At 65.9% G+C, this 115,084-nt stretch carries 101 protein-coding genes and 1 tRNA gene (2 of these 102 running past the window's edge); 73 read left to right on the top strand and 29 right to left on the bottom strand.

The features are described from left to right. On the top strand, positions 1-132 hold the 3' portion of the coding sequence (locus RD110_RS17540) for an XdhC family protein (protein WP_076200677.1). The gene continues 951 nt to the left of window position 1, outside the view; the window shows 132 of its 1,083 coding nt (coding positions 952-1,083); the start codon falls outside the window, past its left edge; it ends in the stop codon at positions 130-132. Here RD110_RS17540 and RD110_RS17535 read toward each other — a convergent pair. Beyond that, entirely contained in the window at positions 122-661 is a 540-nt protein-coding gene (locus RD110_RS17535; protein WP_076200676.1) for a hypothetical protein, read from the bottom strand. The genes RD110_RS17540 and RD110_RS17535 overlap by 11 nt on opposite strands. A 100-nt stretch (positions 662-761) precedes the next feature. Between RD110_RS17535 and queC the strand changes: the two genes are divergently transcribed. From queC to xdp1, 3 genes are all read left to right on the top strand, one after another. Then, entirely contained in the window at positions 762-1,496 is a 735-nt protein-coding gene (queC, locus tag RD110_RS17530; RefSeq protein WP_076200674.1) for a 7-cyano-7-deazaguanine synthase QueC, read from the top strand. Positions 1,497-1,650: 154 nt separating this feature from the next. Next, positions 1,651-4,431, top strand: coding sequence for an XrtA/PEP-CTERM system TPR-repeat protein PrsT (gene prsT / locus RD110_RS17525; RefSeq protein WP_076200673.1), 2,781 nt, complete (start codon positions 1,651-1,653; stop codon positions 4,429-4,431). 161 nt (positions 4,432-4,592) lie between these two features. Next, positions 4,593-5,432, top strand: coding sequence for an exosortase-dependent surface protein XDP1 (gene xdp1, locus RD110_RS17520; RefSeq protein ID WP_076200671.1), 840 nt, complete (start codon positions 4,593-4,595; stop codon positions 5,430-5,432). A 94-nt stretch (positions 5,433-5,526) separates the two neighbouring features. Here xdp1 and RD110_RS17515 read toward each other — a convergent pair whose 3' ends face one another. Both RD110_RS17515 and RD110_RS17510 read right to left on the bottom strand, forming a co-directional pair. Then, a complete protein-coding gene (locus tag RD110_RS17515) occupies positions 5,527-6,771 on the bottom strand; it encodes a CaiB/BaiF CoA transferase family protein (protein WP_076200670.1) in 1,245 nt (414 codons plus the stop codon). A gap of 195 nt (positions 6,772-6,966) precedes the next feature. Further along, positions 6,967-8,157 (bottom strand): acyl-CoA dehydrogenase, encoded by a 1,191-nt coding sequence (locus tag RD110_RS17510; protein WP_076200668.1) that lies wholly within the window; start codon positions 8,155-8,157, stop codon positions 6,967-6,969. A gap of 163 nt (positions 8,158-8,320) precedes the next feature. Here RD110_RS17510 and RD110_RS17505 point away from each other — a divergent pair, with 163 nt between their 5' ends. Then, positions 8,321-9,226: a LysR substrate-binding domain-containing protein gene (locus RD110_RS17505; RefSeq protein WP_076200667.1), complete on the top strand. Its 906-nt coding sequence runs from the start codon at positions 8,321-8,323 to the stop codon at positions 9,224-9,226. Positions 9,227-9,249: 23 nt separating this feature from the next. On the opposite strand, the gene RD110_RS17500 is transcribed toward RD110_RS17505, so the two are convergent. Continuing rightward, a complete protein-coding gene (locus tag RD110_RS17500) occupies positions 9,250-10,086 on the bottom strand; it encodes an IclR family transcriptional regulator (RefSeq protein ID WP_162277365.1) in 837 nt (278 codons plus the stop codon). 178 nt (positions 10,087-10,264) lie between these two features. Between RD110_RS17500 and RD110_RS17495 the strand changes: the two genes are divergently transcribed. From RD110_RS17495 to RD110_RS17485, 3 genes are read left to right on the top strand one after another with little or no spacing between them, the layout of a single operon-like run. Then, positions 10,265-11,248 (top strand): Bug family tripartite tricarboxylate transporter substrate binding protein, encoded by a 984-nt coding sequence (locus RD110_RS17495; protein WP_076200665.1) that lies wholly within the window; start codon positions 10,265-10,267, stop codon positions 11,246-11,248. A 23-nt stretch (positions 11,249-11,271) separates the two neighbouring features. Continuing rightward, positions 11,272-12,102 carry a citryl-CoA lyase gene (locus RD110_RS17490; protein WP_076200664.1) on the top strand — a complete coding sequence of 277 codons (831 nt, stop codon included), beginning with the start codon at positions 11,272-11,274 and terminating at the stop codon, positions 12,100-12,102. 2 nt (positions 12,103-12,104) lie between these two features. Then, on the top strand, positions 12,105-13,709 hold the full coding sequence (locus RD110_RS17485) for an AMP-binding protein (RefSeq protein ID WP_076200662.1): 1,605 nt from the start codon (positions 12,105-12,107) through the stop codon (positions 13,707-13,709). Positions 13,710-13,730: 21 nt separating this feature from the next. Here the strand turns inward: RD110_RS17485 and RD110_RS17480 are convergent, their stop codons facing one another. The 7 genes from RD110_RS17480 to mdlC form a co-directional block, all read right to left on the bottom strand. After that, positions 13,731-14,363 carry a DUF924 family protein gene (locus RD110_RS17480; protein WP_076200661.1) on the bottom strand — a complete coding sequence of 211 codons (633 nt, stop codon included), beginning with the start codon at positions 14,361-14,363 and terminating at the stop codon, positions 13,731-13,733. Between the two features lie 58 nt (positions 14,364-14,421). Then, entirely contained in the window at positions 14,422-15,606 is a 1,185-nt protein-coding gene (locus RD110_RS17475) for an alpha-hydroxy acid oxidase (RefSeq protein ID WP_076200659.1), read from the bottom strand. A gap of 14 nt (positions 15,607-15,620) precedes the next feature. Then, positions 15,621-16,553, bottom strand: coding sequence for a ketopantoate reductase family protein (locus RD110_RS17470; RefSeq protein ID WP_076200658.1), 933 nt, complete (start codon positions 16,551-16,553; stop codon positions 15,621-15,623). Positions 16,554-16,573: 20 nt separating this feature from the next. Then, positions 16,574-17,911, bottom strand: coding sequence for an MFS transporter (locus tag RD110_RS17465; protein WP_076200656.1), 1,338 nt, complete (start codon positions 17,909-17,911; stop codon positions 16,574-16,576). A gap of 75 nt (positions 17,912-17,986) precedes the next feature. Then, complete coding sequence (locus tag RD110_RS17460) at positions 17,987-18,961, bottom strand: Bug family tripartite tricarboxylate transporter substrate binding protein (RefSeq protein ID WP_076200655.1); 975 nt, start codon at positions 18,959-18,961, stop codon at positions 17,987-17,989. 100 nt (positions 18,962-19,061) lie between these two features. Next, positions 19,062-20,510, bottom strand: coding sequence for an aldehyde dehydrogenase (locus RD110_RS17455; RefSeq protein WP_076200653.1), 1,449 nt, complete (start codon positions 20,508-20,510; stop codon positions 19,062-19,064). A 52-nt stretch (positions 20,511-20,562) separates the two neighbouring features. Beyond that, on the bottom strand, positions 20,563-22,188 hold the full coding sequence (gene mdlC / locus RD110_RS17450) for a benzoylformate decarboxylase (protein ID WP_076200652.1): 1,626 nt from the start codon (positions 22,186-22,188) through the stop codon (positions 20,563-20,565). 105 nt (positions 22,189-22,293) lie between these two features. Between mdlC and RD110_RS17445 the strand changes: the two genes are divergently transcribed. From RD110_RS17445 to guaD, 7 genes are all read left to right on the top strand, one after another. Beyond that, a complete protein-coding gene (locus RD110_RS17445) occupies positions 22,294-23,205 on the top strand; it encodes a LysR family transcriptional regulator (protein ID WP_076200650.1) in 912 nt (303 codons plus the stop codon). Between the two features lie 54 nt (positions 23,206-23,259). Continuing rightward, entirely contained in the window at positions 23,260-24,612 is a 1,353-nt protein-coding gene (locus tag RD110_RS17440; RefSeq protein ID WP_076200649.1) for an efflux RND transporter periplasmic adaptor subunit, read from the top strand. Between the two features lie 7 nt (positions 24,613-24,619). Next, a complete protein-coding gene (locus RD110_RS17435; RefSeq protein WP_076200647.1) occupies positions 24,620-25,345 on the top strand; it encodes an ABC transporter ATP-binding protein in 726 nt (241 codons plus the stop codon). After that, entirely contained in the window at positions 25,342-26,574 is a 1,233-nt protein-coding gene (locus RD110_RS17430) for an ABC transporter permease (protein ID WP_076200646.1), read from the top strand. Before RD110_RS17435 ends, RD110_RS17430 begins: the two co-directional genes overlap by 4 nt. A 73-nt stretch (positions 26,575-26,647) precedes the next feature. Next, positions 26,648-28,198: a trypsin-like serine peptidase gene (locus tag RD110_RS17425; protein ID WP_076205186.1), complete on the top strand. Its 1,551-nt coding sequence runs from the start codon at positions 26,648-26,650 to the stop codon at positions 28,196-28,198. A gap of 105 nt (positions 28,199-28,303) precedes the next feature. Further along, on the top strand, positions 28,304-29,407 hold the full coding sequence (locus RD110_RS17420) for a BMP family ABC transporter substrate-binding protein (RefSeq protein ID WP_076200644.1): 1,104 nt from the start codon (positions 28,304-28,306) through the stop codon (positions 29,405-29,407). A gap of 115 nt (positions 29,408-29,522) precedes the next feature. Next, complete coding sequence (gene guaD, locus RD110_RS17415; protein ID WP_076200643.1) at positions 29,523-30,806, top strand: guanine deaminase; 1,284 nt, start codon at positions 29,523-29,525, stop codon at positions 30,804-30,806. A 49-nt stretch (positions 30,807-30,855) separates the two neighbouring features. On the opposite strand, the gene RD110_RS17410 is transcribed toward guaD, so the two are convergent. From RD110_RS17410 to RD110_RS17395, 4 genes are all read right to left on the bottom strand, one after another. Continuing rightward, on the bottom strand, positions 30,856-31,107 hold the full coding sequence (locus tag RD110_RS17410; protein WP_076200641.1) for a PAAR domain-containing protein: 252 nt from the start codon (positions 31,105-31,107) through the stop codon (positions 30,856-30,858). Between the two features lie 21 nt (positions 31,108-31,128). Further along, positions 31,129-32,334 carry a T6SS immunity protein Tli4 family protein gene (locus tag RD110_RS28070; RefSeq protein ID WP_239467297.1) on the bottom strand — a complete coding sequence of 402 codons (1,206 nt, stop codon included), beginning with the start codon at positions 32,332-32,334 and terminating at the stop codon, positions 31,129-31,131. Between the two features lie 167 nt (positions 32,335-32,501). Then, positions 32,502-34,460: a lipase family alpha/beta hydrolase gene (locus tag RD110_RS17400; RefSeq protein WP_239467058.1), complete on the bottom strand. Its 1,959-nt coding sequence runs from the start codon at positions 34,458-34,460 to the stop codon at positions 32,502-32,504. Beyond that, a complete protein-coding gene (locus RD110_RS17395) occupies positions 34,457-37,153 on the bottom strand; it encodes a type VI secretion system Vgr family protein (RefSeq protein ID WP_076200639.1) in 2,697 nt (898 codons plus the stop codon). Before RD110_RS17395 ends, RD110_RS17400 begins: the two co-directional genes overlap by 4 nt. 324 nt (positions 37,154-37,477) lie before the next feature. On the opposite strand from RD110_RS17395, the gene RD110_RS17390 reads away from it, so the two are divergent. The 9 genes from RD110_RS17390 to RD110_RS17350 all read left to right on the top strand — a co-directional run bounded on the left by RD110_RS17390 (position 37,478) and on the right by RD110_RS17350 (position 47,437). Further along, positions 37,478-38,014 (top strand): deoxycytidylate deaminase, encoded by a 537-nt coding sequence (locus RD110_RS17390; RefSeq protein WP_076200638.1) that lies wholly within the window; start codon positions 37,478-37,480, stop codon positions 38,012-38,014. A gap of 199 nt (positions 38,015-38,213) precedes the next feature. Then, positions 38,214-39,101, top strand: a complete 888-nt coding sequence (locus RD110_RS17385) for a MurR/RpiR family transcriptional regulator (RefSeq protein ID WP_239467057.1) — start codon at positions 38,214-38,216, stop codon at positions 39,099-39,101. 7 nt (positions 39,102-39,108) lie between these two features. Continuing rightward, a complete protein-coding gene (locus tag RD110_RS17380; protein ID WP_076200636.1) occupies positions 39,109-40,092 on the top strand; it encodes an isoaspartyl peptidase/L-asparaginase family protein in 984 nt (327 codons plus the stop codon). After that, positions 40,089-41,960 (top strand): dipeptide ABC transporter ATP-binding protein, encoded by a 1,872-nt coding sequence (locus RD110_RS17375; RefSeq protein ID WP_076200635.1) that lies wholly within the window; start codon positions 40,089-40,091, stop codon positions 41,958-41,960. Before RD110_RS17380 ends, RD110_RS17375 begins: the two co-directional genes overlap by 4 nt. 40 nt (positions 41,961-42,000) lie before the next feature. Then, positions 42,001-43,536, top strand: coding sequence for a glutathione ABC transporter substrate-binding protein GsiB (gsiB, locus tag RD110_RS17370; RefSeq protein ID WP_076200634.1), 1,536 nt, complete (start codon positions 42,001-42,003; stop codon positions 43,534-43,536). Between the two features lie 172 nt (positions 43,537-43,708). Beyond that, positions 43,709-44,629 (top strand): glutathione ABC transporter permease GsiC, encoded by a 921-nt coding sequence (gsiC, locus tag RD110_RS17365; RefSeq protein WP_076200633.1) that lies wholly within the window; start codon positions 43,709-43,711, stop codon positions 44,627-44,629. Between the two features lie 11 nt (positions 44,630-44,640). Continuing rightward, positions 44,641-45,546 carry a glutathione ABC transporter permease GsiD gene (gene gsiD / locus RD110_RS17360; protein WP_076200632.1) on the top strand — a complete coding sequence of 302 codons (906 nt, stop codon included), beginning with the start codon at positions 44,641-44,643 and terminating at the stop codon, positions 45,544-45,546. Beyond that, entirely contained in the window at positions 45,515-46,609 is a 1,095-nt protein-coding gene (locus RD110_RS17355) for a DmpA family aminopeptidase (protein WP_076200631.1), read from the top strand. Before gsiD ends, RD110_RS17355 begins: the two co-directional genes overlap by 32 nt. Positions 46,610-46,621: 12 nt before the next feature. Further along, positions 46,622-47,437 (top strand): M55 family metallopeptidase, encoded by an 816-nt coding sequence (locus RD110_RS17350; RefSeq protein WP_076200630.1) that lies wholly within the window; start codon positions 46,622-46,624, stop codon positions 47,435-47,437. A 32-nt stretch (positions 47,438-47,469) separates the two neighbouring features. Here RD110_RS17350 and RD110_RS17345 read toward each other — a convergent pair whose 3' ends face one another. Further along, positions 47,470-48,684: an adenylate/guanylate cyclase domain-containing protein gene (locus RD110_RS17345; protein WP_076200629.1), complete on the bottom strand. Its 1,215-nt coding sequence runs from the start codon at positions 48,682-48,684 to the stop codon at positions 47,470-47,472. Positions 48,685-48,929: 245 nt separating this feature from the next. Between RD110_RS17345 and ypfJ the strand changes: the two genes are divergently transcribed. From ypfJ to RD110_RS17225, 24 genes are all read left to right on the top strand, one after another. Next, the gene (gene ypfJ / locus RD110_RS17340; protein ID WP_076200628.1) at positions 48,930-49,799 is read left to right on the top strand and encodes a KPN_02809 family neutral zinc metallopeptidase; all 870 of its coding nucleotides are present in this window, start codon (positions 48,930-48,932) and stop codon (positions 49,797-49,799) included. Positions 49,800-50,080: 281 nt separating this feature from the next. Next, positions 50,081-50,347: a 30S ribosomal protein S15 gene (gene rpsO / locus RD110_RS17335; protein ID WP_076200627.1), complete on the top strand. Its 267-nt coding sequence runs from the start codon at positions 50,081-50,083 to the stop codon at positions 50,345-50,347. Between the two features lie 228 nt (positions 50,348-50,575). Beyond that, complete coding sequence (gene pnp / locus RD110_RS17330) at positions 50,576-52,711, top strand: polyribonucleotide nucleotidyltransferase (protein WP_076200626.1); 2,136 nt, start codon at positions 50,576-50,578, stop codon at positions 52,709-52,711. Positions 52,712-52,813: 102 nt separating this feature from the next. Continuing rightward, entirely contained in the window at positions 52,814-53,827 is a 1,014-nt protein-coding gene (locus RD110_RS17325; RefSeq protein WP_076200625.1) for an NAD(P)H-quinone oxidoreductase, read from the top strand. Next, positions 53,824-54,567, top strand: a complete 744-nt coding sequence (tpiA, locus tag RD110_RS17320; protein WP_076200624.1) for a triose-phosphate isomerase — start codon at positions 53,824-53,826, stop codon at positions 54,565-54,567. Before RD110_RS17325 ends, tpiA begins: the two co-directional genes overlap by 4 nt. A gap of 46 nt (positions 54,568-54,613) precedes the next feature. Further along, complete coding sequence (secG, locus tag RD110_RS17315; RefSeq protein WP_076200623.1) at positions 54,614-55,012, top strand: preprotein translocase subunit SecG; 399 nt, start codon at positions 54,614-54,616, stop codon at positions 55,010-55,012. A gap of 115 nt (positions 55,013-55,127) precedes the next feature. Continuing rightward, a tRNA-Leu gene (locus tag RD110_RS17310) sits at positions 55,128-55,212 on the top strand. A 57-nt stretch (positions 55,213-55,269) separates the two neighbouring features. Then, the gene (locus tag RD110_RS17305) at positions 55,270-55,629 is read left to right on the top strand and encodes an NADH-quinone oxidoreductase subunit A (protein ID WP_076200622.1); all 360 of its coding nucleotides are present in this window, start codon (positions 55,270-55,272) and stop codon (positions 55,627-55,629) included. 4 nt (positions 55,630-55,633) lie between these two features. Then, on the top strand, positions 55,634-56,113 hold the full coding sequence (locus RD110_RS17300; RefSeq protein ID WP_076200621.1) for a NuoB/complex I 20 kDa subunit family protein: 480 nt from the start codon (positions 55,634-55,636) through the stop codon (positions 56,111-56,113). 8 nt (positions 56,114-56,121) lie between these two features. Further along, complete coding sequence (locus RD110_RS17295) at positions 56,122-56,730, top strand: NADH-quinone oxidoreductase subunit C (RefSeq protein WP_076205184.1); 609 nt, start codon at positions 56,122-56,124, stop codon at positions 56,728-56,730. A gap of 25 nt (positions 56,731-56,755) precedes the next feature. Next, the gene (locus RD110_RS17290; RefSeq protein WP_076200620.1) at positions 56,756-58,009 is read left to right on the top strand and encodes an NADH-quinone oxidoreductase subunit D; all 1,254 of its coding nucleotides are present in this window, start codon (positions 56,756-56,758) and stop codon (positions 58,007-58,009) included. After that, positions 58,006-58,551 carry an NADH-quinone oxidoreductase subunit NuoE gene (gene nuoE, locus RD110_RS17285; RefSeq protein WP_076200619.1) on the top strand — a complete coding sequence of 182 codons (546 nt, stop codon included), beginning with the start codon at positions 58,006-58,008 and terminating at the stop codon, positions 58,549-58,551. The genes RD110_RS17290 and nuoE overlap by 4 nt, the downstream gene beginning before the upstream one ends. After that, entirely contained in the window at positions 58,548-59,912 is a 1,365-nt protein-coding gene (nuoF, locus tag RD110_RS17280; RefSeq protein ID WP_076200618.1) for an NADH-quinone oxidoreductase subunit NuoF, read from the top strand. Before nuoE ends, nuoF begins: the two co-directional genes overlap by 4 nt. Positions 59,913-59,953: 41 nt before the next feature. Further along, positions 59,954-62,095: an NADH-quinone oxidoreductase subunit NuoG gene (gene nuoG, locus RD110_RS17275; protein WP_076200617.1), complete on the top strand. Its 2,142-nt coding sequence runs from the start codon at positions 59,954-59,956 to the stop codon at positions 62,093-62,095. Beyond that, positions 62,092-63,168: an NADH-quinone oxidoreductase subunit NuoH gene (gene nuoH, locus RD110_RS17270; RefSeq protein WP_076200616.1), complete on the top strand. Its 1,077-nt coding sequence runs from the start codon at positions 62,092-62,094 to the stop codon at positions 63,166-63,168. Before nuoG ends, nuoH begins: the two co-directional genes overlap by 4 nt. A 12-nt stretch (positions 63,169-63,180) precedes the next feature. After that, complete coding sequence (gene nuoI, locus RD110_RS17265; protein WP_076200615.1) at positions 63,181-63,678, top strand: NADH-quinone oxidoreductase subunit NuoI; 498 nt, start codon at positions 63,181-63,183, stop codon at positions 63,676-63,678. A 50-nt stretch (positions 63,679-63,728) separates the two neighbouring features. Further along, complete coding sequence (locus RD110_RS17260; RefSeq protein ID WP_076200614.1) at positions 63,729-64,403, top strand: NADH-quinone oxidoreductase subunit J; 675 nt, start codon at positions 63,729-63,731, stop codon at positions 64,401-64,403. Then, positions 64,400-64,708, top strand: coding sequence for an NADH-quinone oxidoreductase subunit NuoK (nuoK, locus tag RD110_RS17255; protein WP_076200613.1), 309 nt, complete (start codon positions 64,400-64,402; stop codon positions 64,706-64,708). Before RD110_RS17260 ends, nuoK begins: the two co-directional genes overlap by 4 nt. Positions 64,709-64,732: 24 nt before the next feature. Then, positions 64,733-66,817 (top strand): NADH-quinone oxidoreductase subunit L, encoded by a 2,085-nt coding sequence (gene nuoL, locus RD110_RS17250; RefSeq protein WP_076200612.1) that lies wholly within the window; start codon positions 64,733-64,735, stop codon positions 66,815-66,817. Between the two features lie 13 nt (positions 66,818-66,830). Next, complete coding sequence (locus RD110_RS17245) at positions 66,831-68,306, top strand: NADH-quinone oxidoreductase subunit M (protein ID WP_076200611.1); 1,476 nt, start codon at positions 66,831-66,833, stop codon at positions 68,304-68,306. Between the two features lie 23 nt (positions 68,307-68,329). Further along, a complete protein-coding gene (gene nuoN / locus RD110_RS17240; RefSeq protein WP_076200610.1) occupies positions 68,330-69,817 on the top strand; it encodes an NADH-quinone oxidoreductase subunit NuoN in 1,488 nt (495 codons plus the stop codon). Between the two features lie 25 nt (positions 69,818-69,842). After that, positions 69,843-70,148 (top strand): DUF2818 family protein, encoded by a 306-nt coding sequence (locus tag RD110_RS17235; protein ID WP_076200609.1) that lies wholly within the window; start codon positions 69,843-69,845, stop codon positions 70,146-70,148. A 71-nt stretch (positions 70,149-70,219) separates the two neighbouring features. After that, positions 70,220-70,822, top strand: a complete 603-nt coding sequence (locus tag RD110_RS17230) for an NUDIX domain-containing protein (protein WP_076200608.1) — start codon at positions 70,220-70,222, stop codon at positions 70,820-70,822. 7 nt (positions 70,823-70,829) lie between these two features. Further along, positions 70,830-71,288 (top strand): DUF1178 family protein, encoded by a 459-nt coding sequence (locus tag RD110_RS17225; RefSeq protein ID WP_076200607.1) that lies wholly within the window; start codon positions 70,830-70,832, stop codon positions 71,286-71,288. 15 nt (positions 71,289-71,303) lie between these two features. Here the strand turns inward: RD110_RS17225 and RD110_RS17220 are convergent, their stop codons facing one another. The 3 genes from RD110_RS17220 to RD110_RS17210 all read right to left on the bottom strand — a co-directional run bounded on the left by RD110_RS17220 (position 71,304) and on the right by RD110_RS17210 (position 76,982). Then, positions 71,304-72,623: a Glu/Leu/Phe/Val family dehydrogenase gene (locus RD110_RS17220; protein ID WP_083686324.1), complete on the bottom strand. Its 1,320-nt coding sequence runs from the start codon at positions 72,621-72,623 to the stop codon at positions 71,304-71,306. Positions 72,624-72,756: 133 nt separating this feature from the next. Beyond that, positions 72,757-74,970: a YccS family putative transporter gene (gene yccS, locus RD110_RS17215; protein WP_076200606.1), complete on the bottom strand. Its 2,214-nt coding sequence runs from the start codon at positions 74,968-74,970 to the stop codon at positions 72,757-72,759. Positions 74,971-75,137: 167 nt separating this feature from the next. After that, entirely contained in the window at positions 75,138-76,982 is a 1,845-nt protein-coding gene (locus RD110_RS17210; protein WP_083686323.1) for an ABC transporter transmembrane domain-containing protein, read from the bottom strand. Between the two features lie 118 nt (positions 76,983-77,100). On the opposite strand from RD110_RS17210, the gene RD110_RS17205 reads away from it, so the two are divergent. From RD110_RS17205 to RD110_RS17135, 15 genes are all read left to right on the top strand, one after another. Continuing rightward, positions 77,101-77,610: a MarR family winged helix-turn-helix transcriptional regulator gene (locus tag RD110_RS17205; RefSeq protein WP_076200605.1), complete on the top strand. Its 510-nt coding sequence runs from the start codon at positions 77,101-77,103 to the stop codon at positions 77,608-77,610. A gap of 44 nt (positions 77,611-77,654) precedes the next feature. Then, positions 77,655-79,154, top strand: coding sequence for an efflux transporter outer membrane subunit (locus RD110_RS17200; protein WP_076200604.1), 1,500 nt, complete (start codon positions 77,655-77,657; stop codon positions 79,152-79,154). Between the two features lie 44 nt (positions 79,155-79,198). Continuing rightward, entirely contained in the window at positions 79,199-80,581 is a 1,383-nt protein-coding gene (locus tag RD110_RS17195; RefSeq protein ID WP_076200603.1) for an HlyD/EmrA/EmrK family protein, read from the top strand. 21 nt (positions 80,582-80,602) lie between these two features. Beyond that, entirely contained in the window at positions 80,603-82,222 is a 1,620-nt protein-coding gene (locus RD110_RS17190) for a DHA2 family efflux MFS transporter permease subunit (RefSeq protein ID WP_083686322.1), read from the top strand. A gap of 277 nt (positions 82,223-82,499) precedes the next feature. Continuing rightward, positions 82,500-83,255: an IclR family transcriptional regulator gene (locus RD110_RS17185; protein ID WP_076200602.1), complete on the top strand. Its 756-nt coding sequence runs from the start codon at positions 82,500-82,502 to the stop codon at positions 83,253-83,255. Between the two features lie 40 nt (positions 83,256-83,295). Further along, the gene (locus RD110_RS17180; RefSeq protein WP_076200601.1) at positions 83,296-84,933 is read left to right on the top strand and encodes an OPT/YSL family transporter; all 1,638 of its coding nucleotides are present in this window, start codon (positions 83,296-83,298) and stop codon (positions 84,931-84,933) included. A 59-nt stretch (positions 84,934-84,992) separates the two neighbouring features. Then, a complete protein-coding gene (locus RD110_RS17175) occupies positions 84,993-85,928 on the top strand; it encodes a DUF1177 domain-containing protein (RefSeq protein ID WP_076200600.1) in 936 nt (311 codons plus the stop codon). Positions 85,929-85,942: 14 nt separating this feature from the next. Continuing rightward, on the top strand, positions 85,943-86,629 hold the full coding sequence (locus RD110_RS17170) for an AroM family protein (RefSeq protein WP_076200599.1): 687 nt from the start codon (positions 85,943-85,945) through the stop codon (positions 86,627-86,629). 46 nt (positions 86,630-86,675) lie between these two features. Beyond that, positions 86,676-87,374, top strand: a complete 699-nt coding sequence (gene pepE, locus RD110_RS17165; RefSeq protein WP_076200598.1) for a dipeptidase PepE — start codon at positions 86,676-86,678, stop codon at positions 87,372-87,374. A gap of 201 nt (positions 87,375-87,575) precedes the next feature. Then, the gene (locus RD110_RS17160) at positions 87,576-88,346 is read left to right on the top strand and encodes an ABC transporter ATP-binding protein (RefSeq protein ID WP_076200597.1); all 771 of its coding nucleotides are present in this window, start codon (positions 87,576-87,578) and stop codon (positions 88,344-88,346) included. Next, positions 88,347-89,069 carry an ABC transporter ATP-binding protein gene (locus RD110_RS17155; protein WP_076200596.1) on the top strand — a complete coding sequence of 241 codons (723 nt, stop codon included), beginning with the start codon at positions 88,347-88,349 and terminating at the stop codon, positions 89,067-89,069. Between the two features lie 54 nt (positions 89,070-89,123). Beyond that, positions 89,124-90,320: an ABC transporter substrate-binding protein gene (locus RD110_RS17150; protein WP_076200595.1), complete on the top strand. Its 1,197-nt coding sequence runs from the start codon at positions 89,124-89,126 to the stop codon at positions 90,318-90,320. Between the two features lie 73 nt (positions 90,321-90,393). Beyond that, the gene (locus RD110_RS17145) at positions 90,394-91,269 is read left to right on the top strand and encodes a branched-chain amino acid ABC transporter permease (RefSeq protein WP_076200594.1); all 876 of its coding nucleotides are present in this window, start codon (positions 90,394-90,396) and stop codon (positions 91,267-91,269) included. Between the two features lie 93 nt (positions 91,270-91,362). Continuing rightward, on the top strand, positions 91,363-92,343 hold the full coding sequence (locus tag RD110_RS17140; RefSeq protein ID WP_076200593.1) for a branched-chain amino acid ABC transporter permease: 981 nt from the start codon (positions 91,363-91,365) through the stop codon (positions 92,341-92,343). A 91-nt stretch (positions 92,344-92,434) separates the two neighbouring features. Next, the gene (locus tag RD110_RS17135) at positions 92,435-93,382 is read left to right on the top strand and encodes a tripartite tricarboxylate transporter substrate binding protein (RefSeq protein ID WP_076200592.1); all 948 of its coding nucleotides are present in this window, start codon (positions 92,435-92,437) and stop codon (positions 93,380-93,382) included. A 3-nt stretch (positions 93,383-93,385) separates the two neighbouring features. On the opposite strand, the gene RD110_RS17130 is transcribed toward RD110_RS17135, so the two are convergent. The 4 genes from RD110_RS17130 to xdhA form a co-directional block, all read right to left on the bottom strand. Next, positions 93,386-94,093 carry a helix-turn-helix domain-containing protein gene (locus tag RD110_RS17130; protein ID WP_076200591.1) on the bottom strand — a complete coding sequence of 236 codons (708 nt, stop codon included), beginning with the start codon at positions 94,091-94,093 and terminating at the stop codon, positions 93,386-93,388. Next, complete coding sequence (locus RD110_RS17125; RefSeq protein ID WP_076200590.1) at positions 94,090-94,626, bottom strand: acyl-CoA thioesterase; 537 nt, start codon at positions 94,624-94,626, stop codon at positions 94,090-94,092. The genes RD110_RS17130 and RD110_RS17125 overlap by 4 nt, the downstream gene beginning before the upstream one ends. An 88-nt stretch (positions 94,627-94,714) precedes the next feature. Then, on the bottom strand, positions 94,715-97,084 hold the full coding sequence (gene xdhB / locus RD110_RS17120; RefSeq protein ID WP_076200589.1) for a xanthine dehydrogenase molybdopterin binding subunit: 2,370 nt from the start codon (positions 97,082-97,084) through the stop codon (positions 94,715-94,717). Next, positions 97,081-98,550, bottom strand: a complete 1,470-nt coding sequence (xdhA, locus tag RD110_RS17115) for a xanthine dehydrogenase small subunit (protein ID WP_076200588.1) — start codon at positions 98,548-98,550, stop codon at positions 97,081-97,083. Before xdhA ends, xdhB begins: the two co-directional genes overlap by 4 nt. 165 nt (positions 98,551-98,715) lie before the next feature. Between xdhA and RD110_RS17110 the strand changes: the two genes are divergently transcribed. The 7 genes from RD110_RS17110 (at position 98,716) to RD110_RS17080 (ending at position 106,492) form a co-directional block, all read left to right on the top strand. Next, positions 98,716-99,648 carry a LysR family transcriptional regulator gene (locus RD110_RS17110; protein ID WP_076200587.1) on the top strand — a complete coding sequence of 311 codons (933 nt, stop codon included), beginning with the start codon at positions 98,716-98,718 and terminating at the stop codon, positions 99,646-99,648. Between the two features lie 7 nt (positions 99,649-99,655). Then, a complete protein-coding gene (locus RD110_RS17105; RefSeq protein ID WP_076200586.1) occupies positions 99,656-101,200 on the top strand; it encodes an ABC transporter ATP-binding protein in 1,545 nt (514 codons plus the stop codon). Next, a complete protein-coding gene (locus tag RD110_RS17100; protein WP_076200585.1) occupies positions 101,193-102,287 on the top strand; it encodes an ABC transporter permease in 1,095 nt (364 codons plus the stop codon). Before RD110_RS17105 ends, RD110_RS17100 begins: the two co-directional genes overlap by 8 nt. Beyond that, positions 102,284-103,204, top strand: a complete 921-nt coding sequence (locus tag RD110_RS17095; protein ID WP_157900396.1) for an ABC transporter permease — start codon at positions 102,284-102,286, stop codon at positions 103,202-103,204. Before RD110_RS17100 ends, RD110_RS17095 begins: the two co-directional genes overlap by 4 nt. A gap of 42 nt (positions 103,205-103,246) precedes the next feature. Further along, a complete protein-coding gene (locus RD110_RS17090) occupies positions 103,247-104,413 on the top strand; it encodes a BMP family ABC transporter substrate-binding protein (RefSeq protein ID WP_076200583.1) in 1,167 nt (388 codons plus the stop codon). A gap of 63 nt (positions 104,414-104,476) precedes the next feature. Then, a complete protein-coding gene (locus tag RD110_RS17085) occupies positions 104,477-105,454 on the top strand; it encodes an aromatic ring-hydroxylating dioxygenase subunit alpha (protein ID WP_076200582.1) in 978 nt (325 codons plus the stop codon). Next, positions 105,455-106,492, top strand: a complete 1,038-nt coding sequence (locus tag RD110_RS17080) for an adenosine deaminase (RefSeq protein WP_076200581.1) — start codon at positions 105,455-105,457, stop codon at positions 106,490-106,492. On the opposite strand, the gene RD110_RS17075 is transcribed toward RD110_RS17080, so the two are convergent. The 6 genes from RD110_RS17075 to RD110_RS17050 form a co-directional block, all read right to left on the bottom strand. Then, positions 106,455-107,654 carry a multidrug effflux MFS transporter gene (locus RD110_RS17075; protein ID WP_076205173.1) on the bottom strand — a complete coding sequence of 400 codons (1,200 nt, stop codon included), beginning with the start codon at positions 107,652-107,654 and terminating at the stop codon, positions 106,455-106,457. The two genes, RD110_RS17080 and RD110_RS17075, sit on opposite strands and share 38 nt — an antisense overlap. Before the next feature lie 71 nt (positions 107,655-107,725). Then, positions 107,726-108,190 carry a MarR family winged helix-turn-helix transcriptional regulator gene (locus RD110_RS17070; protein WP_239467056.1) on the bottom strand — a complete coding sequence of 155 codons (465 nt, stop codon included), beginning with the start codon at positions 108,188-108,190 and terminating at the stop codon, positions 107,726-107,728. A gap of 96 nt (positions 108,191-108,286) precedes the next feature. Next, a complete protein-coding gene (locus tag RD110_RS17065; RefSeq protein ID WP_076200580.1) occupies positions 108,287-108,799 on the bottom strand; it encodes a GAF domain-containing protein in 513 nt (170 codons plus the stop codon). A gap of 73 nt (positions 108,800-108,872) precedes the next feature. Then, the gene (locus tag RD110_RS17060) at positions 108,873-109,634 is read right to left on the bottom strand and encodes a tetratricopeptide repeat protein (protein WP_076200579.1); all 762 of its coding nucleotides are present in this window, start codon (positions 109,632-109,634) and stop codon (positions 108,873-108,875) included. A gap of 45 nt (positions 109,635-109,679) precedes the next feature. After that, entirely contained in the window at positions 109,680-111,080 is a 1,401-nt protein-coding gene (locus RD110_RS17055; RefSeq protein ID WP_083686320.1) for a phospholipase D-like domain-containing protein, read from the bottom strand. Positions 111,081-111,111: 31 nt separating this feature from the next. Next, on the bottom strand, positions 111,112-112,224 hold the full coding sequence (locus RD110_RS17050) for a 5-methyltetrahydropteroyltriglutamate--homocysteine S-methyltransferase (RefSeq protein WP_076200578.1): 1,113 nt from the start codon (positions 112,222-112,224) through the stop codon (positions 111,112-111,114). Positions 112,225-112,461: 237 nt separating this feature from the next. On the opposite strand from RD110_RS17050, the gene RD110_RS17045 reads away from it, so the two are divergent. The 3 genes from RD110_RS17045 to RD110_RS17035 form a co-directional block, all read left to right on the top strand. Continuing rightward, complete coding sequence (locus RD110_RS17045) at positions 112,462-113,250, top strand: GntR family transcriptional regulator (RefSeq protein ID WP_083686319.1); 789 nt, start codon at positions 112,462-112,464, stop codon at positions 113,248-113,250. A 147-nt stretch (positions 113,251-113,397) separates the two neighbouring features. Next, the gene (locus RD110_RS17040) at positions 113,398-114,570 is read left to right on the top strand and encodes an ABC transporter substrate-binding protein (RefSeq protein WP_076200577.1); all 1,173 of its coding nucleotides are present in this window, start codon (positions 113,398-113,400) and stop codon (positions 114,568-114,570) included. Positions 114,571-114,716: 146 nt separating this feature from the next. After that, positions 114,717-115,084, top strand: the 5' end (the start) of a protein-coding gene (locus tag RD110_RS17035; RefSeq protein ID WP_076200576.1) for a branched-chain amino acid ABC transporter permease. It continues 508 nt past the right edge of the window; 368 of the gene's 876 nt are visible here — the first part of the coding sequence; its start codon is at positions 114,717-114,719; the stop codon falls past the right edge of the window.

The following is a 115,084-nucleotide window of genomic DNA, read 5'->3' as shown; positions in this document are numbered from 1 at the left end:
ATCCTCGCCGTGAAGAACGGCGTGGCGCTGCCGCGCGATGTGGACGTGTCGCATGCCAAGAACGAACGCGCCGTGCCCGAGAACGACACGGCCCTGGCAGAGGGCCTGGTCTGCGGCACGGCTAACGGCTGAATATGTTGCGCAGGCCTTGCCATGCCAGGCGCCCGCGGGTGCGGCCGTAACGGCGCAGGCGGTGCGAACCGCAGCGTGCCTTTCGCCAGATCGGCGACTGGCGCACGCGTGCCGTGATGTCGTCTTTCCAGGTCTTGAAACGCCCGTAGCCGCGGTTGAACCAGGGCAATTGCATCAACGCCGGCTGGGTGAGCTGAAACAGCCGCGCCGCGATGGCCGTGCCCGCCACCTTGGCCGCCACCACGACGCTGAGGCCGAGCAGCGCATGGCCCTGCGCCACCCAGTACCAGGCCAGCAGCTTGACCGGAATCAGCGCCAGCACCGGCACCCCGAACACCGCCAGCGCGGCATAGGGCGGCAGCCGCACGATCAGCTTTTCGATCTGCGACCACACCGGCAGCCGCGCCATGCGGTAGAGCAGGCGCGACAGTGGGTCCCAGCCCCATTCCTCGAAGATCAGCAGCAGGGCGAACACAGCCGTGCCGAAGCCCTTGAGTGCCTGGACGAGGAAGCGAAGACAGCGGTGCATCGTCGGCAGTGTGCCTCAAGCATTCTTAAGTGGCGCTGAGGATGCAGCAACGTCCCTGGGCGCGCGACAATCCAGGTTTGCCAACGTCAGAGTTTTCACCATGCACACCCGCGCGCTCGTCCTGTTCTCAGGCGGTCAGGATTCCACCACCTGTTTGGCCCTGGCCCTGTCCAAATACCAGTTCGTGGAGACCGTCGCCTTCGATTACGGCCAGCGTCACGTGATCGAGCTCGAGGCGCGGCTGCGTGTGCTCGAGCAGATCCGGCTGCAGTTTCCGCAGTGGGCCGGGCGGCTTGGCGAAGACCATCTCCTCGATCTGGCGGTGCTGGGGCAGGTCAGCGAAACCTCGCTGACGCGCGACATGGTGTTCAAGATGGAGGAAAGCGGCCTGCCCAACACCTTCGTGCCCGGCCGCAACCTGCTGTTCCTCACATTGGCCGCGGCGCTCGCCTACCGGCGCGACCTGCATGTGATCGTGACCGGCGTCTGCGAAACCGATTTCTCCGGCTATCCCGATTGCCGCGACGACACCATGAAGGCGATGCAGCTGGCACTGTCGCTGGGCATGGACAAGCGCTTCCTCATCGAGACCCCGCTGATGTGGATCGACAAGGCCCAGACCTGGCAACTCGCCCATGCGCTCGGCGGTGCGGCCCTGGTCGAGCTGATCGTCGAACATACCCATACCTGCTACCAGGGCGACCGCACCCACCGCCACGCCTGGGGCTACGGCTGCGGTGAATGCCCGGCCTGTGAGCTACGTGCCCGCGGCCATGCGAACTTTGTTGCGAACGATGCAGTTAACTCCGATTTGCCGACGGTAGACGTTAAATAGGTCACCGATTGAATGCAGGTGGTACGGCTTCCACGCCGGAACCGCGCTGGCACGCCATTACCATTGCGCCTGTTACATTATTTTGCGAACAACGGGCTTGTTTATGACGTGTTTTTCGACCCCTCGACTTGCGCAATTGTTTGGAAGGGCCGCGTTGGTCGCCCTGCTGGCCGTTCCGGGATTTGCCGTCCATGCGGCCACCGACAGCAAGGCCTCGCGCTTCTACGAAGATGCGTTGACGCGTTACGAGAAGAAGGACGTCCCTGGCGCGATCATCCAGCTGAAGAATGCGCTGCAGATCGACAAGACCTTGTTGCCCGTGCAAGTGTTGCTGGGCAAGGCCTTGCTTGCCAACGGCGAAGCCGCGGCCGCCGAAGTGGCGCTGAACGAAGCGGTCCGGCTCGGCGTGAACCGCGCGGAAATCGTGGTGCCGCTGGGCCAGGCCTATGTGGCCCAGGGCAAACACAAGCTGCTGCTGGAGCAGCCGCAGTTCAATGTGTCCGGCCTACCGGCGGACGTGCAGGTCAAGCTGCTGCTGCTGCGCGCTTCGGCTTCGGCCGAGCTGGGCGACGTGCGTGGCGCGCTCAAGAACATCGATGAAGCCCGGGTGATGGATGGCCGCCTGCCCGAAGTGTGGTTGGCCGAGGTGCCGGTGCGCATCCGCGCCATGCAGTACGCGGAGGCCAACGCGGCCATCGAACGCGCGACCGCGCTCGCGCCCGATTCCGCGGAGGTGCGTTACCAGCGCGGCGCCCTGCTGCACGTGCAGGGCAATCTTCGCGCCGCGCTTGCCGCCTACGATTCGGCGCTGAAGGCCGATCCCAAGCACCTCGAGGCCCGCGCGGCCCGCGCCGGCATCGAAATGGACCTGGGCCAGTACGCCGATGCCGCCAAGGATGTCGCCGAGATCCAGGCCCAATCACCGCGGGAGCCGCGTGCCGCGTACCTCAAGGCGATGCTGCTGTCGCGCGATGGCGATAGCGCCGGGGCCCGCAAGTCGCTGGCCGAAGTGACGGCGTTTCTCGACGCCGTACCGCCGGCGTTCATCCAGTACCGGCCGCAGCTGCTGATGCTCAACGGGCTGGCCCATTTCGGCCTCAGCGAGTATGAAAAGGCCAAACCCTATTTCGAATCCATGCAGCGCGTGCAGGGTGGCGGGCCGGTTTCCAAGCTGCTCGCCCAGATCTACCTGTCCGACAGGAACTATGGCCGCGCCAGCGATCTGCTCGAGCAATACCTCAAGGCGCAGCCCCAGGACGGCCAGGCCCTGCTGCTGTTGGCCAGCGCCAGCATGGCGCAGGGGCGTAACGCCAAGGCCACGGCGTTGATGCAGCAGGCTCTGGCCATCAAGGATGCGCCGGAATACCACACCCAACTCGGGTTGAGCCTGCTGGGCGCGGGCCAGTCGGCCGATGCCGTGACGCAGCTCGAAACCGCCTTCAAGGAGCCGAGCCAGATCCAGGCCGGCACGGCCCTGGTCGGCCTGTACCTGCGTGGCGGCCAAGGCGCGAAGGCGCTGGCCGTGGCGGAAAAGTTGCTCAAGCAACAGCCGGACAGCGCCGTTCTGCACAACCTCAACGGCATGGCGCAGGCGCAGTTGGGCAATCTGGCCGCGGCCAAGGTGTCGTTCGACCGGGCCGTTCAGCTCGATGGCAAACTCGTCGAGGCCAGGCTCAACCTGGCGCGGCTGGACATGGCCAACAAGGCCTACGACGCCGCGGCGACCAAGCTCAATGCCATCCTGCTGGCCGACGAGAAGAACATCGACGCCATGTACGAGATGGCCAACCTGTCCGACCGACGAGGGTCGAGCGCAGACACCTTGCGTTGGTTGTCCAAGGCTTCCGACATGGCCGGTCCGAAGGAATTTCGCCCGGGTACGGCCCTGGTGGAGTTCCATCTGCGCAACAAGGCGCCGGACCAGGCGCTGGAAGCGGCCAAACGGCTGTCGAGCAAAGACCCGGAAAATGTGCCGATCCTGTTGATCTACGGCCGTGCTCAGCTGGCCAACGGCGACGTGGAGGGCGCCCGCTCCACGTTTTCCGGCGCCACGCGCTTTGCCAACTTCAATGCGCCGCAGCAGACTGAAATCGCCACCTGGCAACTGGCGGTCAACAACCTGCCCGGCGCGGCCTACAGCCTGGACAAGGCGCTGTCGTCCCGCCCGGACTTTCTGCCCGCGCTGGCCTTGATGACGGAAGTCGAAATACGGCAGAACGAGCCTGCCAAGGCCGAGCAGCGCGCACGCCAGATTCTCGCGCTGGCGCCCAAGCAGGCGATCGGCTACAGCCTGCTGGGCGACGTGGCGCAGTCGCGTGGCCAGACTGCGGTGGCCATCGACCACTACCGCCGCGCGCACCAGGTCCAGACCAACACCGAGACCTTCCTGCGGCTCTTCGGTGCCCTGGCCATGCAGGACGGCGGTCGACAGGCCTTGACACTCGGCGAAGCGTGGCTGAAAACCCATCCGCAGGATCAGACCGTGCGCCGGGCGCTGGCCGATGCCTATGCGCGCGGCGGGAACTATGCCGCGGCGCGGCTCAATTACGAGGCTTTCGTCAAGGCCGTACCGAACGATTCGGGCGCGCTGAACAACCTGGCCAATGTGTTACTTCGCCTGAACGACGCGTCGGCACTCCAGGTGGCCGAATCGGCCATGAAGAAGGATCCGACGAACGCCAGTGCGATCGACACCCTGGGTTGGGTGCTATTCAAAACCGGCTTGCCGCAAAACAGCGACCGTGCCCTGCAGCTGCTGCGCGACGCCAGGTTGCGCGATCCGGGCAACCCCGAGATCCGGTACCACCTCGCCGCGGTGCTGGCTCAGTCCGGCCGGAAAACCGAGGCGCAGGACGAGGTCGAGGCGGCGCTCAAGGGTGGTCGGCCGTTCGAAAGCCTCACGGAAGCCGAATCGCTGTTGAAGAAGCTGCGCTGACATGCCCCGTGTTGTCGATGATTTTTACAAATTTATCAGAAAGTACCCTTAATTCTTCGTAGCCCTTTGATTTTAAAAAGAAAAAATAGATGGCACGAATATCGCTTAAGTATGTCTGTAAGTACAAATTTGCCAACCAGTCCCGCATCAGGATCAAGAAGATGAAAAATTCCTACATCAAGAACAGTCTGAAGTTGCTCGCCGCTTGTGCGGTCCTCAGTTCGGCCTCATCCGGTTTTGCTGCGACCACGTGGACCCCCGGTGCTGCCACGGCCTGCGATTTCAGCAGCGGCAGCAACAAGAATTGCGGTACGACTGCCAACGTCACGAGTGGCGGCGTCACCGTGTCGGCCCTGGCCTATTCCACCACCGGTTCGGGTGGAAGCGTTGCGAGCGCCGCGCTGTACGACTACGGCAGCAACCATCTGGGCGTCGTGACGGGTGCTGAAAGCCCCAATTCCAGCCCCGAGCACTCGATGGACAACAATGTTTCCACCGACCTCATCTCCTTGAAGTTCACCAGCAGCGTGGCCTTGACGTCGATCACCACGGGCTGGGCCGGCGCGCAAACCGGCCAGACCGCTGATTCGGACATGAGCCTGCTGGCCTATACCGGTAAAGCCGGTTACGACATCGCCACCTACGACATCGCTGGCAAGACCATTGCCCAATTGATGGCCCAAGGCTGGACCTTGGTGGCCAACATCAACGGTGGCACCGGTGCCGCCACCTACACCACGGACAACACCGGCAGCGCCTTGAACGCTTCGGGCATCTCGTCGAGCTGGTGGATCGTCAGCGCATTCAATTCCGGTTATGGCGGCAGCCAGACCAATGTGGATGGCGGCGACGACTACGTCAAGCTGTTGTCCGTTGCTGGCGACATCAAGACGACGCCGCCCGGCAACAAGGTGCCCGAGCCCGGCTCGCTGGCACTGATGGGCGCGGCTTTCTGCGCTGCACTGGCTACCCGCCGCCGCAAGGTCAGCAAGTCCGTCTGAACCGTCTCCGCTTATCCAAAAAAGCACCGAATTCCGGTGCTTTTTTGTTGGGTCCGCCGCTGCCGGCCGCCAAGCACCTGGAGGTTGTCGGGTCTCAGACCACGCCGGCGTTCTTCAAGGCCTCGATGGCAGCGGCGTCGAGGCCAATCTCGCGCAGCACTTCGTTCGTGTGCTGCCCGAGAGCTGGCGGTGCATAACGCAGCACGGCCGGCGCTTCGCTGAGCCGCAGGGGGCTTGCCACGCTGGCGATGCTGGTGACGCCGTCGCCGGCGTCCCGGGTCAAGTCCACCCGCAGGCCGCGGGCACGTACCTGCGGATCGTCGAAAGCCTGGGCCAAATTATTGATCGGGCCGCAGGGCACGGCTTTGTCTTCGAACAGCTTCACCCAATCCGCCGTGCTGCGGGTCCGTGTCACGGCCTCCATGGCTGGGATCAGGATCTGGCGGTGCAGGACGCGCTGGGTGTTGGTCGCGAAACGCGGGTCCGTCGCCCATTCGGCCCGATCCACGGCCTGGCAAAAGCGCGCGAACTGGCCGTCGTTGCCGATGGCCAGCAGCATCGCACCGTCGGCGGTAGGGAAGTCCTGGTACGGCGCCAGACTCGGATGGCTGTTGCCCTGGCGCTGCGGCACATCTCCCGTATTGAGAAACCCCGCTGCCTGATTGGCCAGGATGGCCATGCCCACGTCAAGCAGGGCCATGTCCACCCGTTGGCCCAGGCCGGTGCGATGCCTTGCCTGGACCGCTGCGAGGATGGCGGTCGACGCGTAGACGCCGGCGAACAGGTCGGTGAGTGCCACACCCACACGCACGCCACCACCGCCGGGCTCGTTGTCGGCCCGGCCCGTGATGCTCATCATGCCGCTGGAGGCCTGGATCAGCAGGTCGTAGCCGGCGCGTTCGGCATACGGACCGTCCTGTCCGAAACCGGTGATCGAGCAGTAGATCAGCCGCGGGTTGATGGCCTTCAGACTCTCGTAGTCCAGCCCATATTGCTGGAGGCCGCCCACCTTGAAGTTTTCCACCAGGATGTCGCTTTGTAACGCCATCTGCCGGATCAGGGCCTGACCTTCCGGCTTGGCCATGTCGATGGTGACCGAGCGCTTGTTGCGGTTGCAGGTCGTGAAGTAGGTGGCCTGGTCGGTGTCTTTGCCTTCGACATCCTTCAGGAAGGGCGGGCCCCAGTGCCGGGTGTCGTCGCCGCTGCCCGGTCGTTCGACCTTGACCACGTCGGCCCCGAGGTCGGCGAGCACCTGGGTACACCAGGGTCCGGCGAGCACGCGCGAAAGATCGAGAACCTTGAGGCCGGCGAGGGCGCCGGCAGGAGTGTCAGTGGTCATGGTTGTTTCCGTTATTGCTTTGAGCCCCGTTGCCGCTCAGCCTGGCCTCTCCCTGCAGAGCCTTCGACAAGCTCGAGACAATCGGGCGGTAAAGGACGAGCCTGCCTTATTCCAGCACAGTACGGAACCGGCTTCGCCGGGCCGTAGATGTTGCCCCCCTGCAAGGGGTAACGAGCGCAGCGACTTGGGGCGCGCTCAAAACGCCGCGAGTCCCGTCTGCGCCCGCCCGAGGATCAGCGCGTGGATGTCGTGCGTGCCTTCGTACGTGTTGACGACTTCCAGGTTGACCAGATGCCGGGCCACGCCGAACTCGTCGCTGATGCCATTGCCGCCCAGCATGTCGCGCGCCAGGCGGGCGATGTCCAAAGCCTTGCCGCAAGAATTGCGCTTGATCAGCGAGGTGGTTTCCACCGCCGCCGTGCCTTCGTCCTTCATGCGGCCCAGGCGCAGGCAGCCTTGCAGGCCCAGCGCGATCTCCGTCTGCATGTCGGCCAGTTTCTTCTGGATCAACTGGTTTGCGGCCAGCGGCTTGCCGAACTGCTTGCGGTCCATGGTGTACTGCCGCGCGGTGTGCCAGCAGGCCTCGGCGGCGCCAAGCGCGCCCCAGGCGATGCCGTACCGTGCCGAATTGAGGCAGGTGAAGGGCCCCTTCAGCCCCTGGATGTCCGGGAACGCGTTTTCCTCGGGGCAGAACACGTCTTCCATCACGATCTCGCCGGTAATCGAAGCGCGCAGGCCCACCTTGCCGTGGATCGCCGGCGCGCTCAGGCCCTTCATGCCCTTTTCCAGCACGAAGCCACGGATGGGGCCGACGTTGCCGGCCTTGTCGACTTCCTTCGCCCACACCACGAACACGTCGGCGATCGGGCTGTTGGAGATCCACATCTTGCTGCCCTTGAGCTTGTAGCCGCCATCCGTCTTGTAGGCGCGCGTGGCCATCGAGCCGGGGTCGGAGCCGTGGTCGGGTTCGGTCAGGCCGAAGCAGCCGATCCATTCGCCGGTGGCAAGCTTGGGCAGGAACTTCTGCTTCTGCGCCTCGGTGCCGAACTCGTTGATCGGCACCATCACCAGCGAACTCTGCACGCTGGCCATCGAACGGTAGCCTGAGTCCACGCGCTCCACTTCGCGTGCGATCAGGCCGTACGCGACGTAGTTCAGGCCAGGGCCGCCGTATTGCTCGGGGATGGTGGGGCCGAGCAGGCCGAGTTCGCCCATCTCCCGGAAGATGGCCGGGTCGGTGCGCTCGTGGCGGAAGGCCTCCAGCACACGCGGCGCGAGCTTGTCCTGGCAATAGGCGTTGGCCGCGTCACGCACCATGCGTTCGTCGTCGGTGAGCTGTTGGTCGAGCAGGAAGGGGTCTTCCCAGTGGAAGCGGGCGTTGGCCATGGTGTCTCCGTGATGAAGGAATAAGAAACTGCAGAACGGTCGATGCTAAACAGTCGAGACTGGGGCGGCAAGCGAGAGTTTTTCATCGAGAAATGAGGAGTGCTCATAACAATGACCCAAATCGGTGGGAAAAGATGGTTCAGATGTGTAAACTTGACATACTTTGAAACGAAAAATCCCTTCCACGCAGGCGCTTGCCTGCTTCGAGGCGGCCGCTCGGCATGAGAGCTACAGCCGGGCCGCGCAGGAATTGGCGGTGACGCAGGGCGCCGTCTCGCGTCAGATCGCCTCGCTCGAGGGTTTCCTCGGTGTCGTGCTGTTCCGCCGCACCCGCCATGGCGTAGCTCTCACCGACAGCGGCGTCGACTATGCGCGCCAGGTGGGCCGCCGGCTCGATGCGCTCGAATTGGACACCCTCAACGTCATGTCGCGCCAGGGCGCCGGCGGGGCGGTCGCGCTGGCCGCTGTCGCCACTTTCGCGACCCGTTGGCTGATTCCCCGGCTGGCCGACCTGGCGCGGCACCATCCCGAGATCGTGGTGCACATCGAAACACGCACCCGTCCTTTCCTGTTCGCCGACAGCCTGTTCGATGCCGCGCTCTACGCTGGCACGCCGGAGCAAGTGGCCAACTGGCCCGGCACGCGGGCCGTGCCACTCATTGGCGAGGAAGTCGTGCCCGTGTGCAGCCCGACCCTGCTCGCCGGACAGGCCGAGCTTGCACCGCAAGCCATTGCCGAACTGCCGTTGCTGCAGCAGAGCACGCGTCCCGATGGTTGGCGCCAATGGTTCGAGGCCGCAGGCGTGGCCGCCCAGCAGCCGCTGCGCGGGCCGCGTTATGAGTTGTTTTCCATGACTGCGACGGCCGCCACCCACGGACTTGGCGTCGCGCTGATCCCACGCATCCTCATCGAGGACGAATTGCTTCGCGGTGACCTGGTGGTGGCCTGCGACCGGCCGCTGCGCAGCGGCCGTGCCTATTACCTCGTGGCGCCGCTGGTGCGTGACGCTCCGCCTGCCCTGGCGGCGTTCGAGGATTGGCTGGTCGCACGTGCGGCGGCGGCCAGTTAGGACACGAACGCGTTTTACCGCGGTCAGGTGGCCTGGTTGCAACCGGTGATGTCGGCAATGCGTTCCGCCGTTCGTCGCAGCAGCCTGACCAGTTCCGGCACACGTTCGGGCGGGATGCGGTAAGAAATCGCCGAAACGCTCATGGCCAGAAACGGTCGGCCGTGGCTGGCGGGCACGGCCATGCCGACCGCGGTGATGCCATCGATCACCGCGTTGGCCCCGGTCGAATAGCCCTGGCGGCGCGCTTCGTGCACGTTGCGCTGCACGTCCTCGAAGGACATGCGGCAGTACCGCGCCAGATCGGGCCGGTTGTTCTGCATCAGCGCCTCGGCATCGGATTCGGGCAGTGCGGCCAGCAAAGCCAGGCCGGCCATGCTGGCCGCGACGGGTCGACGCTCGCCGAGTGGCACCACATTCGGTTTGATCGGAAATGCACCTTGCGCACGCCAGGTGCAGACGACATCGTCGTAGCTGCGCAGCATGAGGTAGACGGTGTCGTTGGTGCTGGCGGCCAGCGCCTCGATGGTGCTGCGCACCTGAGGAAACTGGGCGATCGGATTCGGCGCGGCCAGTCCGAGTTCGAACATGCCGCTGCCCAGTGCATAGCGCCGGTTGTCGGCCAACTGCTGTACCAGTCCCGCCGTTTGCAGCGAACGCAGGATGCGGTGTGCCGTCGGCCGGCTCAGACCGGTGTGTGCGCATAAGTCCAGCATGCGGACGCCCTGGGCGCCGCCGCGTGCCACGGCGCGCAGCAACTCGCAGGCGCGGTCGACGGTTTGCGCACCGGTGGCGTGGTCAATGGAGGTGCTGCCTGACGGGGAGGCAGGCGCGACAGTGGCGTGGTCTTTTGAAGAGGGCATGCGCACAGCATATCCGGGCTGAAGCGATGCGTCCATATAACGGACTAAATGATGGAAATATGAAAATGTTGGGCGAATCGTTGCGTCAAACCATCGCCAGTGTGCTGGTGATTTCCTAAGATTTGACCTTCGAGACAAGTTCACATTCAGGACTTGCGACCATTCCTAGGAGACAACCATGCAGATTTCCCGTCGTCACTGGCTGGCTAGGCTGGCCGCCGCAGCCGCCCTTTCCGTACCAGGCCTGGCGCTGGCACAGGCTTACCCGAACAAGCCGATCCGGATCCTTGTGCCGTACGCAGCCGGCGGCCCCGCCGACGTGATGGTGCGCGCCATCGCCCAGAAGCTGGGCGACAGCTGGGGCCAGCCCTTCATCGTGGACAACCGCCCCGGTGCGAACGAAATCATCGCTGCCGACCTGCTGGCCAAGAGCGCGCCCGACGGCTACAACTTCCTGGTGGCGTCCGACGGCACGTTCAGCCTGAACCAGGCGCTCTATCCGAAAATCCCGTACGACCCCGTGCGTGACTTCGAGCCGGTGGCCAAACTCGCCATCGGCAACCTGATGCTGGTCACGCGCCCCGATTTCCCGGCCAGCAACGTCAAGGAATTCGTGGACTACGTGAAGCAGAACCCGGGCAAGCTGAATTACGGCTCCATCGGGGCGGGCGGCGTGAATCACCTGGCCTCGGCCTGGTTCAACAACATCCATGGGCTGCAGATGGAACACGTGGCCTTCAAGGGCTTGCCGGCCGCGGTACAGGAACTCATGGCCGGCCGCATCGATGCGATGTTCGCTGTCACCGGCGGCGTGGCGCCCTTCATCGAATCGAACAAGGTGAAGGCGCTGGCGGTGTCGGGCAAGAACCGGCAGCCTGCGGCGCCGAACGTGCCGACCTTTGCCGAAGTGGGTTACCCCAACTTCGATGCCTCCTACTACTTCGGCGTGGTGGCGCCAAAGGGCACACCGGCCGAGATCACGGAGCGGTTCGCCCGCGACATGAGCAAGGTGGTCAACACGCAGGAGTTCAAGACCAAGTACCTGCAGCCACTGGGCTTCGAAGCGGTCGGCGACACCCCCGCGCAATTCGCCGCGTTCCTCAAGGGCGACCGCGAACTCGGCGCGCAGAAAGTCAAGATCTCCGGCGCGAAACTGGATTGAGCGCAGCAACCACAAGGACACCCATGAGCCAACGTACCCCCCTGCACACCGACATCGCCTGGAGCACGCCCGAGGCCATCGGCGTGCACGGCCACGACCTTTGCAACGACCTCCTGGGCGAGGTCAACTTCGGTGACATGGCCTTCCTCGAGGTCACCGGCCGCCTGCCCACACCACCGCAGTCGCGCATGTTCAACGCGATCCTGGTGACGCTGGTGGAGCATGGCATCGTGCCGTCCACGCTGGCCGCGCGCATGACCTATGCCGGCGCGCCGGAAGCCATGCAGGCGGCCGTGGCCGCCGGCCTGCTCGGGCTGGGCAGTGTCTTTGTGGGGTCGACCGAGGGCTCGGCGCGCATGCTGGCCCAGGCCTTCGCTGCGCCCGACGACGGACCCGCGGCGGCGGCCGGGGCCGACCTGCCGGCGCTCGCCGAGGCCATCGTGCGCACGCACCGCACGCAGAAAAAAATCATCCCCGGCCTGGGCCATCCGATCCACAAGCCGGTGGACCCGCGCACGGTGCGCCTGTTCGCCATCGCCGAGCAGACCGGCTTCCACGGCCGCTACGTGGCCCTGATGCAGGCCGTAGCGCAGGCGGCCAGCGCCGCCTTCGGCAAGCCGATGCCGATCAACGCCACCGGGGCCATCGGTGCCCTGTGCTGCGAGATGGGCCTGTCTTCGCAGGTGTCGCATGGCCTGGGCGTGATGGCCCGCGCCGTGGGCCTGGTCGGCCACGTGCTGGAAGAGGCGCGCCGGCCGATGGCGGTGGAGCTCTGGCACCGTGCGGAGGACGAGGCCACGGCCCACATGCGCGGCCGCCTGCATGGCCAGGCCAGCCCGTCGCGGGAGCCTTGACCATGTTGACGCCGCTCGAGACGCTGAAGCTGTACCCGCCGCATGCCGGCACGCTCGCATCGCTGCTGCAAAGCCGTGCGGCCGTGGCCGGCGCGCGCGAATGCCTGGTGTTTCAGGGCCGTTCCTTGCGTTACGCCGAGGTGTTGAAGCAGGTCGAGCGCACGGCCGGCGTGCTGGCGCGCCAAGGCGTGGGCGCGGGCGACCGCGTCGGCGTGATGTCGCACAACCACCCGTCCAGCGTGTTCGTGTTGTGCGCGCTGGCCTGGCTCGGCGCGACCATGGTGCCGGTGAACCCTGACTATGGCGTGGAAGAGGCGCGTTATGTGCTCGAACACGCCCAGGTCGCCGGCGTCGTGTGTTCCCCGCACGCCCTGCCCACGGTAACGGCCGCGTGCCAGGCCTGGCCCGTTGCGCCTTGGCTTTGGCTCAATACGCCCGCCGAAGGCGTGGACCTGCCGGTGCTGGAGGCGCTGGTAGCCAGGGAGGACGCGCCGCAGCCACCGCCGCCGAGCACCGAGGCGGATGCCACCTGCGTGTTCATCTACACCTCGGGCACCACGGGCTTTCCGAAAGGCGTGATGCACAGCCAGCGCAGCCTGGTGATGGCGGGCGAAGGCTTCGTGGCGCGCATGTTCCTGCAGCCCGACGACCGGCTGTTGTGCGTGCTGCCGCTGTTCCATGTGAACGCCATCTTCTACTCCTTCGGCGGCGCGCTGGCCGCCGGGGCCACGCTGCTGCTGGAGCCACGGTTCTCGGCCTCGCGTTTCTGGCAGGTGGTGCACGAAACTGGGGCCACCGAGGTCAACACCATCGCCGCGGCCAGCGCTATCCTGATGCGCCGCCCGCGCAGCGAGTTCGTGCCGGGCCACCGGCTGCGCAAGATCTACGGCGCGCCGTTCGACGCCGAGACGTACGGCGTCTACCAGCAGGAATTCGGCGTGCCCACGCTGATCGAGGGCTACGGCATGTCCGAGGTGCCGGGTGCGTTGAACAACCCGTTTCCCGGGCCCCACAAGGTGGGCAGCATGGGCCGGCCCAGCCTGCACCCCGATCCGGCGCTGTCGCTGGCCGAGCTGCGCATCATGGGCGACGACGGCGGCTTCCTCGGGCCGGGCGAGATCGGCGAACTCGTGGTGCGCACGCCCATCGTGATGCAAGGCTACTTCCGTGACGAGGCCCAGACCCGCGCCGCGTTCCGCGACGGCTGGTTCCTGACGGGCGACCTGGCACAGATGGACGCGGACGGCTACTTCTGGTTCGTGGCACGCAAGAAGGACATCATCCGCAAGCGCGGCGAAAACATCTCCGGCGCCGAGCTCGACCGGGTGGTCGGCCAGCACCCGGCGGTGCTGGAGGCCGCGGCCATCCCCGTGCCCTCCGAACTCGGCGAAGACGACATCCTCGTGGCCGTGGTGCTGCGGCCCGGCCAGGTGGCCGCGCCGCAAGACATTGCGCAGTGGTGCCGCGAACGGCTGGCCGCCATCAAGGTGCCGCGTTACGTGGCCATCGTGGACGCGCTGCCGCACACGCCGACGCACCGCGTGGCCAAATTCAAGATGCGCGAGGACGGCCGGCTGCGCGCGCGCGCGGTGGACCTCGGCGCCTGACCACCGGCCGGGACGGGGCGCCTACTGCCCGAAACGCGGGCCGTGCCGCAGGAACGCGGCCTCCTCGGGCGTGTCTTCGCGGCCCAGCACCGCATTGCGGTGCGGAAAACGGCCGAAGCGCGCCACGATGTCGCGGTGTTCGCGTGCGGAGGCGGCGCTTTGCGCCACCGCCTGGTGTTGCGCGGGTGGTGCCTGTTCGGCCAGGGCTTGAAAGTAGGCCACGCTGCGTTCTTGCATTGCGAGGCCTTCCGCGTGCATCAGCGGCATGGCCAGGAACAGCCGGCCCGCGAGCGGCAGCGTGGCGTCCAGCCCGCGGTCCAGCGCGTCCAGGCTCAGCGCCTGGGCGCGCGCGTCACCCGCGAAGGCCCGGGCCTGGCCACGGAACACATTGCGCGTGAACTGGTCGAGCAGCAGCACCAAGGCCAGCCGGGCCAGCGGTTTGGCCTCCCAGCACGGCAAACCATCGTCCAGGGCCTGGTGCACGCGCGGGCCGAAGCGCGCCGCGATCTGCGCGTCGAGCGCCGGGCTGCTTTTCCACCAGCGCCGGCAGATCGCGGGATCGCTCGGCCAGCCGGTCGCGACGGCGTCGCCGAGCCAGAAGTTCAGGATCTGGCGGACGCCAGGCGAGGGGTCGGTTTCCAGGGTTTGGGGCATCGGGAAGCGGCTTTGGGCAAAACCTCTACGCTACACCGCCGGGCGCTGATTTTCTGGGTCAAGCCCTGGCCTGGTAATGAATTTGTGGTGTGGCGTCGGCTGGTGCCTGGGGCCGAGGATCGGATGCCAAGTCGCGCAGCCCATCAATGCGGGTTGCGCCAAGCAAGGTCATGTTCCGCACCAAGTCTTCCTTCAGCACCTCGATGACGGACCGCACGCCCGGCGCACCCTGGGCGGCCAAGGCATACAGCGTCGGCCTGCCGACGAAGGCAGCCGTCGCCCCCAGGGACAGTGCCTTGGCGATGTCGCCGCCGCGCCGGATGCCGCTGTCCATGAAGACCGGGATTTTCCCGCCCACCGCATCGACCACGCGCGGCAAAGCGGAGATGGCGGACGGCGAAGCATCGTTCTGCCGCCCGCCGTGGTTGGACACGATCAATCCGTCCACACCATGCGCCAGCGCCAGCCGTGCATCGGCCGCATGCAGCACACCCTTGAGCAGCAGCGGGCCATCCCAGAGCTGGCGCAGCCAGCGCAAGCTGTCCCACACCAATGAGCGGTCCATGGCGCGGGCCAGCAGGGCCGCTTGCAGGCTCGCGGAGCCCAGGGCGTCGCCGCTCGGCGTGAGGTTGGCGAAATCGGGCTGACCCTGCAGTGCCATCCTCAACGACCAGGTGGGATGTGTCACCAGGTCCCAGGCCAGTCTGGCCGTCGGTTTGAACGGCATCCTGAAGCCGTTGCGCAGGTCCAGTTCACGTTTGCCACTCACAGGCACGTCCACCGTCAGCACCAGCGCCTGGTAGCCTGCGCGTTTGGCTCTTTCGACGATTTGCCCAGCCATTTCGCGGTGCATGACGTAGAGCTGCATCCATTGCTGGCTGTCGGCCGCACCGTCCCGTACCGCTTCCAGGCGCATGTTCGAGGCCGTCGACAGGCAAAACGGAATGCCGGCCTTTGCCGCCGCTTGCGCCAGGATCAGGTCGCCGCCCGGTCGCACCAGGCCGTTGAGACCGGTCGGTGCGATGCCGAATGGCGCGGCCCATCTTTGGCCGAAGACCTCGATGGACGTATCGACGCGGGTGGTGTCGCGCAAGACCCTGGGCGTGAGTTCCACAGCGGCCAGATCGGCGTGGTTTCTTCTGATGCAGTGGCCGTCATCCGCATGGCCTTCGATGTAATCGAAGACGAAGCGGGGCAGGGCCGAGCGCGCGGCGCGCCGGAAGTCTTCGGTGTTGAGCAGCATGGGCGGTGTTGAGGTCAGACGCGCGTGGCTTGGGCCTTGGCCTCCATCAGGCGAACCAGCATCAGCAGGGTTTGGGTGTGCGGGGTGGCAACGCGGTGATGCCGGCCTTTTTCCACCACCGCTCCATTGATCGCACCGACTTCGGTTGCCCGGCCCGCCAGCACATCCTGCAGCATCGACGGCTCGTGGCCCACGTGGTGCGCGATGGCATGCGCGACCGTCTCGCGGCAGTGCGCGGCGTCCGCGTCAATGCCTTCGGCCTGCGCGACGGCCACCACCTCGCCGATGATCGCCGAGGCCAGCGCCATGCCCTCAGGTGCGGCACCGAGCTGGTCCACCGTGCAGCCGGTCACAGCGCACAGCGTGTTCAGCGCGGCGTTGAAGGCTACCTTTTCCCAGATCGCTTTCCATACCGCCTGGTCGGCCGTGCAACACAGGCCCGCGGCCGAGAGGATTGCGGCGACCTGCTTCACGTCTTCGCGCTCGCGCTGGTCGGCCGCCATGATGCGGATCACACCGAGCCCGTGCGAATGCACGTGTCCGGGGCCGACCAGATCGGCGGGCCAGGTCGTCATGCCGATGAGGACTTGCTCCCTCGCCACGAACCGGGACACCGCCTCGACATTGCCCAGACCGTTCTGCAACGTCAACAGCAGCGTCCGCGGACCGATGAGGCCGGCGGTGCCCGCCAGCGCGGCGGCCGTGCTCAGGCTCTTGGTGAACACCAGCAGCAAGTCGGGCTGAATACTGGCCTGCTCGGGCCGGCAGGCGCTGAGGCCGCTGACCAAGCGGTTCCCGCTGTCGGTTTCCAGCCGCAGGCCTGTGGCCCGGATGGCCTGGAGGTGCGCATCGTTGATGTCGAGCAGGGTCACGTCCTGGCCGCTCTCCGCGAGCAGGCCGCCGAACAAAGAGCCCATCGCGCCCGCGCCGAGGATGGCAATTTTCATCGTCTACTTTCTCTGTCGAATCACGCGACCGCCTGGCGGCGGGGAATGTGGCGTCGCAGCGCGAGCAAGGCCACCAGCGCCACCAGCATCGCGCCGCCGAGCAGGCTGAGGTAGGCGTTCGAGCCACCAGCGGTGATGACGGCAGCCCCCGCGAAGGCGCTCAGGATGGCGCCGAGCCGGCCGAAGGCCAGGGCGGACGCGGTGCCGGTCGCACGTACACCGGTCGGGTACAGGAAGGCGCAGACCGCGTACATCGTCGACTGCACGGCGTTGGTGAACAAGCCATGCACGCCGAAGCCGAAGATCAGCAGGCTCGGCGTTTGGCCGATGTCGACCCACTGCATCGCGAACGCGCTGGCCACGGCGCCGGCACAGCACAGGGCCAGCGGCCAGCGCGAGCCGAAGCGCGTGATGGCCACGGCGCATGCGAGTGCACCAATCACGCCGCCGAGGTTGTAGGCCGTCAGGCCCGAGGCGGCGACGGCCGGCGACAGGCCCTCGGACGCCAGCATCGTCGGCAGCCAGCTGAAGGCGCTGTAGACCGCTGTCAGGCACGCGAAGAAGGCCACCCACAAGGCCAGGGTATCGACCGCGAGACCGTTCTGGAACAAGGCCCGGAAGCCTGCACGTTCACCGCCCGCCTGCTCTGCGGCATCGGAGAAGCCCGTTTGCGTATCGGCGGTTCTTCCCATGCGACCCAGCAGCTTGCGCAACTCGCTCCAACGCTCTGGGTGACGGGCCAGGAAGCGTGGAGACTCCGGCAGGCTTGCGAGCAAGACGAATCCCAGCAGGATCGGGAAGGTGCCGCCGACGAAGAACAGGCCGCGCCAACCCAGCCACGGCAGGATGACACCCGCGAACAGCCCAGCCAGCATGCCGCCCAGCGGCACGCAGACGATGGTGGCGGTGACGGCCAGGGTGCGCCGGCGCGCTGGTGTGAATTCGGCCGTGACCGTGGTGGCCGCGGGCAGGGCGCCACCGATGCCCAAACCGGCGATGAAGCGCAAGCCGGCCACCGTCAGCGCGTCCGGCGAAAAGCCGATGGCGCAGGTGGCCAGTCCGAACACGAAAACGCTGGAGATCACAGCCGTGCGCCGGCCGAAGCGATCGGCGAACAGGCCGGAACACGCGCTGCCGATGCCCATGCCGATCAGGCCGGCCGCCACGGTCGGCGCAAAGGCACTGCGCGTGATGCCCCATTCCTTGATCATCAAAGGGATGGCGAAGCCGATGAGTTGGCCATCGAATCCGTCCATCACGATCGACAATGCGGCGAGGAACACAACCACCTTCTGCATGGTGGTGTAGGGGCTATCGTCCAGCAGCCGACCGATGTCGGTGGTTTTGCTGCTTCTCATATCGGCTGAATTCACGGGTTGTCTCTCTTCTGGTTTGAATCAACGTTCAGGTGCGCTGCTCTGGCGGTCGCAGGCTCAATCAACCTTGATGTTGTTCTTGACGATCAGTTTTCCCCAGCGCTCGCGTTCGCTGCGCACGTAGTCGCTCATTTGCTTCGGCGTGCCGGGCACGGGCTCGATCGACAACGCCTGGAGCCGGGCCTTGACGGCGGTCGAGTCCAAAGCCGACTGCAGGGATTTGCTGAGCGCCGCCACCGTGGCCGCGGGTGTCGCAGCCGGCACCACCAGACCCTGCCAGGCCGAGGCGTCGAAACCCGTCAGCCCTTGTTCCGACAAGGTCGGAACCTCCGGAAAGTTCTTCAGGCGTTCGAGGCTCGCCACGCCGATCGCGCGGACCTTGCCCGCGGTCACGTACTGCTGCACGGTCGCGGTGTCCATCAGGGCGAATGGCACCTGGCCACCGATCAGGTCCATCACCGCGGGCGCACCGCCACGGTAGGCCACATGCGTCATCGTGAGCCCGGTGCGCTCCTTGAACATTTCTCCCGCCAGATGCTGGGGGCTGCCCAGGCCGGACGATGCGAAGTTCACACCTTCGGGCCGGCTCTTGGCCCAGGCGAGGAACTCCTTGTAGTTCTTGGCCGGCACATTGAGGTTGACCACGGCCATCAGCGGAAACCGCCCTAGCATGCCGACCGGCGTGAAGTCCTTCTCGCTGTCGTACGGCAGCTTGGAGAAAAGGGAAGGATTGGCCGCCAGCGTGGCGAAGTCCGCGGTGAAAAGGATGTTGCCGTAGTCCTTCGACTTGGCCACGTAGTCGGCGGCGATGTTGGTGGCGGCACCGGGCTTGTTGTTCACGATGATGGCGCGGTTCAGCGTTTGCGACATGGCCTCGGCCACCGTGCGCGCCAGGGCGTCCGAGCCGCCGCCGGCGGCATAGCCGACGACCCATTCGATCGGTTTGTTCTGGGCGTTGGCCAGTGCGGGCGCCAGGCCGATGGCCAGCGCAAGGTGTGCAAGGCGGCGGCGGGTGAGGGTATTGCTTTTCATGGTTTGTCTCCTGGTTTGAGAAGCTGAGCCAACGCAGGCCCAGCCGAAGGGGGAAATCGAGATCGGCCCGGCCTTGTCGCAGCCAGACCGTGCACCGTGTTCAGAACGGGTAGTGCCGAGCCGTGGTCTGCACCGTCACCCAGCGCAACTCCGTGAACGCATCGATGCCCGCCCTGCCGCCGAAGCGGCCGATGCCGCTGCCCTTGACGCCGCCGAAGGGCATCTGCGCCTCGTCGTGCACGGTCGGGCCGTTCACATGGCAGATGCCGGATTCGATGCGGCCTGCAACCTGCAGGGCACGCGCCACATCGCGGCCGAACACCGCGGCGGCCAGGCCGTATTCGTTGTCGTTGGCGCAGGCCACGGCGGCCTCGACACCCTCGACACGCACGATGCCTTTGACGGGGCCGAAAGCCTCTTCGCGGAAGATGCGCATCTCCGGTGTCACGTGGTCGAGAAGGGTGGCGGCCATCAAGGTGTTGCTGGCCTTGCCGCCCGTCAACAGCTTGGCGCCCTTGGCCAGTGCGTCGTCGATCAGCTCGTTGCAGCGCCGCACGGTGGCCATGTCGACCACGGAGCCGAGCACCACCGGGCCCAGGCGTGGATCGCCGAGCGGTAGTGCCTTGGCGCGCGCGCTGAGCTGGGCCACAAAGGCCTCGGCGATGGCTTGGTCCACGATGATGCGTTCGGTGGACATGCAGATCTGCCCAGAGTTGGCGAAGGCGCCGAACACCGCCGCATCCACCGCGGCACCGATGTCGGCGTCGTCGAGCACCACGAAGGGCGCCTTGCCGCCGAGCTCCAACACCACGGGTTTCAGGTACTTGGCGCAGGTTGCGGCGATCAGCTTGCCGACATGGGTCGAGCCCGTGAAGTTCACGCGGCGCACGGCCGGGTGCGCAACCATCGCTTCCACCACGGCGGCCGCATCGGCCGGCGCGTTGGTCACGAAGTTGACGACACCTTTCGGCAGACCCGCTTCCTGCAGCGCCTCGATGATGAGCCCATGTGTGGCCGGACAGATTTCGCTGCCCTTCAGGATCACGGTGTTGCCACACGCGAGGGCGGTGGAAATGGCGCGCACCGCGAGGATCACCGGTGCGTTCCACGGCGCGATGCCGAGCACCACGCCCGCGGGCTGGCGCACGGCCATGGCCAGGCTGCCCGGCACATCAGAGGGAATCACTTCGCCGTTGATCTGCGTGGTCAGCGATGCGGCTTCCAGCAGCATGCCGGCGGCCAGGTGCACGTTGAAGCCGGCCCAGATGGCGGAGGCGCCGGTTTCCGAGGCCATGGCCGCGGTGAAAGCGTCGGCCTTGGCTTCGAGCGCACGCGATGCGCTCATCAACAGCGTGCGGCGCTCGCCGGGCCCGGTCTGCGACCAGGACTTGAACGCGGTGGCGGCCGCATGCACGGCGGCGATTGCATCTTCGACCGTGGCCGCGGGCGCCGTGGTGGCGACGCTGCCATCCAGTGGGTTGCGGCGCTCGAAGGTGGCGGCGTTGCGGGCCTGGACCTGCTCGCCGTTGATCAACATGGAAATCTGCATGGACTTGTCTCTTGGTCTTGGGTTGGGAAAGGTGGCGCGGAATCGGCTTTCGTCAGGCGACTTCGATTTCGACGAGGTTGGGCACGCCGCTGGCCAGGGCTTGGGCCAGCGCCTCGCGCAGTTGGGCCGGGTCCGACACGCGTTGCGCTGCGCAGCCCATGCCGGCGGCCAGGGCCGGGAAGTGGAGGTCGGGCAACTCCGTGCCCTGCACCTTGTCGGTGGGCGAAAAGCCAAACACCGGGGCGAAGTCCTGCAGCGCCGCGTAACGGCGGTTGTTCAGGACCACGAAGGTGATGGGCAGCTTGAGCTGGGCCGCGGTCCACAGCGCCTGGATGGAGTACAGGCTGGAGCCGTCGCCGATCAGGCCGATGACGCGCGCCGACGGTTTGGCCAGGGCCACGCCCACGGCGGCCGGCATGCCATAGCCCAGGCCGCCACTGTCCATGGTGTAGAAGGTTTCGCTGCGCGTCATGGGCAGGTAGGCCTGCATCACCGGGCGCGCGCTCGGCGCTTCCTCGACGACGATGTCTTCGGGCCGGCGCACCTCGGCCAGTGTCTGCAGCGCGTAGGCCACCGACATCAGCGGCGAAGGCTGCGCCGCCGCCCGGGGTGCGCGGGCGGGGGGCAGTGGCCGGCTGGCCGGCGCCGGCCGTGCAAGCAGGTCTTCCAGGCCCAGGCGGATGCTGCCGACGGCGGTGGTGCCGAGCGGCGTCCAGGCGGCGGTGTCCGGGTCGTCGGTGATCTGGAACAGGCTCGCGCCCTCGGGAATGTGCGGGCCGGCGCCTTCCACGTGGTAGGCGAACGCTGGCGCGCCGATGGCGAAGATGGCGTCGTGGCCGCCGAGCAGCGCGACGATCTTCTCGCGCATCGCCGGCAGGAAACCGGCGAACAGGCGATGGTCTTCGGGGAAGCTGCAGCGCCCCGACATGGGTGCGGCGAACACGCGTGCGTTGTGGCGTTCGGCCAGCGCGACGACCTGGTGCCAGGCCGCGTCACGGTCCACCGCCGCGCCGACCACCAGGGCCGGCCGCTGGCTGGCGTCCAGGCCGGCGCCGATCAGCGCGAGCACCGAGGGTTGGGGCCGCAGTTCGGTGCTGACCACACGTGGCACGACGGCTTGCGCGGGCCGGTCCCAGTCGTCCACCGGCACGGAAACCAGCACCGGGCCGCGCGGCGGCATCATGGCGATGTAGTAGGCCCGGGCGATGGCTTGCGGCACGTCTTCGGCGCGCGCGGGCTCGATGCTCCATTTCACATACGGCTTGGGCAGTTCGGTGGCCTGGTTGGAGGCGAGGAACGGGTCGAACGGCAGGATGGAGCGGGCTTGCTGGCCGGCCGTGATCACCATCGGCGTGCGGTTCTTGAACGCCGTGAAGATGTTGCCCATGGCATTGCCCACGCCGGCGGCGGAGTGCAGGTTCACGAACGCGGCATTGCGCGTGGCCTGTGCGAAGCCGTCGGCCATGCCGACCACGGTGGCTTCCTGCAGGCCGAGCACGTAGCGGAAGTCGCTGGGAAAGTCGCGGAACATCGGCAGCTCGGTGGAGCCGGGGTTGGCGAACACCGAGGTCATGCCGAAATGCCGCATGAAGTCGATGACGGCGTCGCGCACGGTGAACGCAGGCGTGCGGGTTGGCGTGGCGGCGTCGGGGGTGGTCTGGAGTGGGGTGCTTGGCATGTCTTGCCTCTTTCTGTGCGTCGCGAACGGGGATCGGAGGCGAGTGTCGTGGGCCAGGATGATTCTGAAAATTGCTTTTTTTCGAGAAAGTCATTACTGTTTTGTATGACTTTCGAAATCCAGCATCTCAAGGCTTTCACCACCGTCGTGGCTTCGGGCAGCCTTGGACGGGCCGCGCTGGCCCTGAACGTGACGCAGCCGGCGCTGAGCCGGACCATCCACAAGCTCGAGGAGGTGGCCGGTGCGCCGCTGTTCGAGCGGCATTCCAAAGGCATGCAGCTCACGCCGATCGGGCAGGCGCTGCTGCCGCACGCGCAGTTGCTGCAGCGCGAGGCCGAGCTTGCGAACGAAGAGATCAAGGCCATGCTGGGGCTGGCCAAGGGCACGATCCGGGTCGGCTCGGTCGGCAGCATCGCGTGTTCGGTGTTGCCGCAGGCGATCGGCGCGACCTGCCGCGCCTGGCCGCAACTGCAGGTGCACGTCATCGAGGGCGTGTGGGACCGCCTGGCCGAGGCCTTGGTTTCGCACGAGATCGATCTGGCCCTGGGTGTGGCGACCGATGACGGCGACGAGATCGAGGCCGTGAAGGACTGCCGCTGGGAGGACACGAGTTACGTGGTGGCGTCGATGGACCACGGCCTGCGCCAACACGTGGGGCTGCGGCTGGCCGACACCATGGCGGAACGCTGGGCCATCCTGCCCAAGGGCACGGCGCCTTTCGAGGACATGAAGGCCTTGTTCACGCGGCACGGCTTGCCGCTGCCGAACGTGGTGGTGCAGACGCGCTCCGTCACGGTGCTCAAGAGCCTGGTCTGCCACTCGGGCTTTCTGGGCTGGATGCCCGAGCCGATGTTCGACACCGAGCGCCGGGCCGGACTGATGGGGGTGTTGCCCATGCCGAATGCGTCGGACCGGCGTACTTTGACGGCTTTCCGGCGCCGCCAGGGCCTGATGCCCGCGCCGGCGGTGAAGCTGCTCGAAGAGCTCAGGAAACTGACCGCCATGCCTGCGGGGTGATGGCGTGGGGCTATTCAAGCATGCGGTGTCCCCGCGCTTTCTACAATCCTCCACATGAAGACTTCCACCATCGCTGCCACCGCCCTGGCGCTCGCCCTCGCCGCCGGTGCAATGGCCTGGTGGGCCGGCACACGGGCCGGTGGAGACGCGCCGGTCTACCGCACGGCGCCGCTCGCGCGCGGCCCGCTGGTGGCCACGGTGGCGGCCAGCGGCGCGGTGAATCCCGTCACCCAGGTGTCGGTGGGCACGCAGGTGTCGGGGCAGATCAAGGATCTGTACGTGGACTTCAACAGCGAGGTCAAGGCCGGCCAGCTGATCGCGCGGCTCGATCCGGAGACCTTCGAATACCGCGTGCAGTCGGCGCAGGCGGACGTGGATGCGGCGCGGGCCGCCGTGCTCACCGCGCAGGCGAACGCCGTGGCCACCCAGGCCAGCATTTCGCGCGCCCAGGTCGACCTGGCCGAGGCCGAGCGCGACCACGCCCGCAAGCAGGACCTGGCCGCTCAGAAATTCATCGCCCAGAGCGAAGCCGACCGGGCGCGGGCGCTGGTCAACTCCAGCCGCGAATCGCTGAAGGTGGCCGAGGCCCAGGCCAATGTGGCGAATGCCCAGGTGCAGACGGCAGAGGCCAGCGTGGCCCAGCGCGCGGCCATGCTGGGCCAGGCGCGCATCGACTTGGGCCGCACGCGCATCACCTCGCCTGTGAGCGGCATCGTCATCAAGCGCACCGTGGAGCGCGGCCAGACCGTGGCCGCCAGCCTGCAGGCACCGGAACTGTTCGTGATCGCCCAGAACCTGTCGGACATGCAGGTCGAAGCCAGCGTGGACGAGAGCGACGTGGGCCGCATCCGCGTGGGGCAGAAGGCTACGTTCAACGTCGATGCGTTTCCGGGGCAGAGCTTCGAAGGCCAGGTGCGGCAGGTGCGCAAGGCCGCGACCAATACCGCCAACGTGGTCACCTACGTGGCGGTGGTAGGTTTCTCCAATGCCTCGGGTCGGCTGCTGCCGGGCATGACGGCCAATGTGCGCGTGCAGACCGACGCGCTGCCGGACGTCCTCAAAGTGCCGAACGCGGCGCTGCGCATGCGCATCCAGGGCGTGGAGGTCGTTGCGGCGACCCCGGCCGCCCCGCTGGATTCGACGGGCTCGGCGCTGACCCCGGCCAAGAAACCCACGCCGGCCGAAGCCGCGCAACGTGCCATCACGCGAGGTCGCATCTACCTGATCGATGAAACCGGCCAACCCAAGGCCTACAACGTGATGCTCGGCATCACCGACGGCAGCTTCACCGAAGTCGTCGCCGATGCTTCCCTGCCCGGTGCCGGGTTGCTGAAAGAAGGAACGCCGGTGATTGTCGGCTTGCCGCTGGCCGGCGCCCCCCGCAGCGGTTTCAAACTTCCGATTTGACGACACCATGCCCGCGCTCATCGAAGCCCGCAACCTGGTCAAGACCTACACCATGGGCGACCAGACCGTGCATGCGTTGCGCGGCGTCTCGCTCGACATCGCCGAAGGCGAGTTCGTGGCCATCATGGGCGCCTCGGGCTCGGGCAAGTCGACGCTGATGAACATCCTCGGCGGGCTCGACCTGCCCACGGCCGGCAGTTACCAGCTGGCGGGTGAGGCACTGGAAGGCATGGGGGCGGACCAGCTCGCGGCGATCCGCAACCGGCGCATCGGTTTCGTGTTCCAGCAGTTCAACCTGCTGCCGCGCACCACCGCGCTGGAAAACGTGGAGTTGCCCATGGTCTACGCCGGCGTGCGTGCTGCGCAGCGGCATGCGCGCGCCACGGCGGCGTTGCAGCGCGTGAGCCTGGGCGAGCGCACGCAGCACACGCCGGCCGAGTTGTCGGGCGGCCAGCAGCAGCGCGTGGCCATCGCGCGCGCGCTGGTCAACGACCCGAGCCTGATCCTGGCCGACGAGCCCACCGGCGCACTCGACTCGCAGACCTCGGAAGACATCATGCGGCTCCTCACCGTGTTGAACCGGCAGGGCATGACGGTGGTGATGGTCACCCACGAAAGCGACGTCGCGGCCTGGGCGCGTCGGCGCATTCTGTTTCGCGACGGGCATATCGTGGAAGATGTCCTGCAAGCGCCCTACGATGATCCATCGGCGCTGACCGAAGGTGCAGCATGAACTTCCTTTCCGCCCTGCGCAGCGCCTGGCGCTCCCTGGCGGCCAACACGCTGCGCAGCATTCTGACCATGCTCGGCATCATCATCGGCGTGGCCGCGGTGATCACCATGGTGGCCGTGGGCCGCGGCGCGACGGAACGCGTGCAGGAGCAGATGAAGGGCCTGGGCTCGAACATCCTGCTGGTGCTGCCCGGCGGCGCCAACGCGGCCGGCGTGCGCCAGGGCGCGCAGACACGCAGCCGGCTCACCGAGGAAGACGCCACGGCCATCGCCGTCGAGGTGCCCGAGGTGCAGGTGGCCGCACCGGGCTCGCGCACCACGGCCCAGGTGGTGGCCAACAACGCCAACTGGAGCACCACGGTGCAGGGCACGAACAACGATTTCCTGGAAGCGCGCGAGTGGCCGCTCGCATCGGGCCGCCTGTTCGAGGACAGTGAGCTGCAGGGCTCGGCCAAGGTGGCGCTGATCGGCCAGACCGTGGCGCAGGAGCTGTTCGGCGATGCCGATCCGGTCGACCAGGTGGTGCGTATCCGCACCGTGCCGGTGACGGTGGTCGGCGTGCTCGCGCGCAAGGGCCAGAACTCGGTGGGACAGGACCAGGACGACATCGTCATCGTGCCGATTTCCACCTTCCGCAACCGCATCACCGGCGGTCTGCCGGGCAATGTGAAACGCATCTGGTCGGTCACCGTGAAGGTGCGCGAAGGCCAGAGCATGGCGATGGCCGAGGAGCGCATCCGCGAACTCATGCGCCAGCGTTTCCGCGTGCAGGAAAGCGCGGACGACACCTTCACCATCCGCAACCTCAGCGAAATCCTCGAGGCGCAGGAGGAGTCGAGCCGCATCATGACGCTGCTGCTGGCCGCGGTGGCCGGCATCAGCCTGCTGATCGGCGGCATCGGCATCATGAACATCATGTTGGTCAGCGTGACCGAGCGCACGCGCGAGATCGGGCTGCGCATGGCCGTGGGCGCGCGCGGGCGCGATATCCTGGCGCAGTTCCTCATCGAGGCGCTGACGCTGAGCCTGCTCGGCGGCTGTATCGGCGTCCTGCTCGGCGCGCTGGCCACCTGGGCCGTGGGCCATTTCGCGGGCTGGCAGGTCAGCATGACGCTGGCCTCGGTCGGCATGGCGGCGGGGTTTTCCGCGCTGGTCGGGGTCTTCTTCGGGTTCTACCCAGCGCGGCGCGCATCGAGGTTGCTGCCGATCCAGGCGCTGCGTTACGAATGAACTGCCGCAATTTCGTGGTAACTTGAAGCCCATCGAGTGTTTTGAGGAAAAGTCCGTGCGAGACAAAAACAACATGCAGATCTGGCTTCTGGGTTCGGTGGCGGCGCTGGTGCTCAGCGCTTGCGGAGGGGGGAGCGGTGGCGGAAGTTCGGACACGAGCGCCTCCGGTGGCAGCACCGGCGGGGCTACGGGCGGCAGCACAGGCGGCAGTTGCGTGGCCGCATCGACGCAGGTGCCCTCGGCCGTGGACCGCGTGGAGGCGCGCGCGCGCAGCCTGACGCTGGCCAGCAGTGGCGACGTGAGTCCGATGAAGGCGCGCGAGGTGCAGTCGCCCCGCGCACGGCTGGTGGCGTTGGCCGAGGTGGCTCCGGCCAAGCTCGCGGCCGAGACCACGTCCTCCGGCCTGCGCGGTGCGCCGCGCAAGATCGGCTTCGCGCGCAGCCTGCCCGACACCACGCTGGACTGGCAGACCCTGGCCGATGGCCGGCGCGCGGCTTCGATCAGCATCAGTTCGCCCTCGGCCCAGGGCCTGCGCCTGGGCCTGCTGGTGCGCAGCCTGCCGGCCGATGCCACGGTGCGCGTCTATGCGCAAAGCGCGAGCACGGGCTTCGAACTGCCCGCCTCCGAAATCCTGCAGGCGCTGAAGGCGAACGCCGCGGGCGGCGCCAGCGGCGACACGGCCAACACCTACTGGCTGCCGGCCGTGCTCGGTGCGGAGGCCACGGTCGAAGTCAGCCTGCCCGCCGGTGCCGACACCGCCAAGGTGGACGTCGCCGTGCCCCAGCTCTCGCACCTGTTCGCGCTGCCCGATGGCACGGATGCGGCCGGCGACACGGCGGGCGCCGGCATCACCGCCAAGATCGGCGAGGCCGGGAGTTGCGAGATCGACGCGGCCTGCAACACCGATTACCAGGCCGAGAGCAATGCCGTGGCGCGCATCGTGTTCGTGCAGGGCGGCTCGGCCTTCCAGTGCACCGGCACGCTGCTCAACGACAACCTGAACAGCGGCACGCCCTACCTGATCACCGCCAACCATTGCATCTCGACGCAGGCTTCGGCATCCTCGTTGCAGTCGTACTGGTTCTACCGCGCGCCGAGTTGCGGTGCCGGCACGCTGAATCCGGCAGCCACCCTGCGCACCGGCGGCGCCACGCTGCTGTACGCCAGCGCGAGCACCGACACCTCCTTCATGCGGCTGAACGAAGCGCCGCCCTCGGGCGCGGTGTTCGCAGGCTGGTCGGTCAGCGCACCGGCGCTGGCCGCCACCGTCGGCACGCTGCACCATCCCGAAGGTGATCTGCTCAAGCTCAGCACCGGCACGGTCAAGTCCTACCAGAATTGCAGCCTGTCCAGCGGCGGCACCTCGCTGACCTGCACCGGTACCGCACAGTCGAACAGCGGTTTCCTCGATGCGCTGCTCACCAGCGGCAGCACCGAGGAGGGCAGCAGCGGCGCCGCGCTGTTCCAGACCATCGGCACGTCGCGGTACGTCATCGGGCAGCTGTACGGCGGCAGTTCGAGCTGCAGCCTGCGGTCCGGCAGCAACATCTACGGCCGCTTCGACGCGGCCTACAACGCCGCGCTCAAGCAGTGGCTGGCCGCCACCACCGTGCCGACCTGCTAGGCCGTCGCAGCCCGCCCATCGCCCGGGCGGTTAAAATCCCAACCGAATCAAGCCGCTGCCCGCGGCTTTTTTCATCTCCATTCCAGGGCCATGTAGAGGACTACCATGTATAAAAACCTCGCCGCCACGCTCGTGGCCGCCTGTTTGTTTTCTCCCGTTTTCAGCCAGACCCCCGCGCCCGCACAGCCGCCGGCCGCCACGCCGCTCAAGGCCGCTTTCGTCTACGTGGCGCCGCTCACCGACATGGGCTGGGTGCACCAGCACGACGAAGGGCGCAAGGCCGTCGAGGCCGCGCTGGGCGCACGGGTCCAGACCACCTACGTGGAGAACGTGGCCGAGGGGCCGGATGCCGAACGCGTGATCCGCGACCTCGCGCAGCAGGGCAACCAGCTGATCTTCACGCCGAGCTTCGGCTACATGGAGCCCACGCTCAAGGTGGCGCGCGAATTTCCCGGCGTGAAGTTCGAATCCGTCACCGGCTACAAGACCGCGGCCAACGTCGCCGCCGCCAACGCGCGGTATTACGAAGGCCGCTACCTCGCGGGCATCGCCGCCGGCCGCATGACCAAAAGCCATGTCGCCGGCTACGTTGCGGGCTTCCCGATTCCCGAGGTGCTGCAGGGCATCAACGCCTTCACGCTCGGCCTGCGTTCGGTGGATGCCAAGGCCACCGTGAAGGTGGTGTGGCTCAACGCCTGGTTCGACCCGGCGCGCGAACGCGACGCCGCCATGACGCTGTTCAACCAGAACGTGGACGTGATCGCGTTCCACACCGGCTCCAACGCGGTGATGGCGGCGGCGCAGGAGCGCGGCAAGCTGGCCATCGCCTACCACTCCGACATGCGCCGCATCGCCCCCGACGCCCAGCTGCTGGCCGTGACGCACGAATGGGGCGGCTACTACACGCGCCGCGCACAGGCCGTGATCGACGGCAGCTGGAAGCCGGGCAGCGTCTGGGGCGGTGTGAAGGAAGGCATGGTACGCGTCGGCGATTTCGGCAGCCAGGTGCCGGCCGCCGTGCAGAAGGAAGTGCTGGCGCGCCAGGCCGACATCGCCGCCGGCCGGCTGCAGCCGTTTGCCGCCACGACCGTGCCGCTGCGCGACAACACCGGGAAAACCGTGGTTGCGGCCGGCGCGGCGCTCACCGACGCGCAGATCCTCGGCATGAACTGGCTCGCAGAAGGTGTTTTGGGCGGTCTGCCGAATTGAAGCGCCCCGAGAAAGGGCGGCGGAGAAGAGGCGACCTGCGCCATCCGGCAGCGGCGATACCGGATATCCGCGCCGACGCATCCGGCCGGCCCGGCTTTTGCGTAAGCTCGGGGCCATGAAAGCCTACCGCTCCGCCATCCTCCGTTTTGCCCAGGACCAGTCCGCCATCTACGAGGCCGATGGGCTGCTGGTGGTCGGGCCCGACGCCGCTGGCACCCAGGTGGTGCAGGCCGTGGGCGACTACCAGGCGCTGATTGGCGGTTTTCCGGGATTGGCCGTCGAACACCTGCCGGGCCGCATCATCGCGCCGGGTTTCGTGGACATGCACATCCACTACCCGCAGACCGATGTGATCGGCGCGCCCGCCGACGGTCTGCTGCCCTGGCTCGAGAACTACACCTTTCCGCACGAGAGCCGATTCGTGGATCCGGCCTATGCGGCCGAGGTGGCGACCTTCTTCGTGGACGAACTGCTGCGCAACGGCGTAAGCACGGCACTGACCTTCGCCACCTCGCACCCCGGCTCGGTCGATGCGCTGTTCACCGAGGCGCAGCAGCGCCAGCTGCGCCTGATCACCGGCAAGGTGCTGCAGGACCGCCATTCGCCTGACGGCGTGCGCGACCAGACCGAGCAAAGCCTCGTCGACACCGAAACGCTGATCCGCCGCTGGCATGGCGTGGACCGCCTGGGCTATGCCATCACGCCGCGTTTCGCGCCGACCAGCACCGAGGCGCAGCTGCGTGGCGCGGGCGAACTCGCCGCCCGGTACGGCGACGTGTGGATCCAGTCGCACGTCGCCGAAAACCTCGGCGAAGTCGCCTGGGCGCGTGAACTGTTCCCGGCCTCGAGGAGTTACCTCGCCACCTATGCGGATTTCGGCCTGATGCGCGAACGCGCCGTCTACGCCCACTGCATCCACTTCGACGACGACGACCGCGCACTGATGCGCGACACCGGCACCGTGGCCGCGGTGAGCCCGACCAGCAACCTGTTCCTCGGCAGCGGCTTTTTCGACTACGTCGGCGCCGACCGCGTGGGTTTCAGGTACGGCCTGGCCAGCGACGTCGGCGGCGGCACGAGCTTCAGCCCGTTCCACACCATGCTGGCCGCCTATTACGTGGGGCGGGAGGGCCAGACCAAGACCGGCCTGTCGCTCAAGCCTCAGCAACTCTGGTGGCAACACACGGCCGGGGCGGCGGCGGCGCTCGGGCTGGACGGTGTGGTCGGCAACCTGCAGCCGGGCGGCGAAGCCGACTTCGTGGTCATCGATCCGAAGGTGACGCCGCTGCTGGCGCGCAAGACGTCTCAGGCCGAAACGCTGGACGAACTGCTGTTCGCCATGATCGTGCTCGGCGACGACCGGCTGATCGAACGCACGGTGATTTCGCAGGCTGGGTAGAACAGGCCGGTCAACCGACGGCGCCGTGGGCAGCCGTGGCCCCTTGGGTTCAGATGGACGACACCAGCCGGGCGCCGCAGGCGGTGAGGTCCCCGTCGTACGCGCAAGGCAGCCCCAGGTGTCGCGCGCCCGCACCATCGGGCGTGATCGCGAAATCCGCCTTGCATTGGGGGCAATGTGTCATGTCGCCCTGACGCGCGGCGGGAATACCCAGCACGGCAGGCCCGGTCGCCGAGATGACACGGCCACCGTGCGAGGTGCTGTCACCGAGCCGTGCGACACCGCGTCCTTCATGTTTCATGGTCGGACTCCCGGCACATGCTCAGAACCGGTTCACGCTGGAATACTTGCGGCCGTTGTCGTCGAGCTCGGCCACCCAGACCATGCGTGCCTTGTGGTAGAAGGCCGGCTCGGTGACGAGGAGCTCGCTGAACATCGAGCCCGCGCGCTCGGCCGATGGTGGCTGCTTCTGCAGGTAGGCCTGGTAGGGATAGGCCGGGTCATCGACCACCAGCTTGTAGTAGCCGTCTTTCGGGCAGGGCTGGTCGCGGTACCACACCACCGGCTTGGGCGCAGGCGGCGGGCTCATCGGGCTGCTGGGCTGGGCGTAGTAAGAGCCTTCGGGCGCGCCGGGCACCTGCACGCGGAACTTCAGGCCGGAGAGCAGCCTGTCCCACAAGGCCACGGCCTCGTCGTCGGTGAGCGACGCCTGGCTGGCGGCACCAACCGTGTTGTGCGCGACCTTGCTGTACATGTGCGCGCTGTACTCGGAGGGGTTGGCGACATCCTTGGGCGTACCCACGAACGCCCATTCGAAATCGTGCGTGCCATCCTTGCGCTTGATCAGCGACTCCTCGCCATGCCAGTGCTGCACGTCGCGCTTGCCTTCGCGCAGGACAGTGCGGCTGGGGTAAAAGGGGCCTTGGGCGTCCTGGGCGCTCTTGATGCGATTGAGCAGGGAGAGCTTGGGGCGGTAGGCATCGAAGTTGTCGTAATCGGCGTAGGCGTCCTTGTTGGAGCTGATGGAGAAGTTGATGTCTGGTAGGCTGGGTATGAAGATGCCCGCGCTGACCATTTCCTGATCGGCATAGCGGTTGTCGGGGATGAATGCTTCTTCAATGCAGAAGCCGGGCTCCCGTGGTGTCTGATCGGCAGACCTAAGGATTAAAGAACTTGCAAGATATGCTTGCTGTTCCAATACTGATAAATCAGTGTCTCTGCCATACCATCCCGTAATGAATGTGACATCACCTCGATTAATATATGTTCTAGTGCTTAGGAGGCTGGGTGGCTCCTTTGCAAATTCGTCTTCATAAAAACGGATCTGCCAACTCCCTTTTACCGGCCCAGGCTTATTTGAAACTATTTCAGCCGTTTTATCTTTAATTTTTATATCTTCTATATCTCTTGCAAGGCGTTTGTTGGCTGCTGCCACTCCTCCGTGAAGCACATCGATAGTTGCGGGGAAATGTGCCGGGCCCCAAACCAACTCGGCCTCGACTGGAATTTCCAGCGCATAACGCCCCATGCAAACCAGCTTTGTTCGTGCAAATAGCTGCTGTAGTCGCGGGCTCAGTTTGACTGCTTCAGGCATGGCAGATTCCTTTTTGTACGAGTAATTAGTTGGCGTTGCGCAAGCTTGCAGAAGTAGGCCGAGTGCCAGAGACGTGCCTAGCATTTTTAGACGTTGCATGATCAATCCCATTTGTCGTTCTTCGCAATCTGCACGATGGCGTAAAGCGTCGAAGCGGCGACCTGGCCGTCCGCGTAGCTGTTTTGGTGTTCGTAACCAGACTTATCTATGCCGTGCTCGAAACAGTTATCACTGACGATGTGTCTTGCAGAGCGTTCCGAAGGCACGGTTTCATCACCCGCTTCTGCAGCATGTTGGCGCTGCAAGGTGAGTACACGGCTACCGGCCTGCACTGTGAGTGTTTTCAAGCCGTCGTCCGTCAGCAGTGTCCAGGTGCTTGCAGCCGGCAGCGGCGTGCCGTTATCCGTTTCCAAACCGGCGATAACCCTGAAGACCACCGTGCCATAACATTTGCGGTTTGATGAAGCGCACCAACTGGCGTACGTGTTAGGGTGGAATGTCTTCTCAATGGTATTAGAAAATTTGTAAGCGGCCTTGAGTCGTTTGTATGCCTTATCCACTGCATCTATGAATTTTATTTTTAATGGATTCCCCGGATTCACCCATTTCGGATTAATTAACCGCCACCAAGCATCCGCAGGCTGCGTATAAATCGCCTCCACCGGCGTCTGTGGCGCATCCGTGCGCATATCAGGCCAGCTCGCCAATTCGACGCCCGCTGGGTCCACGACCCGCAGCCATTTCTCGCCATAGGCTTTCGCCGGCAACAGTTCCAGCGGCCCCGGTGCATTGGCCAAGATGGCTGTGGCGTGTTCTCCATTCGGGGCGAGGACTTCCGACATCACTCGATCTGCGAAACTGAGGATGGGCCGCTCGTCCTCCCGAAAACCGAAGCGCAGGCGCTTGTAGGCCGTGGCGGCGCCCAGCGTGGGCATCACGCTGTGGTACACGCCCAGGATGCTGTCCTGCAGGTTGCCATAGTCCGGATGGACCACCGCACGGGCCACCAGGCCACCCATGCTGTGGGTGACGATGATGACCTTTTTGCAGTCGAAGCCGCGTTCGACATAGCCTTTGATCAAACCCTTGATGCGCTCGGCGATTTTCTTGCCGGAAACGCCATTGCTCTGCAGCCAGTTGTAGCCCATGGCGTGCACCGGATACCAACACTGCGCGATCTTGCGCAGGTCGGCCTCCGTGATCGGTTCGCTGCCGAACAAGGCGCCGAAATCCTTCGGATTCTTGCCCAGGATCAACAAAGGATCGGGTGGTGGCTGCACACTCGATTCGCCGTCCTTGGGCGGCTCCGGTGGCTTCTCCTTCCAGTTATCGGCCAGCTTGTGATCGACGATCATGTTATTGAGCTGGCGCTCGATTTTTTTCAGAATCTCCCCATACGAGCCATCGAAAAGGATTTCGCTCCAGCCGCGCCAGCGTGCTTTCTGCGCGGCGGATTCCACCGCACGGTCTTTCGTCAGCGCGTCGGCGTCTTCAGGCGGTTTCTGCGCGGTGGTGAGCAAAGGCGGGATGGGCGCCAGGCTGTTTCGCACGTTCTGGTGCTGCGCATCCGATTGCTTGGTGAGGAGGCCGTCGGGGTCGAAGCGACCCTGGTTTTCCGTGTATTTGTAGATGTCGACCTCGGTTTCCTCGGGGTCGAAATTGAGTTGGCGTTGCGCCGGGGTCGCTTCTCTGAACCAGCCGCCGTACCCGGCACTGAACACCGCGGTTTCGAACGGGCCAATGTCGTCGGCTTTCCAGGCCTTGTCATCCTTGCGATCCAGTTCCTTCTGCCGCTTTTTCGTCATGCGCAAATTGCTGCCCATGACACCGGGCAGGAACACGATGGGAATGACCTTCTTGGGCGGCACCGGCAGATCGTGGATGACCTTGTCAGCCGTGGGTGTCAGCCATACCGTGTACTCCGCCCAGCCGCCGACGCTCTGTGTGAACTGGCCCGCGTGGTTGCCGTGTTCGTTGAGGGTTTCTTCGTTCGTTGCCATGCGTGCCTGCCTGCTGGAGTGAAAGTCGACTTGTGCTGCCTTGCCATGCGGCCAGTTCATGGGAGTTCCCCTCTGTAGCGAACCGTGTACCGCACCAAGTCCGGGCTTTTTTGCAGCGGTGTTTTGCCGTCCGTGCCTGTCTTGCCATCCACGATGTTTCCGTCGTCGCGCAGTAGATCGAATGCCACCTTGCTGGCGGGTTGGCCGTCCGCATCCAGAAACCGCACCTGCTGGTCGAAGTTGCTGGTGCGCATGGTGTTGAAGTGCTGCGAGATGGTCTTCGGCGCCAATGTCTCCAGGCTGCCATTGAAGAGCACGGGCGATGCGGTGAAGAACTGCGTCTGGTCGCTGATCTCCAGCATGCTGGTGCCACCGTACAGCCTGATGCCTTTCTTGCCCTTTAGGTCGATGTAGTCGGTCTGGCTCATCAGGGCCAGCACCTTGTGGGCGACCAGTTCGATGCCATCGCTTTGCGCCTGGATGGAAATCTTGCCCGCCGCGGCCACCAGCTTCATGCCGGCCCGTTGCACGAAGAGGGCGAATTTGTCGACCACGCTGGCGAACCATCCGCCGCCGGCCGCGATGGACAGGTGCTCGCCGCTACTCAACTGCGTGTGCTGGCCGCTGGCGATGTGCGTGCTTTGCGGCGTGCTGCTGGTGATGCCGGCGGGGCTGGCCAGCACCAGGTGCGGCGCCGTGAACTCGCCTTGGGCCGTGCCGTCCCCGGCGATGTTCTGGTTCTGCGCCTTTACGGCCCCGAGCACCTCGTTTTGGTCGGCGCCCCCGGCCTGTGCTTCGTGCCGCTGCGCCGCCGCCGTGATCTGCTCCAGCAACTCGCGGGCCTCGCGCAGTCTTTGGACCGTCGCGTCGATTTCCTTGATGTGATTTTGGGCGCCGGCATGGCGTTCGGTGCTGATCAACAGCCCAGCCTGGGCGCGCACGGCGCCGTGCCCTTCGGTGCCCAGCTCGAAACCCTCGCCGCGGGCTTCCTTGCGTCCGGCGTTGTCGTCGATGCGGGTGATGTGGCCAAGGCTCAGCCCGCTGTTGCGATGGTCGCTCTTGAGCTGGGCCTGGATCTTCTGGGCGGTGTCGTCCAGCACCAGGTGGTTGCTGCGGCCGGCAGAGCTGTTGCCGCCCTCGGGCGCCAGTTCCCGGCTGCGAAATCCGCTGAGCGCCGACTGGCCCGGCAAGGCCCATGGCGGCAGGTTGTGCTGGTTGTAGACCCGACCGGTGCAAACCGGCAAGTCCGGATCACCCCCGATGAAATCGACGACGACTTCCTGGCCGATGCGTGGAAGCTGCATCGCGCCCAACTGGTTCCCTGCCCAGGGCGAAGTCACGCGCACCCAGCAACTGCTGTTCTGGTTTCTCTCGCCGACCCGGTCCCAGGGGAACTGGATCTTGATGCGGCCCAGTGCGTCGGTCCACAGGTTCTGCCCCGGCGGGCCGACGACGAGCGCTACCTGCGGTCCGTGGCTGAAGGGCTTGGGTTGCGTCAGCGCGGGTCGCAGCATCTCCGACATGGGGTGCGCGGTGAAGTCCACCTGGACCGTCCATTGCTGGTGGCGGCCACGCGCGGCGTCTTTGATCTGGCTGTCCTGCGCGACGTCTTCGATGAGGAAGCTGGTGTCCAGGATCAGGTATTCGACGTTGGCCTTTTGCCGTGGGTGGCCTTGCAACCCGAAGAAGCAGCCCGGCGCCATGCCGCGCAGGTTGCCGCTGGCGCGGGCGCGTGCGCCATGGGTGCGCAAGGCCTGCATGCGCATGACGGCGAAGTTGCGTCCTTCTTCCTGCGGGTCGTTCGCTTGCGCATCGCCTGATGACCCCGCTCGTGCTGCGCCCGCGCACGGCTGAGCGTAGTGGCTGCCGCCCAGGCTTGCATGCCACTGATACACCTCGCCCCCAGCCTGACCCGTAGGCCTGGGCTCGCTGCGGCTGGCAGAAAGGTCTGCGCGGGGTCGGGTGTAGTCGTAATCTCGTGTGGTGTAGCGCCCGCTGGTCAGCTCGCTGTGCGGCACGAAACTGCTGATGTACTCGGCGTCCGTCTTCCAGCCGGGCGGGTGGTAGTCCACACTTCGATAGGCTTCACTCGCGCTATGCTGGAACGCGCCCATGTTGTCGATGAGCACCAGGCGGTGCTTGCCTTCGCTGTGCGCGAAGAAGAAATTGATGCCGTTTTCCTGTGTCAGGCGCAGGAAGAAGGCGTAGTTCGTTTCGTTGAACTGCGTCTGGAAGTCGCGTGGCGCGTAGGTTTCGATCAGCCTCTTTTCGACAGGGAAAGGATAGTCGGCCAAGAGTTCATCGAGCAGTTCGACCACCGTCTTGTTCTGGAAGATCCTGCAGTCGGTGTCCAGCGTGGCCAGATGCAGCCATGGCCGCAGCACGAGCCGGTATTGCACGTGCCGGCCTTCCTCGCCCCAGAGGCTGGCCTTGGTGATGATCGCATTGATCTGCCGATGGCCTGCGCCACGATGGGACGTGTCGGCACCCACCGCGCCCGCCAGGAACTGACCAGCGCCATCGAGCTCGATGCTGCAACTGATCTCACGGCCGACGAAGCCGTTCAGGTCCCAGTCGGCGCCGCCGCTCGCCCCAAGGTTCAGGGCATCCGGTGTCTTCAGGATGAGCTCGTATTCGAAAAGGGTATTGATGCCCTCGTTGCCCGCCAGCCTGACGGCTTGGAGTGCGGGCTCGCCCATGAGCAGCGGGATCGCGGGACTTGCGACCGTCAAGGTATGCGACGAAGGTTTCATGGTGGACTTCCTGGCTTTCGGCCGTCCGACTCGCTCAGCCCGGCCTGCGCGCTCTAGTATGGAAGTCCAGCACGGTGTCGGTAGGGCGGATCGCGCAAATGCTTACATTAAGGTGGCTCAAGTCACAAATAATTTCCTGTATGGTTTGCGCGATGGGCGAATTGGGGATTTGACTGGTGCGGAATGTGCGCCGATGTGCATCGCTGTCCGTCGAGTGGCTCAGCGCGCCAGCATCCTGGCGGGTTCGGCCGCAGCCCATGCACGCGCGTGCCATCGGGCATACTCGAAGCCCGGCAACGCGGCTTCATTGGCGTCGATCTCTCTATGGAAAATGTTTCCCTCATCCGCTGGCACTCCATGTTCATGGGCGTGGCCCTGCTGGCCGCGGCGCGGTCCAAGGACGCGCGCAAGCGCAACGGAGCCTGCGTGGTCAGCCCGGACAACAAGATCGCCGGCGTGGGCTACAACGGCCTGCCGCGCGGCTGCTGCGACGACGACCCGGCGTATTGGTCGGACGACGACAGCGACCCGCTGCATTCGCGGCACAGCTACATCGTGCACGCCGAGGTCAACGCCATCCTCAACTGCGTGGTGCTGCCGCTCACAGGCTTCACCATCTACGCCACGCAGTTCCCGTGCCCCAAGTGTGTGCAGTCCATCATCCAGGTCGGCATCCGGCGCGTGATCTACCTCGAAAAGAAGCCGCACCAGGCGCGCGTCAACGAAGCCTCGCTGAAGATGCTCAACGACGCCGGCGTGGCGGTGGAATCGCTGGCCGACGTAGAGCCCGATTCCGCGCAGTGGAGCACCGAATTGGCGAGCTTCATCGCGTCCTCCACTTCCGGCGTCGCGCCACAGTAAACAAGCCAAAACAGGTCCCGGTGCTGATCAATTCAGCATGGGGTGCTATCGATTTGATATCGGATGAGGCTTTGACGCGCAGCGCTGTAAATTGGCTTACATTTTGCTTGTAGAAATAAATTAATATTTTCAGCGAAGGGTGGGCTTCCCGATGGTGCAGAAAGCGCAGGTTTGGAGTGGCAGGTTCGCCGGCGTGGGGGTGTTGGACCTCATCGCCAAGGCGCATCCGCGCCTGACGCCGGCGCACCGCAAGATGGCCGACCACGTGTTGCACAACCCGTTCCGCGCGGCCACGCTGATGATCGAGGAGTTCGCCGACGAGGTCGGCGTTTCCGTGGCCACGGCAAACCGTTTCGCGCGGGCGCTCGGCTTCGACGGCTATCCGCAATTCCGTGCCGAGCTGGCCAAGGGTTACGAATCCACACTCGCGCCGGTGGAGCGCATGCGCCAGGAACTGCAGCGGCCGTCGAGCTGCCTGTCCACCATGGCCACCACGCTCGAGGAAGATGAACACAACCTCGCGGCCACACGCCAGTCGCTGAGCGCCGCGGTGTGCGACAGCGCCGTCGATGCCATCCTGCAGGCGCGGCGCGTGCTGGTGCTGGGCTTCGGCGCCAGTGCTTACCTCGCGGGGCTGTTGCAGCACGGGCTGGACCCTTATTGCGCGACCGTGCAGGTGCTGGCATTGGCCGGCGGCCCGACCCACGCGGCGCGGCAACTGTCGCGCGCCCAGGCGGGCGACCTGGTGATCGCCATCGCCTTTCCTCGGTATCTGGACGACACCGTGCGCCTCTCCGCGCTGGCCTGCGCGCAGGGCGCCCAACTGCTGGCCATCACCGATGCCGCCACTTCGCCCCTCGTGCCGCTGGCCGGCGTGGTGTTGTACGTCCGCGCGAACCGCCAGTTCGCCGCCACCTCCAATGCGAGTGCGCTGGCCATGATCGAGGCGCTGTGTGCGGCCGTGGCCTACCGTGCCAGCGATGCGCTGGGCGCGGCGCAGCAGCTCACGCAATCGGTGATGCCATGGCTTTATCTTGAACCAACGGCCGCGGGCAAGACGCGCGCGGCCGGCCCAGCAAAGAACTGATTCACCCATGCAGCCCACCCCCCTCATTGCCATCCACGGCGGCGCCGGCACCATCCTGCGTTCGGCCATGAATACCGAACTCGAGCAGCGTTACAACGCGGCGTTGCAGGGCATTCTCGAGGCCGGCGCGGCCATGCTGGCCACCGGTGCGCCAGCGATCGACGCCGTCACCGAAGCCGTGCGGCTGCTCGAGGAATGCCCGCTGTTCAACGCCGGCAAGGGCGCGGTCTACACCGCGGCCGGCGGCCATGAGCTCGATGCGAGTGTGATGGATGGCGCCACGCTGGCCGCCGGCGCGGTGGCCGGCCTCACCCGGGTGCGCAACCCGGTGCTGGCCGCACGCGTGGTGATGCGGCACAGCGGCCACGTGTTGATGATCGGCCCCGCGGCGCAGGATTTCGTGGCGCAGCACGGCATCGAGATGGTCGATCCGAGCTGGTTCGACACCCCCGAGCGTTTCGCGCAGTTGCAGCGCGCGCAGCAGGCCGAGGGCGGCATGGTGCTCGACCACGACGGCGCCACGGCATTGGCGAAAGACGCCGCGCCGATCGATCCGGACCGCAAATTCGGCACCGTCGGCGCCGTGGCGCTGGACGCGCAGGGCCACCTGGCCGCGGCCACCTCCACCGGCGGCATGACCAACAAGCGCGTGGGCCGCGTGGGCGACACGCCGGTGATCGGCGCGGGCTGTTACGCCAACGATCGCGTGGCCGTATCCTGCACCGGCTCGGGCGAGATGTTCATCCGCGCCGTGGCCGCCTACGACGTGTCCGCGCTGATGGCATACGCCGGCCTGTCGCTCGAGCAGGCCACGCGCCGCGTGGTCGACGAAAAGCTCATGCGCATCGATGGCCGCGGCGGCCTGATCGCGGTGGACGCACGCGGCGAGGTGAGCATGCCGTTCAACACCGAAGGCATGTACCGCGGTTATGCGCGCGTGGGCCAGGCGCCGGTCTACGCCATCTACGGCGACGCGGAGTCGGCGCTTTGACCGCCAGTGCCATCGACGGCCGCCGCGTGCTCGAGGTGCGCGACCTCAGCGTGCGCTTCCAGACCCGCGAACGCGTGGTGGACGCCGTGCGCAAGCTCTCCTTCGACGTCGAGGCCGGCCAGACACTCGCCATCGTCGGCGAATCGGGCTCGGGCAAATCGGTGTCCTCGCTGGCCATCATGCGGCTCATCGAACAGGGCGGCGGGCGCATCGCCAGCGGTGTGCTGAATTTCACGCGGCCGGGCGGCCGCACACTGGACCTGGCGCAGGCCAGCCAGGCCACGATGCGCGGCATCCGCGGGGCCGACATCGCGATGATCTTCCAGGAGCCGATGACCTCGCTGAACCCGGTGTTCCCGGTCGGCGACCAGATCGCCGAATCGATCCGGCTGCACCAGGGTGCGAGCCGCGCCGCCGCGCGCGCCGAGGCGCTGCGCATGCTCGACCTGGTGCGCATTCCCGAGGCCAGGAACGTGCTCGACCGCTATCCGCACCAGCTCTCGGGCGGCATGCGCCAGCGCGTGATGATCGCCATGGCGCTGTCGTGCAAGCCCTCGCTCCTGATCGCCGACGAGCCGACCACCGCGCTGGACGTGACCATCCAGGCGCAGATCCTCACGCTGATCCGTTCGCTGCAGCAGGAGATGCACATGGGCGTGATCTTCATCACCCATGACATGGGCGTGGTCGCCGAGGTGGCCGACCGGGTGCTGGTGATGCTCAAGGGCGACAAGGTGGAAGAGGGCGCATGCGAGGCCATCTTCCGCGCGCCGCAGCACGCCTACACGCGCGCGCTGCTGTCCGCCGTGCCCAGGCTCGGCGCGATGCAGGGCACGGACCTGCCGGCGCGTTTCGGCCTGCTGACGCTGGACGCCGATGGCGGGTCGCATCAACCCGCGCCAGCGCTGGCCGCGAGCACGGTGCAGGCCGACGAACCCCCGGTGTTGCGGGTGCAGCAACTGGTGACGCGGTTTCCGGTGCGCAGCGGCGTGCTCGGTCGCGTGACGCGGCGCGTGCATGCCGTGGAGCAAGTCAGCTTCGATCTTCAGCCCGGCGAGACGCTGTCGCTGGTGGGCGAATCCGGTTGCGGCAAGTCGACCACCGGCCGTTCCCTGTCGCGCCTGGTGGACATCACCAGCGGCCGCGTCGAGGTGGCCGGGCGCGACATCGCGGGTCTCTCTGGCAAGGCGCTGCAGGCGCTGCGGCGCGACATCCAGTTCGTGTTCCAGGACCCGTTCGCCTCGCTCGATCCACGGCTCACGGTGGGCTTCAGCATCATGGAGCCGCTGCTCGTGCACGGCGTGGCCAGCGGGCAGAAGGCGCAGGAGCGCGTGGCCTGGCTGCTCGAGCGCGTGGGCCTGCCGCCCGATGCGGCGCAGCGTTATCCGCATGAATTCTCCGGCGGCCAGCGCCAGCGCATCGCCATTGCGCGTGCGCTGGCGCTCAACCCCAAGGTGGTGATCGCCGACGAATCGGTGTCGGCACTGGACGTGTCCATCCGCGCGCAGATCGTCAACCTGCTGCTCGACCTGCAGCGCGAATTCGGCATCGCCTTCCTGTTCATTTCGCACGACATGGCCGTGGTGGAACGCGTGAGCCACCGCGTGGCGGTGATGTACCTCGGCCAGATCGTGGAGATCGGCCCGCGCCGCGCGGTGTTCGAGAACCCGCAGCACGCCTACACGCGCCGGCTGATGTCGGCCGTGCCGGTGGCGGATCCGGCGCGCAGGCATGTCGGACGCGAACTGCTGTCGGGCGAGATCCCGAGCCCGATCCGCGCGCTGGACGACCTGCCGACGGTGGCGCCGCTGGTGCAGGTTGGCCCGGGGCATTTCGTCGCGCGGCATGCGGTCGGCGGTGCGTATTGATATTTTCCGGCCCTCTTTTCGACAACTCTGGAGTTCTTGCATGAAACACACCCTGACCAAACTATCCACCGCGCTTGCCGTGAGCCTCGTGCTGGCCCCCAACGCCTTCGCCGCCAAGGACGTGGTCGTGGCGGTGCAGTCCAACTTCACCTCGATGGACCCGTATGACGCCAACGACACCTTGTCGCAGGCCGTGGCCAAGTCGTTCTACCAAGGCCTGATGGGTTTCGACAAGGACATGAAGATGGTGCCTGTGCTGGCCGAGAGCTTCACCGCCGCCAAGGACGGCCTGAGCTATACCTTCAAGCTCAAGAAGGGCATCAAGTTCCAGGACGGCACCGACTTCAATGCCGAAGCCGTGAAGGCCAACTTCGACCGCGTGACCAACCCGGACAACAAGCTCAAGCGCTACACCCTCTACAAGAACATCGCCAAGACCGAAGCCGTCGACGCGAACACGGTGAAGTTCACGCTGGCCGAACCGTTCTCGGCCTTCGTCAACACGCTGGCCCATCCGTCGGCCGTGATCATCTCGCCGGCCGCGCTGCAGAAGTTCGGCAAGGACATCGGGCGCAATCCGGTCGGCACCGGCCCGTTCAAGTTCGTCGAATGGAAACAGACCGACTACATGAAGGTCGAGAAGTTCGCCGGCTACTGGCGCAAGGGCTATCCCAAGGTGGACACCATCACCTGGCGTCCGGTGGTCGACAACAACTCGCGCAGCGCCATCATGCAGACCGGCGAGGCCAATTTCACCTATCCGCTGCCCTACGAACAGGCCGAGCTGCTGAAGACCAAGCCCAACCTCGAAGTCACGGCCGCACCGAGCATCGTGCACCGCTACATCTCGCTGAACACGCAGCAAAAGCCCTTCGACAACCCCAAGGTGCGTGAAGCCCTGAACTACGCCATCAACAAGGAAGCCCTGGTGAAGGTGGTGTTCGGCGGCTATGCCATCCCGGCCGAAGGCGTGGTGCCGAAGGAGGTGGCGTTCTCCACCAAGCTCGGCCCCTGGCCGTACAACCCGGTGAAGGCGCGGGAACTGCTCAAGGAAGCCGGCTACCCGAACGGATTCGAGACCACGCTGTGGTCGGCCTACAACTACACCACGGCGCAGAAGCTGATCCAGTTCGTGCAGCAGCAGTTGAGCGTGGTCGGCGTCAAGGCCCAGGTTTTGGCGCTCGAGGCCGGCCAGCGTGTCGAGAAGGTCGAGAGCTGGCAGGATCCGGCCACCGCACCGGTGCGCATGTACTACGTGGGCTGGTCGTCTTCGACCGGCGAGGCGGATTGGGCGATGCGTCCGCTGCTGGCTTCCGAGTCCTTCCCACCCAAGTCCTTCAACACCGGCTACTACAAGAACGACGCCGTCGATGCCGACATCCAGAACGCACTGAAGACGGTGGACGTGGCGCAGAAGACCAAGCTCTACGCCGATGCGCAGCAACGCATCTGGAAGGACGCACCCTGGATCTTCCTGGCCACGGAACAACTGCTGTCGGCACGCACCAAGAGCCTGAACGGCTTCTACATGATGCCCGACGCCTCGTTCAACTTCGATGAAATCGAATTGAAATAGGCGCACACCCAGGCTTCGCGCACTTCGTGTCGCTTTCACCAACCCCCGCTTCGACAAGCTCAGCACAGGCTTGCAGGGGGGCGAACCCTGGGGCCCGGCGAAGCCGGTTCCCTGGGTTCCCTGGAAAAGTCCGATCCGTGCGTTACCCGAAATCCAGGCTTAGCCTCTTTACATGCTCAACTACATTCTCAAGCGCCTGCTGGGCCTGCTGCCCACCTTGCTGATCGTGGCGGCATTGGTGTTCCTGTTCGTGCACCTGCTGCCGGGCGATCCGGCGCGCCTGGCGGCCGGCCCGGAGGCCGACGCCGAAACCGTGCGCATCATCCGCGAAGACCTGGGGCTGGACCTGCCGCTGCACCAGCAGTTCTGGCGCTTCATCAGCAACGCGGGGCAGGGTGATTTCGGCACCTCGCTGCGCAGCAAGCGCCCCGTGTCCACCGAGATCGCCGAGCGCTTCATGCCGACCTTGTGGCTCACCGTGGCGGCGATGGGCTGGTCGGTGCTGCTCGGCCTGGTGATCGGCACGGTATCGGCGGTGTGGCGCAACCGCTGGCCCGACCGGCTGGGCATGACGCTGGCCATCACCGGCATCTCGTTCCCATCGTTTGCGCTCGGCATGCTGCTGATGCAGATGTTCTCGGTGCACCTCGGCTGGCTGCCCACGGTGGGCGCGGACACCTGGAAGCACTACATCCTGCCTTCGCTCACGCTGGGCGCGGGCGTGGCGGCGGTGATGGCGCGCTTCACGCGCTCGTCCTTCATCGACATCCTGAAGGAAGACTACGTGCGCACCGCGCGGGCCAAGGGCCTGAACGAGTTCGTGGTGGTGACCAAGCACAGCCTGCGCAATGCCTTGATCCCGGTGGTCACCATGATGGGCCTGCAGTTCGGCTTTCTGCTGGGCGGCTCCATCGTGGTCGAGAAGGTGTTCAACTGGCCGGGCATGGGGCGCTTGCTCGTCGACTCGGTGGAGATGCGCGACTTCCCGGTCATCCAGGCCGAGGTGCTGTTGTTCTCGCTCGAATTCATCCTGATCAACCTGGTGGTCGACGTGTTGTACGCCGTGATCAATCCCACCATCCGCTACAAATAACATAGCTGCCCATGCAATTATCCTCTGCGCCAGAAGCCGATTTGGTTCATAAGCCCGCGTCGGAACGCGTGCGCACGCCGTGGAGCGAGTTCTGGCGCAAGTTCAAGGACCAGCACGTGGCCCTGGTCGCCGGCGGCTTCGTGCTGCTGCTGGTGCTGGTCGCCCTGGTGGCACCGTGGATCGTGCCCTTCGACGCCGAGAACTTCTTCGACTACGACGCGCTCAACAGCCCACCCACCGCCACGCACTGGTTCGGCGTGGACTCGCTGGGCCGCGACATCTTCAGCCGCATCCTGATGGGCACGCGCATCTCGCTGGCCGCCGGCTTCATCTCGGTGGCGGTGGGCGCGGTGATCGGCACGGCGCTGGGCCTGCTCGCCGGCTATTACGAAGGCTGGTGGGACCGCATCGTGATGCGCATCTCGGACGTGCTGTTCGCCTTCCCCGGCATTCTGCTGGCCATCGGCATCGTGGCCATCCTCGGCAACGGCATGGTCAACGTGATCTTCGCGGTGGCCATCTTCAGCATTCCGGCGTTTGCGCGGCTGGTGCGCGGCAACACGCTGTCGCTGAAGCACCTGACCTACATCGAGGCCGTGCGCTCCATCGGCGCCTCGGACTGGACGATCATCACGCGGCACATCTTCCCGGGCACCATCTCCTCGGTGGTCGTCTACTTCACCATGCGCATCGGCACCTCGATCATCACCGCGGCCAGCCTGTCCTTCCTCGGCCTGGGCGCGCAGCCGCCCACGCCGGAGTGGGGCGCGATGCTCAACGAGGCGCGCGCCGACATGATGACCGCGCCGCACATGGCCATCTTCCCCAGCCTGGCGATCTTCCTCACCGTGCTGGCCTTCAACCTGCTGGGCGACGGCCTGCGCGATGCGCTGGACCCGAAGCTCGAGCAGAAATAGCGTGTCGCCCGCCGTGCGCATCGGCGAGCTGCCCAGCGGCCCGCTCGGCACCATCAGCGACGTGTCCGGCGTCACGGTGGGCCACTGCACCCTGGCCGACGGCCCGGTGCAGACCGGCGTGACCATGGTGCTGCCGCATCCGGGTGATGCGGGCGACCTGTTCATGCACAAGGTGCCGGCCGGCGCGGCCGTGATCAACGGCTTCGGCAAGAGCACGGGCCTGATGCAGGTGCAGGAACTCGGCGTGCTCGAATCGCCGATCGCGCTCACCAACACCTTCGCGGTGGGCACGGTGGCCACCGCCCTGATCCGTGCCGCCGTCGCCGCGCAGCCCGGCATCGGCCGCCAGCTGCCGACGCTGAATCCGCTGGTCTTCGAATGCAACGACGGCTACCTCAACGACCTGCAGGCCTTCGCCGTGACCGAGGCCCACGCGCTACAGGCGCTGGCCGATGCAAAGGCCGAATTCGCCCAGGGCGCGGTGGGGGCAGGGCGCGGCATGAGTTGCTTCGGACTCAAGGGCGGCATCGGCTCGGCGTCGCGGCTGGCGCGCACGCCGGTGGGCGCGTTCACCGTCGGTGCCCTGGTGCTGGCCAATTTCGGCCGGCCCGCGGCGCTGACGCTGGCCGGGCGCCGCATTGGGCCGGCGCTGGTGCAGCGTCTGGCCGAACGCAACGACGCCGCGGAACGCGGCTCCATCATCCTGCTGGTCGCCACCGACGCGCCGCTCGACGCACGCCAGTTGCGCCGCGTGGCGGTGCGCGCGGGCGCCGGCCTGGCGCGCACCGGCTCCGACTACGGCCACGGCAGCGGCGACATCGCGCTGGCGTTTTCCACGGCGACCACCGTGCCGCAGAACAGCGCGGGCCGGCTGCAACACGCCGCGCTGCTGCACGAGAGCCTGCTCGATCCCCTGTTCGCCGCCACGGCCGAAGCGACCGAGCAGGCCATCGTGAACGCGCTGTTCGCGGCCGTCTCCGTGACCGGCCGCGACGGCCACCGGCGCCTCGCCTTGAACGAACTCGCGCCGGACTGGCTGGCGCTGATGCAGGCTGCGGCCTGAAGGACCCCATCCATGAAGATTCTGATTTCCGTCGATATCGAAGGCGTGGCCGGTGTGTTCCATGTCGAGCAGACCCGTGCCGGCAACGCCGAATACGAGCGCGCCCGCCGGCTGATGACGGCCGAGGCGAATGCCGCCATCCGCGGTGCGTTCGCCGGCGGGGCCAGGGAGGTGCTCGTCAACGATTCCCACGGCGGCTTTCGCAACCTGCTGCCCGACGAACTCGACCCGCGCGCGCGCACCGTGCTCGGCAAGCCGCGTGTGCTGGGCATGATGGGCGGCCTGGAGGAGGGCTGCGACGGCGTGTTCATGATCGGCTACCACGCACGCGCGCAAAGCCGCGGCGTGCTGGCCCACACCATCAACAGCTTCGCCTTTGCGCGCGTCTGGCTGGGCGGCGAGGAGCTCGGCGAGGCCGGCCTCTACGGCGCACTCGCGGCCGAACTCGGCGTGCCGGTGCTGCTGGCCAGCGGCGACGACGTGTTCCAGGCGGAGACGCAGCCGCTGTACCCGCGGGCGCGCTTTGTCGTCACCAAGCAGGCGCATGGCCACGCGAGCGGGATTTCAGTCTCGCCATCGGCGGCCTGCAGCGCCATCGAGGCGGCGGCGCGCGAAGTGCTCCAGGCGGGCACCGCGCCGCCGGCGCCGCGCCAGGGCCCGTTCCAGTGCCGGCTGCAGACGCAGGGGCCCGGCATGGCCGACCTGTTCGCCATCCTGCCGGGGCTGGCGCGTGTGGACGGCGTGACCGTGGCCTTTGCCAAGGATTCGGTGGCGGACGTGGTCCGCACGCTCAACAGCCTGTCGGCCATGTCGGCCATGCTCCGGTGACGGAATAGCGTGGATGGCCGCGGTCCGGCGGGTCAGCCCTGGCCCCGGATCGCCTCGATGGCCTTCTGCAGGTCGGCGACGGCACGATCGCGCGTGGTCCCGTTCATCTTGTCGAGGTCGATCGCGAGCCGCAGGCCGGGGTAGTGCTGGTTGAGCGTGTCGCCTTCCGCCTCGGCCGGATGGTCGATGCCGCGCAGCATGAAGCAGCGGATCTCGCGCGACACGCCCTTGGCGCTCAGCGGCTGGCCTTCCTCGGTTTCGAATTCGTCCTTGATGAGCGCATAGGTCTCGTACGACATCAGGACGCCGTCGGGCTCGCCGTTCTGCTCCAGCCGCGCGGCCAGGTTCACCTCGCTGCCGATGACGGTGTAGTCCATGCGCTGGTCGCTGCCGAAATTGCCGACGTTGCAAAAGCCGGTGTTGATGCCGATGCGCACCTGAAACGGCTGGCGGTAGCCCTTGTCGCGCCAGACGCGGCGCAGCTCGTGCATGCGCCGCTGCATCGCCACGGCCATGCGCACGCACTGCAGCGCGTCTTCCTGCACGCCGCGGGTCTCGGGGTCGCCGAAGAAGATCAGGATGGCGTCGCCGATGAACTTGTCGATCGTCGCGCCGTATTCGAGCGCGATCTTCGACATCTCGGAGAAGTAGCTGTTGAGCAGATACGTCATGTCCTCGGGCTGCATGTGTTCCGAGGTCTGCGTGAAATCCTTGATGTCGGAGAAGAAGATGGTGAGCTTCTTGCGCACGGCGTTGATCGACACGTCCCGCGCGCCTTCGAAGATCGACTTGTAGACCTGTGGCGACAGGTACCGCGAGAGTTTCTGCGACAGCGATTGCAGCATGGCCGTGCGCACGTTGAGCGCGATGTGGTTGTGCACCCGCGCCAGCAGGATCGGCGGGCTGATGGGCTTGGTGATGTAGTCCACAGCGCCGAGCTCGAAACCCTTTTCCTCGGCTTCCTCGTCCGACTTGGCGGTGAGGAAGATCACCGGGATGTCGCGCGTGGCCGGATTCGCTTTGAGCCGGCGGCAGACCTCGTAGCCGTCGATCTGCGGCATCATGATGTCGAGCAGGATCAGATCCGGTGGATTCGCCGAGGTCGCAATGGACAGGCCTTTTTCGCCATGGTTCACCACCTTCACGCGGTAGGTGTCCTTCAGCAGCGCGGCCATCAGCGTGAGGTTGTCGGCTGTGTCGTCCACCACCAGCACCGTGGGTTTTTCTGCGAATCCAAGAATGTTCATTTCTCAACTCCGCCTGCGAGGCAATGGTGTCCGGACCAACGAGGCATGCCTCCGGGCAAGGCATGTTGCAACGGCAGCGCAAATATCATCCTACACTTGTTACATAAATGCGTTGAATTGACCCTCTGCCTGCCGCGGAGATGACTGGCCCGCTGTGTGACCGCGGGGCGGTGTCGTATGCAGTCGTGTCGCCCGTGTACCCGGGCTGGCGCGTTACCATCCTGCATCCACTGCGGGAGACAAGCATGAAATGGGAAGGCAATCGGGAATCGGACAATGTAGAAGACCGGCGTGACGGCGGCGGGGGTGGCGGCTTCATCGGCGGGCGCAGCATCGGCGTGGGCACCATCGTGGTGGCGCTGGTCGGCGGGTGGATCTTCGGCGTCAACCCGTTGACCATCCTGGGTCTGCTCAGCGGTGGTGGACCGGCGCCGCAGACGCAACAGGCGCCGGCGCATGCGCCTCCGGCGGATGACCGCATGGCCAAATTCGTCTCGACCGTGCTGGCCGACACCGAAGACGTATGGACCGGCGTGTTCGCCCAGGCCGGCGGCAAATACGTCGATCCGAAGCTGGTGCTGTTCCGCGGCGCGATTCCCACCGCCTGCGGACAGGGCCAGTCGGCGATGGGGCCGTTCTATTGCCCGGGTGACCAGAAGGTCTACATTGACCTGGATTTCTACCAGACGCTGAAGAACCAGCTCGGTGCGCCCGGCGAATTCGCCCAGGCCTATGTGATCGCTCACGAGGTCGGCCACCATGTGCAGAACCTGATGGGCATCAGCGCCAAGATGGACGAGATGCGCGGCCGGGTCAGCCAGGTGCAGTACAACGCGCTGAGCGTGCGGCTCGAACTCCAGGCCGACTGCTTCGCCGGTATCTGGGCCAACAAGGCCCAGGCCTCGCGGCAGATCCTCGAAAACGGCGACATCGAATCGGCGATGAATGCCGCGGCCAAGATCGGCGACGATGCCTTGCAGCGCTCACGCGGCGGAGCCGTGGTGCCCGACAGCTTCACCCATGGCACGAGCGCCCAGCGCCAGCGCTGGTTCAGCACCGGTTTCCAGACGGGCGCGGTGAAATCCTGCGACACCTTCAGCGCCCGGCAAATCTAACAAAGTCAGCTCGCCACAAAATTTACACGCATCTTGACAGACGCCGCTGCCCGATCCAGAGACACCGCGGAACTGGCTTTGCCAGGCCGCTGGTGTCGCCCCCTGCAAGGGGGTGAGAGCTACACGGAGTGAGCGACCTGGGGGTGTACCTCCATCCAGGCTATAATCCACAGGCTTTGCATTTCGCAGAGCGCACGTCAGCCGCAATTCCGGTGGCCGACGCAAGTGAAAACCTGGGCCTGTGCACCACCTGCCATCGGCCCACAAACCCTGGATAAAACATGATCGCATCCTCCATCAAGGCCGAAGTCGTCAAGGCCAACGCCCGCAGCGCTTCCGATACCGGCAGTCCTGAAGTGCAAGTCGCACTGCTGACCGCCCGCATCAACGAACTGACCCCCCATTTCAAGACGCATGCCAAGGATCACCACGGCCGCCGCGGCCTGCTGCGCATGGTGAGCCGCCGCCGCAAGCTGCTCGACTACCTGAACGCCAAGGACCACGACCGTTATACGGCCCTGATCGCCAAGCTTGGTCTGCGTAAGTAAGCACTGAGTCCATACAAAGCGCCTGAGTTGGTTGACTAGATCTAGTTGACTGACTGAGGCGCTTTTTGATTTTCGACATTCCGGAGCCGACGACAGACGACGCGCTGTGTCATTCCATAAGAAATTGCCAGCCGGCGATCTCTTCTGGAATGGCATCGTTTTCGGTCTTCTCTCTGGCCCACGCGACCCGGGTTGGGTTGCATTTCCAGAACTGAACAGGAGATTCACATGACGATTTTCAACAAAGTCAGCAAGACGTTCCAATGGGGCAACCACAAGGTCACCATGGAAACCGGCGAGATCGCTCGCCAGTCCACCGGCGCCGTGCTGCTGGACATGGAGGGCACCGTGGTGCTGGCCACCGTGGTCGGCAAGACCGAAGGCAAGGCCGGGCAGGATTTCTTCCCGTTGACCGTCGACTACCTCGAGAAGACCTATGCCGCGGGCAAGATTCCCGGCAGCTTCTTCAAGCGCGAAGGCCGTCCAAGCGAATTCGAAACGTTGACCAGCCGCCTGATCGACCGCCCGATCCGCCCGCTGTTCCCGGAAGGTTTCTTCAACGAAGTGCACGTCGTGGTGCACACGCTGTCGCTCAATCCTGAAGTCGACGCCGACATCGCCGCCATGATCGCGGTGAGCGCGGCCCTGTCCGTGAGCGGCCTGCCGTTCAACGGCCCGATCGGCGCGGCCCGCGTGGGCTACGTCAACGGCGAATACGTGCTGAACCCTGGCCAGACCGCGCGCAAGGATTCGATCCTCGACCTGGTCGTTGCCGGTACCGAAGCCGCCGTGCTGATGGTGGAATCCGAAGCCCAGCAGCTCAGCGAAGAAATCATGCTCGGCGCCGTGGTGTTCGGCCACCAGCAGGGCAACATCGCCATCAACGCGATCCACGAACTCGTGCGCGACGCCGGCAAGCCGGTGTGGGACTGGAAGCCGGCCGCCAAGGACGAAGTCCTGATCGCCAAGGTGCGTGCGCTGGCCGAGGAAAAGCTCGCCGCGGCCTACCAGATCCGCAACAAGCAAGCCCGCACCCATGCCTGCCGTGAAGCCTACACCTGGGTCAACAAGGGCCTGAAGGCAGAAGGCGTGGAATTCGACGCCGTGGCGGTCGAAAGCATGCTGTTCGACATCGAAGCCAAGATCGTGCGCAGCCAGATCCTGGCTGGCGAACCCCGCATCGACGGCCGCGACACGCGCACCGTGCGTGCCATCGAGATCCGCAACAGCGTGCTGCCGCGCACCCACGGTTCGGCACTGTTCACGCGCGGTGAAACCCAGGCGCTGGTCGTGACCACGCTCGGCACCGAACGCGACGCGCAGCGCATCGACGCGTTGGCCGGCGAATACGAAGACCGCTTCATGCTGCACTACAACATGCCTCCGTTCGCCACCGGCGAAACCGGCCGCGTGGGCACGCCGAAGCGCCGCGAAATCGGCCACGGCCGCCTGGCCAAGCGCGCGCTCGTCGCGGTGCTGCCGACCAAGGAAGAATTCCCCTACACCATGCGTGTGGTGTCCGAGATCACCGAATCCAACGGTTCCTCGTCGATGGCTTCGGTCTGCGGCGGCTGCCTGTCGCTGATGGACGCCGGCGTGCCGATGAAGGCCCACGTGGCCGGCATCGCCATGGGCCTGATCAAGGAAGACAACCGCTTCGCCGTGCTGACCGACATCCTGGGTGACGAAGATCACCTGGGCGACATGGACTTCAAGGTGGCTGGTACCACCAACGGTATCACCGCGCTGCAGATGGACATCAAGATCCAGGGCATCACCAAGGAAATCATGCAGGTCGCCCTGGCCCAGGCCAAGGAAGCGCGCATGCACATCCTGGGCAAGATGCAGGAAGCCATGAGCGAGGCCAAGACCGAAGTCTCGAACTTCGCGCCGCGCCTGTTCACCATGAAGATCAACCCGGAGAAAATCCGCGACGTGATCGGCAAGGGCGGCGCCGTGATCCGTGCGCTGACCGAGGAAACCGGCACGCAGATCAACATCGAGGAAGACGGCACGATCACGATCGCTTCGGCCGATCCAGCCAAGGCCGAGGAAGCCAAGCGCCGCATCGAGCAGATCACGGCCGAAGTCGAGATCGGCAAGGTCTACGAAGGCCCGATCACCAAGATCCTGGACTTCGGCGCACTGGTCAACCTGCTGCCAGGCAAGGACGGCTTGCTGCACATCAGCCAGATCGCGCACGAGCGCGTCGAGAAGGTCACCGACTACCTGAGCGAAGGCCAGATCGTGAAGGTCAAGGTCATGGAAACCGACGAAAAGGGTCGCATCAAGCTGTCGATGAAGGCGTTGCTCGATCGGCCGGCCTTCAGCCAGTCCCAGCCAGCCCAAGAGCCTCAGTCCTGAGCTTCGGTGGCCGGCCCCGTGGAGGTGGCCGCCCCCGGCATTGGCCGGGTCGGCGGGTCTCCACGGAATTTCGACATCCCTGACTTTTAGCCTGGATCCTCCATGAAGGCGATCGAAATCACATCCCATGGCGCACCTGCGGTGCTGCGCATGGGTGCACGCCCCGAGCCGGTGGCCGGCGTGGGCGAGCTGCTCATTCGTGTGGCGGCCAGCGGTGTGAACCGGCCCGATGTGTTGCAGCGCATGGGGCACTACCCCGTGCCGCCGGGGGCATCCGACATTCCCGGCCTCGAGGTGGCGGGTGTGGTGGTGGCCGGCGACGCCGCGGCGCTGGCCCAGGCCGGCATCGCCATCGGCGACCGCGTGTGCGCCCTGGTGGCCGGCGGCGGTTACGCGGAGCTGTGCGTGGCGCCGGTGGCCCAGTGCCTGCCCGTGCCCAAGGGGCTGAGCGATACCGAGGCGGCTTCGTTGCCCGAAACCTTCTTCACCGTGTGGAGCAATGTGTTCGACCGCGCGCGGCTGCAGAAAGGCGAAACACTGCTGATCCAGGGCGGATCGAGCGGCATCGGCGTGACGGCCATCCAGATGGCCAAGGCGCTAGGCGCTCACGTGCTGGTGACGGCCGGCAGCGACGAGAAGTGCCGGGCCTGCGTGGCGCTCGGTGCCGATCACGCGATCAACTACAAGACCACCGACTTCGTAGCCGAAGTCAAACGCCTCACGAATGGCAAGGGTGTGGACGTGGTGCTCGACATGGTCGCCGGCGACTACGTGGCGCGCGAAATCGACTGCCTGGCCGAGGACGGCCGCATCGCCATCATCGCGGTGCAGGGCGGCGTAAAGAGTGAAATCAATACCGGTCTGGTGCTGCGCAAGCGGCTGACCATTACCGGCTCCACCCTGCGGCCTCGGTCCGTGGCGTTCAAGGCGGGCATCGCGCGTTCGCTGAAGGAACACGTCTGGCCGCTGATCGAAAGCGGCAGGATCAAGCCGGTGATCCACAGTGTGTTCGCGGCCGATGCGGGGCAGGGCGCGAGTGGGGCCGAGCCGGCGCACGTGCTGATGGAGTCCAACCAGCACGTCGGAAAAATCGTTTTGACCTGGGTGAACGCATGAAAAAGAAACTCATTGCCGGCAACTGGAAGATGAACGGCGGCCTGGCCTTCAACGAAGCGCTGGTGCGCGCGGTGTCGGCGGGGCTCGCGCCCACGCATTGCGATGTGGCCGTGTGTGCGCCGAGTCCCTATCTGGCGCAATTGCAGGGGCTGCTGGCCGGCTCTGGCATTGACTTGGGCGCGCAGGACATCTCGCAGTTCGAATCCGGCGCCTACACGGGCGAAGTGTCGGCGGCGATGCTGAAGGAGTTCGGTGTGCGCTACGCCATCGTCGGACATTCCGAGCGTCGCCAGTACCATGGCGAATCGGACGCCGTGGTGGCCGCCAAGACGGCTCGCGCCCTGGCTTCGGGCATCACGCCCATCGTGTGCGTGGGCGAGACCCTCGCCGAGCGCGAAGCCGGCAAGACCGAGGAAACCGTGAAACGGCAGTTGGCTGCGGTGATTCACGTCAACGGCCACTGCATCAGCGAGATCGTCGTGGCCTACGAGCCTGTCTGGGCCATCGGCACGGGCAAGACCGCCACGCCGGAGCAGGCCCAGCAGGTGCACGCCGTGCTGCGTGCGCAGCTGCATGCGGCGACCGACCGTTCTGCGCTGATGCGGATCCTGTACGGCGGCAGCATGAATGCGGCGAATGCGGCGCAGTTGCTGGGGCAGCCCGACATCGACGGCGGCCTGATCGGCGGCGCGGCGCTGAAGGCACCCGACTTCCTCGCCATCGTGGCCGCAGCGGCCTGATTCGCCGCATCGCATCTTATTTTTGGTTAGTTTTAGGAGTATCGAGATGAATGTGTTGTTGACCGTCCTTCTGGCTGTGCAGATCATCGCCGCGCTGGGCATGATCGGTTTGATCCTGGTGCAGCATGGCAAGGGCGCCGACATGGGCGCCGCCTTTGGCAGCGGCGGCTCGGGCAGCCTGTTCGGCGCCAGCGGCAGTGCCAATTTCCTGTCGCGCACCACCGGCGTCCTCGCAGCGGTGTTCTTCGTCTGCACGCTGGCGCTGGCCTATTTCGGCAATGCGCGCCCTGTGAGCTCGGGCAGCGTGCTGGAGCGTTCGGCCGTCACCGCGCCGGCCGCGAACACGACGCCTGCCGGGCAGATTCCTGGCAGTTCCGCATCGGCCCCGGCGGCTGTGGTGCCGGCAGTGCCTGCTTCCGGCGCTGGCCAGATTCCGACCAAATAATCTGTGCCGAATTTGGCACCTCGCTCGGAAAAGCAGGTGTTTCAGGGTAAACTCTTAAGCTGTACGGAAAGCCAACAACCGCAAGGTTCCTCATGCCATCCGTATAGCAAAAACCGCGGTCGTGGTGAAATTGGTAGACACGCTATCTTGAGGGGGTAGTGGCGAAAGCTGTGCGAGTTCGAGTCTCGCCGACCGCACCAATACAAAAGTCCACCGGGCAGGCATCCGGTGGACTTCAGCGGTGATAGAACCTCAAGATGAACCTCGACCAGTACCTCCCTGTCCTTTTGTTCATCTTGGTCGGAATTGGCGTCGGCGTGGCGCCCCAGGTATTGGGCTACATCCTGGGTCCGAATCGTCCGGACAGTGCCAAGAACTCCCCTTACGAATGCGGCTTCGAGGCCTTCGAAGATGCCCGCATGAAGTTCGATGTGCGCTACTACCTCGTGGCCATTCTTTTCATTCTGTTCGATCTGGAAACGGCGTTCCTGATCCCGTGGGCTGCCGCTTTCAAGGAAATCGGTCTGGTGGGTTTCCTGTTCGGCCTGGAGTTCGTGGCGGTGCTCACGTTCGGATTTGTCTACATGTGGAAAAAAGGCGCCCTCGACTGGGAGTGATCAGATGATTGAAGGTGTACTCAAGGAAGGCTTTGTCACCACGAGTTATGACTCCGTGGTGAACTGGGCCAAGACGGGCTCCCTGTGGCCCATGACCTTCGGCCTGGCCTGCTGCGCGGTCGAGATGATGCATGCGGCGGCCGCGCGCTACGACATCGGGCGCTTCGGTTCCGAGGTGTTCCGGGCCAGTCCGCGCCAATCCGATCTGATGATCGTGGCCGGCACCTTGTGCAACAAGATGGCGCCGGCACTGCGCAAGGTCTACGACCAGATGTCCGAGCCACGCTGGGTGTTGTCGATGGGTTCCTGCGCCAATGGCGGTGGTTACTACCACTACAGCTATTCCGTCGTGCGCGGCTGCGACCGCATCGTCCCGGTCGATGTCTACGTGCCGGGCTGTCCACCCACGGCCGAGGCACTGCTCTACGGCATCATCCAGTTGCAGCAGAAGATTCGCCGCACCAACACCATCGCACGGGATTGAAGAGCCAAATGTCTGACGTTGCCATCCATCCCGAGGCGCTCAAAACCACCATCGCCGCCGTGCTGGGCGACAAGGCCCGCCGCATCGCCGTGGCGCTGGGCGAGGTCACGGTCGTCGTCGACGCCGCGCATTACCTGGAGGTGATGCGCACGCTGCAGAGCGCGCCTGGCTGCAAGTTCGAGCAGTTGATCGACCTGTGTGGTGTCGACTACTCGACCTATAAGGACGAAACCTGGGACGGCCCGCGCTACTGCGTGGTCTCGCACCTGATCTCGGTGAGCTTGAACCAGCGCGTGCGCGTCAAGGTGTTCTGCCCCGACGACGATTTTCCCGTGCTGGCCTCGGTCATGGACCTGTGGAGTTCGGCCAACTGGTTCGAACGCGAAGCGTTCGACCTGTTCGGCATCGTCTTTGAAGGCCACAACGACCTGCGCCGCATCCTCACCGATTACGGCTTCGTCGGCCATCCGTTCCGCAAGGATTTCCCGCTGTCGGGCCATGTCGAGATGCGCTACGACCCTGAGCGTCGCCGCGTCGTGTACGAGCCCGTGAGCATCGAGCCGCGCGAGATCACGCCGCGCATCATCCGTGAAGACAAATATGGAGGACGCAAGTAGGCCCCGCGGCTTCATGTGACCGACCATGGCAGAAATCAAGAACTACACCCTCAACTTCGGCCCGCAGCATCCTGCGGCCCACGGCGTGTTGCGCCTCGTGCTCGAGCTCGACGGCGAAGTCGTGCAGCGCGCCGACCCGCACATCGGGTTGCTGCATCGCGCGACCGAGAAGCTGGCCGAGAGCAAGACCTTCATCCAGTCCCTGCCTTATATGGACCGTCTGGACTACGTGTCCATGATGTCCAACGAACACGCGTATTGCCTGGCCATCGAGAAGCTGCTCGGCATCGAAGTGCCGATCCGTGCGCAGTACATCCGCGTGATGTTCTCCGAGATCACGCGCCTGCTCAACCACCTGATGTGGCTCGGCTCGCACGGCAACGACTGCGGCAGCTCGACCATCCTGATCTACGCCTTCCGCGAGCGCGAAGACCTGTTCGACATGTACGAGGCCGTGTCCGGCGCGCGCATGCACGCGGCCTATTTCCGTCCAGGTGGCGTCTACCGCGACCTGCCGGACACCATGCCGCAGTACAAGGTCAGCAAGATCAAGAACGCCAAGGCGCTGGCGGCGATGAACGAGAACCGCCAGGGTTCGATGCTCGACTTCATTGACGACTTCACCAAGCGTTTCCCGACCTATCTGTCCGAATACCATACGTTGCTGACCGAGAACCGCATCTGGAAACAGCGCACGGTCGGCATCGGCGTGATGGAGCCGGAACGTGCGCTGAACCTCGGTCTCACCGGCCCCATGCTGCGCGGCTCCGGCATCGCCTGGGACCTGCGCAAGAAGCAACCGTACGACGCTTACGACCGCGTCGACTTCGACATTCCACTGGGCAAGACGGGCGACTGCTACGACCGCTACCTGGTGCGCATGGAGGAGATGAACCAGTCCAACCGCATCATCAAGCAATGCGTGGACTGGCTGCGTGTGAACCCCGGCCCGGTGATCACCGACAACCACAAGATCGCCTCGCCATCGCGCGAATCCATGAAGTCCAACATGGAAGAGCTGATCCACCATTTCAAGCTGTTCACCGAAGGTTTCCATGTGCCCGAGGGCGAAGCCTATGCGGCGGTGGAGCATCCCAAGGGCGAGTTCGGCATCTACCTGATCAGCGATGGCGCCAACAAGCCTTACCGGCTGAAGATCCGTCCGCCGGGCTTCGTCCACCTGTCCGCGTTGGACGAGATGACGCGTGGCCACATGATCGCCGATGCCGTGGCGATCATCGGCACCTTGGACATTGTGTTTGGAGAGATTGACCGATGAGCGCCCACCACGAGCCTGGACAAACCGTGCCCCTGTCGGCAGCGACACTGGCCCTGTTCGACCGCGAAGTGGCCAAGTACCCGGCCGACCAGAAACAGTCGGCGGTCATGGCCTGCCTGACCATCGTGCAGCGCGAGCAAGGCTTCGTGAGCATGGACAGCGAACGCCAGATCGCCGCACACCTCGGCATGCCGGTGATCGCGGTGCACGAGGTCACCACGTTCTACAACATGTACAACCAGCATCCGATGGGCAAGTTCAAGCTCAACGTCTGCACCAACCTGCCGTGCCAGCTGCGCGACGGCTACAAGGCCTTGCACCATCTCGAGCACAAGCTCGGCGTCACGATGGGCGAGACCACGGCGGATGGCATGTTCACGCTGCAGCAGAGCGAATGCCTCGGCGCGTGCGCCGACTCGCCGGTGATGCTGGTCAACGACCTCACGATGTGCAGTTTCATGACCAACGAGAAGCTGGACCAGTTGATCGATGGCCTGCGCGCCGCAGACAGCGGTGCGCCCCAAACGGAAGCTCAGCCATGAACGCGCAGCAAGTGCTTTCCCAGTTCCAGGCAACGGGTGTGCAAACCTGTTTCCACGGCCGGCACATCAACCCCCAGATCTATGCCGACCTCGATGGCAGCAACTGGCGCCTGAAGGACTACGAAGCGCGCGGCGGCTACCAGGCCCTGCGCAAGATCCTGGGCAAGGACGGCGTGGCCGGCAATGAAGCCGGCTTGACGCAGGACCAGGTCATCGCGACGGTGAAGGAATCCGGTCTGCGCGGCCGTGGCGGTGCTGGTTTCCCGACCGGATTGAAGTGGAGCTTCATGCCGCGCCAGTTCCCCGGGCAGAAGCATCTGGTGTGCAATTCCGACGAAGGCGAACCCGGTACCTGCAAGGATCGCGACCTGCTGCAGTACAACCCGCACATCGTCATCGAAGGCATGATCATCGCGGCCTATGCGATGGGCATCAGCCTCGGCTACAACTACATCCACGGCGAGATCTTCCAGACCTACGAGCGTTTCGAAGAAGCGCTCGAAGAGGCCCGCGCGGCTGGCTACCTGGGTGATGGCATTCTGGGCAGCAGCTTCAATTTCCAGCTGCACGCGGCCCACGGCTTCGGTGCCTACATCTGTGGCGAAGAAACCGCCTTGCTTGAGTCGCTCGAAGGCAAGAAGGGCCAGCCTCGGTTCAAGCCGCCTTTCCCGGCCAGCTTCGGCCTGTATGGCAAGCCCACCACGATCAACAACACCGAGACCTTCGCGGCCGTGCCCTGGATCATCCGCAACGGCGGCCAGGCTTATCTCGAATGTGGCAAGCCCAACAACGGCGGCACCAAGATCTTCTCGGTCTCGGGTGACGTCGAATTGCCGGGCAACTATGAAATCCCGTTGGGCACGCCTTTTTCCAAGCTGCTCGAACTCGCCGGTGGCGTGCGCAAGGGCCGCAAGCTCAAGGCCGTGATTCCCGGTGGTTCGTCGGCACCGGTGCTGCCGGCTGCGATCATGATGGAAACCACGATGGACTACGACGCCATCGCCAAGGCTGGCTCGATGCTCGGCTCGGGCGCGGTGATCGTGATGGACGACAGCCGCTGCATGGTGGAGTCGCTCAAGCGCCTGTCGTATTTCTACATGCATGAATCCTGCGGCCAGTGCACGCCTTGCCGTGAAGGCACGGGCTGGCTGTGGCGGATGGTCGATCGCATCCACACCGGGCATGGCCGGCCCAGCGACCTGGACCTGCTGAACTCGGTGGCCGACAACATCCAGGGCCGTACCATCTGTGCGCTCGGCGATGCCGCCGCCATGCCGGTGCGCGCCATGATCAAGCATTTCCGCCCCGAGTTCGAAGCGCTCATTGCCAAGAACACGACGCAGACGGCCACGCAGGCTTAAGCGCCCCGAACGCCTCAAGCGCCAGAAAAGCCCGAAAAAATATGGTTGAAATCGAACTCGACGGACAGAAGGTGGATGTCACCGAAGGCAGCATGATCATGCATGCAGCCGACAAGGCCGGCACCTACATTCCCCATTTTTGCTACCACAAGAAACTGAGCATCGCGGCCAACTGCCGCATGTGCCTGGTCGACGTGGAAAAGGCGCCCAAGCCGATGCCGGCCTGCGCCACGCCCGTGACGCAGGGCATGATCGTGCGCACCAAGAGCGACAAGGCGCTGAAGGCGCAGCAGTCGGTCATGGAATTCCTGCTGATCAACCACCCGCTGGATTGCCCGATCTGCGACCAGGGTGGCGAATGCCAGCTGCAGGATCTGGCCGTGGGCTACGGCGGTTCCTCGTCGCGCTACCAGGAAGAAAAACGCGTGGTGTTCCACAAGGACGTGGGCCCGCTGATCTCGATGGAGGAGATGAGCCGCTGCATCCATTGCACCCGCTGCGTGCGGTTCGGCCAGGAAGTGGCCGGTGTGATGGAACTCGGCATGATCCACCGCGGTGAGCATTCCGAGATCACCACCGTGGTCAACGATACGGTCGACTCCGAACTCTCGGGCAACATGATCGACATCTGCCCCGTCGGCGCGCTGACCAGCAAGCCGTTCCGCTACAGCGCCCGCACCTGGGAACTCGGCCGCCGCAAGTCGGTCAGCCCACACGATTCCACCGGGGCCAACCTGATCGTCCAGGTCAAGAACAACAAGGTCATGCGCGTCGTGCCTCTGGAGAACGAGGACGTCAACGAATGCTGGATCGCCGACCGCGATCGTTTTTCCTACGAAGCCCTGAACAGCGATGAACGCCTGACCCAGCCCATGCTCAAGCAGGGCGGTGAATGGAGGACCGTCGACTGGCAGACCGCCCTCGAGTATGTGGCCAACGGGCTGCGCCAGATCAAGGCGGATCACGGTGCACAGGGCATCGGCACGCTGGCCAGCCCGCACAGCACGGTGGAAGAATTGTTCCTGGCCGGCGCGCTGATGCGCGGCCTGGGCAGCGAAAACATCGACCACCGCCTGCGCCACGCGGAGTTCGTGAACCTGCCGGGCAAGGTGCGCTGGCTCGGTACGCCGATCGCCTCGCTGTCGCAATTGCAGCAGGTGCTGGTCGTCGGCTCGAACCTGCGCAAGGATCATCCGCTGTTCGCGCAGCGCATCCGCCAGGCAGCTCGCCGCGGCTGCAAAGTGCACGCGCTGAATGCGCAGGGCTACGATTGGGCCATGTCTGTGGCCAACACGCTGTTGGCCGAGCCATCGGCCTGGGTGCAGGCACTGGGTGAAGTCGCCATCGCGATTGCCGGCGCCAAGGAAATTGCCGCACCTGTACAAGGTGACGCCGGCGACGCGGCCAAGGCCATCGCCAAGGGCTTGCTGGCCGGTACCCGCAAGGCGATCCTGCTGGGCAATGCCGCGGCGCACCACGGCCATGCATCCCACCTGCTGGCCCTGGCCAACTGGATCGCCACGGAGACCGGCGCCTCCGTCGGCTACCTCACGGAAGCCGCCAACACCGTCGGCGCGCAGCTTGTCGGCGCATTGCCGGGGCAGGGCGGCCTGAACGCGGGCCAGATGATGGATGGCGCCCTGAAGGCCGTGCTGTTGCTGAACACCGAGCCGGCCTTCGATGCCGCCGACGGCGCGCGTGCCCTGGCCGGCCTGAACAAGGCCCAGATGGTCGTCACGCTGAGCCCGTTCAAGGCCAACCTGCAGATCAGCGACGTGTTGCTGCCGATCGCACCGTTCACCGAGACTTCGGGCACCTTCATCAACGCCGAAGGCCGCGTCCAGGGCTTCCACGCCGTGGTCAAGCCGCTCGGCGAAACGCGTCCGGCCTGGAAGGTGCTGCGCGTGCTGGCCAATCTGCTGGGTCTGCCGGGTTTCGACTTCGAGTCAACGACCGACGTGCTGGCACGTGGTACGCCGGCACTTGCCGGTGTCGCGCAACTGCCGGCCGATGTGCTGTCGAACGCCAGTGATGCGGCATTCACCGCGACCGCGCCGGCCGGTGTGCCCGCGGTGGCGAGCATCTACCAGCTCGACGGCATCGTGCGCCGCGCGACGTCGTTGCAGATGACGGCCGACGCGCGCCAAGCCAGCCTGTACGCAGCCGAGGAGGTGGCGGCATGATCGATTCGTTCTACAACGGCGGCCTGAACCTGGTCGCCCACGGATGGTGGTCGGGCTTGGCCTGGCCGGTCATCTGGACCCTGCTCAAGATCGTGCTCGTGCTGGCCCCGCTGATGGGTGCGGTGGCTTATCTGACGCTGTGGGAGCGCAAGCTGCTCGGCTGGATCCAGGTGCGCCACGGCCCCAACCGGGTCGGCCCGCTGGGCCTGCTGCAGCCGATCGCGGATGCACTGAAGCTGCTGACGAAGGAAATGATCAACCCGACGGCGGCCAGCCCGGGCCTGTTCCGCCTCGGCCCGATCATGGCGATCATGCCGGCCCTGGCCGCGTGGGTCGCCATTCCGTTCGGCCCCGAGACGGTGTTGGCCAACGTGAACGCCGGCCTGCTGTTGATCATGGCCATCACTTCGATCGAGGTGTACGGTGTGATCATCGCCGGCTGGGCTTCCAACTCGAAATACGCTTTCCTGGGCGCATTGCGCGCTTCGGCTCAGATGGTGAGCTACGAAATCGCCATGGGCTTCTGCCTGGTGGTGGTGATCATGGTCACCGGCAGCCTGAACCTCGGCGACGTCGTGGCCTCGCAAGGGCGCGGCATGGCGGCGGACCACGGCTTCGGCATCCTGTCGTGGAACTGGCTGCCGCTGTTGCCGATCTTCATGGTCTACGTGATCTCCGGCGTGGCCGAGACGAACCGTCACCCCTTCGACGTGGTCGAAGGCGAAGCGGAAATCGTGGCGGGCCACATGGTCGAGTATTCGGGCATGGGCTTCGCCATCTTCTTCCTGGCCGAATACGCCAGCATGTGGCTGGTGTCGATCCTCGCCGCGCTGATGTTCCTGGGCGGCTGGCTGTCACCCGTGGCCTTCCTCGACTTCATTCCGGGTTGGATCTGGCTGGGCCTCAAGACCTTCTTCGTCGTGTCGCTGTTCATCTGGGTGCGTGCCACGTTCCCGCGCTTTCGCTACGACCAGATCATGCGCCTGGGCTGGAAGATCTTCATTCCGGTCACGCTGGTCTGGCTGGTGCTGGTCGGCGGCTGGATGCAGACCTCGTTCAATATCTGGAAATAAAGGGAGGATGTGATGACGACAGTCGCTTCCGTCAAGGATTTTGTCTCCAGCTTCATGCTTGCCGAGTTGTTCAAGGGCATGGCGCTGACCGGCAAGTACATGTTCAAACGCAAGGTCACGGTGCAGTTCCCCGAGGAAAAGACGCCGATCTCGCCACGTTTTCGCGGCCTGCATGCGTTGCGCCGTTATGAGAACGGCGAAGAGCGCTGCATCGCCTGCAAGCTCTGCGAAGCCGTGTGCCCGGCGATGGCGATCACCATCGAGTCGGACGTGCGTGACGACGGTTCGCGCCGCACCACGCGTTACGACATCGACCTCACCAAATGCATCTTCTGCGGTTTCTGCGAAGAAAGCTGCCCGGTGGATTCGATCGTCGAGACCCACATTTTCGAATACCACGGCGAAAAACGGGGCGACCTGTATTTCACCAAGGACATGCTGCTCGCCGTGGGTGACCGCTACGAAACCGAGATTGCAGCGGCCAAGGCGGCCGATGCCAAGTACCGTTGATGCCATCGATGTCGTTGATGCCCTGACTGCCCTGCACAAAGAACCAACCCATGGATGTTAAGACCGGTTTCTTCTATTTATTCTCGACGGTGCTGTTGTTCGCGGCATTTCGGGTGATCACCGCGCGCAACCCCGTGCATGCGGTGCTGTACCTGATGCTTGCCTTCTCGCAGGCCGCCGCCGTGTGGCTGCTGCTGCGCGCCGAGTTCCTGGCCATCACGCTGGTGCTGGTGTACCTGGGCGCGGTGATGGTGCTGTTCCTGTTCGTGGTGATGATGCTCGACGTCGATGTCGATAGCCTGCGTCGCGGATTCTGGAAACACTTCCCGCTGGCGGCCATCATCGGCGTGGTCATCGCGCTGGAGATGTCCTATGTGCTCATGGGCGGCTTCCGGGATGCACCGCAGGCGGTGATCGCCACGGCCTCGCCCGTGGCCAACGAGTTGTCCAACACCAAGCTGTTGGGCAAGCTGCTCTATACCGAATACCTGTTCCCTCTCGAGATCGCCGCGGTGATCCTGCTGGTGGCGATGATTGCGGCGATCGCGCTCACGCTGCGCCAGCGCAAGGACAGCAAGTTCGTCGATGCCTCTGACCAGGTTCGGGTCAAGGCGCGCGACCGCCTGAGCGTGGTCAGGCTGGCGGCGACCCAGGCGCCGGTGGCCCCGCAACCGGTGGCCGAGGCTGCCGCAGCCGTATCGCCCACCGTGGAGAAAAAAGCATGACTTTGACCCTTGGCCATTTCCTTTCGCTCGGCGCGATGCTGTTCGCGCTGTCGGTCATCGGCATCTTCCTCAACCGCAAGAATCTCATCGTTCTGCTGATGGCCATCGAATTGATGTTGCTGGCGGTGAACATGAACTTCGTCGCGTTCTCCCATTACCTGGGCGATTTGCACGGCCAGATCTTCGTGTTCTTCATTCTCACGGTCGCGGCGGCGGAGTCGGCCATCGGTCTGGCCATCCTGGTGCTGCTGTTCCGCAACAAGTCCAACATCAATGTGGACGAACTCAACACGCTCAAGGGTTGAGCCTGAAGGTTCATCAATAACAACATGAGTCAAACCCTCTCAGCTTCGACACTGCTGGCGGTACCGCTGGCCCCGCTCGCCGGTGCCTTGCTCGCCGGTGTTTTCGGCACGGCCTTCGGCGGCAACGTCATTAGCCGCAAGGTCAGCCATACGCTGACCATCCTCGGTGTGCTGGTGGCTTTCATCATCTCGGCGATGACGCTCAAGAGCGTGGTCGAAGGTGCACGCTTCAATGAAACGCTCTACACCTGGATGGTTGTCGGCGGCCTGAAGATGGAAGTCGGCTTCCTCATCGACAGCCTGACCGCGATGATGATGTGCGTCGTGACCTTCGTGTCGCTGATGGTGCACATCTACACCATCGGCTACATGGAGGAAGACGAAGGCTACAACCGCTTCTTCGCCTACATCTCGCTGTTCACCTTCTCCATGCTGATGCTCGTCATGAGCAACAACATGCTGCAGCTCTTCTTCGGCTGGGAAGCCGTGGGCCTGGTGTCCTACCTGCTGATCGGCTTCTGGTTCAACCGGCCCACCGCCATCTTCGCCAACATGAAGGCCTTCCTGGTCAACCGTGTGGGCGACTTCGGCTTCATCCTCGGCATCGGCCTGATCGCCGCCTATGCCGGCACGCTCAACTACGGCGAAGCCTTCGCCAAGTCCGAGGAACTGGCCAAGCTGACGTTCCCCGGCACGGAGTGGATGCTGGTCACGGTGATCTGCATTTGCCTGTTCATCGGCGCGATGGGCAAGAGCGCGCAGTTCCCGCTGCATGTGTGGCTGCCCGATTCCATGGAAGGCCCGACACCGATCTCCGCACTGATCCACGCCGCGACGATGGTGACGGCCGGCATCTTCATGGTAGCCCGGATGTCGCCGCTGTTCGAACTCAGCGACACCGCGCTCAGCTTCATCATGGTCATCGGTTCGATCACGGCGCTGTTCATGGGTTTCCTGGGCATCATCCAGAACGACATCAAGCGCGTCGTCGCCTATTCGACGCTGTCGCAGCTGGGCTACATGACGGTGGCGCTGGGTGCTTCCGCCTATTCGGTGGCGGTGTTCCACCTGATGACCCACGCGTTCTTCAAGGCCTTGCTGTTCCTCGGCGCGGGCTCGGTGATCATGGGCTGCCACCACAACCAGGACATCCGCTGGATGGGCGGCCTGCGCAAGTACATGCCGATCACCTGGATCACTTCACTGCTGGGTTCGCTGGCGTTGATCGGCACGCCTTTCTTCGCCGGCTTCTACTCGAAGGACAGCATCATCGAGGCCGTGCACGAGACGCATCTGGCGGGCAGCGGCTTTGCGAACTTCGCGGTGCTGGCCGGTGTGTTCGTCACCGCGTTCTACTCGTTCCGCATGTACTTCCTGGTGTTCCACGGCAAAGAGCGTTTCGACCAGAATCCCGATCCGCACCACGCCCACCATCCGGAAGAGGAGGAAGAGCACGGGCATGACGCACATGCGGCCCACGTCTCCGCTCATGCCACGCCCCACGACGACCACGGCCACCACGACGAGAAGCCGCACGAGTCGCCATGGGTGGTCACGCTGCCGTTGATCCTGCTGGCGATCCCGTCGGTGCTGATCGGCTTCCTGTTCATCGATCCGATGTTGTACGGCGAATTCTTCAAGGGTGCGATCTTCATCGACTTCGAGAAGCACCCGGCGATGGAGGAAATGGCCAAGGCCTTCCATGGTCCGGTGCAGATGGCGATCCACGGCCTGACCACCATGCCTTTCTGGCTGGCCCTGGCCGGTGTGGTCAGCGCGTACTACATGTACATGGTCAACCCGGCCCTGCCGGCGGCCATCAAGCGCCGTGTGCAGCCGATCTACACGCTGCTCGAGAACAAGTATTACCTCGACTGGTTCAATGAGAACGTGATCGCCCGCGGCGCTCGCGGCCTGGGGACCGGTCTGTGGAAGGTGGGCGACCGCGCCATCATCGATGGCGGCATCGTGAACGGCTCCTGGAAGCTCGTGGGCTGGATCTCCAGCGTGGTGCGCTGGCTGCAGACCGGTTTCATCTACCACTACGCGCTGGTCATGATCATGGGTATCTTTGTGCTGATGACGTATTTCGTCTGGCTCAACAAGTAGGGGAATAAGAAAAATGGGATTGTTGAGCCTTGCGATCTGGACGCCGATAGTCTTCGGCGTCGTACTGCTGGCCCTGGGGCGAGACGACCAGGCCAAAGCCGTGCGTTGGGTCGCCCTGATCGGTGCCTTCGTCAGCCTGCTGGTCACGCTGCCGCTGTACCACCGCTTCCAGCTGGACACCTCGGCGATGCAGTTCGTCGAGAACACCAGCTGGATCGAACGATTCAATGTGAGCTACCACCTCGGCGTGGACGGCATCTCGCTGTGGTTCGTGATCCTCACGGCCTTCATCAACCTCATCGTGGTGATTGCCGGCTGGGAGGTCATCACCCAGCGCGTGAACCAGTACATGGGCGCGTTCCTGATCCTCAGCGGGCTGATGATCGGCGTTTTCTGCGCGCTGGACGGCATCCTGTTCTACGTGTTCTTCGAAGCCACGCTGATCCCGATGTACCTGATCATCGGTATCTGGGGCGGGCCGAACAAGATCTACGCGGCGTTCAAGTTCTTCCTGTACACCTTGCTCGGCTCGTTGCTGATGCTGGTCGCGTTGATCTTCCTCTACACCAAGTCCGGCGGCAGCTTCGACATCGCCACCTGGCAGAAGATGCCGCTGTCGCAGACCGCGCAGACCTTGCTGTTCTTCTCGTTCTTCGCGGCCTTCGCCGTCAAGGTGCCGATGTGGCCGGTCCACACCTGGCTGCCCGACGTGCACGTCGAGGCGCCTACCGGTGGCTCCGCCGTGCTGGCGGCCATCATGCTGAAGCTCGGTGCGTACGGCTTCCTGCGCTTCTCGATGCCGATCGCGCCCGATGCCGCGCGCGAATGGGCCTGGCTCATGATCGCGCTGTCGCTCATCGCCGTGGTCTATGTGGGCCTTGTCGCACTCGTGCAGCAGGACATGAAGAAGCTCGTCGCCTATTCGTCGGTGGCCCACATGGGTTTCGTGACGCTCGGTTTCTTCATCTTCAACGACCTCGGCGTGTCCGGCGCCATCGTGCAGATGATTGCGCACGGCTTCGTGTCGGGCGCCATGTTCCTCTCGATCGGCGTGTTGTACGACCGGGTTCACTCGCGGGACATCGCGGCCTATGGCGGCGTGGTCAACACCATGCCCAAGTTCGCGGCATTTGCGCTGCTGTTCGCCATGGCCAACTGCGGCCTGCCGGGCACGGCCGGTTTCGTCGGCGAGTGGATGGTGATCCTGGGTGCGGTCAAGGCCAACTTCTGGATCGGCTTTGCCGCTGCCACGGCGCTGATCTTCGGTGCCGCGTACACCCTGTGGATGTACAAGCGCGTCTACCTCGGCCCGGTGGGCAATCACCATGTGAAGGAGCTCAAGGACATCAACGCGCGCGAATTCACGATGCTCGCCCTGCTGGCCATTGCCGTGCTGTTCATGGGCCTGTATCCCAAACCCTTCACCGACGTGATGGACGTGTCGGTGGTCGACCTGCTCAAGCACGTTGCCGCTTCCAAACTGAACTGACCCGCTGAATTGAGAGACAGAAGATGATTGACAAAATCAGTTGGATCACGGTTTACCCCGAAATCGTGCTGCTGGTCATGGGCTGCGTGATCGCGCTGGTCGACCTGGGCGTGAAGAGCCAGCGCCGCACCGCCACCTATGTGCTGACCTTGCTGACGCTGGCCGTCGTGGCCGCGCTGCAGGCGTCCTATGCCGTCGGCCAGACCACGCTGTACGGCTTCGGCAACATGATCGTGAGCGACCCGATGGGCAACTGGCTCAAGTGTTTCGCCACCATCGCCGTCATGGTCACGCTGGTTTACGGCCGTCCGTATTCGGCCGATCGCGGCATGTTGCGCGGCGGTGAGATCTTCACGCTGAGCATCTTCTCGCTGCTGGGCATGTTCGCCATGATCTCCGGCAACAACTTCCTGATCATCTACATGGGCCTGGAGCTGCTCACGCTGTCCAGCTACGCGCTGGTGGCGCTGCGCCGCGACAACGCGACCGCCAGCGAGGCCGCCATGAAGTACTTCGTGCTCGGCGCGATGGCTTCTGGCTTTTTGCTGTATGGCATCTCGATGATGTACGGCGCCACCGGCTCGCTCGACATCACCGAAGTCGCCAAGGCTATCGCTTCCGGCCATGTGAACCACCAGGTGCTGGTGTTCGGCCTGGTGTTCGTGGTGGCCGGCCTGGCCTTCAAGCTGGGCGTGGTGCCGTTCCACATGTGGATTCCCGACGTCTACCAGGGCGCCCCGACCTCGATCACGCTGATGATCGCCGGTGCCCCCGAACTGGCCGCGTTCGCACTGGCCATCCGGCTGCTGGTCGAAGGCATGTTGCCGCTGGCCTTCGACTGGCAGCAGATGCTGGTGGTGCTGTCCATCGGTTCGCTGCTGATCGGCAACCTGGCGGCGGTGGCGCAGTCCAATCTCAAGCGCATGCTGGCTTACTCCACCATCTCGCAGATGGGCTTCGTGCTGCTCGGTTTGCTGTCGGGCGTGGTCAATGGCGACATCGCCGGCACCCAGAATGCCTACAGCTCCGCCATGTTCTACATCGTCACCTACGTGCTCACCACGCTGGCGGCGTTCGGCGTGATCCTGCTGCTGGCGCGCGAAGGCTTCGAGAGCGAAGAAATCTCCGACCTGGCCGGCCTCAACGAACGCAGCCCGTTGTATGCGGCGGTCATGGCGATCTGCCTGTTCTCCATGGCCGGCATTCCGCCGATGGTCGGCTTCTACGCCAAGCTGTCGGTGCTGCAGGCCCTCGTGTCATCGGGACAGGGCTTCTCCATCGGCCTGGCCGTGTTCGCTGTGATGATGTCGCTGGTCGGCGCCTTCTACTACCTGCGGGTGGTCAAGGTCATGTACTTCGATTCGCCGATCACCGCTAGCACGGTTTCTGCACCTTTCGACGTGCGCGCCGTGTTGTCGGTCAATGGTGCGCTGGTGCTGATCCTGGGCATCGTGCCCGGCGGGCTGATGACACTGTGCGCCCAGGCCATCGTGCTGACCCTGGGTACCTGATGGCGCGTCGGTACCTTTTCGGGCGGTGACTTCCTCGTTTTCGGTCTGGCTGGTGTTGGCCGTGGCCTTGCTGGCCGCCAACCTGCCATGGCTCAGCGCCAACAGGCTGTTCGTCTTTTTCCCGATGGCGCGGCCCAAACCCCTTGCGCTGCGCCTGGTCGAACTCGTGGTGTATTACTTCGTCGTCGGCGGGCTGAGCCTGCTGATCGAGCAGCATGCGGGTCAGATCGCCCCGCAGGGATGGGAGTTCTACGCCATCACCGGCACGCTTTTCGTGACCCTGGCCTTCCCCGGGTTCGTCTACCGTTATCTGTTGAAGCATCCGCGCTGAGGCCGTCCGCGGCCATCCTGGCATGCGGCGTGCATCGGCGACTTTTCCTCCGTTGACCAGCGGCTTGCCCCATGACCACGAACGACGACCAGCACCTGATCGAACACAAGACCGGCAGCGAAGAGCTGCTCAGGGGCCGCTTCCTGCATGCGTTTCGGGACACGGTGCGCCTGCCCGATGGCAGCAGTGCCACGCGCGAGTTCATCAAGCACCCCGGCGCCGTGATGGTGGTGCCGATGCTCGACGACGGGCGCGTGGTGCTCGAGCGCCAGTACCGTTATCCGCTGCAGCAGGTGATGATCGAGTTCCCCGCGGGCAAGCTCGATGCGGGCGAAGACACCTGGGACTGCGCACGCCGCGAGCTGTTCGAGGAGACCGGCTACACCGCACGTGAGTGGTCGCGCGCCGGCGTGCTGCATCCGGTGCTCGCGTATTCCGACGAATTCATCGAAATCTGGTTCGCCCGCGGACTCTCCCTGGGTGAGCGCCAGCTCGACGCCGGCGAGTTCCTGGACGTGATCAGCGCCACGCCGGACGAACTGCTCGCCTGGTGTCGCGACGGTCGGGTGACCGACAGCAAGACGCTTTCGGGCATGTTGTGGCTGCAGAACTTCCTGTCGGGCGCATGGGCATTGGAATGGCGGACTGCGCCGGTGGACGACGCTGGCCGATAATCCGGCCATGAAAGTTCTCGATCTTCAATGCGGCCGCCAGCACACCTTCGAGGGGTGGTTCGGTTCGGAAGAGGATTTCCAGAGCCAGCTCGCGCGCAGTCTGGTCGAATGCCCGGTCTGTGGCGACACCGGTATCCTCAAGCGCCTGAGCGCGCCCAGACTCAACCTGGGTGCGACGCAGGCGCCGGACAAGCCAGCCGGTGAAAGCCGCAGCGTCGCGGCCGTGCCTGCGCCGAATGCCGCGCAGCAGGCCGCGTTTCTGCAGGCCGTGCGCCACGTCCTGGCCAATACGGAAGACGTGGGCGCGCAGTTCGCCGAAGAGGCGCGCAAGATCCATTACGGCGAAGCCGACGAGCGCAACATCCGCGGCCAGGCCACGGCCGAGGAAACCGCGGAGTTGCTGGAGGAGGGCATCGCCGTGATGCCGCTGCCGATCCCGAAGGCGCTCAAGGGGCCGCTGCAGTAGCGGCGGCGGCGAGGCTCAGGGGTACAAGCCGCGCAATTCGCGGGTGTGCAGGATGCGCTTGCAGGCCACGATGAAGGTCGCCGTGCGCAGGCTCACCTTGTTCTCCTGCGCCACGTGCCAGACGGCCGCGAAGGCTTCCTTCATGATGCGCACCAGGCGGCGGTTGATCTCGTCCTCGTCCCAGAAGAAGCTCGAGAAATCCTGCACCCATTCGAAGTAGCTCACCGTCACGCCGCCGGCGTTGGCGATCACGTCTGGCAGCACCAGGATGTTGCGTTCGTGCAGGATGTCGTCGGCCTGTGGCGTGGTCGGTCCGTTCGCGCCTTCGATGACCAGGCGCGCGGTGATGCGGCCGGCATTGGCGGCGGTGATCTGCTGCTCCAGCGCCGCCGGGATGAGGATGTCGCAAGGCACGTCCCAGAACGCGTCGTTGGCGATGACCTCGGCGCCGGCAAAACCGCCCACGCTGCCGGTCTCGGCCACGTGTTTGAGCAGCGCCGGCACGTCCAGGCCGGCTTCCTTGAAGATGGTGCCGCCATGGTCCTGCACCGCCACCACCTTGGCGCCGGCTTCGGCGAACAGCTTGCCGGCGACGCCGCCCACATTGCCGAAGCCTTGCACCGCGACGCGCGCGCCGGCGATCTGCAGGCCGATGTGCTGCGCCGCTTCCACCCCCACGGTGAACACGCCGCGGCCCGTGGCCTCGCGCCGGCCGAGCGAGCCGCCGAGGTCGACGGGCTTGCCGGTGACCACGCCGGTGGCCGTGGAGCCCTGGTTCATGGAATAGGTGTCCATCATCCACGCCATGATCTGCTCGTTGGTGTTCACGTCGGGTGCCGGGATGTCCTTGTTCGGGCCGATGATGATGCCGATCTCGCTGGTGTAGCGGCGCGTCATGCGCTCCAGTTCACCGCGCGACAGTGTCTTCGGATCGACCCGGATGCCGCCCTTGGCGCCGCCGTAGGGCACGTTCACCGCGGCGTTCTTGATCGACATCCAGGCCGACAGCGCCATCACCTCGGACAGTGTGACGTCCTGGTGGAAACGCACGCCGCCCTTGCCCGGGCCGCGGCTGGTGTTGTGCTGCACGCGGTAGCCTTCGAAGTGGGCCACGCTGCCGTCGTCCAGATGGATCGGCACGTCCACGACCAGGATGCGCTTGGGGCGTTTCAGCGTCTCGACCCAGCGTGCCAGGTTGCCGAGATAGGGTTCGACGCGGTCCACCTGCTGCAGGAAGATGCCCCAGGGGCCGAGGTGATCGGCCTGCAGGTAGGACGGCAGCGAGTGGGCGGTCGGCGCCTTGGTCGGCGCGGTGATGGCGGGTGCTTGTGGCATGTTGATCCTTGAAAAGGCGTTGAGGCCGCAAGCTTAGGACGACCGGTACGCAAAGTCCAAGGCCGGCTTTGAAGCGCCTTATGCGCAAAATGCATGGACCGCAGCACGGCCCTCGCGCCGTGCACGAGTCGGCTCAGGCCGGAGCTGCCGCCGCCTCGGATTGCTCCTGCTTGAGCAGCCGGCCGGCCTGCGCACGCAGCGGTGTGAGCAGCTCGCCGATCAGGGCCAGTTGGCTCTGGACCAGGCGCAGCGCGGGCGACGCCCCGGCCGGCGCATCCTTCAGCGCGGCGATGAGCAGGGGCTCCGCCGCATGCGCGGGCGGCACCGCCTCGCGCCGGGCCAGGCTGCCGGCCAGCGCCTCGAGCACCTCGGCCACATGGGCCGCGGCCTGCTGCGTGGGCGCATCGTCGCCTTCGCCGGACAGCGCCTCGCGGTGTGCGCCAAGCGCCGACAGGTAGTTCAGCAGCGTGTGCGACAGCAGCAGGAAACGCAGGCCGCCATCGCCCTGGGCCTGCACGAAGCCCGGTTCCTGGAACATGCTGGTGAGCGCCGTCGAAAGCGCCGCGTCGGCGTTGTGCGCGTTGCGGCGCGCCGTGCGGTAGGCCAGGTCGTCCTTCTTGCCGCCTTCGCCGCTGCGGTACTGCGCCATCACCACGCGCAGGTATTTGGCGCAGGCGGCCATGGTGCGGCCGGCCACCTCGTGCATGCGCCGACCCTGCCAGTCGGGCAGGATCAGGAACACCGCGAGCCCGGCGATCAGGCTGCCGAGCACGGTGTCGACGATGCGCGGCACGATCAGGTCATAGCCGTCGCCGATCTGGTTGAAACACAGCAGCACCACCAGCGTCATCGCGCCCGTGGCCAGCGCATAGCGCCGTGTGCGGTTGCTGAAGAACACCACGCCGGCCACCACGGCGAACATCGACTGCAGCAGGAGGCTGGGGAACAGCCTGAACAGCGCCCAGCCCGCGAGCAGGCCGAGGATGGTGCCCGTCACGCGCTGCACCATGCGCTTGCGCGTGGCGCCGAAGCTCTGCTGGCAGACGAACAGGGTGGTCAGCAGGATCCAGTAGCCCTGGCGCGCATGCACCCAGTGCAGCAGGCCGTAGCCGACGGCCAGCGCCACGCTCAGCCGCACGGCGTGGCGAAACAGCGGCATCGACGGCGCCAACTGCAGCCGTACGCGTTCCACGGCTTCGCGCAGGGATTGCGGCGAGCGGTCGAGCAGGGTCAGATCCTGCTTTTCGTCCAGCGCCTCGGCGCGGCTGGCGCTCTGCAACCGGGCTTCCAGCGTGCCGAGGTTGCGCGCCAGCGCCGACAGCGAGCCGAGCAGCCGCTGCCACTGCGAATTCTGCTGCGCCTCGAGGTAGGCGAGGGCGGCCTGCAGGTCCAGCAGCGCCTGGCCGCTGGCCGGGCCGAGGTCGATCGGCTGGCGCAGCAGGATGGACTGCGCCATGCCGATGCAGTCCGCGCCCTGCAGCCGGAGCAGGCGCTGGCAGCGGAACAACACGTCGCTGTGGAAGAAGGTATCGGTGAGCTCCCCATACGGCGAATGGGAGGAAGAGGCGCGCTCGTGCACGTCCTGGGCGATGAAGTACAGCCGCAGGTAGAACTGCATGCGCTGGCTCGGGCCCGTCTCCATGTTTTCCATGCGGCTCAGGATGCTCTCCTTCGCCGTGTTCAGCGCCTTGACCACGTCGCCGTTGCGCTGCGCCAGCGCCAGCCGCTTCACCTCCTGGTCCAGGCCGCGCACCGGCTCGAACAGGGTGGCCTTCAGCCGCAGGTAGCCGCCGAGCGCGCGGAACAGCACGGCCAGGTTCTGCTGTACCGGCTGGTGCCGGAACAGCGCGCTCCACAGCACCGACAGCAGCCCGTACCAGGCGGCGCCAGCGAGCAGCAGCACCGGCTCGAGCCACAGCACCTGGCCCGAGCCGCCGCGCTGGTCCATGCCGATGGTGGTGTAGATGGACAGGATCAGCGTGCCGTAGGCGATGGCCTGGTAACGCGGGCTGATCGCGCCGAGCATGGTCAGGCAGAAGGTCGCGGCCACCATGCTGACGAAAAACGCCCAGGGGTGGGGGAACAGCGTCTGCACTGCGAACGCCGCCAGCGCGAAACACAGCAGCGTGACCAGCAGCGCGCGCAACCGGCCGCGCCAGTTGTCGTCGGTCTCGGCCAGCGCACAGGCGATGGTGCCGAGGAACAGCGGCATCACGAGCGCCATCTCGTTCTGCACCCAGCACACGGCCATGCTGGTGCTCAGCGCGATGAAGATGCGCAGGCTGTAGGGAAAGGTGTCCAGCGCCCAGAGGCGGCGCAGGAACGAGGGCAGGGAGAGAGCGGACATCGGGCAGACGGAAAACGGCGACAGCGCAGTATGACCGCGTTGCAAGCGGCGTACCCGGTGACGCTACGTGGCCTTGTCAAATGCTCATTCACTACGAAATCGATAGCGCCTACCGCCCATGTGGACTGCGCGGTGGCCCGATTCGGCTCAAGGTCGATGTTTTTCGATCAGGCTGTGAACTGCAACGCCGCCAGCTTCGCATAAACCCCCCGCGCCGCCACCAGCGACTCATGCGTCCCTTGCTCCACGATGCGGCCGTGGTCCAGCACGACGATGCGGTCGGCCTGCTGCACGGTCGCCAGGCGGTGCGCGATGACCAAGGTCGTGCGGCCCTGCATGGCGGAGGTCAGCGCGGCCTGCACCATGCGTTCGCTCTCGGCGTCCAGGGCGCTGGTGGCCTCGTCGAGCAGCAAGAGCGGCGCGTTCTTCAGCATTGCGCGCGCGATGGCGATGCGCTGGCGCTGGCCGCCCGACAGCCGCACGCCGCGTTCGCCGAGGAAGGTCGCATAACCCTCGGGCAGCGCGCGGATGAAGCCGTCGGCGAACGCGGCCTCGGCGGCGGCGTGGACCTCGGCATCGCTGGCCTCGGGCTTGCCGTAGCGGATGTTCTCCAGCGCGCTGGTCGAGAAGATCACCGCGTCCTGCGGCACGATGCCGATGCGCTGGCGCAGGTCGGCCAGGGCCAGTTCGCGCGTTGCCACGCCGTCCAGGCGGATGCCGCCCTGGTTCGGATCGTAGAAGCGCAGCAGCAACTGGAACACCGTGCTCTTGCCCGCGCCGCTCGCGCCCACCAGGGCCACGGTCTCGCCGGGCGCCACCTGCAGGCTGAAGTCGACCAGCGCCGGCTGCAGCGGCCGCGACGGGTAGTGGAATGAGATGGCTTCGAAATCGATAGCGCTTCCCGCAGGTACCAGCTTCGCTTGCGTGGGATTTGGCGGGGACTTGATTGGCGACTCGGTGGCCAGCAGCTCCATCAGCCGCTCGCTCGCGCCCGCGGCGCGCAGCAGGTCGCCGTAGACCTCGCCGAGCACGGCGGTGGCACTGGCCAGGATGATCACGTAGACCACCGTCTGGCCGAGGTGGCCGGCACTGATCTCGCCGCGCATCACCGCCTGCGTGCCCTGGTAAAGGCCAAACAGCAGCGCGGCCGAGGTGGCGATGATGATGAAGGCCACCAGCACGGAACGCGCCTTGGTGCGGCGCACCGCGGTCTGGAAGGCGTTGGCCGTGGAGGCGTCGAAGCGCGCGGCCTCGCGGCCTTCGGCGGTGTAGCTCTGCACCACGGGAATTGCGTTCAGCACCTCGGCCGCGATGGCGCTGGCGTCGGCCACGCGGTCCTGGCTGGCGCGCGAGAGCTTCCTCACGCGTTTGCCGAACCACACGCTGGGCAGCACCACCAGCACCAGGATGCCGAGCACCTGGGTCATCACATACGGGTTGGTCCACACCAGCATGCCGAGCGCGCCGATGCCCATCACCACGTTGCGCAGGCCCATGCTCAGCGAAGAGCCGACCACGGTCTGGACCAGCGTCGTGTCGCCGGTGAGGCGAGACAGCACTTCGCCGGTCTGCGTGGTCTCGAAGAATTGCGGGCTTTGCCGCACCACATGGGCGTAGACGGCGTTGCGCAGATCGGTGGTCACGCGTTCGCCGAGCCAGCTCACCATGTAGAAGCGCCCGGCCGAGAACACGCCCAGCGCCGCGGCCACGCCGAACAGCTCGAAGAAGTGGTCGCGCAGCGCGAGCATCTGTGCGCCCGGATCGACCTTGCCCGCCGCGCCCGCCACGAGCCCATTGTCGATCAACGCGCGCAGCGCCTGCGGGAACACCAGCGTTGCCACCGCGGCCAGCACCAGGAACACGCCGGCCAGCGCGATGCGCCAGCGGTAGGGCGCGAGGAAGGGCAGCAGGCCCGAGAGCGAACGCGGTGAACCCTTGGCAGGTGCTGCCGCCGCGGCGGGCCCGGTGGAGGGTGAAGCGGACGCGGGGGAAACGGTGGAGGAGGTGGCCATGGCGCCAGTGTACCCAGCCCATGTGAACACAGTGATGCAGCAAACAAAGATAAGGCAGTAACAGATCGATCAAACAAAGACTTGACAATAAATGTCTAGTCAATTAATATTCGGGCCTATGAATACAAACACCGAGCCAGCGTCTTCCGCGCCAGCCAAGGCGCCAGCCACTTTCTACAACGCCGACAGCTACGTGGCCGGAGGCGACAGCGTGGCCCACCTCGTCGCGCGCGTGTTCAATGCCTTCCACCAGGACCTGGAGCGTCGGTTCGAGCCCAGCGGGCTGACCAACGCGCAGTGGAAACCCCTGTTCAAGCTGTCCACCGGCGAAGTCTCCACGGTGGCCGAGCTGGCCCGTGTTTGCACGCTGGACGCAGGCGGCATGACGCGCATGCTCGACCGCCTGGAGGCCAAGGGGCTGTGCCAGCGCGAACGTTCCAGCGAAGACCGGCGCGTGGTCAAGCTAGCGCTCACCGATGCGGGCCGCGAAGCCGCCAAGGTGGTGCCGCAGGTGTTGAGCGAGGTGCAGAACGCCTACCTGGCCGGCTTCTCGGTGGAGGAGTGGCACACCCTGAAAGACCTGCTGCGCCGCCTGCTCGACAACGCGAACCAACAACCATCCGCCTGAATCCACCGCTGCCCTGGCCGCAAGGCCTCCCGCCGGAGAAACCAATGCCTTTGAATCGATTCCCCTTCCTGCCCCGCCTGGCTCTGGCGGCCGTGGCGCTGGCCAGCCTGGCTGCCTGCGCCAGTTTTTCCGGCATCGAGCCCGTGGCCCAGCCGCGCGACGCGGCCTCCCTGGGCCTGAGCTTTGCCGATCCGGTCAAGTCCGGCGCGGAAGCCAACATCGCCGCCGACTGGTGGCTGGGCTTCGGCGATGGCCAGCTCAACCAGCTGATCGACCAGGCCCTGGCCACGAGCCCGAACCTGCGCCTTGCACAGGCACGCCTGGCGCGCGCGCAGGCCGGTGCCGACCTGGTCGACAGCGCCGACAAGCCGCGCCTCGATGCCGCGGTCGACATCACGCACCAGCGCTACACGGAAAACGGCCTGTATCCCGCGCCGCTGGCGGGCTCCATCCGCGACGCCGGCACGGTGCAGCTCAATGGCAGCTGGGAACTCGATTTCTTCGGCAAGAACCGCGCCGCGCTCGATGCCGCCCTGGGCAGCGTGCAGGCCGCGCAGGCCGATGCCCAGGCCGCACGCATCCTGCTGGCCAGCCAGGTCGCCCGCAGCTACTTCCAGCTGATGCGCATCCAGGAACAGCTCGGTGTGGCACAGCGTACGCTGGCCCAGCGCAGCGAAACGCTCGACCTGGTGCGCGACCGCGTGAATGCCGGTCTCGATACCCGGCTCGAGTTGCGCCAGAGCGAAGGTGGCCTGCCCGAGGCGCGCCAGCAGATCGAGGCACTGCAGGAGCAATCCGCGCTGGCCCGCCATGCCTTGTCGGCCCTGGTCGGCCAGCCGCATGTGGCCGATGCACTGGTGCCGCCGGCCTTGTCCACGGTGAAGATCGCCGCGCCCATCACTTCTTCCACGCAAATTCCCGCCGACCTGCTGGGCCGCCGCGCCGACATTGCCGCCGCCCGCTGGCGCGTGGAAGCCGCCACGCGCGACACGGCCTCGGCCAAGGCGCAGTTCTATCCCAACATCAACCTGATCGGCTTCGTCGGCCTGTCCAGCATCGGACTGGGCCAACTGGCCAATGCGGGTAGCCTGCAGTGGGGCGTGGGCCCGGCGTTGCGCCTGCCGATCTTCGATGCCGGCCGGCTGCGCGCCAACCTGCGTGGCAAGACGGCCGACCTGGACGCCGCGGTGGAAAGCTACAACGCGAGCGTGCTCGATGCCGTGCGCGACGTGGCCGACCAGCTCGCGTCCTCGCAGTCCATCGCGCGCCAGCAGGCCGAGCAGCAGCAGGCCGAGTCCGCGGCCGAAGGCGCCTATGAAATCGCCGTGCAGCGCTACCGCGCCGGCCTGGGCACCTACCTCAACGTGCTGACTGCCGAAACCAATGTGCTGCAACAGCGCCGCCAGCGCGTGGACCTCGCGGCCCGTGCGCTGGACACGCAGGTGGCGCTGATCCGCGCGCTCGGCGGCGGCTACGCGCCGACCGCCCCTGCGTCGCTGGCCGCCGCTCCCGCCGCCGCGCCGAAAAGCGTCGCCGTCAACTGAACCGATCTTTGCTTGAACCAGATACCGCACCGAGGACCCGCACCATGAACGCTCCCCAATCTCCTGCCGCTTCCGCCACCACCCCCGCCGCCACCGGCAACCCGAAACGCCGCAAGGCCCTGACCGCCATCGCCAGCGTGGTGGTGCTCGCCGGCCTCGGCTGGGCGGTGTACGAATACCTGGTCGCCAGCCACTACGAAGACACCGACAACGCCTACGTGCAGGGCAACGTGATCCAGATCACGCCGCAGGTCGGCGGCACCGTGATGGCCATCATGGCCGACGACACCGATTTCGTGAAGGCCGGCGCGCCGCTGGTCCAGCTCGATCCGGCCGATGCCAAGGTCGCGCTCGACCAGGCCGAGGCCGCGCTGGCCGGTGCCGTGCGCCAGGTGCGCACGCTCTACGCCAACAACGGCACGCTGGCCGCGCAGATCAACCTGCGCATGGCCGACGTGACCCGCGCGCAGACGCAGGTCGTTACCGCGCAGAGCGACGTGGCCCGCGCCAACGAGGACGTGAACCGTCGCCAGTCCCTGACCGGCAACGGCGCCGTGTCGAAGGAAGAACTGAACCACGCGCAGACGCAGCTCTCCAACGCCAAGAGCGCGCTCGCCGCGGCCCAGGCCAATGTATCGGCCAGCCAGGCGGCCGTCGCCGCCGCGCGTGAACAGTTGACCAGCAACCAGGCGCTGACCGACAACACCAGCGTGGAACAGCATCCGAGCGTGCTGGCCGCGGCCGGCAAGGTGCGCGAGGCCTACCTCGCCAAGCAGCGCGCGGTGATGCCGGCCCCGGTGGATGGCTATGTGGCCAAGCGCACGGTGCAGCTCGGCCAGCGCGTGGCCGCGGGCACACCGATGATGTCCATCGTGCCGCTGGACCAGGTCTGGGTCGATGCCAACTTCAAGGAAGTGCAGCTGCGCAACATCCGCATCGGCCAGCCGGTCGAACTCACGGCCGACGTCTACGGCGGCAAGATCGAATACAAGGGCACGGTGGCCGGCCTCGGCGTGGGCACCGGCGCGGCGTTCTCGCTGCTGCCGGCGCAGAACGCCACCGGCAACTGGATCAAGGTGGTGCAGCGCGTGCCGGTGCGCATCGCGCTCGACCCCGAGCAGCTGCGTGCGCATCCGCTGCGCGTGGGCCTGTCGATGCTGGCCACGGTGGACATTTCCAAGAAGGACGGCAAGACGCTGGCCGACGCGCCGCGCGCCGCGGCGCTGAACACCACCCAGGTCTACGCTCAGGCCGATGCCGGCGCCGATGCCGAAGTGCGCCGCGTGATCGCCGCGAACGTCGGCCGCGCCGTGGCCCGGAACAATACACCCGTCGCACCGACCGCTGCCGGCAAGCCGGCGCCCCTGGCGCTGCCGGACGGCGCCAACATGGCGCTGCACCCGAGCGCCGCGGTGGCGGTCCAGTAAGGTCGACCCGAGGCCATCGCCATGTCCACCGCTGTTACTGCCGACAACGGCGCTCCGGCGCCGACCGCGCCCGCTGCGCCACCCCCTTCCGCCCCGCCTGCCGCGCATCCACCGCTCGAAGGCAGCGCCCGCATCTGGGGCACGATCGCGCTGGCGGCGGCCACGTTCATGAACGTGCTCGACACCTCGATCGCCAACGTCTCGCTGCCGGCCATCGCTGGCGATCTGGGCGTGAGCCCGAACCAGGGCACCTGGGTCATCACCAGCTTCGCCGTGGCCAACGCCATCGCCGTGCCGCTCACGGGTTGGCTGTCGCAGCGCTTCGGCCAGGTGCGGCTGTTCACGGCCAGCGTGATCCTGTTCGTCATCGCGTCTTGGATGTGCGGCCTTGCGCCCAACATGACCATGCTGATCGCGTTCCGCATCCTGCAGGGCTTCGTGGCCGGGCCGATGATCCCGCTGTCGCAATCGCTGCTGCTCTCGAGCTATCCCAAGGCGCTGGCCGGCACGGCGATGGCCATGTGGGCCATGACGACACTCGTGGCGCCGGTGATGGGTCCGCTGCTCGGCGGCTGGATCACCGACAACATGACCTGGCCGTGGATCTTCTACATCAACATTCCGGTCGGCATCATGGCGGCTTCCGCATCCTGGATGCTGTACCGCAAACGCGAGACGCAGACCAAGCGGCTGCCGATCGACAGCGTGGGACTCGCGCTGCTGGTGATCTGGGTCGGTGCACTGCAGATCATGCTCGACAAGGGGAAGGAACTCGACTGGTTCCATTCGGCGGAAGTCATCACCCTCGGCGTGGTGGCGTTGGTCGGTTTTGCCTTCTTCGTCGCGTGGGAACTGACCGAGGAGCATCCGGTGGTCGACCTGCGGCTGTTCACACGGCGCAACTTCTGGGCCGGCACCATTGCCATCTCGGTCGGTTACGGCCTGTTCTTCGGCAACGTGGTGCTGCTGCCGCTGTGGCTGCAGCAGTTCATGGGCTACACCTCCACCCAGGCGGGTTTCGTGCTGGCGCCGGTCGGGCTGATGGCCATCGTGCTGTCGCCGTGGGTGGGCAAGAACGTGAGCAAGATCGACCCGCGCCGCTTCGCAACCTTCGCCTTCCTGGTGTTCGCGCTGGTGTTGTGGATGCGCTCGAACTTCAATACTTCGGCGAACGAGGCGACGATCATGGTGCCGACCATCATCCAGGGCGTGGCGATGGCTTTCTTCTTCATCCCGTTGCTGACGATCACCCTCTCGGGCCTCACGCCGGACCGCATTCCCGCGGCCTCGGGCCTGTCGAACTTCGTGCGCATCACGGCCGGCGCCTTCGGCACTTCGATCGCCACCACGGTCTGGGAGAACCGCGCGGCGCTGCACCATGCCCAGCTCACCGAGTCGGTGAACGTCGGCAGCCAGGCCGCCAACAACGCCATCGCCGGCCTCGCCGCGGCAGGGCTGACGCCCGAGCAGGGGCTGGCGCAGATCAATCGCCTGGTTGACCAGCAGGCCTTCATGCTGGCCGCGAACGACGTGTTCTATGCCTCGTCGCTGCTGTTCCTGCTGCTGATCCCGCTGGTGTGGATGGCCAAGCAGCCGCAGACGGGCGGGTCGGGTGGCGATGCCGCCGCGGGCGCGCACTAGCCACGAGACCCGTCTCGATCGAAAACCCGGAGTCGTCCAGAACGGCTCCGGGTTTTTGCATTTCCGCGCCAGCAGAAGGCAAAAAACGCGCACTTGTGGTGCTCGTCTGCGTTTTCGACGTCGTATCGCGCATTGACGAATCCAAGCCAAACTCGGTCGAGGCGCCGATGCTATCTGGACCAGCTGCTATCAAAAATGGTGACTTGCGCTGCTTGGCACAAGTCTTGCAAAATTAAACCATATTATGGCACCATGTTCCATTTTTTGGAACTACATCATGGCATCACTCGAAAGCGCCGGCGTCATCCTCCGGCTGATCAACCAACTCAAGCGGCAAGTCACCGTGACCGACCTCGTCGATCACCTGGCCATGCCCAAAAGTTCGGCTTCGCGCCTGCTGCGGCAGATGGCGGACGAGGGTTTCCTCGAGCGTGATGCGCAGACCCGCGCCTTCGGGCCAGCGCTGATGATCCTGGAACTGTCGCGCCTGGTGCGCTCGACCACGCAGCTGTTCCCCTTGCTGCAGAAGGCCTTGCAAGGCCTGTGTGTGCGCAGCGGCCATACCGGCTACATCTCGGTGCTCGACGGCACCGAGGTGCTGGTGCTGTTCGTGCAATCGGGCACCCATCCGCTGCAGCTCATGACCTATCCGGGCCACCGTTCGCCGGCCTGGGCCACCTCCACCGGCCGCGCGCTGCTGGCGCTGGAGAGCGACGACGCCGTGCGCGAACGCTTCAGCGGCGAATTGCCGTCGGTGTCCGCCAATGCACCGGCCGACGTGGAGGCACTGCTCGCGCGCCTGGCCGAGGTGCGGCTGCAGCGATACGCCCATGCACTCAACGAAGCCATTTCCGGCGTCGGCTCGGTGAGTTGCGCCGTGAGTGACCCGACCACGCGCGAGCGGCTCGCGTTCTGCCTTTCGTTCCCCAGCGCCGACGCCGATGCCGCCAGCATCCAGGCGCTGGCGCTGGATCTCATGACCGAGGCCTCGGGCATCGGTCGCCTCGTGGGTGACCCCGCCTGGGCTCACTAGTTACCCCTAGATTCATTCCAACCAACCGGTAGAGGTTTTCATGTCCACGTCGTCCACACCCCATGCCCCGTTCGGCGCCGCCAGCGCGGCAGCACGCCATGCTCCGCAGTTCCATCCGCAGGCGCTGTCCGGCGGCAATCTGGTGCTGCTGGCGCTGCTCAGCGTCTTCGGCGCGGTCATCGGCATCCAGTTGTTGGTGACGCTCGGCGTTACGCCCAACACCTCGATCATCGGCGCGCTGGTGGCGATGATCCTGGCGCGTGTGCCGCTGCAGATGATGGCCGGTTACCGTTCGGTGCACTTCCAGAACCTCGCGCAGAGCGCGATTTCTTCCGCCACCTTCGGCGCGGCCAACAGCCTGCTGCTGCCGATCGCGATTCCGTTCCTCATGGGCCGGCCCGAGCTGGTGATGCCGATGTTCATCGGCGTTTCCTGCGCGATGCTGCTTGACGGCTACCTGCTGTACCGCATGTTCAACACCAAGATCTTCCCGGCCTCGGGCGCCTGGCCACCGGGTGTGGCGGCGGCCGAAGCCATCAAGGCCGGCGACAAGGGTGGCAAGCAAGCGGCGCTGCTGGGCGCGGGCATGCTGGTCGGCGCCGTGGGGTCCTGGTTCAAGATCCCGATGTCGGCTTTCGGCACGGCCTTCATCGGCAACATCTGGGCGCTGAGCATGTTCGGCGTGGGCCTGTTGCTGCGCGGTTATGCGCAACCGCTGTTCGGCTACGACATCAACAAGGCCTACATCCCGCACGGCATGATGATCGGCGCGGGCCTGGTGGCGCTGGTGCAGGTCGGCATGGTGCTGATGAAGAAATCGACCCAGGCCGAGGCCGAGGCGACGGAAGAGAACATGCCGGGCCGCAGCGTCGGCACCACGCTGCGCATGGGCGGCCTGGGCTACATCCTGCTGGCGGCCGGCGTGTCGCTGCTCGGCGGGCTGTACGCCGAGATGTCGACCGGCATGCTGATTGCGTTCATCCTCTACGCCGCGTTCGCCGCTTTCGTGCACGAGATGATCGTCGGCATCGCCGCCATGCATTCGGGCTGGTTCCCGGCCTTCGCCGTGGCGCTGATCACCTTGCTGCTCGGCCTGCTGCTGGGCTTCCCAGTGACGGCGCTGGCGGTTTTGTGCGGCTTTTCGGTGGCCACCGGCCCGGCCTTCGCCGACATGGGTTACGACCTGAAGGCCGGCTTCATCCTGCGCGGCCACGGCGCCGACCCGGCCTTCGAGCTCGAAGGCCGCAAACAACAGCTGATCGCCGCCATGCTGGCCTTCGTGATCGCCATTCCCGTGGTCTACATCGCGCACGGCATCTACTTCGCCCAGGGGCTGGTGCCGCCGGTGGCCAAGGTCTATGTGGCCACCATCAACGCCGGTGCCGTCCCCGGCATCGCGCAGCAACTGTTCCTCTGGGCGATCCCCGGCGCCATCATCCAGTTCATCGGCGGGCCGAAGCGCCAGCTCGGCGTGCTGCTGGCCACTGGCCTTTTGATTGCCAACCCGATGGCCGGCTGGGCTGTTGCCGTGGGCATTGCGTTACGCCTGCTGCTCGAGAAATTCGGCGGCGACAAGGCACGCGGCTACATGGAAGTCTTCGCTGGCGGCGTGATCGCGGGCGACGCCCTGTTCAGCTTCTTCAATGCCACGCTTGCCGCCAAGTTCGGCAAGAAATGAATCCCATCGGCGGCGCTCGCGTGGTGCCGCCTTCTGACACTCGAAAAGGAAAAACACCCATGAGCCTCGCCCAGACATTGCAGGTCTTCGAAGCCCTCGACACGGCGCACGCCAGCGGCCAGACCGTGGTCCAACTGCTCGCGGCCTACGACCGCGTGAAGGTCACGGTGACCAAGATCAGCGGCCCCAAAGGCGCGACCGATTTCGTGCGCATCGTGATCCCCGGCAGCGCCGGCAAGCTGGCCGGCGGTACCGCGCCCACGTTGGGCATCATCGGCCGGCTGGGCGGCATCGGCGCACGGCCCACGCGCATCGGGCTGGTGTCGGACGCCGACGGCGCGGTGGCCGCGGTGGCTTCGGCGCTCAAACTGGCGCACATGCAGACGCAGGGCGACAGCCTGCCCGGCGACGTGATCGTGGCCACCCACATCTGCCCCGACGCACCCACGCGGCCGCACGAGCCGGTGGACTTCATGGATTCGCCGGTGGAAACCGAGGACATGAACGAGCAGGAAGTCAGCGCCGAGATGGACGCGGTGCTGTCGATCGACACCACCAAGGGCAACCGCATCATCAACCACAAGGGTTACGCGATCTCGCCCACGGTGAAGCAGGGCTACATCCTGCGCGTCTCGGACGACCTGCTGCGCATCATGGAAATGACCTCGGGCCGGCCGGCCGTGACCTTCCCGATCACCACCCAGGACATCACGCCCTACGGCAACGGCGTGTACCACCTGAACAGCATCCTGCAGCCGTCGATCGCCACTGCGGCGCCGACGGTCGGGGTGGCCATCACCACCGAGAGCGTGGTGCCAGGCTGCGGCACCGGCGCGAGCCACGAGACCGACATCGCGCTGGCCGCGAAGTTCGCGGTCGAGGTGGCCAAGGAGTTCACGCGCGGCACCTGCAGCTTCTTCGATGCCGACGAGTACGCGCTGCTGCAGAAGCTGTATGGTTCGCTGGCACACCTGCAACGCCGCCAGCCGGCCTGAGCGCGGAGCAAGCGATGACACGCATCACCACGCTCGGCACGCTGACCATCGGCCAGGCGCCGCGGCCCGACATCACACCGATCCTGGCGAAACACCTGTCGCCCTACACGCAATGCATCCATGCCGGCCTGCTCGACGGCCTGGCGCGCGGCGACATCGAACGCCTCTACGCGCCCGAGCCGGGTCAGGCCACGCTGATCACGCGGCTGCTGGACGGCACTTCGGTGATCGTCAGCAAACCCAAGGTGCTGGAACTCATGAACCGCAAGATCGCTGCGCTGCGCGCGCAGGGCTGCGGCTTCATCCTGCTGCTGTGCACCGGCGCGTTCGAAGGCCTGGTATGCGACGGCGCCTGGCTGATCGAGCCGGATCTGATCGTCTCGCCGAGCGTGGCGGCCATCGCCGGCAACCGGCAGGTCGGCATCGTGGTGCCGTTGCTGTCGCAGGTGGCCTCGGAAGCGCACAAGTGGCGCGCTTTGGCGCGTGCGCCGATCTGCGCCGTGGCCTCGCCTTATGCGGAGGAGACCGAATCCCTGGTGAAAGCCGCGCGCGAGCTGAAGGCGCAGGGCGCCGAACTGCTGGTGATGGACTGCATGGGTTTCGTCGAAGCGCACCGCGAAGTCGCGGCGCAGGCTTCGAGCCTGCCGGTGATCCTGTCGAATGCGCTGATCGCGCGGCTCACGGCGGAACTGCTGTCCTGAGCGACGGCGGTCTTATGCTCAGGTCATCGAAATCTAGAGAAAACCCATGAACCTTCTATTGCTCAGCAATTCCCGCAGCCCCGATGGCGGCTACCTGACCCATGCCGGCGCGGCGATCGGCGAGATCGCGGCCGGACGCAAGACGGCGGTCTTCGTTCCCTATGCCGGCGTCACCATCGGCTGGGACGATTACACGCAGCGCGTCGTCGACGTGTTTGCACCGCTGGGCATCGCGGTGACCTCCGTGCACCAGGCCAGCGACCCGCAGGCCGCGGTGCGACAGGCCGAAATCATCGTCGTCGGTGGCGGCAACACCTTCAACCTGCTGAAATGCTGCCGTGAAGCGGGCCTGCTGCCGCTGATCGCCGCGCGGGTGCGCGCCGGCGCGGCCTACATCGGCTGGAGCGCGGGCGCGAACCTGGCCGGCCCCACGATCCGCACCACCAACGACATGCCCATCGTCGATCCCGGCGGTTTCGATGCGCTGGGCCTGGTGTCGTTTCAGCTGAACCCGCATTTCACCAACGCACTGCCGGCGGGTCACCAGGGTGAAACGCGCGAGCAGCGGCTCGCCGAGTTCCTGGTGGCGAATCCGTCCGCGAAGGTGGTGGGTCTGCCCGAGGGCGACTGGCTGCGCGTGCGCGACGCGCAGGTGCACCTGCACGGACCCTGGCCGGCGAGCATCTTCGTCGGCGGCCAGGCGGTGCGCAGCGTCGATTCCCCGGCCCGGCTCGATCCGCTGTAGCCGCGGCGGCGCGCGCGGGCCGCGGCCGCCGCGCCTGTGTTTACCCTGTGTTTGTAGCTTCGGCGACATTGCTAGGCGTTTGTCCTAGTGTTTTGCGAAGAATCGCAAACGTACGATCCGTCCAGATTGCGGCCAGGCCGAAGACCCGTGCAGAAATGGGCAGGCCGAAGCGATACCAACCACAGGGACACACACGGCGCGATGGCGGACATCATTCTCGAAACACGCGAGCTCACCAAGGAGTTCAAGGGCTTCACCGCCGTGAGCAAGGTCAACCTGTCGGTGAAGCGCGGCTCGATCCACGCGCTGATCGGCCCGAACGGCGCCGGCAAGACCACCTGTTTCAACCTGCTCACCAAGTTCCTCGAGCCCACCACCGGCGAGATTCTTTTCAACGGCATCGACATCACGCGGGAACGCCCGGCGCAGATCGCACGGCGCGGCGTGATCCGTTCGTTCCAGATCTCGGCGGTGTTCCCGCACCTCACGCTGCTGGAGAACGTGCGCCTGGGCCTGCAGCGCCAGCTCGGTACCTCGTTCCACTTCTGGAAGAGCGAAAAATCGCTGCACAGCCTCGACGGCCGCGCGCGGGAGCTGCTGGCCGAAGTCGGCCTGGAAGACCTGGCCGACGAGACCACGGTGAACCTGCCCTATGGGCGCAAGCGTGCACTGGAGATCGCCACCACGCTGGCCATGGAGCCCGAGCTCATGCTGCTCGACGAACCCACGCAGGGCATGGGCCACGAAGACGTGGACCGCGTGGCCCAGTTGATCAAGAAGGTGTCGCAGGGCCGTACCATCCTGATGGTCGAACACAACATGGGCGTGGTGTCCACCATCGCCGACACCATCACCGTGCTGCAGCGGGGCGCCGTGCTGGCCGAAGGGCCGTATGCCGAGGTCTCGCGCAACCCGCAGGTGATGGAGGCCTACATGGGCACCACCGCCGGCCAGCTTCAGGGGGCGCACTAAATGGCTGCTGCCGCATTGGAGATTCAGGGCCTGCAGGCCTGGTACGGCGAATCGCATGTGTTGCATGGCGTGGACCTGGTCGTGCAGCCCGGCGAAGTCGTCACGCTGCTGGGCCGCAACGGTGCGGGCCGCACCACCACGATGCGCGCCGTGATGGGCCTGACCGGCCGGCGCACCGGTTCGCTGAAGATCAACGGCACCGAGACCATGGGCCTGCCGACACACCGCATCGCCCATCTGGGCGTGGGCTATTGCCCCGAGGAGCGCGGCATCTTCTCGAGCCTGTCTTGCGAGGAAAATCTGATGTTGCCGCCGCACCTCAAGGGCGCCAATGCAGGTGTGGGGGCCGGCATGTCGATCGACGAGATCTACACCATGTTCCCCAACCTGGCGGAGCGCCGCAACAGCCAGGGCACGCGCCTGTCCGGCGGCGAGCAGCAGATGCTGGCCGTGGCGCGCATCCTGCGCACGGGCGCGAAGCTGCTGCTGCTCGATGAAATCTCCGAAGGCCTGGCGCCGGTCATCGTGCAGGCACTGGCCCGCATGATCACCACGCTGCGCGAGAAGGGCTACACCGTGGTGATGGTGGAGCAGAACTTCCATTTCGCCGCGCCCCTGGCCGACCGTTTCTACGTGATGGAGCATGGCCGCATCGCCCTGCAGTTCGGCGCGAGCGAACTGCAGGCCAAGATGCCGGTGCTCAACGAGTTGCTTGGTGTCTGACTCGCAGCCTTTCCGATCCACCCGTTCAACAACCCAGAGACAAGAGAGACCATCATGAAATACAAACTCAGCGTTCTGACCGGCCTGCTGGCCGTCGTAGGCCTGGCTTCCGGCGTGGCCCATGCGCAGGAGAAGGTGAAGATCGGTTTCATCACCGACATGTCAAGCCTCTACTCTGACGTGGAAGGCAAGGGCGGCGCCACGGCGATCCAGATGGCCATCGACGACTTCGGCGGCAAGGTGCTGGGCCAGCCGATCGAGCTGATGTCCGCCGACCACCAGAACAAGCCGGACATCGCCGCCTCCAAGGCCCGCGAATGGATCGACACCGCGGGTGTGACCATGGTCTTCGGCGGCACCAACTCCGGCACGGCGCTGGCCATGGCCAAGGTGGCCGAAGAGAAGAAGCGCGTGTACTTCAACAACGGCGCCGGCACCTCCGCGCTGACCAACGAGCAGTGCACCCCCTACACCATCCACTACGCCTACGACACCGTGGCGCTGGCCAAGGGCACGGGCGGCGCGGTGGTCGACCAGGGCGGCAAGAACTGGTTCTTCATCACCGCCGACTACGCTTTCGGCCAGGCGCTGGAAGCCGACACCACCAAGATCGTCAAGGAGAAGGGTGGCACGGTGCTGGGTGCGGTGCGCCATCCGCTGAACGCGTCCGATTTCTCGTCCTTCCTGCTGCAGGCGCAGAATTCCAAGGCGCAGATCCTGGGCCTGGCCAACGCCGGTGGCGACACCATCAACTCGATCAAGGCGGCCAAGGAATTCGGCATCAACAAGACGATGAAGACCGCCGGCCTGCTGGTGTTCCTCTCCGACATCCACAGCCTGGGCCTGAAGAACACCGAAGGCCTGCTGCACACCACCAGCTTCTACTGGGACCTGAACGACAAGACCCGCGCCTGGTCGAAGAAATTCTTCGACAAGATGAAGCGCATGCCGACCGACGTGCAGGCCGCCGACTACTCGGCCACGATGAACTACCTCAAGGCCGTCGAAGCCGCCAAGACGACCGATGCCGACAAGGTCATGGCCCAGCTCAAGAGCGTGAAGATCGACGACTTCTACGGCAAGGGCCAGATTCGCGCCGATGGCAGCTTCGTCCACGACATGTACCTGGTGCAGGTCAAGTCGCCGGCCGAATCCAAGCAGCCCTGGGACTACCTGAAGGTCATGAAGGTGCTGCCGGGTGACCAGGTGTTTACGACCAAGGCCGAGACGAAATGCGCCTTGTGGAAGTAAGGACGATCCCGCCCTCACGCCAACCCTCTCCCGCGTACGGGAGAGGGGGCCAGACCGATAACGTTTCCCACCCATGACGATCTCCCTCCCAGGCCTTCTGAGCCAGCTCCTGCTGGGGCTGGTGAACGGCTCCTTCTATGCCATCCTGAGCCTGGGCCTGGCGGTCATCTTCGGGCTGCTGAACGTCATCAACTTCGCGCACGGCGCGCTGTTCATGATGGGTGCCATCCTCACCTGGATGGGCATGAATTATTTCGAGATCAACTACTGGGTGATGCTGGCCGCCGCGCCGGTCATCGTCGGTGTCTTCGGCGTGTTGATCGAGAAGCTGTTGCTGCGCTGGATCTACAAGCTCGACCATCTCTACGGCCTGCTGCTCACGCTGGGCCTGACCCTGCTGATCGAAGGTGCGTTCCGCTCCGTGTACGGCGTCTCGGGCCTGGGCTACGACGCGCCCGACCTGCTCGACGGCTCGACCAACCTGGGCTTCATGGTGCTGCCCAACTACCGTGCGTGGGTGGTGGCGGCATCGCTGGTCGTGTGTTTCGCGACCTGGTTCGTGATCGAGAAGACCAAGCTCGGCGCCTACCTGCGCGCCGGCACCGAGAATCCGCGGCTGGTGGAAGCCTTCGGCATCAACGTGCCGCTGATGGTCACGCTCACCTATGCCTTCGGCGCCGCGCTGGCCGCCTTTGCCGGTGTGCTGGCCGCGCCGGTGATCCAGGTGTCTCCGCTGATGGGGCAGAACCTCATCATCGTCGTCTTCGCCGTGGTGGTGATCGGCGGCATGGGCTCGATCATGGGCTCCATCCTCACCGGCCTCGGCCTGGGCATCATCGAAGGGTTCACCAAGGTGTTCTATCCCGAAGCCTCGTCGACCGTGGTGTTCGTCATCATGGTCATCGTGCTGCTGATCCGTCCCGCCGGCCTGTTCGGCAAAGAGAGGTAGGACGGACATGAAAAATCACCCCCACATTCGCTCACTGCGTGTAGCTCTTTGCCCCCCGAGGGGGCGCTTCATACCTTGGGGCGGCCCAGCAGTATGAAAAAAACCACCATTGGCTACCTCGTGCTGTTGTTGGCACTGCTCCTGGCGCCGGCGCTCGGGGCCTATCCGGTCTTCGTGATGAAGCTGCTGTGCTTCGCGCTGTTCGCCTCGGCCTTCAACCTGCTGCTGGGCTATACCGGCCTGCTGTCGTTCGGCCACGCGGCCTTCCTCGGCGGCTCGGCCTACGTGGCCGGCTACGCGATGAAGGTCTGGGGCCTGACACCCGAGATCGGCCTGGTGCTCGGCACGCTCGCGGGGGCCTTCCTCGGCTGGATTTTCGGTGTGCTGGCGATCCGTCGCCAGGGCATCTATTTCGCGATGATCACGCTGGCGCTGGCGCAGATGATGTTCTTCGTCGCGCTGCAGGCCAAGTTCACCGGCGGGGAAGACGGCCTGCAGGGTGTGCCGCGCGGCAAGCTGTTCGGCCTGATCGACCTGCAGAACGACCTGACGATGTACTACGTCACGCTGGCCGTGGTGGTGGCGGCGTTTCTGCTCATCGTGCGCACCATCCATTCGCCGTTCGGCCAGGTGCTCAAGGGCATCAAGGAGAACGAACCGCGCGCGATTTCGCTGGGTTACGACACGAGCCGCTTCAAGCTGCTGGCCTTCGTGCTGTCGGCGGCACTGGCCGGTCTGGCCGGATCGTTGAAGACGCTGGTGCTGGGCTTTGCCACCTTGAGCGATGTGCACTGGACGGCTTCGGGGCAGGTGATCCTGATGACCCTGGTCGGCGGTCTCGGCACCCTGTCAGGGCCGCTGCTGGGCTCGGCCGTGGTCGTGCTGCTGGAGAACAAGATCGGGGAACTGGGGCATGCGATTGCCGGTATCAGCGGGATCGAATGGTTCAACACGCTGGGTGAATCGGTGACGATGGTCACGGGGCTGATTTTCGTGATCTGTGTGTTGGCCTTCAGGCGCGGGATCATGGGGGAGATCATCGCCCTCGGCGAGCGACTTCGCGGCCGGAAGTAGCAGGTCTTGGTTGGCGAAGGACTCAACATGCACTGAAAACGCTGAAAAGCAGACTCTTCCCGCCCACCATCCACAACACCTAGAGACATCGATGAAGACCCCCGCCCTGTTCGCCTCCCTGCTGTGCGCCATGACCATCTCGGTCCAGGCCCCCGCCCAGACCTATCCCACCAAACCCATCGAACTGATCGTCCCGTACCCCGCCGGCGGCGGCACCGACGTGCTCGGCCGGGCCTTCGCGCAGGCTGCCACCAAACATCTGGCCCAGCCGCTGATCGTCATCAACAAGCCCGGCGCGGCTGGCGCGATCGGCTGGGCCGACGTGATCAACAACAAGCCAGACGGCTACAAGATCGTGCTGCTCGCCACCGATCTCATGACCCAGCCCAACATGGGCCTCACCAAGATCACCTACGAGGATTTCACGCCGATCGCGCGGCTGAACTACGACCCGGCCGGGCTTACCGTGCGCGCCGATGCGCCGTGGAACACGGTCGAGGAATTCCTTGCCGCGGCGAGGACCAAGGTGTTGAGCGTCGGCAATGCCGGCAACGGTTCGACCTGGCACCTGTCGGCCGCGGCCATCGAGGACAAGACCGGCGTCAAGTTCAACCACATCCCGTTCACCGGCGCGGCACCCGCGTCGCTGGCGCTGCTGGGCGGACACATCGACGCCATCACGGTGAGTGCCGCCGAGGTCTACACCTACACCTCCACGGGCAAGCTGAAGACCCTGGCGGTGATGTCGGACCAGCGCATCAAGGGCTTCGAGAACGTGCCCACGCTGAAGGAGCGCAACATCGACATCTCGATGGGCACCTGGCGCGGGCTGGCCGTGAACAAGGCCACGCCACCGGAGATCGTCGAAGTACTGCGCGCGGCCACCGTCAAGATCGCCAACGAGCCGAGCCTGCTGGAGGCGCTCGACCGTCAGAACATGGGCTACGCCTATGCGGACGGCGACGGTTTCCGCACGGTGATGGCCAAGGACCACGCGGCCTACAGGGCGCTGATCACCAAGCTCGGCCTGAAGCAGTAGGGCTCAGGCTTCGCGACCGCGCAGCCGCCGCGCGCCCAGGCCGCGTTCGCGTTTCAGGGCCACGCCAAGGGCGCTGGCCGAGCTGTAGCCGACCTGCAGCGCCACCGCCTCCAATGCCATGCCATGCGCCACCAGCAACATCGCTTCGGCCAGCCGCCGCGCACGCAGATAGGCCTGGGGGGTGCTGCCGGTGAGTTCCAGCAAACGCGCGTGGAAGCGCTGCGGGCTCAGGTGGAACAGCGCCGCCATCGCGGCATTGGTCCAGGGCGCGTGCAGAGCGGCGTCGAGCGCGGCATCGAGCCGGGCCAGGTCGATCGTGCGGCGCAGCAGCACCTGCGGTGCCGCCAGCAGGACCTGCAGGCCGGTGTCGGCCCGATCGCCCCGCGAGCCACCGATCGCCAGGTCGCGGCAGGCAGCGGTCACCGCGAAGCGTTGCAGGCGATCCGTCGCGCGGGAGGCGGGTGCATCCACCACCAGCATGCGTGCATCGGGCGGGGCGAGGAAGCCGTGGGCCATGCCGGCCGGGATGATCACGCCGCTGCTGGTGTCGGCAAAGGCGGCACGGCCCTCGATCTCGAGCTCCATGCGGCCGTTGAGCGCGAACATGAGCTGGGCATGCTCATGCGCATGGGCCGCGTATTCGCCGCTGTAGCGACGCACGGTGCAACGCGCGCCGGGCGGGGGTGTGGATGCAGTGCGGGCAGGGCTCATGCGCACATGCGGCGGATGTCTTCAGGGATGGGCACGGCGCGGATGCCGTTGCCGTTCGCACTGCCACCAGCCCCGCCGCCTTCACCGGGCGGGCGGCGCGCGGCGAAGATGCGCACTTCCTCGCATTCCATGATCAGCGTGGCGCCATCGTCATTGCCATTGCTATTGCCCTCGCTGCCCTGGCCGCGCAGCAGGTGGTACCGCATCACGAAGCTCTTGCCGCGCCATTCGCTCACCTGCACGTGGATGTCGAGCACGTCGCCGTAGCTCGCGCTGTTGACAAAGCGAGACCTGGTGTCGACCAGCGGCGTACCGAGCACACCGGTCGTGGCTTCGAGCTGGTGCCACGGCGGCACGCCGCAGGCGGTGAAGAAGTTGCGCGAGGCCGCATCGATCCAGCGGAAAAAATTGGGAAACCACACGATACCGGCCGGATCGCAGTCGCCGAATTCGACACGGACGGTGTGCACCACGGTGCGGCTCGCCGCGGCGGGCGTGGCAGGGCGGGTGGCGGGCGACGGGACGGCGGACATGAAATCGATCTCCGGGGATGGGCGGCGTCCTATTCTAGGAGGCCGTCGCGCGGGAGGAGCCCCTGCGTCGCCGGTGGCCTGAGCGCCGTCAGTCGGCGCCCGCGGGCCGCATCACCGCGCACAACACGTTCTCGGCTGTGGCCGGCGCGATGAGCAAGACCCTGGCGCCGTCGCCCCGGGCGGCGGCGATGGCTTCCTTCAGCGCTTCGTAGACGCTGATGGCCAGCATGAACGGCGGCTCGCCCACGGCCTTGCTGCCGAACACGTTGTCCTCGCGGTTGGCCTCGGGCCACAACTCGACCTGGAAGCGCGCAGGGATGTCGCCCGTGGCCGGGATCTTGTAGGTGCTGGGCGCATGCGTGCTGAGGTAGCCCTTCTCGTTCCAGACCAGTTGCTCGGTGGTGAGCCAGCCCATGCCCTGCACGAAGCCGCCTTCGATCTGGCCGATGTCGATGGCCGGGTTGATCGAGGTGCCCACGTCGTGCAGGATGTCCACCGCCAGCACCCGGCTTTCCCCGGTGAGCATGTCGATGGCCACCTCGCTGCACGCCGCGCCGTAGGCGAAGTAGTAGAACGGCCGGCCGGTGAGCGTGGCCTTGTCGTAATGGATCTTGGGCGTGCGGTAGAAGCCGTCGCTCCAGAGCTGGATGCGGTTGGCATAGGCGCGCTGCACCACGTCGGTGAAGTCGCGCGTGGCCACCGGCGAGATCACCTGGCCGCCCTTGAAGCGGATCGCGCCCGCGCCGCAGCCGTCCAGGCCGCAGACGAAGCTCGCCAGGTTGTCGCGCACGTTGCGCGCGGCGTATTGGGCGGCGCGGCCGTTGAGGTCGGTGCCGCTGGAGGCCGCGGTGGCCGAAGCGTTGGGGATCTTGCTGGTATCGCTGGCCGTGGCCATCACGCGCTCGAAGGGCACGCCCAGTTCATCCGCCACGATCTGCGCCACCTTGGTGTTCAGGCCCTGGCCCATCTCGGTGCCGCCGTGGTTCACCTGCACGCTGCCATCGGTGTAGACATGCACCAGCGCGCCGGCCTGGTTGAACAGCGTGGCGGTGAACGAGATGCCGAACTTCACCGGCGTGATGGCGATGCCGCGCTTGATCACCGGGCTCTTCGCGTTCCACAGCGCGATGGCGCTGCGCCGCGCCTGGTACGCCGAAGAAGCCTCCAGCCGCTCCAGCAGCGGATGCAGGATGTTGTCCTCCACCGCCATGCCGTAGTGGGTGTGGTTGCGCGCCTCGGGGCTGGTGTCGATGGGTGTGCCGACCGGTTGCGCGGCATCGTAGAGGTTGATGCGGCGCACGGCCAGCGGGTCCAGGCCGAGTTCGCGCGCGATGTCACCGAGGATGTTCTCGATGACGATCACCCCTTGCGGCCCGCCGAAGCCGCGGAAGGCCGTGTGGCTCTGGGTGTTGGTCTTGCAGCGGTATGAGGCGATGTCCACGTCGGCCAGGTAATAGGCGTTGTCGGCGTGGAACACGGCGCGGTCGGCCACCGGGCCGCTCAAATCGGCGCTGAAGCCGCAGTTGGCCATCATCGACAGCTTCAGGCCGCTGAGCAGGCCGTTGTCGTCGAAGCCCACGGTGTATTTGTAGGCGAAGGGATGGCGCTTGCCGGTGACCATGAAGTCGTCGTCGCGGTCGAAGCGCAGCTTCACCGGGCAGCGCAGCTTGTGCGCCGCCACCGCGGCCCACACGGCCAGGTGGCCGGCCTGGGTTTCCTTGCCACCGAAGCCGCCGCCCATGCGCCGGCATTCCACCTTCACCGCGTGGTTGTGCAGGCCCAGCGCATGCGCCACCCAGTGCTGCACCTCGCCCGGGTGCTGGGTGCTGCTGTGGACCAGCCACTGGTTCTGCTCCTGCGGCAGCGCATAGGCCACCTGGCCTTCGAGGTAGAAGTGTTCCTGGCCGCCGATTTCGAGCGTGCCTTCCAGCGTGTGCGGTGCGCGCGACAGTGCCCGGGCCGCGTCGCCGCGCTTGACGAACACCGGCGGCAGCACGTAACTTTGGGCGGCATGTGCCTCGTGCACGCTGAGGATGGCGGGCAGGATTTCGATGTCGAGCTTCACCTTGCGTGCCGCACGCCGCGCGGCCATCACGGTGTCGGCCACCACCAGCCCGACCACCTGGCCGACGTGCTGCACCGTGTCGATGGCGAACACCGGCTCGTCGCCGGCGAAGGCGGCCAGCATCTTGTCGCCCGGCACGTCGCGGCTGTAGACGATGTCGCGCACACCCGGCATGGCGCGCGCTGCGGTGTCGTCGATGCCGACGAGCCGGCCATGGGCCACGTTGGACATCACCGGCGCGGCGAACAGGGTGCCGCGCACCTCGGGCAGGTCGTCGATGTAATGGGCCGCGCCGGCCACCTGGGCGCGCGCGCTCTCATGGAAGCGCGAGACGCCGGCCGCCGGGATCACCGCCGCTGCGCCGTCCATCACCACTTTTTCGGGAGCGTTCATAGGGCCTCCAGCGTCAGGGATTCGAGGTTGACCTGCTGCCAGCCCTGGCTTTCCAGCCAGAAGCGCTGCAGCAGGTTGCCGAGCACCTCGCGGCGGTAGTCGCTGGAGGCGCGCATGTCCGAGATCGGCTGGAACTCGCCGCGCAGCACGGCCATCGCGTCCCGCACCGTGTCCACCGTCCAGGGCTGGCCGGTGAGGGCGGCTTCGGTCCGCACGGCGCGCACCGGAGTGGCAGCCACGCCGCCGACGCCGATGGACGCGCTGCGCACCAGCGCGCCGTCGAGCACCAGGCGCAGTGCCAGGCACACGGCCGAGATGTCGTCGTCGAAGCGCTTGGAGATCTTGTAGACCTTCATCAATTCCACAGCGGGCGAGGGCGCCTTCGGCACGCGGATGAAGGCCAGCAATTCGTCGGCCGCCATCACGTTCTTGCGGTAGCCGGTGTAGAGCGCTTCCAGCGGCAATTCCCGAGTGCCGCGGATGCTGGCCAGCACCACCGTCGCACCGAGCGCGATCAGCAGCGGCATCGAGTCACCGATCGGTGAACCGTTGGCCACATTGCCGCCGAGCGTGCCCGAGTTGCGCACCGGCAGTCCGGCGAAACGCGCGGCGAAGGACTTGAGCTGCGGCCGGTCGGCGACCAGCGCGGCATAGGCGTCCTGCAGGGGCACGGCTGCGCCGAACGACAGGTGGGTGGGCCCGTCTTCGATGCGGCGCAGTTCTGCGGCCCGGGTCACATCCAGCACACGCTCGAACTCCATGTGCATCTTGGTGATCCACAGGCCGACGTCGGTGCAGCCGGCGACGATCTGCGCTTCGGGATGGGCGGCCCGGGCTTCGCACAGCGCGGCCAGGGTTTCGGGCGAAATATAAGAAGAATCGGCCTCCGGTGCAGGCGTGGATTGCGCAAGGTGCTGCAATTTTCGTAGCAAGGAAGGCTCGTCTACCGTTGCGGCGGGCAGGGTCGCCATGTGCTGTGCGGCGTCCAGGATCGGACGGTAGCCGGTGCAGCGGCAGAGGTTGCCCGAGAGTTCTTCCTGCGCCAGCTTGCGGTCGATGGCCTCGCCCTTGGCCACATGGTTCTGGTACATGCCGAACAGGCTCATCACGAAGCCCGGTGTGCAGAAGCCGCATTGGGAGCCGTGGCACTGCACCATGGCCTCCTGGGCCGGATGCAGCGTGCCGTCTGTATCGGACAGATCTTCCACGGTCCATACCGCCATGCCGTCCACCGAATGCGCCAGGCGGATGCAACTGTTCACGGCGCGGTAGGTCAACCGGCCATCTTCCTCGGCGCCGAGCACCACGGTGCAGGCGCCGCAGTCGCCTTCGCCGCAGCCTTCCTTGGTGCCGCTGCCATGCAGGTCCTCGCGCAGCACCTCCAGAAGGGTGCGTGTGGGTGGTACATTGCCGAGCGTCACGGTCTGGCCGCGCCGGATGAATCGCAGGGGTTGGGTCGTCGTCATGGGCGCTGAAATCCTCGTGGCTTTACTCTTGCTTTCAGGGTTGTCTTCCGTCGGATCGGCGTCTTGCGCGCGTTCACCCGAAGCATGCTACAGAATCAACAGGGTACCCTTGGCACACGCGCATCCACATCGGCATCGGCATATGGCACACATGCTCTGATCAATATGAGAGACCAAGCTCTTTTCGACAAGATCGACCTCCATCTCATCAGGGTCTTGTTCACCGTGCTCACCGAACGAAGTGTTTCCCGCGCCGCCATCCGCCTGGGCATGACCCAGCCCGCGGTCAGCACGGCGCTGAAACGTTTGCGCGACCTCGCCGACGATCCTCTTTTGGTGCGCTCGGGCTCCGGGATGGTGCCCACCGATGCCGGTCTGCGCATGCTCGAGCCCAGTGCCAGCATTCTTCGTGCCGCCGAAGTGCTGTTCACCGACGCGCGTGGCTTCACGCCCAAGACCGCCACCAACACCTTCCGCCTGGCCGCCAGCGACTACCTCGATCCGTTGTTCCTGCCGCAGCTGGTCTCGACCGTCAAGACCCATGCGCCGCTGTGCCAGATCGAGATCCATCCGCTGTCGGGCGACGCCGATTACCAGGCGCACCTGGCCCAGGGCCGGCTCGACGTGGTGGTGGGCAACTGGGCCCGGCCGCCGGGCGAGCTGCACATGGGGCGCCTGTTCGGCGACGAGGTGGTGTGCCTGGTGAGCGCCGACCATCCGGCCGTGCGCCGCGGCTGGGACAAGACGGCCTGGCTCGCCGCCGAGCACATCGCACCCACGCCCACGCACCCGGGCGCCAAGGGCGTGATCGACGACCATCTCGACAGCCTGGGCCTGCAGCGCCGCATCACGGCGCGCTGTGCCTGGTTCGGCATGATTCCGGCCATGGTGGCATCGAGCTTGCTGGTACTGACCACCGGCCGCCAGTACTGCGAACGGTTCACCGACCGTCTGCCCGTCAAAATCCTGCCCTGTCCCGTCCCGTTTCCCCGCATGATGTACTACCAGCTCTGGCACGAACGCACCCACACCTCGGCCGCCGCCAAGTGGCTGCGCGAACAGGTGAAGTCGGTGGCCGCGGCCTTGCGTTCAGCCTGACACCCTCATGACGATTCCACGACTACAACTCACCAACATCACCAAGAGATACCCCGCGGTGGTCGCCAACAGCGGCGTCTCGCTGACGGTGCAGCCCGGCGAGGCCCATGCCGTGCTCGGCGAGAACGGCGCCGGCAAGTCCACGCTGATGAAGATCATCTACGGCTCGGTCAAGCCCGACGAAGGCACGGTGATGTTCAATGGCGAACCCGTGCACATCCGCAACCCGCAGGAGGCCAGGGCGCTGGGCATCAGCATGGTGTTCCAGCACTTCAGCCTGTTCGACACGCTGACCGTGGCCGAGAACGTTTGGCTCGGCCTGGACAAGCACCTCAGGCTCGCCGAGGTCACGCAGCGCATCACGGCCAAGGCCGGTGAATACGGGCTGGACATCGATCCCTCGCGGCCGGTGCACACGCTGAGCGTGGGCGAGATGCAGCGCGTGGAAATCATCCGTGCGCTGCTGACCGACCCCAAGCTGCTGATCCTGGACGAGCCGACTTCCGTGCTCACGCCTCAGGCCGTGGAGAAGCTGTTCGTGGTGCTGAAGAAGCTTGTGTCGGAAGGCTGCAGCATCCTCTACATCAGCCACAAGCTGCACGAGATCCGTGAACTCTGCAGCGCCTGCACCGTGCTGCGCGGCGGCAAGGTCACCGGCGTGTGCGACCCGCGGCAGGAGACCAACGCCTCGCTGAGCCGCATGATGATCGGCGCCGAGCCGCCGGCACTGCAGCACCGCGAGTCGAAGACCGGCGCCACCGTGCTGGAGGTGCAGGACCTGCATCTGGCGCGCGAAGACCAGTTCGGCATCGACCTCGACGGTGTATCCCTCACGGTGCGTGCGGGCGAGGTGGTCGGCATCGCCGGCGTCTCCGGCAACGGCCAGAAGGAGCTGATGTACGCGCTGTCGGGCGAGGACTGCCGCGCCGAAGCCAAGATGATCAGGATCTTCGGCCGCGATGCGGCGCGCCTGCGCCCGCGCCAGCGGCGCAGCCTGGGTGTGCATTTCGTGCCCGAGGAGCGGCTCGGCCGCGGTGCCGTGCCCACGCTGGGGCTGGCGCACAACCTGCTGCTCACGCGCGACGACGCGCTCGGCAAGACCGGTTGGATCAACGTAAAGTCGCTGGCCACGCAGGCGCTCAGCATCATCGACCGCTACAAGGTCAAGGCCGGCGGCCCGCAGGCGGCGGCCAAGTCGCTGTCGGGCGGCAACCTGCAGAAGTTCATCGTCGGCCGCGAGATCGATGCGGGCCCGAAGCTGCTGATCGTGTCGCAGCCGACCTGGGGCGTGGACGTGGGCGCTTCGGCGCAGATCCGCGGCGCCATCCTTGCGCTGCGCGACGCGGGCTGCGCGGTGCTGGTGGTGAGCGAGGAGCTCGACGAACTCTTCGAGATCAGCGACCGGCTGCACGTGATCGCCAAAGGGCGCTTGTCACCGTCGGTGGACCGGGCGCGCGCCACCGTGGCGCAGATCGGGGAATGGATGTCGGGCTTGTGGGATCAGCCGGCCGCGACCCATGGGAATGCGGTGAAGGAAGCCAGTCATGTTTAAGCTCGAAGCGCGGCCCCAGCCGTCCAAATTCTGGAGCTACGGCTCGCCCATCCTGGCACTGCTGATCACCGTGCTGATCGGCGTGCTGCTGTTCGTCGCCCTGGGCAAGGACCCGGTGCGCGGCCTGCAGGTGTTTTTCTGGGAGCCGCTGCGCAGCACCTATGCGCTGGGCGAGCTCATGGTCAAGGCCACGCCGCTGCTGGTCATCGCGCTGGGGCTGGCGGTCTGTTTCCGCTCCAACGTCTGGAACATCGGCGCCGAGGGCCAGTTCGTGATGGGCGCCATCTTCGCCGCCGGCATCGCTCTGCTGGCCGACAAGGGCACGGGCGGCTGGATCATCGCGCCGATCCTGCTCGCCGGCATCGCGGGCGGCATGCTCTGGGCCGGCATCGTGGCCTACCTGCGCGACCGCTTCAACGCCAGCGAGATCCTGGTGAGCCTGATGCTGGTCTACGTGGCCATCCAGTTGCTCGGCTACCTGGTGCAGGGGCCGTGGAAAGACCCGGGCGGCTACAACTTCCCGCAGAGCAAGACCTTCGAGGCGGTGACGCAGATTCCGCGTCTCATGAAGGGTTCGCGCGTCAGTGTCGGCCTGATCATCGCGCTGGTGGGCGCGGGGGCGTTGTGGGTGTTCCTGTTCCGCACGCGCGCCGGCTTTGCGCAACAGGTTGGCGGCCTGGCGCCGGCGGCCGCGCGCTACGCCGGCTTCTCTTCGCGCCGTGCCTTGTGGACGGCCTTGCTGGTTTCGGGTGGCGCGGCCGGCCTGGCGGGCGCGCTCGAAGTGGCCGGCCCGATCGGCCAGCTCACGCCCTACGTGCCGGCGGGCTACGGCTTCGCGGCCATCATCGTGGCCTTCGTCGGGCGGCTGCATCCGGTGGGCATGATCTTCTCGGCCATCCTGATGAGCATGTTCTACATCGGCGGTGAACTCGCACAGTCGCGGCTCGGCCTGCCCAAGTCCTTGACCGGTGTGTTCCAGGGACTGCTGCTGTTCGCGCTGCTGGCCTGCGACACCCTGATCGCCTACAGCGTGCGTTATGTGGGTAAGGTCGGCAAGCCCAAGGCCATTGCGGGAGGGGCTGCCTGATGGAATACGCACTGCTCCTCGCGGCCACGCTGAACGCTGGCACCGTGCTGGCCATCGCCGCGCTCGGCCTGCTGATCAATGAGAAGGCCGGCATCGTCAACCTCGGCGCGGAGGGCATGATGCTCTGCGCCGCCATCGCCGGCTTCGCCACCGTCGTGCACACCGGCAACACCTGGGTCGGTTTCGCGGCGGGCATGGCGGCGGGCGCTTTGCTCGCGGCCATCTTCGGCGGCCTGGTGATCTGGTTCAACACCAACCAGTACGCCACCGGCCTGGCCCTGAGCCTGTTCGGCTCGGGCTTCTCGGCCTTTGCCGGCGTGAAGTACGTGCAGGAGAAACTGCCCGAGGCGACCAAGTACGCGATCCCGTTCTTGTCGGACGTCCCATGGATCGGCGAAGCCTTCTTCCGCCACCATCCGCTGGTCTACCTCACCGTGATCTTCACCGGCTTCCTGATCTGGTTCCTGAACCGCACGCGGCCAGGCCTGGTGCTGCGCTCGGTGGGGGAGTCGCCCGAGTCGTCCCATGCGCTGGGCTATCCGGTGCGGCGCATCCGTTTCATGGCGGTGCTGGCCGGCGGCGCGCTGTGCGGCCTGGCGGGCTCGTACCTGTCGATCGTCTACACGCCGCTGTGGGTCGAGGGCATGGTGGCCGGCAACGGCTGGATCGCGCTGGCGCTGACCACCTTCGCCACCTGGCGCCCCGCGCGGGTCTTGCTGGGGGCCTACCTGTTCGGCGGCGTGGGCCAGCTCGGTTTCTTCCTGCAGAGCCAGGGCGTGCAGATCCCGAGCCAGTTCCTGTCGATGGCGCAGTACCTCGCGCCGGTGGTGGTGCTGGCCATCATTTCGCGCAACCCGGCCTGGATTCGCGCCAACATGCCCAATTCCATCGGAAAACCTTTTTACCCCGGTTCATAATTCCGTTTCCCTCCCTGTGACTTCGCCTGAAAGAGATTTGAAATGACCGACCTGAACAAACGTTCGATGCTGAAGCTTGCGGCACTCACGGCCGCCGCCGCCGCGGCCCTCGCCGGCTGCGGCAAGAAGGAAGAGCCGGCACCTGCGCCCGCGCCAGCGCCCGCGGCTGCCGCAGCATCCGCGCCAGCACCGAAGCCAGAGCCGTTGAAGATCGCTTTCGCCTACGTCGGCCCGGTCGGCGATGGCGGCTGGACCTTCGCGCACGACAACGCACGCAAGGCCCTCGAGAAGGAAATGGGCGACAAGATCGTCACCAGCTTCGTCGAGAAGGTGCCCGAGTCGGCCGATGCCGAACGCGTGTTCCGTGACATGGCCAGCCAGGGCAACAAGCTCATCTTCGGCACCACCTTCGGCTACATGGAGCCGATGCTGAAGGTCTCCGCCGACTTCAAGGATGTGAAGTTCGAGCACGCCACCGGCTACAAGACCGCCGAGAACATGCGCACCTACGACAGCCGCACCTACGAAGGCGCGTACATGGCCGGCGTGATCGCCGGATCCATGACCAAGAGCAATACCCTGGGCGTGGTGGCCTCGATCCCGATTCCTGAAGTGCTGCGCAACATCAACAGCTTCACGCTGGGCGCCCAGTCGGTGAACCCCAAGGTCAAGACCAAGGTGGTGTGGGTCAATGAATGGTTCAGCCCGCCGAAGGAAACCGAAGCCGCCACCGCCCTGATCAACGGCGGCGCCGACGTGCTGATGCAGAACACCGATTCCTCCGCCGTGCTGCAGACCGCCGAGAAGATGGGCAAACGCGCCTTCGGCTGGGATTCGGACATGACCGCCTACGGCCCCAAGGCCCACCTCGGCTCGGCCGTCATCAACTGGGCGCCTTACTACATCAAGGCCACGCAGGACGCGCTCGACGGCAAGTGGGCCACCGGCCAGAGCTGGTGGGGCGTGAAGGAAGGCGCGATCGACATGGTGTCCATCGCGGCCGACGTGCCTGACGCGACCAAGGCCAAGATCGACGAGGTCAAGAAGGGCCTGAAGGACGGCAGCTTCGCGATCTGGAAGGGCCCGATCCTGGACAACACCGGCAAGGAAATCGTGGCCAAGGACGCGGTCGCCGACGACAAGTTCCTGGGCGGCGTGAACTTCTACGTGAAGGGCGTCGAGGGTAAGGTGCCCGGCGACAAGAAGTAACCCGGCCTCTGGGCTGTGACGAAAGGTCGCCCCCGGGCGGCCTTTTTTTCTGGAGATGTTGGAATGATCGAGGCCAGCCATTGGCATCCCGTTGCACTGGCGGATGCGCTGCAGCAAGCCCCGTTGGCGGTGTGCCTGCTGGCACACGACCTCGTGCTGTGGCGAGACAGCACCGGTGCCGTGCAGGCGTTCGCCGACCAGTGTCCGCATCGCGGCGCGCGGCTCTCCCTGGGGCGGGTGGCCGACGGCCGGCTCGAATGCCCGTACCACGGCTGGCAGTTCACCGCGGGCGGCCGGTGTGTGCGCGTGCCGGCGCTGCCGGCCTTCGTGCCGCCGGCCGCGCATTGCGCCAGAAACTTCGAGGCGCGTGAGGCGCGGGGCCTGGTCTGGGTGCGGCTCGCGCAGGGCGATCTCGATCTGCCGGCGTTTGCCGCAGAAGACGACGCCGAACTGCGCAAGCTCAATTGCGGGCCGTACGACGTGGCGACGAGTGCGCCGCGCATCGTCGAGAACTTCCTCGACATGGCGCACTTCGGCTTCGTGCACGAGGGCTGGCTCGGCGCGCGCAACGCCACGGCCATCGACGACTACCAGGTGGCACCCACGCCGACCGGTATCCGCGCCACCGGCTGCAAGGCGTGGCAGCCGCAGTCGAGCGTGCATGCCACGGGCGCGGCCCAGGTCGAATACACCTATGAGGTGACCGCACCCTATGCGGCCGTGCTGACCAAGGTGCCCGAAGCCGGCCGCACGGCGGTGGCCGGCTGGCGCGAGTCGATCGCGCTGTACGTCTGCCCGCTCACGCCCGAGACGAGCCGTGTGTGGTTCCGCCTGGCCGTGGCCGATTTCGAATCGCCGGACGCCAAGCTGCAGGCCTTCCAGCACACCATCTTCACCCAGGACCAGCCCGTGCTCGAATCGCAAAGCCCGAAGCGGTTGCCGCTGGACCTGCGCGCCGAGTTGCATACCGCCGCCGACAAGGCATCATCCGCCTACCGCCGCTTCCTCCAGGGCAGCGGCATCACCTTTGGAGTCTGCTGAATGTTCACCGTCCCCCCGATTTCCCCAGAGCGCCTGCCCGAGTTGCTGCGCCTGATGCCCAAGGCCGAGCTGCACATCCACATCGAGGGATCGCTCGAGCCCGAACTGATCTTCGCGCTCGCGCAGCGCAACAAGATCACGCTGCCTTACCCGGACGTGGAATCGCTGCGCCGGGCCTATGCCTTTACCAACCTGCAGAGTTTTCTCGACATCTATTACGCCGGCGCGAGCGTGCTGATCACCGAGCAGGACTTCTACGACATGGCCCGCGCCTACTTCGTGCGCGCCGCGGCCGACAACGTGGTCCACGCCGAGCTGTTCTTCGACCCGCAGACGCACACCGCGCGCGGCATCGCCATGGAAACCGTGATCAACGGCCTGCACCGCGCGTGCGTGGATGCCAAGGCCGAACTCGGCGTGAGCGCCGCGCTGATCCTGTGTTTCCTGCGCCACCTGAGCGAGGAGGAGGCCTTCGAGACGCTGGAGCAGGCGCTGCCGTTGCGCGACAAGTTCATCGGCGTGGGCCTGGATTCCAGCGAGGTCGGCCATCCGCCGGAGAAGTTCGCGCGTGTGTTCGCGCGTTGCCGCGAACTCGGCCTGCACCTGGTCGCGCATGCGGGCGAGGAAGGGCCGCCCGCCTACGTTTGGGCCGCGCTGGACGTGCTCAAGGTGGAGCGCATCGACCATGGTGTGCAGTCGGTCAAGGACCCGGCCTTGATGCGGCGCCTGGCGCAGGACCGCATCGCCTTGACGGTGTGTCCCTTGTCCAACCAGAAGCTGTGCGTGTTTCCTGACCTGGCCGACCACAACCTGGGCCAGTTGCTCGACGCCGGCCTGGCCGCCACGGTCAATTCGGACGACCCGGCCTATTTCGGCGGCTACATGAACGACAACTTCGTGCAGACCTTCGCCGCCACCGGCCTGACCGCGCAACACGCGTACCAACTGGCCGCGAACAGCTTCGAGGCCAGCTTCATCGACGAGCCGGCCAAGCGCGCCTTCACCGAGCGGCTGCAGAACTGCTTCGCAACCTCTTGATGTCGCGCGAGGCGACGAAGATGCCGGCCTGGCCGACGATGCCGGCGCCGACCAGCACCAGTCCGGCCGACAGCGCCGGGTCCGAGCCGAAGCCGACCAGCGCGGTGCAAATGGCGCCCACGGCCATCTGGGTGAAGCCGTAAAGCCCGGAGGCCGAGCCGGTGACGCGCGGGTTCACGCTGATCGCTTCGGTCAGCGCCGCGGGCGAGGCCACGCCCATGCCGAGCGTGAACACGAACATCGTGGCCAGCACGCCGGCCACGCTCAGGTCATCGAACCAAGCCTGCGCCAGGAAGGCACAGGCCGCGAGCACGCTGATGCCGTTGGCCACCACCAGCAGCCGCCCCATCGGTACCCGTGTGACCAGCCTGGTGGCCAGCACGCTGCCGATCCAGATGCCGAAGATCAGGAAGGCCAGGTAGAAGCCGACTTCCTGCGCGGGCCGGTGCAACTGGTGCACGAAGATGAACGGCGCGGAGGCCACGTAGGCATACATGGTCGTCGTGGCGCAGCCGCCGCCGAGCGAGTAGCCGATGAAGGCCGGCGACTTCAGCAAGTCCAGGTAGTTGCCGGCCAGCGCGCGCAGGTCGGTACTGGCCTGCTCGGCCACCCGGCCGGTTTCGGGCAGCATCCTCCAGGCCAGCAGCATGTTGACCAGGCCCATCGCGGTCAGCAGGTAGAAGATCGAGCGCCAGCCGAGTGTGGAGGCCAACAGCCCACCCACGATGGGCGCCACGCCCGGGCCGACCGTGACCATCAGGTTCATCAGCGCCAGCCGTTTCGCGGATTCCTCGAAGGTGGTGGTGTCGCGCACGATGGTGCGGCCGAGCACCAGGCCGGCGCAGCCTCCGAGCGCCTGGAACAGCCGCGCGGCAATCAGCAGGTGCGCGTCGGGCGCCAGCGAGGCCGCGGCGCCGGCGACGGCATACAGCGCCAATCCGATCATCAGGATCGGCCGGCGGCCGAAATGGTCGGACAACGGGCCGTAGATGAGTTGCCCCACGGCCAGGCCGGCGATGTACAGGCTCACGGTGAGCTGCATCTCGGCCACGCTCGCGTGGAGGCTTTCCGCCGCGAAGGGCAGGGCCGGCACGAAGATGTGCATGGCCAGCGTGCCGCTGAAGGTGAACAGCGCCAGCAGCCACAGCGGGACCTTGGGCATCGTTGGCTTGGCGGGGTTGCCGGGCTTGGCGGACGGGCCATGCGCCGCGACGGCGCTGCATGGCGGCGGGCTCATGCCGCCGCCTCGGCGGGCACCATCGCCTGCAGCGACTCGAAGATGCGCGCGATGACGAGGCTGGCGGCATGCAATTCGGCATCGCTTAGCCCGGCCAGTGCCTTCTCACGCACCTGGCGCGCCGAGCGTTCTACCTTGACCACCGTGGTGCGGCCGAGTTCGGTGAGCACGATGGCCTTGGCTCGGCGGTCGACACCTTCCTCGCGGCGCTCCACCAGGCCGGCGGCCTGCAGTTCGTTGAGCAGGCGCACCACCGAGGAATTGTCGAGCGAGAGCGAGGCCGCCAGTTCCTTCTGCCGCATCGGCGCCGCGGCCCGGGCCACGTGCAGCAGCGGCAGCCAGGTGGCCTCGGTCAGGCCGAAGGGCAGGAGTTGCCTGTCTACCGTGCGGCGCCACTGGCGCGCCGTCTTGCCGATGAGCTTGCCGATTTCGTTGCGAGGGGATGGGTCGTGCAGGGCCACAAGAACGCGTGCCGGATGGCTAAAAGATGATATGTCAATAAATTGTATGTCATCTATTTGAATCGTGCTTGCGGACCTGATCCGCGCTGAAGCGCCTCAGCTGCGGCGGCTGAGCAGGCCGGCGAACAGCCGGGCGGCCTCTTGCAGGCAGGCGAACTCGGCATCGGAAATGCTTTGTTCCACCATGTCGAAATGGCACAAGGTGCCCGACAGCTCACCCGCGTTGTCCAGGATCGGCACGCCATGGTAGGCGACGACGATGTTCTGGTAGGGGCTGGCGGCGAGCCGGGGGTCCCGGCCCGAGTGGTCGGCCAGCAGGAAGCCGTCGCGCAGCACGATCTGGCAGAAGCTGTCGGACAGCACCACGGTTTCCAGCCCGTCCGGCCGCGGCAAGCCTTGCTTGTCGACCATGTGGGTGTTCTGCAGCAGGTCGCCGTCGAGCCTGAAGATGCCCGAATAGCGGTGCGGCACGCCGAGGTTGAGTTCGCGCAGGCCGTTTTCGATGCCGCCGGTGCGCAGCGCTTCCCGTACGCTGTCGATCCGTGACCTGGTTGGCGTGGCGCGATGCGAGGTCGGGATATCGAGGAAGGTGCTGGTGGAAAAGCGCATGGCGAATTTTAAGGGACGCAGCCCATTTCCGCTGCGTCAAAAGACGTGCTGCCGCCTTGCGGATTCGGCGCCGTCAGGTTGCGGCCGCGCGTGCCAGCATCTGCTCGCCGACGGCCCGGAATTCAGCGTTCGGTGACGCGCGCAGTCGCGAACCCACCAACGCCATGTAGGCCGGCGTGGCGGTCAGCGGCACCTTGCGCAGCCATTGCAAGGCCTCTTCCATGCGTCCCCGCTCGGCCAGCATGCCGGCATAGTTGAACTGGCCCCGGAAGTCGCCACCGCGCGCGCCCTGTTCGAAGCAGAAGAAGGCCGCGTCCAGGTCCTTCTCCACCACGATGCCGTTTTCATAGAAGCGGCCGATCTTGGTCATCGACTTGGCATGGTTCAGGTCGGCGGCCTGGCGGTACCACGCCAGCGCGGCGGCCTCGTCCTTGGGCACGCTCTTGCCTTCGGCCAACTGGTTCGCGAAGTTGTACATGCCCGCATCCAGGCCCTTTTGGGCGGCCTTGCGGTACCACATCGCCGCGGCGGGTCCGTCGATCTCGGTGCCCCAGCCGTTTTCCAGGCAACGGCCGGTCATGTTCATCGCCATGGCATGGCCCTGGTAGGCGGCCTTGAGGAACCACTTGAAACCTTCGGCCGGATTGCGCTCGACGCCGCGGCCGTCGAGCAACCATTGGCCCCACACCGCCTGCGCCTCCAGGCTGCCGAGCCGGGCCGCGGCGGCGATCCACAGTGCGGCGTCGGCGGGTTCGCCGGCCAGCACGGCGGCCCATTGGGTGGCGCTGACGGCGGCGAGTTCCTGGGTAGAAGTGGGAAGGGCGGGGAGAGACATGGCGGGTGGCGATGAGAAGAATTCTCAATTATCGCTCGACCTGCCCTAAAGCTGGAATGCCACCGTGAGCAGCAGGCCCTCGGCCACGTCGCGCAACAGGCCCGGTGGGCGCGGCGCGTATGGCGCGCCCTTCGCGGCCAGCGCCTGCAGCCAATCGGCGAGCCAGGCGATGTCGGCCGTGGCGTAGAACACCACGGCCGCTTCGTGGTTCAGCAGCAGGCTGCGCAGGTCGAGATTGATCGAGCCGCACAGGGCCAGGCTGTCGTCCACCACCAACGCCTTGGCATGCGCCATGAACGGCAGCATGACGAAGGCCACGCCGGCCGCCGCCAGGTCGCGCATGGCGCGGGTGCGCGCGAAATCGGCCAGGCGGTGGTTGGAACGCGCGGGAATGATCAGCGTGACTTCCACGCCGCGGCGCGCGGCCAGGCGCAGGGCATCGCGCAGGCTGTCGTCCGGGATGAAGTAGGGCGTGACGGCCAGGATGCGCCGCTCCGCGCGGAAACACGCGTCGATCAGCAGCGCGTGCGCCGTGTCCTCCACCTGGTCGGGCCCGCTGGGCAGGAACTGTGCGGCCTTGCCGTGGTGCAGTTCGTGCACGGCGGCGATGCTGCGTGGCGGCTTCTGGCGCACCGAGGCCCAGTCCTGCTCGAACTGGTGCGCTGCCGCCGCCGCCACGCCGCCGCGGATGGTGTAGGAGACATCGATCCACGGCGGCTCTCCGTCGTCCTTGCCGAGGAAATATTCGCCGGCGAGGTTGCGTCCGCCGGACCACAGCAGCCGGTCGTCCGCCACCACCAGCTTGCGGTGGTTGCGCAGGTTGCGCGGGCCGGTGACGCGCAGGCTGAACAACGGGCGGAACACCGCCACCTCGCCACCGGCCTCGCGCAGGGTGTCGAAGTAACGGCGCGGCAGCTGCATCGCGCCGAAGCCGTCGAGCAGCACCCGCACCTGGATGCCTTCGCGCGCGCGCTGCGCGAGCCGGGCAACGGTCTCGCTGCCGAGTGCGTCCTTGCCGATGATGAACGTGCACACGTCGAGCCGCTGCCGGGCGCTGGCGATGGTGTCCCACAGACCGTCACGCGCGGCCAGGCCGTCGGCATGCAGGTGGATGTCGCACAGGCTCGGCGGGGCGAGGTCGAAGCTCTCGATCAGGTCCGACGCCCAGTGCGCGGCCGCCACCGTCCGCCGCGGCCGTGGCTGCTGCGCCGGACGCACCTTGCGCCGGCCGAACATCAGGTACATGGGCAGGATGAGGTACGGCAGCAGCGCCAGGCCCATGACCCAGGCGATGGCGGTGGTCGGTGCGCGGGGCTCGCGCCGCGAGCGCGTGGTGATCACGTACGCCAGCACCGCCAGCGCGCCGAAGAGGAAGTGCTGCGACAGCGACGGCAGCCAGCTGCTCAGCAGGCTGCCGGCGTGGGTGGTGGCGGTCGTCGGTTGCATGCGGGCGAGGCTACCAGAGCCTCGCGCCCACTCAGCCTTGGCCCCAGACTTCCTGTGCCGTTTCCACCACGAGGCGCAGCTTGGCGCGCTGCGCCTCCACCGCGATGTCGTTGCCGTGCACCGTGCTGCTGAAGCCACACTGGGGCGACAGGGCGAGCTGCTCCAGCGGGGCATAACGCGCGGCTTCGTCGATGCGGCGCTTGAGGTCGTCCTTGCTCTCCAGCGCGCCGAACTTGGTGGTCACCAGGCCCAGGACGGCGGTCTTGCCCTTGGGCAGGAAGCGCAAGGGCTTGAAGTCGCCGCTGCGGTCGTCGTCGTATTCTAGGAAATAGGCGTCCAGGTTCATCTCGGACAGCAGCGCCTCGGCCACGGGCTCGTAGTTGCCGGATGCGGCGTGGGTGCTCTTGAAGTTGCCGCGGCACAGGTGCATGGCCAGGAGCATGCCTTCGGGCTTCTGCGCCACGACGAGGTTGATGAACTTGGCGTAGCGGTGCGGCAACTCGTTCGGGTCGTCTCCGCGCTGGCGCGCGGCCTCGCGCATGTGCTCGTCGCACAGGTAGGCCAGGTTGGTGTCGTCCATCTGCACATAGGTGCAGCCGGCCGCCGCCAGGCTGCGCAGTTCGTCGCCATAGGCATTGGCCACATCCTGGTAGAAGTCCGGGTCGAGCTCGGGGTAGTGCGCGCGGCTGATGCCGGCGCGGCCGCCGCGAAAATGCAGCATGGTCGGCGACGGGATGGTCACCTTGGGCGTGTTGCCGGCGCTGACCTGGCTCTTCAGGTACTCGAAATCGGCGCGCTGGATGTCCTTCACGTGGCGCACCTTGTCGATGACGCGCATGGCCGGCGGGGCCAGTTCCTCGGTGCCGTCGGGCTTGCGGATGGTCACGGGGATGTCGGTCTTCACGCCACCGAGCTGGTCGAGGAAGTCGATGTGGAAATAGGTGCGGCGGAATTCACCGTCGGTGATGCTCTTGAGGCCGACGTCTTCCTGGAACTTCACGATCTCGGTGATGGCGCGGTCCTCCACCAGCCGCAACTGCTCGGGCGTGATGCTGCCGGCCGCCTTCTGCGCACGGGCGTCGAGCAGGTATTTGGGACGCAGGAAGCTGCCCACGTGGTCGTAACGGGCGGGGAGGGAAGTCATGTGGTCTCCAAGGATGGGCGTGAAAAGGATGCAGCGGGGCCGTCAATGTATACATCGGGTCGTTGGCTGTCCATGGCGCGGGCATCCGTGTTTACCCGGTATTGACGGGCCGGTACGCCTGAGTTGCAATCCAGGTCCACCGGATGCGGTGCCACGGCAGATCGACGTTGGTTGGTGAGCTTTTCTCTTAATGTATACATCGCGTATTTTGATCACCATGATGACCGGGGGCTCGCCATGACGCTGCCCATCTCACCCATCTCGCCCGTTCTGCCCACCCTGGCCAGCGAGCCCGCCGAAGCCGGTGGCTCGCAGGCGGTGAAGGCCCAGCTGCGGCTGCGCGAAATGATCCTGGCTGGCGACCTGCCCGGCGGTAGCCGCATCGCCGAACTCGCCATCGTGGAAAGGCTGGGCGTCTCCCGCACGCCGATCCGCGCCGCGCTGATGCGGCTCGAACAGGAGGGGCTGCTCGAGGCCCTGCCCAACGGGGGTTACGCGGTCAAGACCTTTTCCGAACGCGACGTGTCGGAGGCCATCGAGTTGCGCGGCACCATCGAAGGCCTGTCGGCCCGGCTGGCCGCCGAGCGCGGTGCGGCGCCGCTCTTGCTCGGCGAAGCCAACGCATGCCTGGCGCAGATCGATGCCCTGTTGGCCGAGCCCGCGCTCAGCGATGACGACTTCTCGCGCTACGTGGCGCTCAACGAGAAATTCCACGCGCTGCTCGGCGAGATGTCGGGCAGCGCGGTGATCGCGCGTGAACTCGAACGCGTCGCCGGGCTGCCGTTCGCATCGGTATCGGGTTTCGTCGTGGTGCAGGCCAACTCGCCGAAGGCGCGCGACATGTTCATCGTGGCCCAGCACCAGCACCGCCAGGTGCTCGACGCCATCGAGCACCGCGAGGGATCGCGGGCCGAGGCGCTGATGCGGGAACACTCGCGCATCGCGCAGCAGAACATGCGCGCAGCCGTGCATGGCCCCTACTTGCACCAGGTGCCGGGTGTGCGGTTGATCCGCAAGCGCAGCTGATGTAACGCCGGATAGCCCGAATGTAGATAACAGTTATAGCGACCCGCCCTCATCGATTACCCGCGAAGCCGCGCACAGCCTGGAAATCTTGCTGTTTAATCCGCGCTTCGAATCGTCGATTTCCGTAACGACACCCCTGGAGACACCATGCACAAACGAACCCTTCTTTCCGCCGCGCTCGCGCTTGCGGCCCTTGGTGCCAGCCATGGCGCGTTGGCGCAGGCCGACACCTTCAAGATCGGCCTGATCCTGCCGATGACCGGCCAGCAGGCCACGACCGGCCGCCAGATCGAGGCGGCCGCCCGCCTCTACATGGCGCAGAACGGCACGACCGTCGCCGGCAAGAAGATCGAGCTGATCGTCAAGGACGACACCAGCCTGCCCGACGTCACCAAGCGCCTGGCGCAGGAGCTGGTGGTCAACGACAAGGTCAACGTGCTGGCCGGCATGGGCATCACGCCTTCGGCCATGGCCACGGCGCCGATCGCCACGCAGTCCAAGACGCCCCTGGTGGTGATGGCAGCCGCCACCTCCAGCATCACCCAGGCTTCGCCCTACATCGTGCGCACCAGCTTCACGCTGCCGCAGGCCTCGGTGGCGCTGGCCGACTGGGTGCCCAAGAACGGCATCAAAAAGGTCGTGACCCTGGTGAGCGACTATGGCCCGGGCCTGGACGCGGAAAAGTATTTCAAGGAACGCTTCATCTTCAATGGCGGCGAGGTCACGGAGTCGCTGCGGGTGCCGCTGCGCAACCCCGACTTCGCGCCGTTCCTGCAGAAGGTGCGTGATGCGAAGCCCGACGCGCTGTTCGTCTTCGTGCCGTCCGGCGCGGGCGCGGCCGTCATGAAGCAGTTCCTCGAGCGCGGCATGGACAAGGCCGGCATCAAGCTGATCGGCACCGGCGACATCACCGATGACGACCAGTTGAACGACATGGGCGACGGCGCCCTCGGCGTGGTCACCTCGCACCACTACTCGGCGGCGCATCCTTCGGCGATGAACAAGGCGTTCGTCGAGGCTTTCGAGAAAGCCAACAAGGGATTGCGGCCGAACTTCATGGCCGTCGGTGGCTATGACGGCATGCACGTGATCTACGACGCGCTCAAGGCCACCAAGGGCCAGGGCGGCGGCGACGCCTTGCTCGCGGCCATGAAGGGTCAACTTTTCGAGAGCCCGCGCGGCAAGATCTTCATCGACGCGCAGACCCGCGACATCGTGCAGGACATCTACCTGCGCAAGGTCGAGAAGAAGAACGGCGGGCTCTACAACGTGGAATTCGACGTGATCAAGGACGTCAAAGATCCGGGGAAGAACAAGTAACCACGCTTCATGCACTCCGCGCTCCTTCATGAAGAGCGTGTCCCATTCCAGGGCACCGCGGAACTGGCTCTGCCAGGCCGCAGCGTGCCGCCCCCTGCAAGGGCGATGGAGCGACACGCAGTGAGCGACTTGGGGGTGTGCCTACTATGTTGACCATTCTTTTCGACGGCATCGCCTACGGCATGCTGCTCTTCGTGCTGGCCGTCGGTCTGGCCGTGACCATGGGGCTGATGAACTTCATCAACCTGGCGCATGGTGCGTTTGCCATGGTCGGCGGTTACACCACGGTGCTGTTGATGCAGCGCCTGCAGGTGCCGTTCCTTGTCTGCCTGCCGTTGGCGTTCCTGGTCTCCGGCCTTTTGGGCGCGGTGCTGGAGCGCACCCTGTACCGGCCGATGTACCGCCGGCCGCATCTGGACCAGGTGCTGTTCTCGATCGGCCTGACCTTCATGGCCGTGGCGGCGATGGATTACTTCATGGGCTCGTCGCAGCAGATCATCCAGTTGCCGGCTTA

This window comes from Rhodoferax koreense (assembly GCF_001955695.1).
Classification (GTDB): domain Bacteria; phylum Pseudomonadota; class Gammaproteobacteria; order Burkholderiales; family Burkholderiaceae_C; genus Rhodoferax_B; species Rhodoferax_B koreensis.
The sequence above is the reverse complement of the archived record's forward strand: the minus strand, read 5'-3'. Positions and strand labels throughout refer to the sequence as shown.

Bases quoted from the DNA above. Each gene is read 5' to 3' on its own strand.
- RD110_RS28070 (WP_239467297.1), bottom strand. From the start codon at position 32,334: ATGGGGCGTTATGCGCTGGAAATTCCAGTCGAGGCCGAGTTGGTTTGG.
- RD110_RS17470 (WP_076200658.1), bottom strand. From the start codon at position 16,553: ATGAAAATTGCCATCCTCGGCGCGGGCGCGATGGGCTCTTTGTTCGGC.
- RD110_RS17290 (WP_076200620.1), top strand. From the start codon at position 56,756: ATGGCAGAAATCAAGAACTACACCCTCAACTTCGGCCCGCAGCATCCT.
- RD110_RS17455 (WP_076200653.1), bottom strand. From the start codon at position 20,510: ATGCAGATTTCCATGTTGATCAACGGCGAGCAGGTCCAGGCCCGCAAC.
- queC (WP_076200674.1), top strand. From the start codon at position 762: ATGCACACCCGCGCGCTCGTCCTGTTCTCAGGCGGTCAGGATTCCACC.
- nuoH (WP_076200616.1), top strand. From the start codon at position 62,092: ATGATCGATTCGTTCTACAACGGCGGCCTGAACCTGGTCGCCCACGGA.
- RD110_RS17175 (WP_076200600.1), top strand. From the start codon at position 84,993: ATGAGCCTCGCCCAGACATTGCAGGTCTTCGAAGCCCTCGACACGGCG.
- RD110_RS17195 (WP_076200603.1), top strand. From the start codon at position 79,199: ATGAACGCTCCCCAATCTCCTGCCGCTTCCGCCACCACCCCCGCCGCC.
- nuoG (WP_076200617.1), top strand. From the start codon at position 59,954: ATGGTTGAAATCGAACTCGACGGACAGAAGGTGGATGTCACCGAAGGC.
- RD110_RS17420 (WP_076200644.1), top strand. From the start codon at position 28,304: ATGTATAAAAACCTCGCCGCCACGCTCGTGGCCGCCTGTTTGTTTTCT.
- RD110_RS17075 (WP_076205173.1), bottom strand. From the start codon at position 107,654: ATGCCCAAGGTCCCGCTGTGGCTGCTGGCGCTGTTCACCTTCAGCGGC.
- RD110_RS17390 (WP_076200638.1), top strand. From the start codon at position 37,478: ATGGAAAATGTTTCCCTCATCCGCTGGCACTCCATGTTCATGGGCGTG.
- guaD (WP_076200643.1), top strand. From the start codon at position 29,523: ATGAAAGCCTACCGCTCCGCCATCCTCCGTTTTGCCCAGGACCAGTCC.
- pepE (WP_076200598.1), top strand. From the start codon at position 86,676: ATGAACCTTCTATTGCTCAGCAATTCCCGCAGCCCCGATGGCGGCTAC.
- RD110_RS17050 (WP_076200578.1), bottom strand. From the start codon at position 112,224: ATGACTTCCCTCCCCGCCCGTTACGACCACGTGGGCAGCTTCCTGCGT.
- RD110_RS17460 (WP_076200655.1), bottom strand. From the start codon at position 18,961: ATGAAAAGCAATACCCTCACCCGCCGCCGCCTTGCACACCTTGCGCTG.
- RD110_RS17155 (WP_076200596.1), top strand. From the start codon at position 88,347: ATGGCTGCTGCCGCATTGGAGATTCAGGGCCTGCAGGCCTGGTACGGC.
- RD110_RS17350 (WP_076200630.1), top strand. From the start codon at position 46,622: ATGAAGATTCTGATTTCCGTCGATATCGAAGGCGTGGCCGGTGTGTTC.
- RD110_RS17055 (WP_083686320.1), bottom strand. From the start codon at position 111,080: ATGCAACCGACGACCGCCACCACCCACGCCGGCAGCCTGCTGAGCAGC.
- RD110_RS17060 (WP_076200579.1), bottom strand. From the start codon at position 109,634: ATGTCTCTCCCCGCCCTTCCCACTTCTACCCAGGAACTCGCCGCCGTC.
- RD110_RS17225 (WP_076200607.1), top strand. From the start codon at position 70,830: ATGAAAGTTCTCGATCTTCAATGCGGCCGCCAGCACACCTTCGAGGGG.
- RD110_RS17040 (WP_076200577.1), top strand. From the start codon at position 113,398: ATGCACAAACGAACCCTTCTTTCCGCCGCGCTCGCGCTTGCGGCCCTT.
- RD110_RS17260 (WP_076200614.1), top strand. From the start codon at position 63,729: ATGGATGTTAAGACCGGTTTCTTCTATTTATTCTCGACGGTGCTGTTG.
- RD110_RS17190 (WP_083686322.1), top strand. From the start codon at position 80,603: ATGTCCACCGCTGTTACTGCCGACAACGGCGCTCCGGCGCCGACCGCG.
- rpsO (WP_076200627.1), top strand. From the start codon at position 50,081: ATGATCGCATCCTCCATCAAGGCCGAAGTCGTCAAGGCCAACGCCCGC.
- RD110_RS17430 (WP_076200646.1), top strand. From the start codon at position 25,342: ATGAACTTCCTTTCCGCCCTGCGCAGCGCCTGGCGCTCCCTGGCGGCC.
- xdhA (WP_076200588.1), bottom strand. From the start codon at position 98,550: ATGACGACGACCCAACCCCTGCGATTCATCCGGCGCGGCCAGACCGTG.
- RD110_RS17490 (WP_076200664.1), top strand. From the start codon at position 11,272: ATGAGCCAACGTACCCCCCTGCACACCGACATCGCCTGGAGCACGCCC.
- RD110_RS17085 (WP_076200582.1), top strand. From the start codon at position 104,477: ATGATCGAGGCCAGCCATTGGCATCCCGTTGCACTGGCGGATGCGCTG.
- RD110_RS17485 (WP_076200662.1), top strand. From the start codon at position 12,105: ATGTTGACGCCGCTCGAGACGCTGAAGCTGTACCCGCCGCATGCCGGC.
- RD110_RS17230 (WP_076200608.1), top strand. From the start codon at position 70,220: ATGACCACGAACGACGACCAGCACCTGATCGAACACAAGACCGGCAGC.
- RD110_RS17535 (WP_076200676.1), bottom strand. From the start codon at position 661: ATGCACCGCTGTCTTCGCTTCCTCGTCCAGGCACTCAAGGGCTTCGGC.
- RD110_RS17305 (WP_076200622.1), top strand. From the start codon at position 55,270: ATGAACCTCGACCAGTACCTCCCTGTCCTTTTGTTCATCTTGGTCGGA.
- nuoL (WP_076200612.1), top strand. From the start codon at position 64,733: ATGAGTCAAACCCTCTCAGCTTCGACACTGCTGGCGGTACCGCTGGCC.
- RD110_RS17180 (WP_076200601.1), top strand. From the start codon at position 83,296: ATGTCCACGTCGTCCACACCCCATGCCCCGTTCGGCGCCGCCAGCGCG.
- RD110_RS17205 (WP_076200605.1), top strand. From the start codon at position 77,101: ATGAATACAAACACCGAGCCAGCGTCTTCCGCGCCAGCCAAGGCGCCA.
- RD110_RS17515 (WP_076200670.1), bottom strand. From the start codon at position 6,771: ATGACCACTGACACTCCTGCCGGCGCCCTCGCCGGCCTCAAGGTTCTC.
- secG (WP_076200623.1), top strand. From the start codon at position 54,614: ATGAATGTGTTGTTGACCGTCCTTCTGGCTGTGCAGATCATCGCCGCG.
- RD110_RS17245 (WP_076200611.1), top strand. From the start codon at position 66,831: ATGGGATTGTTGAGCCTTGCGATCTGGACGCCGATAGTCTTCGGCGTC.
- RD110_RS17475 (WP_076200659.1), bottom strand. From the start codon at position 15,606: ATGCTGCTCAACACCGAAGACTTCCGGCGCGCCGCGCGCTCGGCCCTG.
- RD110_RS17410 (WP_076200641.1), bottom strand. From the start codon at position 31,107: ATGAAACATGAAGGACGCGGTGTCGCACGGCTCGGTGACAGCACCTCG.
- nuoF (WP_076200618.1), top strand. From the start codon at position 58,548: ATGAACGCGCAGCAAGTGCTTTCCCAGTTCCAGGCAACGGGTGTGCAA.
- gsiB (WP_076200634.1), top strand. From the start codon at position 42,001: ATGAAACACACCCTGACCAAACTATCCACCGCGCTTGCCGTGAGCCTC.
- RD110_RS17395 (WP_076200639.1), bottom strand. From the start codon at position 37,153: ATGAAACCTTCGTCGCATACCTTGACGGTCGCAAGTCCCGCGATCCCG.
- RD110_RS17325 (WP_076200625.1), top strand. From the start codon at position 52,814: ATGAAGGCGATCGAAATCACATCCCATGGCGCACCTGCGGTGCTGCGC.
- RD110_RS17295 (WP_076205184.1), top strand. From the start codon at position 56,122: ATGTCTGACGTTGCCATCCATCCCGAGGCGCTCAAAACCACCATCGCC.
- RD110_RS17480 (WP_076200661.1), bottom strand. From the start codon at position 14,363: ATGCCCCAAACCCTGGAAACCGACCCCTCGCCTGGCGTCCGCCAGATC.
- xdp1 (WP_076200671.1), top strand. From the start codon at position 4,593: ATGAAAAATTCCTACATCAAGAACAGTCTGAAGTTGCTCGCCGCTTGT.
- xdhB (WP_076200589.1), bottom strand. From the start codon at position 97,084: ATGAACGCTCCCGAAAAAGTGGTGATGGACGGCGCAGCGGCGGTGATC.
- RD110_RS17135 (WP_076200592.1), top strand. From the start codon at position 92,435: ATGAAGACCCCCGCCCTGTTCGCCTCCCTGCTGTGCGCCATGACCATC.
- RD110_RS17435 (WP_076200647.1), top strand. From the start codon at position 24,620: ATGCCCGCGCTCATCGAAGCCCGCAACCTGGTCAAGACCTACACCATG.
- gsiD (WP_076200632.1), top strand. From the start codon at position 44,641: ATGCAATTATCCTCTGCGCCAGAAGCCGATTTGGTTCATAAGCCCGCG.
- RD110_RS17100 (WP_076200585.1), top strand. From the start codon at position 101,193: ATGTTTAAGCTCGAAGCGCGGCCCCAGCCGTCCAAATTCTGGAGCTAC.
- nuoE (WP_076200619.1), top strand. From the start codon at position 58,006: ATGAGCGCCCACCACGAGCCTGGACAAACCGTGCCCCTGTCGGCAGCG.
- RD110_RS17500 (WP_162277365.1), bottom strand. From the start codon at position 10,086: ATGCCCTCTTCAAAAGACCACGCCACTGTCGCGCCTGCCTCCCCGTCA.
- RD110_RS17510 (WP_076200668.1), bottom strand. From the start codon at position 8,157: ATGGCCAACGCCCGCTTCCACTGGGAAGACCCCTTCCTGCTCGACCAA.
- pnp (WP_076200626.1), top strand. From the start codon at position 50,576: ATGACGATTTTCAACAAAGTCAGCAAGACGTTCCAATGGGGCAACCAC.
- RD110_RS17080 (WP_076200581.1), top strand. From the start codon at position 105,455: ATGTTCACCGTCCCCCCGATTTCCCCAGAGCGCCTGCCCGAGTTGCTG.
- tpiA (WP_076200624.1), top strand. From the start codon at position 53,824: ATGAAAAAGAAACTCATTGCCGGCAACTGGAAGATGAACGGCGGCCTG.
- nuoI (WP_076200615.1), top strand. From the start codon at position 63,181: ATGACGACAGTCGCTTCCGTCAAGGATTTTGTCTCCAGCTTCATGCTT.
- RD110_RS17220 (WP_083686324.1), bottom strand. From the start codon at position 72,623: ATGCCACAAGCACCCGCCATCACCGCGCCGACCAAGGCGCCGACCGCC.
- ypfJ (WP_076200628.1), top strand. From the start codon at position 48,930: ATGAAATGGGAAGGCAATCGGGAATCGGACAATGTAGAAGACCGGCGT.
- RD110_RS17145 (WP_076200594.1), top strand. From the start codon at position 90,394: ATGACGATCTCCCTCCCAGGCCTTCTGAGCCAGCTCCTGCTGGGGCTG.
- RD110_RS17210 (WP_083686323.1), bottom strand. From the start codon at position 76,982: ATGGCCACCTCCTCCACCGTTTCCCCCGCGTCCGCTTCACCCTCCACC.
- RD110_RS17140 (WP_076200593.1), top strand. From the start codon at position 91,363: ATGAAAAAAACCACCATTGGCTACCTCGTGCTGTTGTTGGCACTGCTC.
- RD110_RS17090 (WP_076200583.1), top strand. From the start codon at position 103,247: ATGACCGACCTGAACAAACGTTCGATGCTGAAGCTTGCGGCACTCACG.
- gsiC (WP_076200633.1), top strand. From the start codon at position 43,709: ATGCTCAACTACATTCTCAAGCGCCTGCTGGGCCTGCTGCCCACCTTG.
- RD110_RS17200 (WP_076200604.1), top strand. From the start codon at position 77,655: ATGCCTTTGAATCGATTCCCCTTCCTGCCCCGCCTGGCTCTGGCGGCC.
- RD110_RS17440 (WP_076200649.1), top strand. From the start codon at position 23,260: ATGAAGACTTCCACCATCGCTGCCACCGCCCTGGCGCTCGCCCTCGCC.
- RD110_RS17130 (WP_076200591.1), bottom strand. From the start codon at position 94,093: ATGAGCCCTGCCCGCACTGCATCCACACCCCCGCCCGGCGCGCGTTGC.
- RD110_RS17105 (WP_076200586.1), top strand. From the start codon at position 99,656: ATGACGATTCCACGACTACAACTCACCAACATCACCAAGAGATACCCC.
- RD110_RS17065 (WP_076200580.1), bottom strand. From the start codon at position 108,799: ATGCGCTTTTCCACCAGCACCTTCCTCGATATCCCGACCTCGCATCGC.
- RD110_RS17110 (WP_076200587.1), top strand. From the start codon at position 98,716: ATGAGAGACCAAGCTCTTTTCGACAAGATCGACCTCCATCTCATCAGG.
- RD110_RS17170 (WP_076200599.1), top strand. From the start codon at position 85,943: ATGACACGCATCACCACGCTCGGCACGCTGACCATCGGCCAGGCGCCG.
- mdlC (WP_076200652.1), bottom strand. From the start codon at position 22,188: ATGCCAAGCACCCCACTCCAGACCACCCCCGACGCCGCCACGCCAACC.
- RD110_RS17150 (WP_076200595.1), top strand. From the start codon at position 89,124: ATGAAATACAAACTCAGCGTTCTGACCGGCCTGCTGGCCGTCGTAGGC.
- nuoK (WP_076200613.1), top strand. From the start codon at position 64,400: ATGACTTTGACCCTTGGCCATTTCCTTTCGCTCGGCGCGATGCTGTTC.
- nuoN (WP_076200610.1), top strand. From the start codon at position 68,330: ATGATTGACAAAATCAGTTGGATCACGGTTTACCCCGAAATCGTGCTG.
- yccS (WP_076200606.1), bottom strand. From the start codon at position 74,970: ATGTCCGCTCTCTCCCTGCCCTCGTTCCTGCGCCGCCTCTGGGCGCTG.
- RD110_RS17185 (WP_076200602.1), top strand. From the start codon at position 82,500: ATGGCATCACTCGAAAGCGCCGGCGTCATCCTCCGGCTGATCAACCAA.
- RD110_RS17495 (WP_076200665.1), top strand. From the start codon at position 10,265: ATGCAGATTTCCCGTCGTCACTGGCTGGCTAGGCTGGCCGCCGCAGCC.
- RD110_RS17425 (WP_076205186.1), top strand. From the start codon at position 26,648: ATGCAGATCTGGCTTCTGGGTTCGGTGGCGGCGCTGGTGCTCAGCGCT.
- RD110_RS17355 (WP_076200631.1), top strand. From the start codon at position 45,515: ATGCGCTGGACCCGAAGCTCGAGCAGAAATAGCGTGTCGCCCGCCGTG.
- RD110_RS17045 (WP_083686319.1), top strand. From the start codon at position 112,462: ATGACGCTGCCCATCTCACCCATCTCGCCCGTTCTGCCCACCCTGGCC.
- RD110_RS17125 (WP_076200590.1), bottom strand. From the start codon at position 94,626: ATGTCCGCCGTCCCGTCGCCCGCCACCCGCCCTGCCACGCCCGCCGCG.
- RD110_RS17300 (WP_076200621.1), top strand. From the start codon at position 55,634: ATGATTGAAGGTGTACTCAAGGAAGGCTTTGTCACCACGAGTTATGAC.
- RD110_RS17345 (WP_076200629.1), bottom strand. From the start codon at position 48,684: ATGAACATTCTTGGATTCGCAGAAAAACCCACGGTGCTGGTGGTGGAC.
- RD110_RS17445 (WP_076200650.1), top strand. From the start codon at position 22,294: ATGACTTTCGAAATCCAGCATCTCAAGGCTTTCACCACCGTCGTGGCT.
- RD110_RS17400 (WP_239467058.1), bottom strand. From the start codon at position 34,460: ATGAACTGGCCGCATGGCAAGGCAGCACAAGTCGACTTTCACTCCAGC.
- RD110_RS17160 (WP_076200597.1), top strand. From the start codon at position 87,576: ATGGCGGACATCATTCTCGAAACACGCGAGCTCACCAAGGAGTTCAAG.
- RD110_RS17465 (WP_076200656.1), bottom strand. From the start codon at position 17,911: ATGAGAAGCAGCAAAACCACCGACATCGGTCGGCTGCTGGACGATAGC.
- RD110_RS17380 (WP_076200636.1), top strand. From the start codon at position 39,109: ATGCAGCCCACCCCCCTCATTGCCATCCACGGCGGCGCCGGCACCATC.